At 66.7% G+C, this 99,719-nt stretch carries 96 protein-coding genes (1 of these 96 running past the window's edge); 48 read left to right on the plus strand and 48 right to left on the minus strand.

What is annotated here, in order from left to right:
• The 4 genes in view from kynA to QQK43_RS05970 are tightly spaced (at most 45 nt apart) and all read right to left on the minus strand, a layout consistent with a single transcriptional unit that may run on beyond the window.
• Nucleotides 1–383: the start of a tryptophan 2,3-dioxygenase gene (kynA, locus tag QQK43_RS05955; RefSeq protein ID WP_234263571.1), read on the minus strand. It extends 457 nt beyond the left edge of the window; the window shows 383 of its 840 coding nt (coding positions 1–383); the start codon lies at nt 381–383; its stop codon lies beyond the left edge, outside the window.
• A gap of 12 nt (nt 384–395) precedes the next feature.
• On the minus strand, nt 396–1,049 hold the full coding sequence (kynB, locus tag QQK43_RS05960; protein WP_284307069.1) for an arylformamidase: 654 nt from the start codon (nt 1,047–1,049) through the stop codon (nt 396–398).
• Nucleotides 1,042–1,428 carry a RidA family protein gene (locus QQK43_RS05965; protein ID WP_284307070.1) on the minus strand — a complete coding sequence of 129 codons (387 nt, stop codon included), beginning with the start codon at nt 1,426–1,428 and terminating at the stop codon, nt 1,042–1,044. Before QQK43_RS05965 ends, kynB begins: the two co-directional genes overlap by 8 nt.
• 45 nt (nt 1,429–1,473) lie before the next feature.
• Nucleotides 1,474–2,670 (minus strand): amino acid aminotransferase, encoded by a 1,197-nt coding sequence (locus QQK43_RS05970; RefSeq protein WP_284307135.1) that lies wholly within the window; start codon nt 2,668–2,670, stop codon nt 1,474–1,476.
• Between the two features lie 150 nt (nt 2,671–2,820).
• On the opposite strand from QQK43_RS05970, the gene QQK43_RS05975 reads away from it, so the two are divergent.
• The 3 genes from QQK43_RS05975 to feoB all read left to right on the plus strand — a co-directional run bounded on the left by QQK43_RS05975 (nt 2,821) and on the right by feoB (nt 5,615).
• Nucleotides 2,821–3,297 (plus strand): Lrp/AsnC family transcriptional regulator, encoded by a 477-nt coding sequence (locus tag QQK43_RS05975; protein WP_234263566.1) that lies wholly within the window; start codon nt 2,821–2,823, stop codon nt 3,295–3,297.
• 126 nt (nt 3,298–3,423) lie between these two features.
• The gene (locus QQK43_RS05980; protein ID WP_284307071.1) at nt 3,424–3,747 is read left to right on the plus strand and encodes a FeoA family protein; all 324 of its coding nucleotides are present in this window, start codon (nt 3,424–3,426) and stop codon (nt 3,745–3,747) included.
• Nucleotides 3,748–3,749: 2 nt separating this feature from the next.
• Nucleotides 3,750–5,615, plus strand: a complete 1,866-nt coding sequence (gene feoB / locus QQK43_RS05985) for a ferrous iron transport protein B (RefSeq protein WP_234263563.1) — start codon at nt 3,750–3,752, stop codon at nt 5,613–5,615.
• Between the two features lie 166 nt (nt 5,616–5,781).
• Here feoB and QQK43_RS05990 read toward each other — a convergent pair whose 3' ends face one another.
• The 5 genes from QQK43_RS05990 to QQK43_RS06010 all read right to left on the minus strand — a co-directional run bounded on the left by QQK43_RS05990 (nt 5,782) and on the right by QQK43_RS06010 (nt 9,861).
• Nucleotides 5,782–6,720 carry a class I SAM-dependent methyltransferase gene (locus QQK43_RS05990; protein ID WP_284307072.1) on the minus strand — a complete coding sequence of 313 codons (939 nt, stop codon included), beginning with the start codon at nt 6,718–6,720 and terminating at the stop codon, nt 5,782–5,784.
• Between the two features lie 2 nt (nt 6,721–6,722).
• The gene (locus tag QQK43_RS05995; RefSeq protein ID WP_284307073.1) at nt 6,723–7,046 is read right to left on the minus strand and encodes a YkgJ family cysteine cluster protein; all 324 of its coding nucleotides are present in this window, start codon (nt 7,044–7,046) and stop codon (nt 6,723–6,725) included.
• Complete coding sequence (locus tag QQK43_RS06000) at nt 7,043–7,603, minus strand: hypothetical protein (RefSeq protein ID WP_284307074.1); 561 nt, start codon at nt 7,601–7,603, stop codon at nt 7,043–7,045. Before QQK43_RS06000 ends, QQK43_RS05995 begins: the two co-directional genes overlap by 4 nt.
• An 18-nt stretch (nt 7,604–7,621) precedes the next feature.
• Nucleotides 7,622–8,569 (minus strand): ornithine carbamoyltransferase, encoded by a 948-nt coding sequence (argF, locus tag QQK43_RS06005; protein ID WP_284307075.1) that lies wholly within the window; start codon nt 8,567–8,569, stop codon nt 7,622–7,624.
• 89 nt (nt 8,570–8,658) lie between these two features.
• Nucleotides 8,659–9,861: an aspartate aminotransferase family protein gene (locus tag QQK43_RS06010; RefSeq protein ID WP_234263558.1), complete on the minus strand. Its 1,203-nt coding sequence runs from the start codon at nt 9,859–9,861 to the stop codon at nt 8,659–8,661.
• A gap of 325 nt (nt 9,862–10,186) precedes the next feature.
• Here QQK43_RS06010 and QQK43_RS06015 point away from each other — a divergent pair, with 325 nt between their 5' ends.
• The 3 genes from QQK43_RS06015 (at nt 10,187) to QQK43_RS06025 (ending at nt 11,614) form a co-directional block, all read left to right on the plus strand.
• Entirely contained in the window at nt 10,187–10,498 is a 312-nt protein-coding gene (locus QQK43_RS06015; RefSeq protein ID WP_234263557.1) for a DUF3579 domain-containing protein, read from the plus strand.
• 73 nt (nt 10,499–10,571) lie between these two features.
• Complete coding sequence (locus tag QQK43_RS06020) at nt 10,572–10,970, plus strand: energy transducer TonB (RefSeq protein ID WP_284307076.1); 399 nt, start codon at nt 10,572–10,574, stop codon at nt 10,968–10,970.
• 83 nt (nt 10,971–11,053) lie between these two features.
• Nucleotides 11,054–11,614, plus strand: coding sequence for an NAD(P)H-dependent oxidoreductase (locus QQK43_RS06025; RefSeq protein WP_284307077.1), 561 nt, complete (start codon nt 11,054–11,056; stop codon nt 11,612–11,614).
• A 45-nt stretch (nt 11,615–11,659) separates the two neighbouring features.
• Here QQK43_RS06025 and QQK43_RS06030 read toward each other — a convergent pair whose 3' ends face one another.
• The 4 genes from QQK43_RS06030 to grpE form a co-directional block, all read right to left on the minus strand.
• A complete protein-coding gene (locus QQK43_RS06030; protein ID WP_370465228.1) occupies nt 11,660–12,901 on the minus strand; it encodes an MFS transporter in 1,242 nt (413 codons plus the stop codon).
• A gap of 135 nt (nt 12,902–13,036) precedes the next feature.
• The gene (gene dnaJ, locus QQK43_RS06035; RefSeq protein WP_284307079.1) at nt 13,037–14,173 is read right to left on the minus strand and encodes a molecular chaperone DnaJ; all 1,137 of its coding nucleotides are present in this window, start codon (nt 14,171–14,173) and stop codon (nt 13,037–13,039) included.
• A gap of 97 nt (nt 14,174–14,270) precedes the next feature.
• Nucleotides 14,271–16,250 (minus strand): molecular chaperone DnaK, encoded by a 1,980-nt coding sequence (dnaK, locus tag QQK43_RS06040; protein ID WP_284307136.1) that lies wholly within the window; start codon nt 16,248–16,250, stop codon nt 14,271–14,273.
• Between the two features lie 74 nt (nt 16,251–16,324).
• Nucleotides 16,325–16,906, minus strand: coding sequence for a nucleotide exchange factor GrpE (gene grpE / locus QQK43_RS06045; protein ID WP_284307080.1), 582 nt, complete (start codon nt 16,904–16,906; stop codon nt 16,325–16,327).
• Nucleotides 16,907–17,101: 195 nt separating this feature from the next.
• On the opposite strand from grpE, the gene QQK43_RS06050 reads away from it, so the two are divergent.
• Nucleotides 17,102–17,953 (plus strand): fumarylacetoacetate hydrolase family protein, encoded by an 852-nt coding sequence (locus QQK43_RS06050; RefSeq protein ID WP_234263548.1) that lies wholly within the window; start codon nt 17,102–17,104, stop codon nt 17,951–17,953.
• A 27-nt stretch (nt 17,954–17,980) separates the two neighbouring features.
• Here QQK43_RS06050 and QQK43_RS06055 read toward each other — a convergent pair whose 3' ends face one another.
• From QQK43_RS06055 to QQK43_RS06110, 12 genes are all read right to left on the minus strand, one after another.
• On the minus strand, nt 17,981–18,331 hold the full coding sequence (locus QQK43_RS06055; RefSeq protein ID WP_234263547.1) for a winged helix-turn-helix transcriptional regulator: 351 nt from the start codon (nt 18,329–18,331) through the stop codon (nt 17,981–17,983).
• Between the two features lie 163 nt (nt 18,332–18,494).
• Nucleotides 18,495–19,016 (minus strand): MarR family winged helix-turn-helix transcriptional regulator, encoded by a 522-nt coding sequence (locus QQK43_RS06060; RefSeq protein ID WP_284307081.1) that lies wholly within the window; start codon nt 19,014–19,016, stop codon nt 18,495–18,497.
• 38 nt (nt 19,017–19,054) lie between these two features.
• Nucleotides 19,055–20,863, minus strand: coding sequence for an acyl-CoA dehydrogenase family protein (locus QQK43_RS06065; RefSeq protein ID WP_284307082.1), 1,809 nt, complete (start codon nt 20,861–20,863; stop codon nt 19,055–19,057).
• 5 nt (nt 20,864–20,868) lie between these two features.
• The gene (locus tag QQK43_RS06070) at nt 20,869–21,603 is read right to left on the minus strand and encodes an ABC transporter ATP-binding protein (protein WP_234263542.1); all 735 of its coding nucleotides are present in this window, start codon (nt 21,601–21,603) and stop codon (nt 20,869–20,871) included.
• A complete protein-coding gene (locus QQK43_RS06075; protein WP_284307083.1) occupies nt 21,603–23,375 on the minus strand; it encodes a branched-chain amino acid ABC transporter ATP-binding protein/permease in 1,773 nt (590 codons plus the stop codon). Before QQK43_RS06075 ends, QQK43_RS06070 begins: the two co-directional genes overlap by 1 nt.
• A gap of 4 nt (nt 23,376–23,379) precedes the next feature.
• Complete coding sequence (locus QQK43_RS06080) at nt 23,380–24,420, minus strand: branched-chain amino acid ABC transporter permease (protein WP_234263538.1); 1,041 nt, start codon at nt 24,418–24,420, stop codon at nt 23,380–23,382.
• Nucleotides 24,421–24,517: 97 nt separating this feature from the next.
• The gene (locus QQK43_RS06085; RefSeq protein ID WP_234263536.1) at nt 24,518–25,651 is read right to left on the minus strand and encodes an ABC transporter substrate-binding protein; all 1,134 of its coding nucleotides are present in this window, start codon (nt 25,649–25,651) and stop codon (nt 24,518–24,520) included.
• 47 nt (nt 25,652–25,698) lie between these two features.
• Nucleotides 25,699–26,121: an acyl-CoA thioesterase gene (locus QQK43_RS06090; RefSeq protein ID WP_234263534.1), complete on the minus strand. Its 423-nt coding sequence runs from the start codon at nt 26,119–26,121 to the stop codon at nt 25,699–25,701.
• A 111-nt stretch (nt 26,122–26,232) separates the two neighbouring features.
• Nucleotides 26,233–26,997 carry an SDR family NAD(P)-dependent oxidoreductase gene (locus tag QQK43_RS06095; RefSeq protein WP_284307084.1) on the minus strand — a complete coding sequence of 255 codons (765 nt, stop codon included), beginning with the start codon at nt 26,995–26,997 and terminating at the stop codon, nt 26,233–26,235.
• 1 nt (nt 26,998) lies between these two features.
• Nucleotides 26,999–28,249, minus strand: a complete 1,251-nt coding sequence (locus QQK43_RS06100; protein WP_284307085.1) for a thiolase family protein — start codon at nt 28,247–28,249, stop codon at nt 26,999–27,001.
• A gap of 113 nt (nt 28,250–28,362) precedes the next feature.
• Nucleotides 28,363–30,222 carry a feruloyl-CoA synthase gene (locus tag QQK43_RS06105; RefSeq protein ID WP_284307086.1) on the minus strand — a complete coding sequence of 620 codons (1,860 nt, stop codon included), beginning with the start codon at nt 30,220–30,222 and terminating at the stop codon, nt 28,363–28,365.
• Nucleotides 30,223–30,292: 70 nt separating this feature from the next.
• A complete protein-coding gene (locus QQK43_RS06110; protein ID WP_370465225.1) occupies nt 30,293–31,081 on the minus strand; it encodes a crotonase/enoyl-CoA hydratase family protein in 789 nt (262 codons plus the stop codon).
• Nucleotides 31,082–31,196: 115 nt separating this feature from the next.
• Here QQK43_RS06110 and QQK43_RS06115 point away from each other — a divergent pair, with 115 nt between their 5' ends.
• Both QQK43_RS06115 and QQK43_RS06120 read left to right on the plus strand, forming a co-directional pair.
• The gene (locus QQK43_RS06115; RefSeq protein WP_234263524.1) at nt 31,197–32,066 is read left to right on the plus strand and encodes an amidohydrolase family protein; all 870 of its coding nucleotides are present in this window, start codon (nt 31,197–31,199) and stop codon (nt 32,064–32,066) included.
• Nucleotides 32,067–32,623: 557 nt separating this feature from the next.
• Nucleotides 32,624–33,586, plus strand: coding sequence for a TRAP transporter substrate-binding protein (locus QQK43_RS06120; protein WP_284307087.1), 963 nt, complete (start codon nt 32,624–32,626; stop codon nt 33,584–33,586).
• A gap of 194 nt (nt 33,587–33,780) precedes the next feature.
• On the opposite strand, the gene QQK43_RS06125 is transcribed toward QQK43_RS06120, so the two are convergent.
• From QQK43_RS06125 to QQK43_RS06135, 3 genes are all read right to left on the minus strand, one after another.
• Nucleotides 33,781–35,403, minus strand: coding sequence for a GMC family oxidoreductase (locus QQK43_RS06125; protein ID WP_284307088.1), 1,623 nt, complete (start codon nt 35,401–35,403; stop codon nt 33,781–33,783).
• Between the two features lie 9 nt (nt 35,404–35,412).
• Nucleotides 35,413–36,912, minus strand: a complete 1,500-nt coding sequence (locus QQK43_RS06130) for an aldehyde dehydrogenase family protein (RefSeq protein WP_284307089.1) — start codon at nt 36,910–36,912, stop codon at nt 35,413–35,415.
• Between the two features lie 177 nt (nt 36,913–37,089).
• A complete protein-coding gene (locus tag QQK43_RS06135) occupies nt 37,090–37,824 on the minus strand; it encodes a FadR/GntR family transcriptional regulator (protein WP_284307090.1) in 735 nt (244 codons plus the stop codon).
• Between the two features lie 134 nt (nt 37,825–37,958).
• Between QQK43_RS06135 and QQK43_RS06140 the strand changes: the two genes are divergently transcribed.
• On the plus strand, nt 37,959–38,693 hold the full coding sequence (locus QQK43_RS06140) for a FadR/GntR family transcriptional regulator (protein ID WP_234263516.1): 735 nt from the start codon (nt 37,959–37,961) through the stop codon (nt 38,691–38,693).
• Between the two features lie 6 nt (nt 38,694–38,699).
• On the opposite strand, the gene QQK43_RS06145 is transcribed toward QQK43_RS06140, so the two are convergent.
• Complete coding sequence (locus QQK43_RS06145; protein WP_284307091.1) at nt 38,700–39,653, minus strand: PDR/VanB family oxidoreductase; 954 nt, start codon at nt 39,651–39,653, stop codon at nt 38,700–38,702.
• A gap of 185 nt (nt 39,654–39,838) precedes the next feature.
• Here QQK43_RS06145 and QQK43_RS06150 point away from each other — a divergent pair, with 185 nt between their 5' ends.
• From QQK43_RS06150 to QQK43_RS06225, 16 genes are all read left to right on the plus strand, one after another.
• Nucleotides 39,839–41,104 carry a Rieske 2Fe-2S domain-containing protein gene (locus tag QQK43_RS06150; RefSeq protein ID WP_284307092.1) on the plus strand — a complete coding sequence of 422 codons (1,266 nt, stop codon included), beginning with the start codon at nt 39,839–39,841 and terminating at the stop codon, nt 41,102–41,104.
• A 49-nt stretch (nt 41,105–41,153) separates the two neighbouring features.
• Nucleotides 41,154–42,122 carry a Bug family tripartite tricarboxylate transporter substrate binding protein gene (locus QQK43_RS06155; protein WP_284307093.1) on the plus strand — a complete coding sequence of 323 codons (969 nt, stop codon included), beginning with the start codon at nt 41,154–41,156 and terminating at the stop codon, nt 42,120–42,122.
• 35 nt (nt 42,123–42,157) lie between these two features.
• Entirely contained in the window at nt 42,158–43,435 is a 1,278-nt protein-coding gene (locus QQK43_RS06160; RefSeq protein ID WP_284307094.1) for a CaiB/BaiF CoA transferase family protein, read from the plus strand.
• On the plus strand, nt 43,432–44,613 hold the full coding sequence (locus QQK43_RS06165; RefSeq protein WP_284307095.1) for a thiolase C-terminal domain-containing protein: 1,182 nt from the start codon (nt 43,432–43,434) through the stop codon (nt 44,611–44,613). The genes QQK43_RS06160 and QQK43_RS06165 overlap by 4 nt, the downstream gene beginning before the upstream one ends.
• A complete protein-coding gene (locus QQK43_RS06170) occupies nt 44,610–45,071 on the plus strand; it encodes a Zn-ribbon domain-containing OB-fold protein (protein WP_284307096.1) in 462 nt (153 codons plus the stop codon). The genes QQK43_RS06165 and QQK43_RS06170 overlap by 4 nt, the downstream gene beginning before the upstream one ends.
• Before the next feature lie 2 nt (nt 45,072–45,073).
• Nucleotides 45,074–46,801, plus strand: a complete 1,728-nt coding sequence (locus QQK43_RS06175; RefSeq protein ID WP_284307097.1) for an FAD-dependent oxidoreductase — start codon at nt 45,074–45,076, stop codon at nt 46,799–46,801.
• Entirely contained in the window at nt 46,798–47,931 is a 1,134-nt protein-coding gene (locus QQK43_RS06180) for a CaiB/BaiF CoA transferase family protein (protein ID WP_284307098.1), read from the plus strand. Before QQK43_RS06175 ends, QQK43_RS06180 begins: the two co-directional genes overlap by 4 nt.
• Nucleotides 47,928–48,389, plus strand: coding sequence for a bacteriohemerythrin (locus tag QQK43_RS06185; protein ID WP_234263501.1), 462 nt, complete (start codon nt 47,928–47,930; stop codon nt 48,387–48,389). Before QQK43_RS06180 ends, QQK43_RS06185 begins: the two co-directional genes overlap by 4 nt.
• 414 nt (nt 48,390–48,803) lie before the next feature.
• Nucleotides 48,804–49,835 carry a TRAP transporter substrate-binding protein gene (locus QQK43_RS06190; protein ID WP_234263500.1) on the plus strand — a complete coding sequence of 344 codons (1,032 nt, stop codon included), beginning with the start codon at nt 48,804–48,806 and terminating at the stop codon, nt 49,833–49,835.
• Between the two features lie 180 nt (nt 49,836–50,015).
• On the plus strand, nt 50,016–51,047 hold the full coding sequence (locus QQK43_RS06195; protein WP_234263499.1) for a TRAP transporter substrate-binding protein: 1,032 nt from the start codon (nt 50,016–50,018) through the stop codon (nt 51,045–51,047).
• Nucleotides 51,048–51,265: 218 nt separating this feature from the next.
• A complete protein-coding gene (locus QQK43_RS06200) occupies nt 51,266–52,294 on the plus strand; it encodes a TRAP transporter substrate-binding protein (protein WP_284307099.1) in 1,029 nt (342 codons plus the stop codon).
• A gap of 256 nt (nt 52,295–52,550) precedes the next feature.
• A complete protein-coding gene (locus QQK43_RS06205) occupies nt 52,551–53,072 on the plus strand; it encodes a TRAP transporter small permease (protein ID WP_284307100.1) in 522 nt (173 codons plus the stop codon).
• A gap of 37 nt (nt 53,073–53,109) precedes the next feature.
• The gene (locus QQK43_RS06210; protein WP_284307101.1) at nt 53,110–54,426 is read left to right on the plus strand and encodes a TRAP transporter large permease; all 1,317 of its coding nucleotides are present in this window, start codon (nt 53,110–53,112) and stop codon (nt 54,424–54,426) included.
• Nucleotides 54,427–54,525: 99 nt separating this feature from the next.
• Entirely contained in the window at nt 54,526–55,512 is a 987-nt protein-coding gene (locus tag QQK43_RS06215; protein ID WP_234263495.1) for a Bug family tripartite tricarboxylate transporter substrate binding protein, read from the plus strand.
• Nucleotides 55,513–55,589: 77 nt separating this feature from the next.
• Nucleotides 55,590–56,495 (plus strand): NAD(P)-dependent oxidoreductase, encoded by a 906-nt coding sequence (locus QQK43_RS06220; protein WP_284307102.1) that lies wholly within the window; start codon nt 55,590–55,592, stop codon nt 56,493–56,495.
• Nucleotides 56,496–56,509: 14 nt separating this feature from the next.
• Entirely contained in the window at nt 56,510–57,469 is a 960-nt protein-coding gene (locus QQK43_RS06225) for an AEC family transporter (RefSeq protein WP_234263492.1), read from the plus strand.
• A 7-nt stretch (nt 57,470–57,476) separates the two neighbouring features.
• On the opposite strand, the gene QQK43_RS06230 is transcribed toward QQK43_RS06225, so the two are convergent.
• On the minus strand, nt 57,477–58,385 hold the full coding sequence (locus QQK43_RS06230; protein WP_234263491.1) for a LysR substrate-binding domain-containing protein: 909 nt from the start codon (nt 58,383–58,385) through the stop codon (nt 57,477–57,479).
• Nucleotides 58,386–58,516: 131 nt separating this feature from the next.
• Here QQK43_RS06230 and QQK43_RS06235 point away from each other — a divergent pair, with 131 nt between their 5' ends.
• The 7 genes from QQK43_RS06235 to QQK43_RS06265 all read left to right on the plus strand — a co-directional run bounded on the left by QQK43_RS06235 (nt 58,517) and on the right by QQK43_RS06265 (nt 64,918).
• A complete protein-coding gene (locus QQK43_RS06235) occupies nt 58,517–59,563 on the plus strand; it encodes an amidohydrolase family protein (protein ID WP_284307103.1) in 1,047 nt (348 codons plus the stop codon).
• Nucleotides 59,564–59,696: 133 nt separating this feature from the next.
• A complete protein-coding gene (gene ligK, locus QQK43_RS06240; RefSeq protein WP_284307104.1) occupies nt 59,697–60,380 on the plus strand; it encodes a 4-carboxy-4-hydroxy-2-oxoadipate aldolase/oxaloacetate decarboxylase in 684 nt (227 codons plus the stop codon).
• A 130-nt stretch (nt 60,381–60,510) separates the two neighbouring features.
• Nucleotides 60,511–61,446: an amidohydrolase family protein gene (locus tag QQK43_RS06245; protein WP_284307105.1), complete on the plus strand. Its 936-nt coding sequence runs from the start codon at nt 60,511–60,513 to the stop codon at nt 61,444–61,446.
• Between the two features lie 89 nt (nt 61,447–61,535).
• On the plus strand, nt 61,536–61,973 hold the full coding sequence (gene ligA / locus QQK43_RS06250) for a protocatechuate 4,5-dioxygenase subunit alpha (RefSeq protein WP_234263487.1): 438 nt from the start codon (nt 61,536–61,538) through the stop codon (nt 61,971–61,973).
• Nucleotides 61,974–61,975: 2 nt separating this feature from the next.
• A complete protein-coding gene (locus QQK43_RS06255) occupies nt 61,976–62,854 on the plus strand; it encodes a class III extradiol dioxygenase subunit beta (RefSeq protein ID WP_284307106.1) in 879 nt (292 codons plus the stop codon).
• Nucleotides 62,855–62,869: 15 nt separating this feature from the next.
• Nucleotides 62,870–63,820, plus strand: coding sequence for a Gfo/Idh/MocA family oxidoreductase (locus tag QQK43_RS06260; RefSeq protein WP_284307107.1), 951 nt, complete (start codon nt 62,870–62,872; stop codon nt 63,818–63,820).
• 99 nt (nt 63,821–63,919) lie between these two features.
• On the plus strand, nt 63,920–64,918 hold the full coding sequence (locus tag QQK43_RS06265; RefSeq protein WP_284307108.1) for an aldo/keto reductase: 999 nt from the start codon (nt 63,920–63,922) through the stop codon (nt 64,916–64,918).
• A 10-nt stretch (nt 64,919–64,928) separates the two neighbouring features.
• On the opposite strand, the gene mnmH is transcribed toward QQK43_RS06265, so the two are convergent.
• From mnmH to QQK43_RS06280, 3 genes are all read right to left on the minus strand, one after another.
• Entirely contained in the window at nt 64,929–66,029 is a 1,101-nt protein-coding gene (gene mnmH, locus QQK43_RS06270) for a tRNA 2-selenouridine(34) synthase MnmH (RefSeq protein WP_284307109.1), read from the minus strand.
• Entirely contained in the window at nt 66,029–67,072 is a 1,044-nt protein-coding gene (gene selD, locus QQK43_RS06275; protein ID WP_284307110.1) for a selenide, water dikinase SelD, read from the minus strand. Before selD ends, mnmH begins: the two co-directional genes overlap by 1 nt.
• 98 nt (nt 67,073–67,170) lie before the next feature.
• On the minus strand, nt 67,171–68,517 hold the full coding sequence (locus tag QQK43_RS06280; RefSeq protein ID WP_284307111.1) for an esterase-like activity of phytase family protein: 1,347 nt from the start codon (nt 68,515–68,517) through the stop codon (nt 67,171–67,173).
• A gap of 221 nt (nt 68,518–68,738) precedes the next feature.
• Between QQK43_RS06280 and QQK43_RS06285 the strand changes: the two genes are divergently transcribed.
• The 4 genes from QQK43_RS06285 to QQK43_RS06300 are packed head-to-tail and all read left to right on the plus strand — an operon-like array spanning nt 68,739 to nt 71,568.
• Complete coding sequence (locus tag QQK43_RS06285) at nt 68,739–69,209, plus strand: Spy/CpxP family protein refolding chaperone (RefSeq protein ID WP_284307112.1); 471 nt, start codon at nt 68,739–68,741, stop codon at nt 69,207–69,209.
• The gene (locus tag QQK43_RS06290; protein WP_284307113.1) at nt 69,202–69,492 is read left to right on the plus strand and encodes a hypothetical protein; all 291 of its coding nucleotides are present in this window, start codon (nt 69,202–69,204) and stop codon (nt 69,490–69,492) included. The genes QQK43_RS06285 and QQK43_RS06290 overlap by 8 nt, the downstream gene beginning before the upstream one ends.
• Nucleotides 69,493–69,496: 4 nt before the next feature.
• Nucleotides 69,497–70,198 carry a response regulator transcription factor gene (locus QQK43_RS06295; protein WP_284307114.1) on the plus strand — a complete coding sequence of 234 codons (702 nt, stop codon included), beginning with the start codon at nt 69,497–69,499 and terminating at the stop codon, nt 70,196–70,198.
• Nucleotides 70,195–71,568, plus strand: a complete 1,374-nt coding sequence (locus QQK43_RS06300; protein WP_284307115.1) for a HAMP domain-containing sensor histidine kinase — start codon at nt 70,195–70,197, stop codon at nt 71,566–71,568. Before QQK43_RS06295 ends, QQK43_RS06300 begins: the two co-directional genes overlap by 4 nt.
• 15 nt (nt 71,569–71,583) lie before the next feature.
• Here QQK43_RS06300 and QQK43_RS06305 read toward each other — a convergent pair whose 3' ends face one another.
• From QQK43_RS06305 to QQK43_RS06320, 4 genes are all read right to left on the minus strand, one after another.
• A complete protein-coding gene (locus QQK43_RS06305) occupies nt 71,584–72,066 on the minus strand; it encodes a hypothetical protein (protein ID WP_284307116.1) in 483 nt (160 codons plus the stop codon).
• A gap of 170 nt (nt 72,067–72,236) precedes the next feature.
• Nucleotides 72,237–73,487, minus strand: coding sequence for an NAD(P)/FAD-dependent oxidoreductase (locus QQK43_RS06310; RefSeq protein WP_284307117.1), 1,251 nt, complete (start codon nt 73,485–73,487; stop codon nt 72,237–72,239).
• Complete coding sequence (locus QQK43_RS06315; protein ID WP_234263466.1) at nt 73,484–73,807, minus strand: 2Fe-2S iron-sulfur cluster-binding protein; 324 nt, start codon at nt 73,805–73,807, stop codon at nt 73,484–73,486. The genes QQK43_RS06310 and QQK43_RS06315 overlap by 4 nt, the downstream gene beginning before the upstream one ends.
• An 83-nt stretch (nt 73,808–73,890) precedes the next feature.
• Complete coding sequence (locus QQK43_RS06320; RefSeq protein WP_284307118.1) at nt 73,891–75,078, minus strand: cytochrome P450; 1,188 nt, start codon at nt 75,076–75,078, stop codon at nt 73,891–73,893.
• Between the two features lie 111 nt (nt 75,079–75,189).
• On the opposite strand from QQK43_RS06320, the gene QQK43_RS06325 reads away from it, so the two are divergent.
• A complete protein-coding gene (locus tag QQK43_RS06325) occupies nt 75,190–76,164 on the plus strand; it encodes a helix-turn-helix domain-containing protein (protein ID WP_284307119.1) in 975 nt (324 codons plus the stop codon).
• Here the strand turns inward: QQK43_RS06325 and QQK43_RS06330 are convergent.
• Genes QQK43_RS06330 through QQK43_RS06340 form a run of 3 tightly spaced genes read right to left on the minus strand, consistent with a single transcriptional unit; the run spans nt 76,159 to nt 79,387 of the window.
• On the minus strand, nt 76,159–77,424 hold the full coding sequence (locus tag QQK43_RS06330; protein WP_284307120.1) for a PQQ-dependent sugar dehydrogenase: 1,266 nt from the start codon (nt 77,422–77,424) through the stop codon (nt 76,159–76,161). The genes QQK43_RS06325 and QQK43_RS06330 overlap by 6 nt on opposite strands.
• Before the next feature lie 19 nt (nt 77,425–77,443).
• Nucleotides 77,444–78,415: a lysylphosphatidylglycerol synthase transmembrane domain-containing protein gene (locus QQK43_RS06335; RefSeq protein WP_284307121.1), complete on the minus strand. Its 972-nt coding sequence runs from the start codon at nt 78,413–78,415 to the stop codon at nt 77,444–77,446.
• Nucleotides 78,416–78,454: 39 nt separating this feature from the next.
• Entirely contained in the window at nt 78,455–79,387 is a 933-nt protein-coding gene (locus QQK43_RS06340; RefSeq protein WP_284307122.1) for a LysR family transcriptional regulator, read from the minus strand.
• A 94-nt stretch (nt 79,388–79,481) separates the two neighbouring features.
• Between QQK43_RS06340 and QQK43_RS06345 the strand changes: the two genes are divergently transcribed.
• Together QQK43_RS06345 and QQK43_RS06350 are read left to right on the plus strand one after the other, a co-directional pair.
• The gene (locus tag QQK43_RS06345) at nt 79,482–79,826 is read left to right on the plus strand and encodes a protocatechuate 4,5-dioxygenase subunit alpha (RefSeq protein WP_234263460.1); all 345 of its coding nucleotides are present in this window, start codon (nt 79,482–79,484) and stop codon (nt 79,824–79,826) included.
• Between the two features lie 18 nt (nt 79,827–79,844).
• Nucleotides 79,845–80,693, plus strand: coding sequence for a class III extradiol dioxygenase family protein (locus tag QQK43_RS06350; protein WP_284307123.1), 849 nt, complete (start codon nt 79,845–79,847; stop codon nt 80,691–80,693).
• A gap of 422 nt (nt 80,694–81,115) precedes the next feature.
• Here the strand turns inward: QQK43_RS06350 and rpoD are convergent, their stop codons facing one another.
• Both rpoD and dnaG read right to left on the minus strand, forming a co-directional pair.
• Entirely contained in the window at nt 81,116–83,443 is a 2,328-nt protein-coding gene (gene rpoD / locus QQK43_RS06355; protein WP_284307124.1) for an RNA polymerase sigma factor RpoD, read from the minus strand.
• A 300-nt stretch (nt 83,444–83,743) separates the two neighbouring features.
• Nucleotides 83,744–85,720 carry a DNA primase gene (dnaG, locus tag QQK43_RS06360; protein WP_284307125.1) on the minus strand — a complete coding sequence of 659 codons (1,977 nt, stop codon included), beginning with the start codon at nt 85,718–85,720 and terminating at the stop codon, nt 83,744–83,746.
• 53 nt (nt 85,721–85,773) lie between these two features.
• Between dnaG and QQK43_RS06365 the strand changes: the two genes are divergently transcribed.
• Nucleotides 85,774–87,420, plus strand: coding sequence for an acyl-CoA synthetase (locus tag QQK43_RS06365; protein ID WP_284307126.1), 1,647 nt, complete (start codon nt 85,774–85,776; stop codon nt 87,418–87,420).
• A 153-nt stretch (nt 87,421–87,573) separates the two neighbouring features.
• Here QQK43_RS06365 and QQK43_RS06370 read toward each other — a convergent pair whose 3' ends face one another.
• Both QQK43_RS06370 and QQK43_RS06375 read right to left on the minus strand, forming a co-directional pair.
• Nucleotides 87,574–89,394, minus strand: a complete 1,821-nt coding sequence (locus tag QQK43_RS06370; RefSeq protein ID WP_284307127.1) for a gamma-glutamyltransferase family protein — start codon at nt 89,392–89,394, stop codon at nt 87,574–87,576.
• Between the two features lie 68 nt (nt 89,395–89,462).
• The gene (locus tag QQK43_RS06375; RefSeq protein WP_284307128.1) at nt 89,463–90,221 is read right to left on the minus strand and encodes a 3-hydroxyacyl-CoA dehydrogenase; all 759 of its coding nucleotides are present in this window, start codon (nt 90,219–90,221) and stop codon (nt 89,463–89,465) included.
• Nucleotides 90,222–90,383: 162 nt separating this feature from the next.
• On the opposite strand from QQK43_RS06375, the gene ppk2 reads away from it, so the two are divergent.
• Entirely contained in the window at nt 90,384–91,301 is a 918-nt protein-coding gene (gene ppk2 / locus QQK43_RS06380) for a polyphosphate kinase 2 (protein ID WP_234263447.1), read from the plus strand.
• 130 nt (nt 91,302–91,431) lie between these two features.
• Here the strand turns inward: ppk2 and QQK43_RS06385 are convergent, their stop codons facing one another.
• Complete coding sequence (locus tag QQK43_RS06385) at nt 91,432–92,475, minus strand: extracellular solute-binding protein (RefSeq protein ID WP_284307129.1); 1,044 nt, start codon at nt 92,473–92,475, stop codon at nt 91,432–91,434.
• 103 nt (nt 92,476–92,578) lie between these two features.
• Between QQK43_RS06385 and QQK43_RS06390 the strand changes: the two genes are divergently transcribed.
• Nucleotides 92,579–93,490, plus strand: a complete 912-nt coding sequence (locus QQK43_RS06390; protein WP_234263444.1) for a patatin-like phospholipase family protein — start codon at nt 92,579–92,581, stop codon at nt 93,488–93,490.
• Nucleotides 93,491–93,735: 245 nt separating this feature from the next.
• Here QQK43_RS06390 and QQK43_RS06395 read toward each other — a convergent pair whose 3' ends face one another.
• The gene (locus tag QQK43_RS06395; protein WP_234263443.1) at nt 93,736–94,278 is read right to left on the minus strand and encodes a phasin family protein; all 543 of its coding nucleotides are present in this window, start codon (nt 94,276–94,278) and stop codon (nt 93,736–93,738) included.
• 234 nt (nt 94,279–94,512) lie between these two features.
• On the opposite strand from QQK43_RS06395, the gene QQK43_RS06400 reads away from it, so the two are divergent.
• From QQK43_RS06400 to QQK43_RS06410, 3 genes are all read left to right on the plus strand, one after another.
• Complete coding sequence (locus tag QQK43_RS06400) at nt 94,513–95,499, plus strand: histone deacetylase family protein (RefSeq protein ID WP_284307130.1); 987 nt, start codon at nt 94,513–94,515, stop codon at nt 95,497–95,499.
• The gene (locus tag QQK43_RS06405) at nt 95,496–95,939 is read left to right on the plus strand and encodes an acyl-CoA thioesterase (protein ID WP_234263441.1); all 444 of its coding nucleotides are present in this window, start codon (nt 95,496–95,498) and stop codon (nt 95,937–95,939) included. Before QQK43_RS06400 ends, QQK43_RS06405 begins: the two co-directional genes overlap by 4 nt.
• Before the next feature lie 82 nt (nt 95,940–96,021).
• Nucleotides 96,022–96,750, plus strand: a complete 729-nt coding sequence (locus QQK43_RS06410) for a nitroreductase (protein ID WP_284307131.1) — start codon at nt 96,022–96,024, stop codon at nt 96,748–96,750.
• A 24-nt stretch (nt 96,751–96,774) separates the two neighbouring features.
• Here the strand turns inward: QQK43_RS06410 and QQK43_RS06415 are convergent, their stop codons facing one another.
• Nucleotides 96,775–97,608, minus strand: a complete 834-nt coding sequence (locus QQK43_RS06415) for a hypothetical protein (protein ID WP_284307132.1) — start codon at nt 97,606–97,608, stop codon at nt 96,775–96,777.
• Between the two features lie 179 nt (nt 97,609–97,787).
• On the opposite strand from QQK43_RS06415, the gene QQK43_RS06420 reads away from it, so the two are divergent.
• Nucleotides 97,788–98,171, plus strand: a complete 384-nt coding sequence (locus tag QQK43_RS06420) for a cupin domain-containing protein (RefSeq protein ID WP_284307133.1) — start codon at nt 97,788–97,790, stop codon at nt 98,169–98,171.
• Nucleotides 98,172–98,189: 18 nt separating this feature from the next.
• On the opposite strand, the gene QQK43_RS06425 is transcribed toward QQK43_RS06420, so the two are convergent.
• Complete coding sequence (locus tag QQK43_RS06425; protein WP_234263437.1) at nt 98,190–99,110, minus strand: LysR family transcriptional regulator; 921 nt, start codon at nt 99,108–99,110, stop codon at nt 98,190–98,192.
• Between the two features lie 226 nt (nt 99,111–99,336).
• On the opposite strand from QQK43_RS06425, the gene QQK43_RS06430 reads away from it, so the two are divergent.
• On the plus strand, nt 99,337–99,564 hold the full coding sequence (locus QQK43_RS06430) for a DUF4148 domain-containing protein (RefSeq protein WP_234263436.1): 228 nt from the start codon (nt 99,337–99,339) through the stop codon (nt 99,562–99,564).
• Nucleotides 99,565–99,719 lie beyond the last annotated feature (155 nt).

Below are 99,719 nucleotides of genomic sequence, written 5' to 3' on the forward strand. Positions count from 1 at the left end.
TACTGGAAGCTCTGGAAGCCGCTGGAGCGGCCCAGATAGGGGCGGATGGCGCTGTACTCGGGCGGCGTCATGGTGGCCAGCACGTCCCAGGCGTGCACCAGCTGTTCCATGATGCGGCTGACCCGTGCCAGCTGTTTGAATGCCGGGTTGAGGTCGTCCGTGGCGATGTGGCGGATGGCGGCGGTGAGCTCGTGCAGCATGAGCTTCATCCACAGTTCGCTGGTCTGGTGCTGCACGATGAAGAGCAGTTCGTCGTGCGCGGGCGACAGGGGTTTCTGCGCTTCGAGGATGGCGTCGAGCTGCAGGTAGTCGCCGTAGCTCATGTCGCGGCTGAAATCGAGCTGCGCCTTTTCTTCTTGGACGATGTGTTCGGGCGTGGTCATGGCGGTCGGGGGTCAGGAAAGGGCGCGCAGCACGGCGCGCACCGGGCTGGCGTCGGCGGTGGTGAGCTTCAGGGGCAGGGCGATGAGTTCGTAGTCGCCCTCGGGCACGTCGTCGAGCACGAGGTTTTCGAGTACGCGCAGGCCCCGGCGGCGGATCACCTGGTGGCTGGGCAGCTGTTTGCTGCTGGCCGGATCGATGCTGGCGGTGTCGATGCCGATCAGCAACACGCCCAGGTCGGCCAGGCGCTCCACGGTCTCGGGCGCGTAGGCGGTCAGCGCGTCGTCCCACCGGTCGACCGGCATGCGTGCACAGGTGCGCACCAGCACACGCGGTGGCAGCGCCGCAGGGCGGGTGTCGATGGCGTGGGCGATGTGCTGCCATGCGATCAGCGCACCGCAGCCGATGGCGTGGATCACGCGGCACGGGCCCAGGAACGGAGCCAGTGCAAGCGCCCCCACGGGCGCACCGTCGGCGTCGTAGTGCAGCGGGGCATCGGCGTGGGCGCCGACGTGCGGCGATAGCGTGATCGCGCTCACGTTCACCGGGCAGCCCGGGCCGATGGTGGCGCCCCAGGTCTGGCTGTAGGGGGTGTCTCCGGGAAACACCGGGCTGCCGGCGTGCACCGGCGGCGAGATGTCCCAGATCGGGCGGGCGGCCTCAGGCATGGGGCGCGGGAATCATGGCGTAGGCCACGATCTCGATCTTCATGCCCGGCACCACCAGGCCGGCGACGGCCGCGCTCGACCGGTTGGGCCAGGGCGCTTCGAAGAATTCGCGGTACACGGCGTCGATGGCGGGCATGTCCTGCACGTCCGTCATGTAGATCAGCACCTGCGTGACGTCGGCCAGTGTGCCGCCTGCGGCCTGCACCGCGCGCTGCAGGTTGGCGAAGGTCAGGCGGGCCTGGTCTTTGACCGGGCCGGTGTCAATGCTGCCGTCGCTGCGCACGGGGCCGTGGGCGGTGAACAGCATGCCGGCCGATTTCACGGCCCAGGAGAACGGCTGCTTGAGGGGCGGCAGGCCGACGTCGATCACTTCTTTCATGGGCAGATTCCTTGCATATCCGATGCCAGCCTGGGCCGGGTGCGGTCAGTTCATCACCGCGGCCATGGCCTCGGCCACGCGCTCGACGTTGCGGCGCGACAGGCCCGACATGCACATCCGGCCCGAGCGCACGAGGTACACACCGTGCTGCTCGCGCAGCGTGTCGACCTGGGCCTCGTTCAGGCCGGTGTAGCTGAACATGCCGCGCTGGGTCAGGAAGTAGCCAAAGTCGCGCTGATCGCCAAAGCGGGCCTGCAGCACCGCGTGCAGGCGGGTGCGCATGTCCTTGATGCGCTCGCGCATGGCGGCCAGCTCCTGCTCCCACAGGGTGCGCAACTCGCCGGACTGCAGCACGGTGGTGATGACCCGTTCGCCATAGGTGGGCGGCGACGAGTAGTTGCGCCGCACGGTGGCCTTGAGCTGGCCCAGCACGGTCTGGGCCGCTGCCGCATCGCTGCAGACCACGCTCAGGCCGCCGCAGCGCTCGCCGTAGAGCGAGAAGTTCTTGGAGAACGAGTTGGCCACGAAGAACTGGGCGCCGGCATCGGCCAGGGCGCGCACGGCCCAGGCATCGTCATCGAGGCCGTCGCCGAAGCCCTGGTAGGCCATGTCGATGAAGGGGATCAGGCCGCCTTCGATCAGCACCGGAATCAGTTGCTGCCACTGCCCGCGCGTGAGGTCCACGCCGGTGGGGTTGTGGCAGCTGGCGTGCAGCAGCACCACGCTGCCGCGCGGCAGGCCGCGCAGGCTGGCCAGCATCGCGTCGACGTCGAGCTGGCCGGTGGCGGCGTCGTAGTAGGGGTAGGTGCGGACGGCAAAACCCGCGCCTTCGAACAGCGCGTGGTGGTTTTCCCAGGTCGGGTCGCTGACCCACACGCCGGCTTCGGGGAAGTAGCGGCGGATGAAGTCGGCACCGACCTTGAGCGCGCCCGAGCCGCCGAGCGACTGGATGGTGGCGATGCGGCCGCTGGCCACCGCTTCGTGCGCCGCGCCAAACACCAGTTTCTGCACCGCCGCACGGTAGTCGGCCGCCCCTTCCATCGGCAGGTAGGAACGTGGCCCGATGGCCTGGGCCAGCGCGGTTTCGGCCCGGCGCACCGATTCGAGCACCGGCAGGCGACCCTCTTCGTCGAAGTACAGGCCGATGCTCAGGCTCACCTTGTCGGTGCGCGGATCCTTCTGGAAGTCTTCCATCAGGCTGAGGATAGGGTCGCCCCCGTAGGCGGGCACGTGGCTGAACAGGGAAGAGACAGGCTGCGTCATGGTGTCGAGGTCGAAGAATCGGAAAGTGCGCAAATTCTAGAAAGCCCGCCCGATAGCGGTAAGTTCTATTTGCCATTTCTTCAAAAAAAGAATAATTTCATTCAAAAATCAACTTGAAACGGAAAACTTATGCCCGTTGAGCGCGATGCCACCGATCTCCGGCTGATGCAGGCCCTGCAGGACAACGCCCGCCTGACCTCGGGCGAGCTGGCCGACGTGGCGCACCTGTCGCAGTCGCCGAGCTGGCGGCGCGTGCGCCGGCTGGAAGACAGCGGGCTCATCCAGGGTTACCACGCGCGCCTGAGCCGCCAGGGGTTGGGTTATGGCGTGATGGCGTTCGTGATGGTCACCATCGACCACCAGAACGAAGCCAGTTCGGTGGAGTTCGAGCAGGCGGTGATGGCGATCCCCGAAGTGGTGCTGTTTCACGGCATCTCGGGGCCGCAGGACTTCATCCTCGTGGTCGTCGCGTCCGATCTGGGGGCGTATTCCGCGCTGCTGCAGAACAAGCTGCACCGCCTGCCGCGCGTGCGGCATGTGCACACCTATTTCTCGTTACAGGAATTCAAGGGTGCGGTGGGGCCTTTGCCGATACCGCCGGGGTAGGCCCGGGCACACGGCTGGCGAGGGCATGGGCCGGCACCGGCCCCCGTTGGAATTTCCTTGATGTGGCGCAAATGAGAAGTCATCGCATTCTCTACAGTGCGGTTTTTCCTTTTCCGGAGATGCCCCATGACCGATGCCTCGCTGGTGCTGCCGGCGCCCCTGGCCCAGGCGAGCCCCGGGCCGGTGAGCGACACCGGTCTTGATACCTGGCCGCTGCACCAGCCGGCCGTGCTGGTGCGCCTGGCGGCCGACCCCGACGGCACGCAGGCGGGCACCCTGCGCCGTCTGGCCGAGGTCGGGTGCCTTCCTGGGGAGACCTTGCGGGTGGTCTCGCGTGGCTGGCTCCGGGGCGGTCCGGTGGCGGTGCGCGTGGGGCAGGCCACTTTTGCCCTGCGGGCGCACGAAGCCGCCCTGCTGCGGGTGCGGCCCGTGTCTTCGTCGCAGGGCTGACCATGGATACCCCCGTTCCCCGCCTGGCCTTGCTGGGCCAGCCCAACTGCGGCAAGACCGCCCTGTTCAACCGGCTGACCGGCGCGCGCCAGAAAGTGGCCAACTACGCCGGCGTCACCGTCGAGCGCAAGACCGGGTGGCTGACCACCCCGGCCGGCCGCCGCGCCCAGGTGATCGATCTGCCCGGCACCTACAGCTTGGCGCCCCTGAGCCAGGACGAAGCGGTGACCCGCGATCTGCTCACCGGTCGCCTGGCGGGCGAGGCGCCGCCCGATCTGCTGGTGTGCGTGGTCGACGCCACCCATCTGCAGTTGCATCTGCGGCTGGTGCTGGAAGCGCGCGCGCTGGGGCTGCCGATGCTGCTGGTGCTCAACATGGCCGACGTGGCTGCGGCGCAGGGCGTGCGCATCGACACCGCCCGCCTGGCCGAGCGTCTGGGCCTGCCCGTCGTCACGGCCGTGGGGGTGCAGCGGCACGGCGCCCAGGCCCTGCTGGCGCAGATTGACGATGTGCTGGCTCACGCGGTGGCGCCGCACCCCGAAGGGGTGGCCGATCAGATCCCCGATCCGGCCGAACTGCACCGCCAGGTGCGTGCGCTGCTGGCCGATGCGGTGCACACCCCGGTGCAGCGCTGGGCGCTGAGCGACCGGGTCGACCGCTGGGTGCTGCATCCGGTCTGGGGCTATGTGGGGCTCGCGGCGCTGCTTTTTCTCATGTTCCAGGCGGTGTTTGCCTGGGCTGCCTGGCCCATGGAGGCGCTGGACACCGGCATGGCGGCACTGGGCGAATGGGTGGGCACGCGCCTGGCCGACGGGCCGCTGCGCAGCCTGCTGGTCGACGGCGTGATCGCTGGCGTCGGGGGCGTGCTGGTATTTCTGCCGCAGATCCTCATCCTGTTTCTGTTCATCTTCGTGCTCGAAGACTCGGGCTATCTGCCGCGCGCGGCCTTCCTGATGGACCGGCTGATGGGCACCGTGGGGCTTTCGGGCCGCTCGTTCATCCCGCTGCTGTCGAGCTTTGCCTGCGCGGTGCCGGGCGTCATGGCCACGCGCACCATCGGGCACTGGCGCGACCGCTGGCTCACCATCCTGGTGGCGCCGCTGATGACCTGCTCGGCGCGGCTGCCGGTGTACGCGCTGCTGATCGGGGCCTTCGTGCCCCGGCGCAGCGTGGCCGGCGTGTTCAACCTGCAGGGGGTGGTGCTGTTCGGCCTTTACGCGCTGGGCATCCTGAGCGCGATGGGTGTGGCCTTCGCCGTCTCGCGGCGCACGGGGGGCGGTGCCCGCACGCCCCTGCTCATGGAACTGCCGGCTTACCGCCTGCCCCATCTGCGCAACATCGCGCGCGGCCTGTGGGAGCGCACCACGATCTTCCTGCGGCGGGTGGGGGGCGTCATCCTGGCGCTGATGGTGCTGCTCTGGTTCCTGTCGAGCTACCCGGCGCCGCCCGCTGGCTTCACCGGGGCGCCCATCGAAGTGAGCTGGGCCGGGCGGCTGGGGCACCTGCTGGCGCCGCTGTTCGCGCCGCTTGGTTTCGACTGGCGCATCGTGGTGGCGCTGATTCCGGCCATGGCGGCGCGCGAGGTGGTGGTGGCCGCGCTCGGGACGGTTTACGCCCTCAGCGCCAGCGGCGACCAGGTCGCCGACGCGCTGGGTGGGCTGATCGGCAGCCAGTGGTCATTGGCGACGGCGCTGTCGCTGCTGGTGTGGTTTGTCTATGCGCCGCAGTGCGTGGCCACGCTGGCTGCGATCCGGCGCGAGGCGGGCGGCTGGCGCCACGCCGCGGTCGTTGCCGTGTATCTGTTCGCCTTGGCGTACGGCGCGTCGTGGCTCACCTACCGGCTGGCGCTGGCCTGGGGCGCGGCATGAGCGCGCAGGGCCTGGTGGTGGGGGTGTGCGTCGTGGCCGCGCTGGGGTACCTGCTGTACCCGGCCTGGCGGCGCTGGCGCGCGCGGCGGTCGTTGGCGAACCCGCCGGCACCGGCGTCATCGCCCGCTTGTGGGGCTTGTCAGGGCTGCGGCCACCGCGGCGGCTGTCACTGAGCCGGTGCGAGCGGCGGCAGGCGCACCACCAGCACCTTGAGCGCGCGGTCGGGCGAAGCGTCGGCGAACGCGGGCGGGTTGGGCAGGCGCTGCTCGATCAGCAGCTCGGGGGCTTGGGCCGCCAGGTGTTCATGCAGGAACGCCTCGGGGATTTCGGGTGCGTTCAGACAGAGCAGGGCCCGGCCGCCGGGCTTGAGCAGGTCCGGCAGGCGGCGCAGCAGGCGGGGCCAGTCCTTGTTGGCCACGAAGCTGCCCTTCTGGTAGCTCGGCGGGTCGGCCACCACGAGGTCGTAAGGCCCCATGCGCGTGACCTTGCCCCAGGAGCTGAACAGGTCGTGGGCGAGGAATTTGGCGCCACTGGTAAACCCGTTGAGCGGGTGGTTCTGCTGGCCGGTGGCCAGCGCGCCCTGCGCCATGTCGATGTTGATGACCTCCCGCGCACCGCCTTGCAACGCGGCGACGGAAAAGGCGCAGGTGTAGGCAAACAGGTTCAACACCTTGGCGTTTTGCGCGTGGGCGCGCACCCAGCGCCGGCCTTCGGCCATGTCGAGGAACAGACCGTGGTTCTGGCCGCGCTGCACCTGCACGCGGTAACGCGCGCCGTCTTCGGTGACGGTGTGCGGTTCGGGCACCGTGCCGGCCATCAGGGTGGTGACAGGGCGGCTGACCGGGCCGTCGGGCTGGCGACGTTGGAACACCCAGTTCAGCGGCTGCTCCGGTGCGAGTTGCGCCTGCCGCGCGGCGAGCGCCTCGGCGATGCGCTGCGTCTCTTCGTCCGTCGCCTCGCCGAACTTGGTCAGCAGCCAGACCGGCGCGAACCAGTCCAGCGCCCAGTCCTCGCAGCCAGGGAACAGGCCGCCGCGGCCGTGGAAGAGGCGTTGGGCGTCGGGGCCGGGCGTGGCCCGGGCAATGGCATCGAGCAGGGCTTGCATGGTCAGAAGAAAGGGGGGGCGTCTGCCAGCGGCGCCAGCCCGTGGCGGCGCCGTGCGGAAGCGCAGGCGTCGCTGCCTTCCTCAAATTCGCGGCAGGGGTTGGGGCGCCACTCGTAGATGCCGCAAGTGGCTTTTTCGCCGACCTTGCCAGAGAGCGCCGCGCAGCGCGGACGCCCGTGGTCGGTGCCCCGCAGGCGCACCGTGCCCTCGGTCACCGGCACCCACAGGCCGTCGGGTACCGTACCGCCTTCGGACTGCGTCTCGAAAACCGAGAAGTCGACGCGGAAGCTGGCGCAGCAGGCGCCGCAGGTGGTGCAGGCGCTCACGGCTGCGCAGCGCGGGCCAGCGCGGCGATGCGCCGGAGCAGGCGCTGGCGAATGAGGCCGCTGACTGGGCGGATGGCGTACCAGTAGGGCGCAAAACGGCGCCGTTGCAGAGCATTGGGGCAGTGCACGCGGGGGTGGGTCACCAGCTGGCAGCGGTGCGCTGCCAGCGGTTGCACGCCGACGGTCAGCACCAGCCGCGGCTGGTCGGTCAGGGCCATGAACGCGGCGGCATCGGCCAAGGGGAGCAGGCCGTAGTCCAGTTGCCAGAAGCGACCGGCCAGGCCGAACGCGACCTCGCGCCCCGGTGTTTCGCCGAGCCACTGAAAGCTGTGGAAGCCGAAGGGCTGGGGGGGCAGGGCGTTGCGGGAAAGGCCCAGCGCCCGCAGCAGGCGGCCAGGCACTTCGCGCAGCGCTATGGCGCGCGCGATCAGCGGGTCTTCAGCGCTGAGGCCGGGCACGATGCTGGCGTAGGCCTGCGCGGGCGAGACGCCGTCCAGCACCAGCGCATGCCGCTCACCGAATTGCCACTCGGGCAGCAGGCGGTTCATCAGCTCCATGCAACCCGCCGGATGCCATCAGGCCAGGCGGCCCAGCAGCAGGTATTCCATCAGCGCCTTCTGCACGTGCATGCGGTTCTCGGCCTCGTCCCAGACCACGCTCTGCGCGCCGTCGATGACCTCGGCGGTCACTTCCTCGCCGCGGTGGGCGGGCAGGCAGTGCATGAACAGCGCGTCGGGTTGGGCCACGGCCATCATGGCCTCGTCCACGCACCACTGCTTGAACGCCGTGCGGCGGACTTCGTTTTCGGCCTCGTAGCCCATGCTGGTCCACACGTCGGTGGTCACCAGGTCGGCGCCGCGGCAGGCTTCCTTGGGGTCGCTGAAGACCTTGTAGCAGGCGGGGTTGCCGATGCCGGCGAGCTTCGTGTCGACTTCGTAGCCGCTGGGCGTGCTCACGTGCACGGTGAAGCCCAGCAGTTCGGCTGCCTGCAGCCAGGTGTTGGCCATGTTGTTGCCGTCGCCGACCCAGGCGACCACCTTGCCTTGGAGCGCGTCGAGCGGGTTGCCGCTGGCGGCCGGGCGGTATTCGACCAGGGTGAACAGGTCGGCCAGGATCTGGCAGGGGTGGAATTCGTTGGTCAGGCCGTTGATGACGGGCACGCGCGAGTATTCGGCGAACTTCTCGATCTTGTCCTGCCCGAAGGTGCGGATCATCACGATGTCGACCATGCGGCTGATCACGCGGGCGCTGTCTTCAATGGGCTCGGCGCGGCCGAGCTGGCTGTCGCCGGTGGTCAGGTGCACCACCGAGCCGCCCATCTGGTACATGCCGGCCTCGAAGCTCACGCGGGTGCGCGTGCTGGCCTTCTCGAAGATCATGGCCAGCGTGCGGTCCGGGTCGGCAAAGGGCTGGTACTTCTCCACGGCCTTGAACTTGGCCTTGATGAACGCGGCGCGGCGCAACAGATAGCCGTATTCGTCGGCGCTGAAATCCTTGAACTGCAGGTAGTGGCGGATGGGCATGGCGAGGACTCGTCGATCAGGGGTGGGAGCGGCACCGGGCGAAATGCCCGCACGGCGCCGGCTTCACCGGGCCGCTGCGGCCCGGGGCTTTATTCCGCGAGGAAGGCGTCGATGAGGGGCAGCAGCTTGCCGAGGATTTCGTCGGCTTCGGCCATGCTGATGATCAGCGCCGGCACCAGACGGATCACGTTGTCGGCGGTGACCGACAGCAGCAGACCGGCGTCGGCCGCGCGCTGCGTGATCACGCCGCAAGGCTTGGTCAGCTCGATGCCGATCATCAGGCCCTGGCCGCGCACTTCCTTCACGCCCGGCTTGCCCAGCAGGGCGGTGCTCAGGCGGGTCAGCAGATGCTGGCCGACACGGGCTGCATTGGCCAGCAACTCCTCGTCTTCCATGATACGGATGGTCTCCACGCCCGCGCGCATGGCCAGCGGGTTGCCGCCGAAGGTGGTGCCGTGGTTGCCGGGCTGGAAGATGTTCGCCGCCTTGGGGCCCGCGACCACCGCGCCGATCGGCACGCCCGAGCCCAGACCCTTGGCCAGCGGCATCACGTCGGGCACGATCCCGGCCCACTGGTGCGCAAACCACTTGCCGGTGCGGCCCATGCCGCACTGCACTTCGTCGATCATCATCAGCCAGTCGCGCTGATCGCACAGCTGGCGCAGTTGCTGCAGGTACTCGACGCGCATCGGGTTGATGCCGCCTTCGCCCTGGATGGTCTCGAAGAACACGGCCACCACGTTCGGATTGCCTTCCGTGGCCTTCTTCAAAGCGGCGATGTCGTTGGCCGGCACGCGGACGAAACCTTCCACCAGGGGGCCGAAGCCGGCCTGCACCTTGGGGTTGCCGGTGGCGCTGAGCGTGGCGATGGAGCGGCCATGGAAGGCCTTTTCGTAGACGACGATTTCCGGGCGCTCGATGCCCTTGTCGTGCCCGTACTTGCGCGCCAGCTTCAGCGCGGCTTCGTTGGCTTCCAGACCGGTGGAGCAGAAAAACACGTTGCTCATGCCCGAGCGCTCCACCAGCATCTGGGCCAGCGCTTCCTGGCCGGGCACGTGGTAGTAGTTGCAGCAGTGGATCATGTTGGCGATCTGGTCCTGCAGCGCCTTGACCAGGCGCGGGTGGCCATGGCCCAGGGTGTTGACGGCGATACCGGCCAGCGCGTCCAGGTATTCCTTGCCGTTGACATCCCATACACGCAGGCCGCGCCCATGCGACATCGCGATCGGCAGGCGACCGTAGGTGTTCATCACGTGGGGGGATGCGGGGGCGGTGGACACGGCGGCGTTCATGGAAAGATCTCCGGAAGGAAGGGCCAAAAACAAAGCGGCTCAACGCAGGTTGAGCCGTTGAAAGGCGATTTTAGGCGCAGCGCCGGGCACGATCATTGCTGTTATCGCATCGCTGTCATGCCCGTTGGCCGGTGTGGCCCCAGCGCCAGGATGACCATGCCATACTGGCTTGACACCGGCATGACGGGGCTGCAGTGGGCTCGGGAAAACCCGGGGTCAAGTCTTATATAAGATAGAATTCTGCCATCCGCAACGACCTTTCATCCCTTGGTTGCCTGTCGGAAACCGACCCACACGCGCCCTCTACCCGAAGGCTTCTCACCCCATGGCCCACCCCTCAGCGAAACAGGTGTTCATCAAGGGCGTCACCCGCAGCGGGCGCACGTTCCGGCCCTCCGACTGGGCCGAACGCCTGGCCGGGGTGATGAGCCAGTTTCGTCCCGGCGGCACCAAGGCCGCCCTGGGAGGGCACATCGCCTATTCGCCCTGGTGCGTGCCCACCGTGCTCGATGGGGTGAAGGTCGTCATCGTCCACCGCGACCTGCGTGACGCCGAGCCCATGGCCTGGGACTTCGTCATGAACTTTGCCAAAGACAACGAACTGCAGGTTGAAGAAGGCCAGGCCGATGCGGCCTGACGCGCCGGTTGCGGCGCACCACCGTGTGCCGGGTAAGGGGTTCTCGTTGCTCAGGGTGGTCGCGTTCTGCGCCATGGCGTTGAGTCTGGGTGCCTGCCGCTCGCTGGGCACCGGGTACCGCTTCGTGGGCGCCGAGGAATGGCGCTCCTATATGGCTGCTGACCGTTTCCTGGCGGAGGAGGCGGTACGCCATGGGTCGGCGGGTCTGGACCGGCCGCTGGTGCCGATCAAGGTGATTGCGCCGGATTACCCGAATTGGATTGCCCGAGAGCATCAGGGGGATGTCCTGGTCGCTGTCGTCATCGAGAGCGATGGCACCGTGGGTTCGGCCACTGCGCGGCCCGAGGACAACCCGGTGCTGGCCCAGTTGCTGACCGACGCGGTGAAACAGTGGCGTTTTGAGCCGATCACGAAGGCGGGGCAGCCTACTCGGCTTAGGCTGCGGGTGCCATTCTCTTTCCGGCGGAGCTGATGGCCTGACAGCCTGGCTTGGGAACTGGCCGGGCTATGCTGGCATCTGGATTCCTTTGCACTCACGACACCGTCCAAGCCACCATGCCCACACCGCACCACCTGTTCCTCGTTGCCTCCACCCGCGAACCCGGTCACATGGGCAATACCGAATGGCTCGCGCGCCAGGCCGCAGCCCATCTGCCCGCAGACGCCGCCCAGACCTGGGTGCACCTGGCACGCGCCGGCATGCCCGAGTTCGTCGACCAGCGCCACACCGCCGGCAGCTACCCCCTGCCCGAAACTGGCAGCGTGATGCGCCAGTTGCTGGACCAGACCCTGGCCTGCACCGATCTTGTCTTCGTCGCCCCCGTCTACTGGTTCAGTTTTCCGTCCACGCTCAAGGCCTACCTGGATCACTGGAGCGCCTGGCTGCGCGTGCCGGGGCTGGACTTCAAGGCACAGATGAGCGGCAAGCGCCTGTGGCTCATCACCACCAACGGCGAGCGCGCGAAGGCGCAACCCATGATCGATTCGACCGCGCTGTGCGCCAGGTTCCTCGACATGTCCATGGCCGGCGTGCTGTGGGGGAAGGGTGGGGCGCCGGAGGCGGTGCGGTCCGACGCTGCAGCGGTCGCCGCAGCGAACCAATTTTTCGCAGGCTGAATCAGACCTGTCACCCATCCCGCGCGCAACGGGCTTTGTCCGGGCTCAATGGCCACCGGAGACCCGAACCGGGCCGGGCGCCGTTGCCATGGCATGGCGACCTTTTGCATCCACCACAGCCCAGAAGAAGATGGCCAGTCCGCCCGCTGACAGTGCTGCTCCGACCCAGCCGGTGGATGTCCAGCCGAGGCCGGCGCTGATGGCCAGGCCCCCGAGCCAGGCGCCCAGAGCGTTGGCGACGTTGAAGGCCGAGTGGTGCAGGGCGGCGGCCAGCACCTGCGCATCGCCAGCCACATCCATCAAACGGATCTGCAAGGCGGGGCCGATGGCCACAATCGTGCCGATCAGGAGCACGTTGATGGCGCCCGCCACGGGGTGGCGTGCTGTGAAGGTGTAGGCCACGAGGACGGCGATGGCCCACACCAGCATGCCGCCAGCGGTGGGCATCAAGGCGCGATCAGCCAGCCTGGAGCCCAGCACGTTGCCCGCCACCATGCCCACGCCAAACAGGGCCAGCACGATGGGGATGCCATTCAATGGCATGCCAGCCACTTCGAGCATGGTCGGTTTGACATAGCTGAACACCGAAAACAGGCCGCCAAAACCGATGGCGCCGATGCCCAGGGTCAGCCACACCTGTTTGTTGCGCAGCGCACCCAGCTCGCGTATCGGGCTGGCGCCTGGTGGAGCGGGCAGCACGGGCAGCGCTTGCCGGACCATCACCGCCGCCAGCAGGGCGATCGCGCCGACCAGGACGAAAGCGCTGCGCCAGCCGAAGTGCTGGCCGAGCCAGGTGGCGAGCGGCACGCCTGCCAGCGTGGCCACGGTCAGGCCGGTCATCACGAGGCCCACCGCACGGGCTCTCTGCCCCGGAGGAGCCAGCGATGCCGCCACGAGGGCGGCCACACCGAAATAGGTGCCATGCGGCATACCCGCCACGAAGCGCAGCAGGTTGAGCGACACATAACCAGGTGCCGCGGCACTGGCGAAGTTGCCCAGGGCAAAGACCAGCATCAGGGCCATCAGCAGGGTCCGCCGTTCCCAGGTGGCTGCGGCCACGGCCAGCACGGGCGCTCCGAACACGACGCCCATCGCATAGGCGCTGATCACGTGGCCGGCCTGGGGGATGGTGACCCCGATGTTCTGCGCCACTTCGGGCAAGAGGCCCATGATGACGAACTCACCGGTGCCGATGGCGAAAGCGCCGAGAGCCATCGCCACGATGGCCCAGCCGCTGTGGAATGAAGAAGACGAGGAGCCGGAGGAGGCAGGGGCGTTCACGTTCAGGCGGCTGCTGGACAGCCCAGAAGGGGGTCGCCGATGTTGGCATGGGCTGTCTGAAGGCGTAAAAAAACCAAGGGAAAACCCTTGGTTTCAAGAGGTTGCCAGCGAGCCGGCCAGGGGGCTGCGCTGGCGAGGTGGTCAGGAGAAGAAATCCTTGGCCTTCTCGAACCAGCCTTTGTCGTTCGGGCTGTGCTTGTGGCCACCTTTCTTGAACGATTCGTCCAGTTCCTTGAGCAGCTTGCGCTGGTGTTCGGTCAGCTTCACCGGCGTTTCCACCGCCACGTGGCAGTACAGGTCGCCGGGGTAGCTGCTGCGCACGCCCTTGACGCCCTTGCCGCGCAGGCGGAAGGTCTTGCCGCTCTGGGTGCCTTCGGGCAAGTCGATGGTGGCTTTGCCTTGCAGCGTGGGCACATCGATCTCGCCGCCCAGGGCCGCTGTGGTCATGCTCACCGGCACCTGGCAGTGCAGGTCATCGCCCTCGCGTTCGAAGATCTCGTGCTTGCGCAGGCGGATCTCGATGTAGAGGTCGCCGGCCGGGCCGCCGTTCTGGCCCGGTTCGCCGTTGCCGGTGGAGCGGATGCGCTGGCCGTCGTCGATACCCGCGGGGATCTTGATCTCCAGCGTCTTCTGCTTCTTGATCTTGCCCTGGCCGTGGCAGGTGCCGCAGAGGTCGGGAATGATCTTGCCACTGCCGTGGCAGTGGGGGCAGGTCTGTTGCACGCTGAAGAAGCCCTGGCGCATCTGCACGACGCCCTGGCCGTGGCAGGTGGAGCAGGTCTTGGCGCTGGTGCCGGGCTTGGCGCCGCTGCCGCTGCAGGTTTCGCAGTCTTCCCAGGAGGGGATGCGGATCTGTGTTTCCTTGCCCTGGGCGGCTTCCTCAAGCGAAATTTCCATCGCGTAGGAGAGGTCGGCGCCGCGGTAGACCTGGCGCCCACCGCCGCCCCGGCGGGAGCCGCCGAAGATGTCCCCGAAGATGTCGCCAAAGGCTTCGCCGAAACCGGCAAAACCTTCGGTACCGGGTCCGCCGGGGCCGCGCATGTTCGGGTCGACGCCGGCGTGGCCGTACTGGTCGTACGCCGCTTTCTTCTGCGGGTCCGACAGCATCTCGTAGGCCTCTTTGACCTCCTTGAATTTCTCTTCGGCCTCCTTGGCGGCATCACCCTGGTTGCGGTCCGGGTGGTACTTCATCGCCAGCTTGCGGTAGGCCTTCTTGATCTCGTCGTCGGAGGCGTTCTTGGGCACGCCCAGCACTTCGTAAAAGTCGCGTTTGGCCATGGTCGTCTTGCGTGGTGCGTGAGGGGGTTGCGATTGAGCGCGAACGCCGCGTCAGGTTGCCCCGACGCGGCGGTGGTTGGTCAGCCGGGGCGGCCGATCAGCCCTTCTTCACTTCCTTGACTTCGGCGTCCACGATGTCGTCGTCTTGGGCATTGGACGAGGCACCGGCGCTGGCCTGTTCGGCACCACCGGCGGCACCCGCCGTGGCAGCGGCTTCTGCCTGGGACGCGGCGTAGACCTTCTCGCCCAGCTTCTGGCTGGCGGTCATCAGGGCCTCGGTCTTGGCGTCGATGGCGGCCTTGTCGTCGCCCTTGATGGCTTCTTCCAGGTCCTTGACCGCGGACTCGATGGCCTCCTTCTCGGACGCTTCGAGCTTGTCGCCGTGTTCGCCCAGGCTCTTCTTGACACTGTGCACAGAGGCTTCGGCCTGGTTGCGGGCCTGCACCAGCTCGACCTTCTTGTGGTCTTCGGCGGCGTTCAGCTCGGCGTCCTTGACCATCTGCTGGATCTCGGCTTCGGACAGGCCGGAGTTGGCCTTGATGGTGATCTTGTTTTCCTTGCCGGTGCCCTTGTCCTTGGCGCCCACGTGCAGGATGCCGTTGGCGTCGATGTCGAAGGTCACTTCGATCTGCGGCATGCCGCGCGGTGCGCTGGGGATGCCTTCCAGGTTGAACTCGCCCAGGGCCTTGTTGCCGGCGGCGATTTCGCGCTCACCCTGGAACACCTTGATGGTCACGGCCGGCTGGTTGTCCTCGGCGGTCGAGAAGACCTGCGAGAACTTGGTCGGGATCGTGGTGTTCTTCTGGATCATCTTGGTCATGACACCGCCCATGGTCTCGATACCGAGCGACAGCGGGGTCACGTCCAGCAGCAGTACGTCCTTGCGGTCGCCGGAGAGCACCTGGCCCTGGATGGCGGCGCCGACGGCCACGGCTTCGTCGGGGTTGACGTCGCGGCGCGGTTCCTTGCCGAAGAATTCCTTGACCTTGTCCTGCACCTTGGGCATGCGGGTCTGGCCGCCGACCAAGATCACGTCGTCGATGTCACCGACGCTGATGCCGGCGTCCTTGATGGCGGTGCGGCAGGGGGCGATGGAGCGCTCGATCAGCTCTTCCACCAGGGCTTCCAGCTTGGCGCGGGTCAGCTTGATGTTCAGGTGCTTGGGGCCCGTGGCATCGGCCGTGATGTAGGGCAGGTTGATGTCGGTCGCGGCCGAGCTGGACAGCTCGATCTTGGCCTTTTCGGCGGCTTCCTTCAGGCGCTGCAGGGCCAGCACGTCCTTGGACAGGTCCACGCCCTGTTCCTTCTTGAACTCGCCGATGATGAAGTCGATGATGCGCTGGTCGAAGTCTTCACCGCCCAGGAAGGTATCGCCGTTGGTCGACAGCACTTCGAACTGCTTCTCGCCATCGACGTCGGCGATTTCGATGATGGACACGTCGAAGGTGCCACCGCCCAGGTCGTACACGGCGATCTTGCGGTCGCCCTTTTCGCTCTTGTCCAGGCCGAAGGCCAGGGCCGCGGCGGTCGGTTCGTTGATGATGCGTTTGACGTCCAGGCCTGCGATGCGGCCGGCGTCCTTGGTGGCCTGGCGCTGCGCGTCGTTGAAGTAGGCCGGCACCGTGATCACGGCTTCGGTCACGGGCTCGCCCAGATAGTCCTCGGCGGTCTTCTTCATCTTGCGCAGGATGTCGGCCGAGACCTGCTGGGCCGACAGCTTCTTGCCGCGCACTTCCACCCAGGCGTCGCCGTTGTCGGCGGGCACGATGGAATAGGGCATCAGGTCGATGTCCTTCTGCACTTCCTTTTCGGTGAACTTGCGGCCGATCAGGCGCTTGATCGCGTACAGCGTGTTCTTCGGGTTGGTCACGGCCTGGCGCTTGGCGGATGCGCCGACCAGCACCTCGCCGTCTTCCTGGTAGGCCACGATCGAGGGCGTGGTGCGTGCACCTTCGCTGTTCTCGATCACCTTGGTGGTGTTGCCTTCCATGATGGACACGCAGCTGTTGGTCGTGCCCAGGTCAATGCCGATGATTTTTCCCATGATGTGTGGCTCCTGCGAAAGGAATGTTTGAATTGTTGAAGAGGTGTGGATAACTCTGGGGATTTCAAGTGGGCAGTCTGTGCGGACCGGCCACGAAAGCCCCTTTTTTATTTGGGTGCGGCGACGGTGACCAGGGCTGGGCGCAACACGCGCTCGGCGATCAGGTAGCCCTTTTGCAGCACATTGACGACCGTGTTGGTTTCCTGGTCGGCCGGGACCATGCTGATGGCCTGGTGCTGGTGCGGATCGAATTTGCTGCCCTGCTCGGGCGCGATGGCCACCACCTTGTTGCGCGCCAGCGCGCTTTGCAACTGCTTGAGCGTGGCTTCGGCACCTTCGCGCACCTGCTGAACGGTCGCTTCCTGCACGGCCAGGCCGGCTTCGAGGCTGTCGAGCACGGGCAGCAGGCTTTCGGCAAAGCTCTCCAGCGCGAACTTGCGGGCCTTGGCGATTTCGTCGTCGGCGCGGCGGCGGGCGTTTTCAGATTCTGCTTTGGCCCGCAGGTACTGGTCGGCCAGGTCGGCGTTCTTCGCCTTCAGGTCGGCCAACTCGTTGGTCAGCGCGGCCAGCGCATCGGCTTCACCGATGGCTGCCTGGGGCTCGGCGGCGCTGCCAGCGGCCTGGGGCGCGGTGGCGGACGGATCGATGGTGGGCGTGGTTCCCTCGGCTGGCGTGTTTTCTGGGCTCATGGGCGGTTCGGATGGTGCGGTGGCTTTGAACCACCGGTTGAAGACAGACATGATCGAGTGCCGGCAAGGGCCGACAACCTCCCGTGCGCGCTACTTGGGGGCATCGGCACGGAATTCAAGAGGCGGCCGCAAGGCGTTCAGCCCGCCGGGCGACAATGCGGGCTTTTGAGAACCCAACCCGCAGGAGACGACCCGATGAAACTGATCCGCCATGGCCTTCGCGGCGCTGAAAAACCCGGTCTGATCGATGCCAGCGGCACGCTGCGCGACCTCTCGGGCGTGGTGCCGGACATTGCCGGCACCGTGCTGGGACGCGATTCTATGCGCCGTCTGGCCGCGCTGGACCCGGCCGCGCTGCCGGCGTTGCCGACCGACACGCGCCTGGGCGCCTGTGTGGGGGCGGTGGGCAACGTGGTGTGTATCGGGCTCAACTACGCGGACCACGCGGCCGAGGCCGGCCTGAAAGCGCCGGGCCAGCCCATCGTGTTCAACAAGCACAGCGGTGCCATCAGCGGCCCGGCCGACGAGGTGTGGCTGGCGCCGGGCTCTACCAAGCTGGACTGGGAGGTCGAGCTGGGGGTGGTCATCGGCGAACCCGCGTTCCGGATCAGCGAGGCCGAGGCCCTGGACGTGGTGGCGGGCTACTGCCTGGTCAATGACGTGTCCGAACGCGCCTACCAGATCGAGTACGAAGGTCAGTGGACCAAGGGCAAGAGCTACCCCACCCACTGTCCCATCGGCCCCTGGCTGGTCACGCCCGATGAACTGGGTGATCCGCAGGCCGTGGACCTGTGGCTGGACGTGAACGGCCAGCGCCGCCAGACCGGCAGCACCCGCACCATGATCTTCGGCGTGGCCCGGATCGTCAGCTACCTCAGCCAGTTCATGGCCCTGCAGCCGGGCGACGTGATCCCCACCGGCACGCCGCCGGGCGTGGGCATGGGGCAGAAACCGCCGGTGTTCCTGCAGGTGGGCGACGTGATCACGCTGGGTGGTGCCGGCCTGGGGCAGCAGCGCCAGACCGTGGTGCCCACGCCCGGGCGCTGAGCGCTGTTTGGCCCGGCCGGCGTGGCGTCAGGCGCGGGCCTGGGCACCCAGGGCCGCGTGCACGGCAGGGCTGCTGGAGCGGGCCTGCTGCTGCGACCACTTGTGGGCGAAGGGCCGCACTTCGGCCAGCCGCCGCGCGAGCTCGGCCCCTTGCGAGGTGAGGCGGTAGCCGTCGCCGCCGTGGTCCAGCAGCCGCGCGGCGCGCAACTGCTTGAGGCGGGTGTTGAGGGTGTTGGGCGTGACGCCGCCCACACTGTCCTGCAGCAGCCGGAAAGTCTGGGGATGCCCGTCGCTCAGGGCCCAGATCACGCGCATGGCATAGCGCGATTCCAGCAGGTTGAACAACTGGCTCACGGCCGCCTGGTCTTTGGAATGCATGGATGTCTCCTGTCCGGCCCGCTTTCTTGTGTTCCGGTGCAGGCCTGCATGCAATATACGACCAAGCAGCGCCAGTCGCTAGCACTTTGCTAGCTGCGTTGGCATGGCGTGTGTGGCGGCAATGCCAAGGCTCCGGGCTTTCCCGGATTGCATGGCCGTGGACTCAGGCGCGGTAGACGCGGCGCAGCAGCGACTTGAGCGTGTCGAGCTCTTCGTCCGAGAGCCGGCTGCCCACATCGGATTCGAGCTGGGTTGCGGTGAGTTGCGCGTTCTTCTGCAGCCGCTTGCCGGCGGGCGAGAGGTGCAGGCCCTGGGCGCGCCGGTCGGTGGGGTGCGGGCGCCGCTCGATCAGGCCGCGCTGGTCCAGCGACTTGATCATGCCGACCAGATTCGGCGGCAGGATGTCCAGCGCCGCACAGACCTGGCGCGAGGTGATGCCCGGGTTGTGCGCGATCAGGGTGAGCACCGAAAAGTCGACCGGGCGCAGGCCGTAGGGGGCCATGCGGCGCAGGAACACGGTGATGACCGCCAGCGCCGCCCGCCGGGCGTTGTAGCCGAGCAGGGTTTCAAGGTAGGACGTGTCGATACCGGTGCCGGCCTCTGCCGCCACCGCTTCGGGGGCGACGGCGGCTTTGCGCGGGCCCCGGGGGCGGCGCAGGGTGTTGGCAACGGATGGGGCGGTCATGGCGCAAGCATAACGGGTGGCATCGGCGTTGCCGCCGCTCAGGTGGACAGGGTCTGCGCCATCATGGCCAGCCGCATGTCGAATTCCGGCCAGACCCAGCGCCAGAACCCCTGGTAGGCCGTTTGCCAGCGCGGCGTGTCGGCGCCGGGTGTGGCAGCGATGCGGGCCCAGCCCCAGGCCATCAGCAGCATGGCCGTGGCACGCAGGAAGTCGTCGGCCAGCCAGTGCGGCAGGTCGGCTGCGGCGCCATCGGCCTGGGTGGCGGGCACCAGCTGTTCGCGCACGAAGTGGGCGAAGCGGTCGATTTCGCTGCGCACGCGCGCCGAGCCGGCGTCGCCGTCGGGCAGTTCGGCCGACAGGTCCTTCAGCAGGGCTTGCAGCGCGCCGCCACCGTCGGGCAGGGTTTTGCGCAGCAGCAGGTCGATGGCCTGGATCTCATTGGTGCCTTCGTAGATCATGGCCACGCGCGAGTCGCGCACGATTTGCTCGATACCCCATTCGCGCACGAAACCGTGGCCGCCGAAGACCTGCAGGCAGGCGCTGGCGCCGTGGAAGGCCTGGTCGGTCCAGGCGGCCTTGAGCACGGGGGTGACGAGCGTGCACCAGCGGTTGGCCCGCGCCTGGCGGGCGGGGTCGCTGTGGTGCTTGATGACGTCGAGCTCCAGCGCGGTGCGGTAGGCGATCACACGGCCGGCATCGATCCAGGCGCGCTGCGCGTCGAGGATGCGGCGCATTGCCGGGTGCTGTTCGATCAGGTCCGCCTGAAATGATGCCCCCATGCTTTTCACCGCGTGTAAGGCGTTGCCCCCCGAGGGGGCTTGCCCGTCTGGGGGCGGCCCGCCGACGGGCGTTGCCTTGGCGGCACCGCCTGGGGCGCGCATCTGGCGGCGTTCCTTCGAATAGGCGTCGGCCTTCTGCCAGGCCGCTTCGAGCAGGCCCACGCCTTGCAGGCCGACATGCAGCCGGGCCGCGTTCATCATCACGAACATGGCGTTCAGGCCCTTGCCGGGCTCGCCGACGATCCAGGCGGCGGCCTCGTCGAAACGCATCACGCAGGTGGGGCTGCCGTGCAGGCCCATCTTTTCTTCGATGCGCTCGCACACCACGGCACTGCGCGTGCCGTCGGCGTAAAACTTGGGCACCAGGAACAGCGACAGACCCTTGGGGCCGGGCGGGGCGTCGGGCAGGCGCGCGAGCACCAGGTGCACGATGTTGTCGGTCAGGTCGTGTTCGCCGCCCGAGATGAAGATCTTCGTGCCGCTGAGGGCGTAGCGGCCCTCGGGGTCGTTGGCCAGCGGCACGGCCTTGGTGCGGCACAGGCCGAGGTCGGAGCCGGCGTGCGGTTCGGTCAGGCACATGGTGGCCAGCCATTCGCCGGTGGCCACCTTGGCCAGAAAATGCGCCTTCAGCGCATCGGACGCGTGGTGCTTGATGCACTCGTAGGCGCCGTGCAACAGACCGGGCGCCATGGTCCAGCCGTGGTTGGCCGCGCTCAGCCATTCGTAGAGCATGGCCTCCAGCGCAGCGGGCAGGCCCTGCCCGCCGTCTTCCGGTGCCGAGGACAAAGCCGGCCAGCCGGCTTGCCAGAAGGCCTGGTAGGCGTCGCGGAACCCGGGCGGCATGGTCACGGCACCCGCCTTCCACTGGGCCCCGATTTCGTCACCGTCGCGATTGAGCGGGGCCACCACCTCACCCACGAACTTGCCCGCCTCTTCGGCGACCTGGCGGATCAGGTCGGGGTCGGCGTTGTCGGCCAGGGCGGGCAGGGCTGCGAGCGTTTCGGGCGCGCGCAGCACGTCGAGGAGGATGAAGCCGGTGTCGGCGGCGTTGGGCTGGAAGGCGTTCATGCAGATCAGTCTTTTTTGCGGGCGCTGCCCAGATAGGTTTCGATCACGCGCGGGTCGTTGGCGAGCTGATCGGCAGGCCCCTGCGCACTGAGTTCACCCATTTCGAGCACGTAGCCGTGGTCGGCCACCTGCAGCGCGGCGCGCGCATTCTGTTCCACCAGCACGATGGTCACGCCGGTCTGGCGCAGGCTCTGGATGATGGAGAAGATCTCGCGCACGATCAGCGGCGCCAGGCCCAGGCTGGGTTCGTCGAGCATGAGCAGGTCGGGGCGGGCCATCAGCGCGCGTCCCACGGCCAGCATCTGGCGCTCGCCCCCCGAGAGCGTGCCGGCCAGTTGCACGCGCCGTTCTTTCAGGCGCGGAAAGAGGTCGTACACGTCGTCCAGGCGGGCGCGCCACTGGGCGTTGCCGATGCGCATCTGGCGGAAGCCGCCCAGCAGCAGGTTGTCTTCCACCGGCATCGAGCCGAACAGCTCGCGCTTTTCGGGTACCAGGGCAATGCCCTGCATGACGCGTTCTTCGAGCGTGAGCGTGCCGATGTCCTGGCCGTTGAACTCGATGAGGCCCTTGCCGGGCAGGATGCCCATGAGGGTGTTGAGCAGGGTCGACTTGCCGGCGCCGTTGGGGCCGATCACGGTGATCACGCTGCCCTTGTCGGCGCGCAGGCCGATGCCGTGCAGCACCTCCGCCTTGCCGTAGCCGGCGCGCAGGTCCTTGACGTGAAGAATCGGGGTGTTCATCAGTGTTCCGTTCCGAGGTAGGCGGCGCGCACCTTCGGGTCTTGCTGGATCTGTTCGGGCGTGCCTTGCGTGAGCAGGGTGCCGAACTCCATCACCACGAGGTGGTCGCAGACCTGCATGACCAGGTCCATGTCGTGTTCCACGAGCAGGATGCTCATGCCTTCGTCGCGCAACTGGCGCAGCACCCCGGCCAGGGCCTGCTTTTCCTTGTGGCGCAGGCCGGCGGCAGGTTCGTCCAGCAGCAGCAGGGCCGGGTCGGCGCACAGCGCGCGCGCGATTTCCATCAGGCGCTGCGGACCCATGGCCAGGTTGCCGGCCTGTTCGTGCAGGTACTCGCCCATGCCGATGCGTTCGAGCTGGCGCTGCGCTTCGCGGAACAGACGCCGCTCCTCGTCGCTGTTGGTGCGGATCATGGCCGCGGCGACGCCCTTGTGGCCCCGGGTGTGGGCGCCCAGCGCCACGTTCTCCAGCACCGTCATGTCGGGAATCATCTTGACGTGCTGGAAGGTGCGCGAGACGCCCTCGCGGGCGATGGCGCGTGCTGGCAGACCGCTGACGCGGCGGCCCCGGTAGCTGACCGTGCCGCTGGTGAGCGAGAGCACCCCGGTGATGAGGTTGAAGGTGGTCGATTTGCCGGCACCGTTGGGGCCGATCAGGCCAACGATCTGGCCGGCGCGGATCTGGAAGCTGATGTCGTTGACGGCGGTCAGCCCCCCGAACTGCTTGCGGATGCGGTCCACGTCCAGCACCAGCTCACCCAGAGCGGGTTTGTTCCGTTCAGGCAACGGCGCAGCCTGCTGCCAGTCGACGGCGCGCGGGCGCCGGGGCAGCTTCTTTTCGACCATGGACCACAGGCCGTCGGGCAGGTACTTGAGCACCAGCACCAGCATGACGCCGAACACGATCACCTCGTAGCTGCCGCTGGTGCCGATCAGCCGCGGCAGCAGCACTTGCAACTGGTCGTCCATCAGCTTGATGAGACCTGCGCCGACGAAGGCACCCCAGACGTAGTTGACGCCACCGACCACCGACATGAACAGGTACTCGATGCCCATCTTCAGGCCGAAGGCCGACGGGTTCACGGTGCGCTGGAAATGCGCCAGCAGCCAGCCCGCGACCGACGCGGACAGCGCGGCCAGAACGAAGATCGTGACCTTGTAGCGGAAGGTGCTGATGCCCATGGCTTCGGCCATCTGCGGGCCGCTCTTGATGGCGCGGATGGCGCGGCCGGCGCGCGAGTCCAGCAGGTGCAGCAAGGCGGCCGCAAAGGCCAGCAGGATGAACCAGGTGAGCACGAAGAAGGCGCGGCCCTGGCCGATGTCGAAGTTGCCGATGCTCAGGCTCTGGATGCCCAGCAGGCCATCGTATTTGCCCAGCGCGTCCAGGTTGCCCATCAGGTAGTACAGCGACAGGCCCCAGGCGATGGTGGCCAGCGGCAGGTAGTGGCCCGACATGCGCAGCGTGATCACGCCGACCACGAGCGCGCTGGCAGCGGTGAGCACCATGCCGATGAACAGCGTGATCCACGGCGAGACACCGAGGTTGAGCGTGAGCCAGGCGGTGGTGTAGGCGCCGATGCCCACGAAGGCCGCCTGGCCGAAAGAGGTGAGACCGCCCACACCGGTGAGCAGCACCAGGCCCAGCGCCGTCATGGCGTACATGCCGATGTAGTTGAGCTGGGTGATCCAGAAGTCGGGCAGCGGCAGCACGGCCACCAGCGGCACGGCGGCTGCCAGCACGAGAAGGCCGAGGGATTGGGGTTTCAGGGCCATGGAATCAATGCTCCTCGTCGGCGTTGTGGCCGTAGATCGACCGCACCAGCAGCACCGGCAGGATCAGCGTGAACACGATCACTTCCTTGAAGGCGCTGGCCCAGAAAGAGCCGAAAGCTTCGATCACGCCCACGAAGGCGGCCGCGATGAGGGCGCCCGGGTAGCTCGACAGGCCGGCGGCGACGGCCGCCACGAAGCCCTTGAGCCCGATCAGGAAGCCCGAGTCGTAGAACACGGTGGTGGTGGGCCCGATCAGCAGGCCCGAGAGCGCGCCGATGAAGGCCGCCATGGTCAACGTGAGCTGGCCGGAGGCGTGGGTCGAGATGCCCATCAGGCGGGCACCGGTGCGGTTGACCGCGGTGGCGCGCAGCGCCTTGCCGCGCAGCGTGCGCTCGAAATACAGCCACAGCAGCACGATCAGCGCGATGGCGGTCAGGCCGATGATGATGGTCTGGCCCGAGATCGCGACCGGGCCGAGGTTGAAGCGGTCGTCCCAGAAGCTGGGGTTGCGGAAGCCCTCGGCGCCGAAGAACAGCAGGCCCAGGCCGGTGAGGGCGAAGTGCACGCCCACCGAAACGATCAGCAGCACCAGCGGGGTCGCGCTCTCCAGCGACTGGTAGGCCACGCGGTAGACCAGCGGGCCATACACGGTGACGATGGCCACGCTCATGGCGGCCTGGGCCAGCAGCGGCCACTGCTGCGGGGCTGCCCAGATCGCCAGCAGGCTCACGGCCACCGGCGCTGCCAGGGTCTTGAGGGCAGCCTTGAGGGCGATCGGCAGGCTGCGGTGGTGCTGCCAGCGCGAGAACAGTTCCATGACCGCGGCCACGCTGGCCAGCAACAGCAGCAGCCAGACGGTGCCCGGCACCTTGCCGGTCTGGAAGATGGCCAGGGTGAGGGCGCCATAAGCGACGAACTCCCCCTGGGGAATGAAGATGATGCGTGTGACCGTGAAGACGAGCACCGTGGCCAGCCCGAGCAGGGCGTACACGGCACCGTTGGTCAGGCCGTCCAGCAGCAGGATGCTGGCGATCGTGGAGTCCATGGGAGGGCCTTGTCAGTCTGGAGAAACCCGGGCCGGTCATGCGCGGCAGGCAGGAGCTGCGCATGACCGGCCCGGGCAGGGGCCGGAAGGGGCGGGTTTATTCGACCTTGAACTTGCCGTCGACCACCTTGAGCATCACGCCGGTTTCCAGCGTGTAGCCCCAGTGGTCGGCCGGAGTCCAGTTCATGACGCCGTGCGAGAACACGGTGCGGCCCATAGTTTCCATGGTGTCGCGCAGCGCAGCGCGGAACTCGGGCGTGCCGGGCTTGGCCTTCTTCAGCGCCACCGGGAGGATCTTCTCCAGCACCACCTGGGCGTCGTAGGCGTGACCCGCGAACTGGTTGCGCGAGTTCGGACCGTAGGCCTTTTCGTACTTCTGCACGAAGTCGATCGCGACCGGCTTGGACGGGTGCTTGTCGGGCAGTTGCTCGGCAATCACCGCCGGGCCGGACACCACGAAAGCGCCTTCGACCGACTTGCCGCCGACGCGCATCAGATCCTGGGTGGCGGCCGCGTGGGTCTGGTAGATCTTGCCCTTGAAGCCGCGCTCGACCATGGCCATGTGCGGCATGGCGGCGCCACTGCCGGAAGCGACGATCAGCACCGCATCGGGGTTGGAGGCCGTGATCTTCAGGGCCTGCGGCGTCACGCTGGTGTCGGTGCGGGCGAAGCGCTCGGTGGCGATGATCTTGATGCCGGCCTTGTCCAGCAGCGGGGTGATTTCCTTGAGCCACTGTTCGCCGTAGGCATCGGTGTAACCCAGGAAGCCGATGGTCTTGACGCCCTGTTCCTTCATGTGTTCCACAACGGCGTGGCCCATCACGGTGTTGGACTGGGGCAGGCGGAACAGCCACTTGTCCTTGCCGGCGGGCACGCCCACGGGCGAGCCGGCCAGTTGCACGGTGCCGGCTTCCGACGCGATGTCGGTCATGGCCGCAGCCACGGCCGTGATGCTGGAGCCGATGATCATGTCGACCTTGTCTTCGGTCACGAAGCGGCGGGCGTTGGCAGCGCCCTTGCCCGGGTCGGTGGCGTCATCGAGGATGATCAGTTGCACCTTCTCGCCGGCGATGGTGGACGGGAACAGCTTGAACTGGTTCTGCATCGGGATGCCCAGGCCGGAGCCCGGGCCGGTCAGCGAGATGCTCACGCCGATCTTCACGTCGGCTTGGGCAGCGGAGGCTGCCAGCGCCGTGACGGCCACGGCGATCAGGGTCTTGAAAGTCTTCATGCTCTATGTCTCCAGGGTGGTGGTTGCGGACTCGGGGAAAAGCCGCCTCAGCCGCCGCACAGGGCGCGGATGTCGGCGGGAATGGGGATCGCCTTGATGCGGTCCGGGTTGGCCGGATCGCGCATGCAGAACGCGCGGGTCTCGGTGCCTTCGCAGAGCACCGTGTCGCCACGCATGACCACATGTCGGTGAATCAGCACCTTCTCGCGCCACTCGGTGACGCTGGTGTGGACCTGGAGCCGTTCGCCATAGGTGGCGGGCTTCATAAACTTGGTGTGGATTTCCAGCAGCGGCGTGCCGATGATCCCGGTGGTCTTGGACAGCTCGCGCCAGGGCGGCACACCGCACTGGACGAAAAAGTTCAGCGACGAGGCGTCCATCCACTTGCTGAAATTGGGAAAGAAGACGATGCCGGCGGGATCGCAATCCCCGAACATCACTTCGACTTCATACACAACGGTTTTTGACATACATACCCAGATCGAAAATCGGCGCGAAACACGCTGGCCCAGGGCGCAGCGGAGCGGGCTTTGCCACACCGCCTGCGTCGCCCTCGGAGGAGGTGACGCCGCCGGAGGGGGTTACCGGGGGGCCATTCGCAGCGCGCCATCCAGCCGGATCACCTCGCCATTGAGGTGGCCATTGCTGACGATATGCGCGGCGAGCTGGGCAAACTCTTCGGGTTTACCCAGGCGCTGCGGGAAGGGAATGCTTTTGGCCAGCGATTCCTGCACCGGCTCGGGCAGGGTCTTCATCAGCGGCGTGGCGAACAGGCCGGGCGCGATGGTGCAGACACGGATGCCGTATTGCGCCAGGTCGCGTGCCATGGGCAGGGTCATGCCGACCACGCCGCCCTTGGACGCGCTGTAGGCCTGCTGGCCGACCTGGCCGTCGAAGGCGGCGACGCTGGCGGTGAACACCATCGCGCCGCGCTCGCCGTCTTCCATCGGGTCGAGCTTGGCGCAGGCTGCGGCGAACAGGCGCGCAGCGTTGTAGGTGCCGATGAGGTTGACGTTGACCACCTTGGCAAAGTCTTCCAGCGGTGCGGCGTTGCCGTCCTTGCCGATCACGCGCTTGGCCGTGCCGATACCGGCGATCTGCATCAGGATGCGTGCCGGGCCATGGGCCGCGGCCGCCGTATCGATGGCGGCTTGCATGCTTTCGGGGTTGCTCACGTCGCAGCGGATGGCCACGCCGCCGATCTCGCCCGCCACGCGCTGGGCGTTGTCGAGGTTGAGGTCGAGCACGGCGACCTTGGCACCCAGCCGGGCGAGTTCGCGGGCGGTGGCCTCCCCGAGGCCGGAGCCGCCGCCGGTGACGAGGGCGGCCTGTCCTTGGATGTTCATGTCAGTTTCCTTCCGGGTTCTCAATGAGGAGGGCGATGCCCTGGCCACCGCCGACGCAGGCGCTGGAAATGCCGTACTTCTTGCCGCTGCGCTGCAGCTCGCGGGCCAGCGTCAGCGTCAGGCGCACACCGGTGGTGGCCAGCGGGTGGCCCAGCGCGATGGCGCCGCCGTTGACGTTGAGCTTGTTGATGTCCATGCCCAGCTCCTTGGCGACCGCGAGGGTCTGGGCGCCCTGGGCTTCGTTGACCTCGAAGCGGGCGATGTCGTCCAGCTTCAGGCCGGTGCGCTCCAGCAGCAGGCGGATCGCCGGCGCCGGGCCGATGCCCATGATTTCGGGCGGCACACCCACCGCAGCGGCGCCGACCACGCGCGCCAGCGGCTTCTTGCCCTGGGCCTTGGCGTAGGCGCCGGAACTCACCACGCAGGCGGCGGCGGCATCGACCAGGGCCGAACTGTTGCCGCCGGTCTGCACGCCGCCGTCGAACACGGGCTTGAGCTTGGCCAGCACCTCGACCGGCGACAGGCGCGGGTGGGTGTCGGTCGCCACTTCGGTGACCTTGCCCTGCAGCCGGATGCCGCGTGTCTTGTAGCCGTCGATCTCGAACTTCTCGGTCACCACCGGCACGATCTCTCCCGCCAGGAACCCGCTTTCCTGGGCAGCCACGGCCTTGGCAAACGAGGCCGACGCAAACGTGTCGACTTCTTCGCGCGTGATGCCGTACTTCTTGGCCAGGTTCTCGGCGGTCTGGATCATGTTGATGCCGGCTGCGGGATCCTTGAGCGCTTCCCACATGTAGTCCTTGAAGCCGACCGGCGCGCCCAGCTTGAAGCCGGTGCGGTGGTCGAAGGCGGCAATGGGGTTGCGCGTCATGCTTTCCGTGCCCACCACCAGGGCGGCGTCGCAGGCACCGCCCTGGATGTGCTCGCCGGCCTGGCGGAACAGCTCGAAGCCGGTGCCGCAGATGCGCTGCGCCATGATGGCCGGCACTTCCACGGGCACACCGGCGTACAGACCGATGTGGCGCGGCAGGAAGAACTGGTCGAAGTCGCCGGGCGCCATGTTGCCGGTGACCACCGAGCCGATCTCGCTCGGGGCGATGCCGGCACGCGCGAGCGCAGCGCGCGCGGCCTTGATGCCCAGGTCGGTCGGCGAGATGTGGCCCAGCGCGCCGCAGTAGTCGACCATCGGCGTGCGCACGCCGTCGACGATCACGACGTCCTCGAATGCTGTGAAGAAACCTCGTTGTGTCATGGCTGGGTCCTTTCAACCCGTTCGTATCGCCTTGCCGTGTCCGCCGCGTGGTGGGGGCCTGGCGCCGCCGGCCTGCCGGCATGGCTGTGGAGGCCGTGCCGGTGATGGCGGGGTCAGATGTTCGGTTTGAGGATGTAGTGCAACTCGTCGGCGTGCAGCTTGGCCACGGTGTCGGCCCGGTGGCTGAGCACCGCACGCTGGTTGATCGAGCCCTTGTCGGTGATCTCGCCGCGGTCGATGGTGGGGGGATCGGCCAGCAGGCACAGGCGTGCGATGCGGTTGGCGCTGCCGGTGGCGGAGCGGGCCAGTTCGTTGACCACGGTCTGGAAGTGGGCCAGCACACCCGGCGCGTCGAGCACGTCGTGCAGCGAGGCATCGGCCGGCAGGCCGCTGAGCTGGCGCACGGCGGCCGTGGGGAAGACCATGGCGCCGACTTCTTTCATGTTCAGACCGGTCAGCACCACGTCCTGCACGTAGGGTGCGCCTGCCGCGATGATCTTCGCGCGCAGCGGACCCACGCTCACGAAGGTGCCGGTGGCGAGTTTGAAGTCTTCGGCAATGCGACCGTCGAATTTCAGGCCCTGGTGCACGTCGGTTTCGTCGATCCACTTGACGGCATCGCCGGTCTTGAAGAAGCCCTCTTCGTCGAAGGCTTCAGCGGTTTCGGCCGGCATGCGCCAGTATCCCGGGGTGATGTTGGGACCGCGGTAACGCACTTCGGTCTTGCCGTCGATGTCCACCAGCTTGAGGTCCAGGCCTGGCGTGGGCAGGCCCAGGTCGCCGGCCTTCACGTTCGGGTTGGTCACGAAGATGCCGAACGGGCCCGATTCCGTCATGCCCAGGCCGGTGCTCATCACGATGCGCTCGCCGATTTCGCGCTCCTGGCTTTCGAAGAGGCTGTCCCACACGGGCTGGGCCAATGCAGCGCCCGCATAGAAGAACATCTGCACCCGCGACAGCAGCGTCTTGCGCAGCAGGTCGTCGGTCTTCATGGCGTTGGCAATGGCCTCGAACCCGGTGGGCACGTTGAAGTACACCGTGGGCGCGATCTCGCGCAGGTTGCGCAGGGTTTCCCCGATCAGGGCCGGCGTCGGCTTGCCGTCGTCGATGTACATGGAGCCACCGTGGTAGATCACCATGCCGAAGTTGTGGTTGCCGCCGAAGGTGTGGTTCCAGGGCAGCCAGTCGACCAGCACCAGGTTGCCTTCGCCCAGGACGGGCATCGACTGCGTCATCTGCTGCTGGTTGGCGCACCACATGCGCTGGGTGTTGATCACCGCCTTGGGCATCTTGGTCGAGCCGGAGGTGAACAGGAACTTGGTGATGGTGTCCGGACCGGTGGCGGCCATTGCCGCGTCGACGGCATCGGTGGGCTCGGTCTCGAGCAGCGCGGCGAACGAGGTGGTGGCCCGGCCAGGCACCGTGCCTTCGGTGGCGACCAGTTCGACGTCGCTGTCCAGCGTGGCGAGCATGGCGCGGCTGTAACGGTTGGCGTCGCTGGCGAAGACCAGGCCCGGGGTCAGCGTCTTGACCACGTGGCGGAGCTTGTCGAAGTCCTGGCTGATGAGCGAATAGGCCGGCGACGTCGGGCAGTAGGGGATGCCGGCGTACACGCAGCCCAGAGCCAGCAAGGCGTGTTCGAGGTCGTTCTCGCTGAGGATGAGCACCGGGCGCTCGACCGACAGACCCCGGTCGATCAGACCCTGACCGATACGGCGCGCGGCGTCCAGGGCCTGCGCGAAGCTGATGTGTTTCCAGTCACCGCTGCTGCCATCGGCCTGCTTCACGCGGCGCGCGAACAGCGTGCGCCCGGGTTCGGTGCGGGCCCAGTGGACGAGGCGGTCGGTGATGCGCTCGGGAAAGGCGTCGAGCGCCTGGTCGGCGCGCAGGTAGTGGACGCCGGGGCTGCCGTCGCGCAGGGTGGCGCGCGTGACGCCGAACTTCAGAGGGCGGTATTTCGCTGTCGTGCTCATGTCTCTCTCGGGTCAACGGGTGTCGGGCGCTGCCGGTCTGCCGCCGGCTTGGCTCGTGGATACAGAAAGATCAGTCCTTGCTGACCTTGGCCGCCTTGCCTTCCAGGAAAGCGCGCACGCGGGCCTTGGCTTCGGGGGCCGACTGGGCGATCGCGGCCATCATGGCTTCGGTCAGGAAGCCGTGGTCGGCTGGCTGTTCGGCGATGCGGGGCAGGGCGTGCATGAGCGCGAAGTTGGTCATGCGGGCGTTGCCGGCGATGCGGGTGGCCAGGTCGATGGCCTTGTCCAGCGACGTGCCTTGCGGCACCACGTACTGCGACAGGCCGATGCGCTCGCCGTCCACCGCGTTGTAGACGCGGCCGGTCAGCATCATGTCGGTCATGCGGGCGGCGCCGATCAGCTTGGGCACGCGCACCGCGCCGCCGCCACCGACGAAGATGCCGCGCGTGCCTTCGGGCAGCGCGTAGAAAGTGCTGTCGTCGGCCACACGGATGTGGCAGGCGCTGGCCAGCTCCAGGCCGCCGCCGACCACCGCGCCGTGCAGGGCCGCGATCACCGGAACGTTGCCTTTTTCCACGCAGTCCAGCGCGGCGTGCCACATGCGCGAGTGGAAGACGCCTTCGCTGGCGTCGCGTTCGCTGAGTTCGGAGAGGTCAAGCCCCGCGCTGAAGTGATCGCCTTCGCCGTGGATCACGGCGGCGCGCACGCTGGCGGGCAGGTTCTGGAACACGTCGCGCAGCGACAGGATCAGGCCATCGTTGAGCGCATTGCGCTTGGCCGCGCGGTTGAGCGTGACGATGGCGATTTCCGATTGTTCGCCATGCAGGCGCAGGCGCAGGTCCGGGTTGGAAGGGGTCATGGTCATCAGGGAATGCGGGCTTGTTGGGTGAGGGGATTATTGTTATAAACAATAACCAAATCAAGCAAAGCAGGCACCGATTGCATCGGTGTTTACCCTAGTCCCGGAGACCCCCATGGATCACCAGAACCTGATCGCCATCGACATTCACACCCACGCTGAAGTGAGCTGCTGGAACCCGTTCGACAACTACGGGGAGGAGTACGACCGCGCGGCCGACAAGTACTTCGGCAGCAACCGCCGTCCCACCATCGCCGAGACCATCGCCTACTACCGCGAACGCAAGATCGGGCTCGTGATGTTCACCGTCGACAGCGAGTCCAAGCTGGGCCGCCGCCGCATCCCCAACGAGGAGATTGCCCAGGCGGCGCGCGAGAACAGCGACATGATGATGGCCTTCGCCAGCATCGACCCGCACAAGGGGAAAATGGGCGCACGCGAGGCTGAGCGCCTGATCCAGGAAGAAGGCATCAAGGGCTTCAAGTTCCATCCGACGGTGCAGGGCTACCACCCCTACGACAAGATGGCCTGGCCGATCTACGAAGTGATCAATGCGCACAAGCTGCCGGCCATCTTCCACACCGGCCACAGCGGCATCGGTTCGGGCATGCGCTGCGGCGGCGGCCTGCGGCTGGAATACAGCAACCCCATCCACCTGGACGACGTGGCGATCGACTTCCCCGACATGCAGATCGTGATGGCGCACCCCAGCTTCCCGTGGCAGGACGAGGCGCTGTCGGTGGCCACGCACAAGCCCAACGTGTGGATCGACCTCAGCGGCTGGAGCCCGAAGTATTTCCCCAAGCAACTCGTGCAGTACGCCAACACCCTGCTCAAGGACCGCGTGCTGTTCGGCAGCGACTATCCGCTGATCACGCCCGAGCGCTGGATGAAGGACTTCGAAGTGGCCGGCTTCAAACCCGAAGTGATGCCCGGCATCCTCAAGGGCAACGCGGTGCGGCTGCTGGGGCTGGACAAGGGTTGATTCCCGGAGTCGGCTGATCCGCGGCCGTCGCGGCAGGGCGCGCAGTGGGGCCGACCGCTGGCCAACGCCGGCCCGGCTCATTGCGGCTCCGGCTGGCAGGTGGCTTGGACCAAGCGGTTTGTGCATTCCCGGATGCTGCATGCATGCCACGGGCGGTGGGCGCCTCCGCGCTTGAACGTCGCTGTAACAACAGCCGGGAGGCAGGAGATGGGGGATGTCGAGGGCTTTGGTTCGGGTCGACCTGAAGCTGTGCACTGCCAAGGGTTGTGCACTTCAGGCGCAAGCAACCAGCGGATGGACGGTGGGGTATGCAGGGCTTCCGAGGGTTTACCCCGGGAGGGTGCTTTATTGGCTATTCCTATAATTGGTAGAACCAATAGACCTGGGCCAGAAAGCCAATCGATCAACGATCTGGCAGGGGTGGCCCGAGGAATGGCTTCTCTCAACCCCATCGATTCCTATTTGGAGACTGTCCCATGATGCAACGAAGAACGATCCTGCAGGCCGGTGCCCTCAGCCTGGGAGCACCTGCGCTGACAGGGTTTGCCCAGCCGCGTTTGAAGCTCCGTTTTCACACCTTTCTGCCGCAGCAGTCGACGGGCTGGCGCAATATCGTTCAGCCATGGATCGAACGGGTGGAAAAGGAGTCGGGCGACGCCATCAAGTTCGAGGCCTATCCGGCAATGCAGATGGGCGGAACACCCGCGCAGCTCTTCGACCAGGCTCGGGACGGGGTGGTCGACGTGGCGTGGACATTGCCGGGCAACACACCGGGGCGTTTCCCCCGCATCGAGGTCTTCGAGCTGCCGTTCATGATGAACAACGCGGAACGCACATCGCGGGCGCTCTGGGAGTACATGGAGAAAGAAGCGACCACGGAATTCCGCGAGGTTCAGGCGTTGGCCTTTCACGTGCACAGCCCCGGCGTCATTCACATGCGCAACAAACTGATCAAGCGCCCCGAAGACTTCGCGGGTTCCAAGGTGCGCGGTGCCACCCGACTCGTGACCAAGCTGTTGAGCAATCTGGGGGCCACCCCGGTCGGCATGCCGCTGCCCGCGATTCCGGATGCGCTGAGCAAGGGCGTGATCGATGGCGCGGTGATTCCCTGGGATGCTGCGTACCCGATCAAGGCGCACGAGCTTGCGCCGTTCCACTCCGAATTCGCGCCCGGCGTGAACTCGCTCTACACGGCCGCCTTCGTGTTGGCGATGAACAAGCGGAAGTACGAAGAGATGCCGGACGATCTGCGCAAGGTGATCGACCGGTGCTCGGGCCTGGAGCAGTCCGGTCGCATGGGCGCCGGAACCTTGCTCGGCGATCCGGTGGGCAAGAAGGCGGCTCAGGACCGGGGCAATACCATCCACCAGATCGACGGTGCAGACGCGCAGCAGTTCTATCGCAAGACGGCGCCGGTGGAAGTCGAGTGGATTCAGGAGATGGAAAAGCGCGGGCTGGATGGCCGTTCGCTGGTGCAGAGTGCGCGCCGCCTGATCGAAAAGCAGGGCGTCAGGTCCTGAAGCAGCAGGGCATGGCGCGCAGCGCGTCATGCCTTTTGCGAGCCCCGGGGTATCGACAAGATCCCCGGGGCTTTCGTTTGGGCGTTCAGAGGCCTCGCACCGGGGGCATGGGCAGGCCAGTGCAGGGCCGCCCCGAACCGACAGCCGCCGGCCCCGCCGTGGGGCGGCAACCAGCGGTGGGGGCGAAGCTGGGGTCAGGCGGATCGCATGAATTCGGCCGCGCGCTCACCGATCATCATTGAAGGTGCCGCGGTGTTGCCCCCCACGATGTTCGGCATGATGGAGGCATCGGCGACTCGCAGGCCCTGGAGGCCGTGCACTTTCAATGTGGCATCGACCACCGCCATCGGATCGCTTGCGGGGCCCATCTTGCAAGTGCCGACAGGGTGGTAGATGGTGGATGCCGAGTTGCGGATATAGGCTTCGAGGGCTTCGTCGGAGAGGGCAGCATCGCCAGGGGTCAGTTCCTGGCCGATATACCCGGCGATGGCGGGCATGCCGAGAATGCGTCGCGCCTCGCGCATTCCTTTGATCAGGGTGGCCACGTCGCGCGGATCTTCGAGGAACGCCGGCTCGATGAGGGGCTTCTCGTTGGGGAGGGCTGATTGCAGGCGAACCTGCCCGCGTGTGGATGGCCGCAGGAGACTGACGTGGCACATGAATCCGTGGCGACGCGGCAATGTGCGGGCGCTCTCCTTGAGGCCCACCATGAGCGTGTACTGGATGTCGGGTTCGGCCAGGCCCTCGTCGGTGCGGATGAACCCCCCGGCTTCCGCGGCATTGGACGCCAGCATGCCCTTGCCGCCGAGCAGATAGCGCCAAGGCGCGGCGATGGCACGGGGAGCGGTGCGCCACGTCAATGCATAGGACTCGGCGGAGGGGTTGGTCAGCGCGATGGAAGCGCTGGGGTGGTCCTGGAGATTGCGGCCGACGCCCGGAAGGTCGTGCACGACGGGAATGCCATGCTGCGCCAGGGCGGGTGCATCGCCGACGCCCGATAGCATGAGCAGTTGTGGTGAATTGATCGCTCCGCCGGAAAGCACGACCTCTTCGCTGGCACGCAGATCGAGCGTCTGCCCGTGGCGGTGGATGGAGACACCCACGGCACGGTTGCCGACGAAGAGCACACGGTGTGCGGTCGACTGGTCGAAGACATGAAGATTGGGGCGCGACAATGCAGGGTGCAAGAACGCCCGTGAACTGCTGAGGCGGACGGAGTTCCGCTGGTTGAGCTCGAAGAGGCCGAAGCCATCTTGGATCGCACCATTGAAGTCGTCGTTGCGAGCGTGCCCGGCTTCGCAGGCGGCTTCGACAAAAGCGTGCGAGAGGCGGTGGGGGTCTTTCAGCGGTTGCACATCGAGTTCACCCCCCCGAGCGTGCCATGGGGATGCACCCTGAGACCGGTTTTCGTGCCGGAGAAAGTAGGGCAGCACGTCGTCAAAGCCCCAGCCGTCGTTGCCTTCGGCGAGCCAGCGGTCGTAGTCGTTGCGGTGGCCGCGGATGTAGACGGTGCCGTTCACCGACGTGCAGCCACCAAACAGCTTGCCCCGCGGGCAGGGAATTTGTCGGTGGCCGACACCGGCCCCGCCTTGAAAACTGTACTGCCAGTTGTACCTGGCGTGGGGCAGCAGGAAGACGTTGCCGATCGGAATCGCCGTTTTCCAGTTCAGGGGAAATCGCCGGTCCGACGGACCCGCTTCGATCAGCGCAACGCGGACCTGCGGGTCCTGAGACAGGCGGTTGGCGAGCACACAGCCGGCTGCGCCGGCGCCCACCACGATGTAGTCGAACGAGAGAGATTGCTGGGTCATGCGCATGCCACGGGATCAACCCCGGCCCTTGAACCAAACCGCCTTGGTCTGGAGAAACTCCTCGATGTGCTCCGTACCGGACTCCCGGCCATAGCCACTCATCTTGTAGCCGCCGAACGGAACGGCCGGATCCATGGGACCGTAGCAGTTGACCCAGACGGAGCCGCTGCGCAGACCGCGGGTGACTTGCTGCACCTTGTTCGTGTCGCGCGTCCACACCCCCGCGCCGAGGCCATAGGGCGTGTTGTTGCCGCGCTCGATGGCCTCTTCGGTGGTGTCGAAAGGAAGCACCGAGATCACGGGACCGAAAATTTCCTCGGCCGCGATCTTCATCTCGTCTCGCACGTCTGCGAAGACAGTGGGTGCCACGAAGTACCCCCGTTCCAGGCCGGCCCCCTGGAGCCGTTCGCCGCCCGCATGGGCGGTGGCGCCTTCCGAGCGGCCGATCTCCATGTAGCTCACGACACGCGACAGCTGCTCTTCGCTGACCAGCGGACCGAGCTGGGTTTGTGGATCCAGAGGGTTTCCCACGCGCAGACGCTTGGCAAACTGCGCCACGCGCTCGACGAACTCGTCGTGAATCCGGCGTTCGACAAACAGCCGTGTTCCAGCGCTGCAGATCTGCCCCGAATTGGCAAACACCGCCATGGCAGCACCGGGAACGGCGGCATCCAGATCGGCATCGGCGAAGACGATGTTGGGTGACTTGCCACCGAGTTCGAGCGAGACGCGCTTGAGGTTGCCAGCCGATGCACGAACGATGTGCTGGCCCACCTCGGTCGAGCCGGTGAAGGCTACCTTGTCCACACCCGGGTGGGCGGCCAGTGCGGCACCGGCGGCGCCCAGTCCTGGAACGATGTTCACGACGCCGGGCGGAATGCCGGCTTCGAGGCAGAGCTCACCAAACCGCATCGGGGACAGTGGTGCCTGCTCGGCCGGTTTGAGAACCACCGTGCACCCGGTGGCCAGGGCGGGGGCAATCTTCCAGATGGCCATGCCCAGTGGGCCGTTCCACGGGTTGATGGCGGCCACCACCCCGACAGGCTCCTTCAAGGTGTAGGTGAAGATGTCTCCGGGCTGGGAGTTGCCGATGGTCTGCCCGTGAATGGCGGTGGCGAGCCCGGCGTAGTAGCGCAGCAGCCCGATGCCGCGTCGACGGCGTGCCGTGGTGGCGCTGATGGGGGCGCCCATGTCGAGGGAGTCTAGGGTGGCCAGCTCATCGAAATGGCGGTCGAGCAGATCGGCCAGTTTGAGCAGGACCGCCTGGCGGTCAAAGGGGGTGAACCGGCTCCACGGACCTTGTTCAAACGCCTTGCGTGCTGCTGCCACCGCCCGGTCGATGTCTTCGGCACCGGCTTCGGCGACGTGGGCGTTGATGTCGCCGGTGGCGGGGTTGAGGGTGGCGAAAGTGCGGCCCGATAGCGCGGGAACGTGCTGTCCGTCAATGAGCAGGTGCTTGACGGTGCCGTCGAGATACGGATGGGGCAGGAGCGGTGGGTGGGAAGGTTGGGACATGGAGCCTCGCAGCAAATGGGGAACGACCAGGCAAACGGCGGCAGTGCCGGCTTGAATTGATTGGACATCAGAAATATCCAATGGTTCTACCATTTTAAAAGAGGTTTGTGCCGGTAAATCGAGGGTTAACCCTTGTGTGGCCCGACCGGCGCGAGCGGGATGTCGGGCGAGTGCGGGTCAGACGGCCTGGCGGCGCGGCTTGCGGCTGACGCGTTTGGCGTGGTCGCGCAGGGCAACGAGGAGCGCGTTCAGCTCTTTGCAGGCGGCATCGGCATCGCGTGCCTGGAAATGCACCATGAAGCGGCATCGGGCCTGGAACAGCTTTTCCGGCGGGTAGCTGATGGTGCCAAGCAGGCGGACCACGGTCTCACCAATGGACGCGACCATCATGGCGAAAGCCCTGTTCTGCGTGGCGGCCGCCAGCACCCTGTAAAACTCCAGGGCGGCATCGAGCCGTTTGCCCTCGGAGGCCGCATCGTTGGCATCCTTGGTGCTCTGGACAACGGCGTCGAGTTCGGCGATTTGTTGGGGGGTGGCGCGTTCGCAGGCCAGGCGGACCACCGCATCGAGCAGGTGGATGCGCAGTTCCGTCAGATCGTCGAGTGAGACCGATCCCAGTGCGACCAGATCGGTCACGGCCTGGGTGATGCGCAGATTGCTGCCTTCGCGGATGAAGGCGCCGCCTTTGACGCCTCTCGTCAGGCTGAGGACACCAGCGTTTTCGAGGCTGCGAAGCGCCTCCCGCACCGTGTTGCGGCCAACACGCAGTTGCTCCGCCAACTCGCGCTCTGAAGGGAGTTTGTCGCCGGGCCGCAGGCGCCCGCTGGCAATCTGCTCTCGGATGCGTTGTTCCACGGCCTCGAAAGTCCGAACGGGCTGGATGGGTTGAAAGTCGAGCACGTTGGCGTCCACGGAGGGGCTCTGGGTCTGGGTAGAAAAAATCGCCGAGCAGTATGGCATGCAGGCCCGCCTGGACAGGCTGGCGAACATAAAATGCGGGCCGGTTGTGGCAAGTGTGACAAACAGGCATCTGCGGGAGGCGTGCATTGGGTCAGCCAGATTTTGAAGCCATCTCTTCGCTGCGGGCCGCAGACGAGATCGAGGCGCAGATCCGCGATCAGATCGCCCAGGGAAGATTGCGCCCCGGCGACAAGCTGCCTGCCGAGAGGGATCTTTCACAACGCTTCAATGTGAGCCGCAACACCTTGCGCGAGGCTCTCAGGGCGCTGGAACAGGCCAAGCTGATCGAGCTGCGCAAAGGGGCCCATGGCGGGGCCTTTGTCCGGCATGGCGACGCGGCCACGATCGCGAAGAGCATGCGCGATCTGTACCACCTTGGCGCGATCACGCCCAAACAATTGACGGACGCGCGCATCTGGTTGAGCCGGATGATCGTGGGCATCGTCTGCGAAATCGCGAGCGATGAGGACATCGATCAGTTGCAGGCCAATGTGGATGCCACGGCCCGAGCCGATGCGGCTGGCAATTTTGATGAACGGGCGCGACTCAACCGGGAGTTCCATCTGGTGTTGGCCGGACTGACCCGGAACCCGATCATCGAGAGCACGATCCAAGGTGTCATGAGCGTGCTGGCCGAGTTCATCCAGCAGATCGGCCCGAGCGAGAACTCATTCATACTGCCCTCGCGCCGCAGGCTCCTCAAGCACCTGCGGGCGCGGGACGCCGAAGCTGCCACGAAGGAAATGACCAAGGCGCTGGTGCGCCTGCACGATCAGTACCTGGCGCAGTGGACGGCCAGGCAGTCGATGCAGGCGGGCTGAAACGGCTCAGAGATCGAGCACCAGCGTGCTGGAAAGCGCGCCCGAGCAACAGGGGATGATGGCTTCGTTGCTCTGCCTTTCGGCTTCCGTCAGGCATTCGTCCCGATGGTCCGGCGTGCCGGAAATCACGCGCGTGCGGCAGGTTCCGCAGACGCCCTGCGAGCAGGCATAGGGGATGTCGACGCCGGCATCGAGGATCGCGTCCAGGAGGGTCCTGCCTGCGCTCACCTTCACGGTCTTGCCCGAACGGGCCAGCAAGGCTTCGTAGCCCCCCTCTGTGGAGGCAGCGTGGCGGGCGGCAAAGCGCTCGTAGTGGACGCGTTCGGGTGGACGGTCCTGGGTTGCGGTGATGAAGTCGTCGATGAGGCCGGCGGGTCCGCAGCAATAGAGGTGTGCTTGCGGACCGGATGCGCGCACCACGGCGGCGATGTCCAGGCGCCTGTCCTCGCTGCTGCAGTAGGTGTGCAGGCTGCCGTGGCCGTCGGCGGCCAGTGCCTGCAGGCAATCCCGATAGGCCATGCGGTCGGGGCTGGGGGCGGCGTAGTGGAGCGACCAGCGGTGTCCCAGTCTGTTGAGGCGCCGAGCCATGGCCAGCAAGGGCGTGATACCGATCCCGCCGGCGATCAGGATGGACTCCGGCGCGTGCTCGTTCAGTGCGAAATCGTTGCGCGGGGCCTGGGCTTGCAGCGTCTGTCCCACGCGGGCCTGACTGTGTAACCACGCGGAACCGCCACGGCTCTGGGGTTCGCGCTTGACGGCGATGCGGTAGCAACCTCCGAGCCCCTCATCCAGCAAAGAGTAGCTGCGCTGTAGTGCGCCAGGGAGATGAAGCTCCAGGTGAGCGCCTGCCGGTGCGACCGGCAGCGGGTTCTGCGTGGGGCTGGCCAGCTCAAAGGACAGCACGTCATCAGTCTCCAGCCGGATCTGGCGAATCTGTAGGGTGAAGGTTTCTTGAGGCATGAGTGGAGGCACTGGGTGGGGGTGTCCGGGAAAGCCTGAGCACGTTGCTCGCGCATTCGTGGAAACCACTAGGTCCTGAGGGGTGAAATCGGGTACATTAACTCAATGGTTGAACCATTATAGGAGAGAAAATGCTGAGCCAAGAAGACAACCAGCGAATCACACGGGTGGGGCCTGGTACGGAAATGGGGCAGTTGATGCGCCAGTTCTGGATCCCCTTCCTGTTGTCCCGTGACGTCGCCGAAGACGGCCAGCCGTACCGTGTGCGCCTGCTGGGCGAGGACCTTGTTGCGTACCGCGACAGCAGCGGGCGGGTCGGCCTGGTGGACCATGCGTGCCCGCACCGCGGATCGCCGATGGCCTTTGCGCGCAACGAGCAGGACGGCATCCGGTGCGTCTATCACGGATGGAAGTTCGATGTGACCGGTGCCTGCACCGAGATGCCCGCAGAGCCCGCCAACTCGCCGATGCTGGCGCGCGTGAAGATCAAGGCCTATCCGGTGCAGGAGCGCAATGGTGTGCTCTGGACGTACATGGGCGGCGACACCGAAAACCTGCCACCCTTGCCCAACATCGAGTGGAATCTGGTGCCGGAAAACCAGGTGGCCCTGACGATGCGCGTGCAGGAGTGCAACTGGTTGCAGGCGCTTGAGGGCGAGATCGATTCAGCCCATGCCGCCATCCTGCACGGCCGCGTGGACGTGGGTGGCACGATCAATCAATGGAAGCAGGCGCAGGATTTGGCGCCCAGTTTCGAATGCGTGCAACACGCCGCAGGTCTGAGCATCGGTGCCCGCCGCAAGGTGGGGGACGACAAGAACTATGTGCGTGTCAACCAGTTCCTGCTGCCGTTCTGGACGTTCGTGCCGCCCCAGGCCCAATACCCCGACCTGTCGGGGCATGCGTGGGTGCCGATCGACGACCATCACACGCTGTGTCTGATGTTCTCGTACACCCCGGCACAGCCGTTTTACGAGAAGACGCGGAAGGTGTTCCGGGAGGGCTATGGCGGGCGCGAAACCGGGCATGCCTCGGAGGCATCGTTCGAAAAGCGTTCGCCCATGGATCCTTATCACACCTACTGGAGCGTGTTCAACCGCGGGAATGCCTACCAGTTCAGCTACCAGTTGCAGGTCGACAAATACAACTCGGGCCTGCCCGGGCTGTGGGTTCAGGATGCTGCATGCCAGTCGGGCGTTGCCACCATCTACGACCGTTCGAAAGAGCACCTCGGCCTGAGCGACACCGGCATTGCACGCACGCGCCGGATGCTGCTCGATGCGAGCCGGAAGTTGCTTCACGAAGGCACTCGCCCGCCGTCGTCCATCAATCCCGATCTGTTCATGCTGCGCGCGGTGTCGCTGACGATTCCGGCGGGCGCGGACTGGACCCAGGAAGGGGCTGAGCACATGAAGGCCGAAGTCGGCAAGGATTTCGGCTACGCCCCCTGAGCGATGGCGGCCCTCAGCCGCCATCTTCACCACACAAAAGGAGACAACCATGATCAAGAAAACCCTCGTTCGTACCTGGCTGCTCGCGGCCGGGGTTCTGGGCCTGACCGCTTCTGCACTGGCGCAGACCTATCCCGCGCGGCCCATCAAGGTCGTTGTGCCGTATGCCGCTGGGGGTTCGACCGATCAGATGGCGCGCGTGATCCAGCAGCCGTTGAGCGAGATCCTGGGCCAGCCGGTGATCATCGACAACCGCGCCGGCGCCGGTGGCGCCATCGGTACCGAAGCGGTGGTGCGCGCGGAGCCGGATGGCTACACCCTGGTGTTCGGCAACACCGGACCGAATGCCGTGGGGTCGCTGATGCGCAAGCTGCCGTACGACGTTCTGAACGATCTGAAACCGATTTCCACAGTGGCCATCACCCCGATGATGCTGGCTGTGCCCTCGAACTCCCCGGCCAACAACGTCAAAGAGTTCCTGGCGCTGGCACGCGCCAATCCCGGCAAGTTCAACTATGGCTCGGTGGGCCCGGGGTCGCTGTCGCACCTCACCGGCGAGTACTTCAACGAACTGGCCGGTGTGCAGTTGCAGCACATTCCCTACAAGGGCGGCGCCCCCATGCTCACCGCCTTTCTGGGTGGCGAGATCCAGGCTGCGTTTGTCACCGGGCTTGACGGTGGTGCGATGCTGGCCACCGGGCGCGTGAAGTACCTGGCCGTGGGAACGGCGCAGCCGACACCCGTGGTGGAGGGCTTGCCCACGGTTGCGAAGGACGTGCCGGGCTTCCAGACCAGTGCATGGTTCGGGCTTCTGGCCCCCAAGGGCACCCCCGATGCCATCGTGGCGCGGCTGAATGCGGCGGTGGCGCAGGCGCTCAGCCGGCCCGATGTCCGCCAGTTCTTTGTGAGCCGGCACGTCGAGCCCAAGGGCAGCACGCCCCAGGAGCTGACGCAGATCATCCGCGCAGAACTCGAGCAGTGGCGACCTATCGTCGTCAAACACAAGATCGAACTGTGACCGCTTCTTTCGGCAACCATCCCGCGCAGCCAACCATGAATCCTGGCATTGAAGCAGACCTGCCCCCGCACCAGCCCCGTCCCGCCAACCGCCCCAAGGCGCTGGAAGGAGTCCGGATTGTCGATTTCACCCACTTCATCGCCGGCCCCTTCGCGACCATGATCCTGGGCGACATGGGGGCGGACGTCATCAAAATCGAGGCACCGGGCAAAGGGGACGATTTTCGGCAGTACCCGCCGGTGGCGCCTGCGCTGGAGGCCGGTGCGCCCTTCGTCTGGAGCAACCGCAACAAGCGCAGCATTGCGCTCGACCTCAAGAGCGAGGCGGGTCTGCGGATTGCCCGTGAGCTGGTGGCCAGTGCCGACATCGTGGTCGAGAATTTCTCGACCGGAGTGATGGATCGGTTCGGCCTGGACTACGAGGCGTGCCGGCGCCTCAATCCCCGGCTGATCTACTGCTCCGTCTCGGCGTATGGCCGGACCGGCGCTTTCAAGGACCGGCTGGGCTTCGACCCGGTGGCGCAGGCCGAAAGTGGTTTCGTGTCCATGAACGGTTATGCCGACCGCGAAGGTGTCCGGGCGCTCTCGCCGGTGATGGACATCAGCACCGCCATGATGGCCGCCAACGCGATACTGGGCGCGTTGTACGCCCGGACGCACACGGGCGAAGGACAGGCCATCGAGGTGGCGCTGTTTGACACCGCGGTGCTGATGACCGGGTACGCCACCTTGCAGCACCTGTTCAGCGGTGCCGAACCGCAGCGGCATGGCAACACGAGCCCCGACACCTGCCCCTCGGGGGTGTTCAGGGCGCAGGACCGCTCGTTCTACATCAACTGCGGCAACAACAAGATCTTCCAGCGCCTGATGGCGCAGGTCGTGGGGCAGCCCGAGGTGGCGGCCGATCCCCGGTTCGCCTCCGGCAAAGGCCGCACGGCTTGCCGGGACGAGCTGTTCGAACGCTTGCAGGCGGCCTTTGAACAGCAGCCCTGGGTGTACTGGCAACAGCGGATGCGCAGTGCGGGCGTGCCCTGCGGCGAGGTCCGGACCGTGGGCGAGGCGATTCGATCGCCCGAGGCGCGTGAGCGCGAACTGGTCACCCGCATTCCCCATCCCGATCAAGGCTGGCTGCCCAACGTGGCCTCGCCGATCCGGTACAGCGGTACGCCTCTGGCCGACCCGCAGGCCGCGCCCCGGGTGGGTCAGCACACGCACGAGGTGCTGGCCGCGTTGCTGGGCCGAAGCGCGGACGACATCGAGGCGCTGGCCGCCGAAGGTGCTTTCGGTCCCCAGCATCCGGTGGCCGCAGCATGAGCCCTCGGAGTTTGCGGGGGCGGGTGGCGATCGTCGGTATCGGCGAGACGGCGTACTACAAGCATGGCCGCTCACCCGATGCCGAATTCAAGCTGGCGGTGAAGGCGATTCTGGCCGCCTGCGAAGACGCGGGTATCCATCCCAGGGACATCGACGGGTTTGCTTCGTTCAGCGACGACCGCAGCGATGCCACCCGGCTGGCGGCGGCCCTGGGGATCAGGCGGCTGCGGTCGGCCACGATGCAGTGGGGCGGTGGCGGTGGGGGCTGCTGTGCCGCCGTGGCCAACGGTGCGGCCGCGATCGAGTCGGGCATGGCCGAATGTGTGGTGGCCTTCCGTTCGCTGGCCCAGGGGCAATACGGTCGGTTCGGTCGCACGACCGGCATCGAGCAGATATCGGGGGAGCGTGCCTACCTGATGCCCTACGGGGTGCTGGCTCCCCCGCAACGTTTTGCCATGCGCATTCGCCGCTTCATGCACGATCATGGCATCGGGCAGTCGGCGCTGCGTGCCATTGCCATGGCGTCCTACCACCATGCGCAGGCCAACCCGCGCGCGGTGATGCACGGCCGCCCGCTGGACACGAAGACCTATGACGAATCCCGCTGGATCGTCGAACCCTTGCATCTGTACGACTGCTGCATGGAAAACGACGGGGCCGCCGCGGTGGTGATGGTGCCGGCTGAGCGGGCGAGGGATGCGCGGCAGACGCCCGCCTATCTGCTCGGCGCCGCATCCGGGTCCGGCTACCGGGCTGGTGCGCACCCCCACAACGCACCGGACTACGCGAGCGCCAGTTTCAAGACCGTCGCGCCCGACCTGTTTGCGATGGCCCAGGTTGCGCCGTCGGAAGTCGGCGTGGTGCAGAGCTACGAGAACTTCACAGGGGGCGTGCTCATGGCCCTGATCGAGCATGGGCTTTTCGGGGCGGAGGAGGCCAACGAGGTGCTGCAACTCGACAACCTGCTGGCCCCTCATGGCCGCTTGCCGCTGAACACCAGTGGCGGCAACCTGGCGGAGTGCTACATGCACGGTTTTGAGCTCGTGCTGGAAGCCGTGCGCCAAGTCCGGGGAACGTCGACGAGCCAGGCCGTGCGCAACCAGGTGGCGCTGGTGATCGGCGGTCCCATGGTGTCACCGGTCAGCAGCCTGCTGCTGGGCCAGGAGAGTGTGTTGTGAATCCGCAAGCTGAAACCCCGTCCCCTTTCTACCTGCCCGAAGGTTTGCCCATTCCGGTCGCGGAGCCGGACGGCCTGTCGGCACCGTTCTGGCAGGGTCTGACCGAAGAACGTCTTTTGGTGCAGCGTTGCACGCATTGCGGTACCTGGCAGCATGGGCCTGAATGGTTGTGTCACCGTTGCCACAGCTTCGACCTGGGCTGGAACGAGGTGCCGCCAAAGGGGCGCATCTACAGCTGGGAGCGGGTGTGGCACCCGGCGCACACCGCGCTTCGTGACCACGGTCCCTATCTGGCGGTGCTGGTGGAGCTGCCCCATGTCGGCCATGTGCGCATGGTGGGCAATCTGCTGGGCGATCCCTTGCAGGAGGTGGTGATCGGCGCGCAGGTCGAGGGGGTTTACGAACACCATCGGCAGGCGTCCCCCGCCTACAGCCTGTTGCACTGGAAAGCGGCCTGACCATGGCGAGCAAGTCGGCCTACGACCTGATCGTGGTGGGCGCGGGGGCGGGTGGCATGGCCACCGCCCTGTGTGCCGCGCACCGGGGGCTGGATGTCCTGTTGTGCGAGGCCTCCGATTTCGCCGGCGGCACGACGGCGTTTTCCGCCGGCACGCTGTGGGTGCCGGGCAACCGGGCGTCCCAGGCGCTGGGGACGGCAGACTCGGTGGCTCGGGCGCGCACCTATCTGGATGCCGTGATCGGGGCGCACGATCCGCGGGGGCTGCGGGCGGCCTTTCTGGAGAGCGCCGCGGACGCGGTGGATTTTCTGGCGCGGCACACACAGGTGCGCTTCGCTGCGGCCGGTTTGCATCCCGACTACCTGATCAGCGAGGGGGCCGCCACCGAAGGGCGGGCCGTGGCGGCGGTGCCTTATGACGGCCGCCTGCTCGGTGATGACTTTCGCCGGGTGCGCCCGCCGTTGCCCGACTTCATGGTGCTGGGCGGCATGATGGTGGGCAAGGCCGATGTGCAGGCCCTCATCGGTCGGTACCGGCACTGGCGGCATTTTCTGCATGTCGCCAAACTCGTGACCCGCCATGCAGTCGACCGCCTGACACATTCCCGGGGCACGCGGCTGGTGATGGGCAATGCGCTGGTGGCACGGTTCCTGGCCAGCCTGCAGGAGGCCGGTGTCCCGGTGCTCTATCGCAGCCGGATGCAGGTGCTGCGTCAGGTCGAGGGGCGCGTGGTGGGCGTGGAGTTGCTGACCGATGAGGGGCCGCTGTCGCTGACGGCCCGTTGCGGGGTGGTGCTGGCCTGTGGGGGGCTTGGACGTGACGAAGCCTGGCGCCGCCAGTTCGGCCCGAGCGAAGCGGGCGTTTCGCCTTCCCTTGTGGCGCCTGCCAACCTGGGAGAAGGGGTGCGCAGCGCCGCATCCCTCGGGGCCCACATCGATGCGCACGAAGGGGGTTACTTCTGGCAGCCGGTTTCGCGGGTGCCGACCGCCGATGGCGGCCATCGCCTCTTTCCGCACCTGTATCTCGACCGCGCCAAACCGGGTCTCATTGCCGTCAACCGGGCCGGGGATCGCTTCACCAACGAGGCGGATTCCTACCACCACTTCGCCGAAGCGCTGTGGCGCCAACCGCCAGGTCCCGGTGCCCCGGCCCACCTTGTGTGCGACGCGCGGTTCGTGCAGCGCTATGGGCTGGGCGTCATTCCGCCGGGCACCCGCCGGCTGAGACGCTACCGCGAGCAGGGGTACCTGCTGTCTGCCGAGACGCTGGACGGGCTGGCCGCGCAGATGGGCATCCCGGCCGCCACGCTGCGCGCGACTGTGGAGCGGTTCAACGCGCTGGCTCGCAACGGCACCGATACCGACTGGGGCAAAGGCAGGTCCGTGCTGAACCGCTTCAACGGCGACGCAGCACATGGCCCCAACCCCTGCCTGGCCCCCATCCAGGACGGACCGTTCTGCGCCCTGGCGATCTGGCAGGCCGATGCCGCCAGCAGCACCGGCCTGTCGTGCGACGCGCATGGGCGGGTGCTGAACGCGGAAGAACAACCCATCGCAGGCCTGTATGCGGTGGGCAACGACATGGCTTCCGTGATGCGTGGCACCTATCCGGGGCCGGGGATCACGCTGGGGCCCGCGATCACCTTCGGCTATCGCGCGGCGACACACGCTGCGGCGAGCCGGCCAACCGCCACCGAAACGGGTGCGGACACAGAAAGAACTCACTCATGAAAGAAACCCGTCAAGCGGCAGGAGGCCCTTTGCAGGGGGTGCGTGTGGTGGAGTTTGCCGGTCTCGGGCCCGCACCTTTTGCCTGCATGCTGCTGTCGGACATGGGCGCCGACGTGGTGACGGTGGACCGTCCGGGCCAGCGGCTGGCCGGCCCGCGCCACATTGCGGGCCGTGGACGCCGCGTGGTGCAGGCCGACCTGAAGGAGGCGATCCAGCGCGAGCAGGTCTTTTCCCTGGTGCAGAGCGCCGACGTGCTGGTGGAGGGCTTTCGTCCGGGCGTGATGGAGCGCCTGGGCCTGGGACCCGAGGTTTTCCAGGACACCCATCCCGGGCTGGTCTATGCGCGCATGACCGGGTGGGGGCAGGACGGCCCCCTGTCGCAGCGTGCCGGGCACGACATCAACTACATCGGACTGAGTGGTGCCCTGCATGCCATCGGTCCCCGGGGCGGCGCGCCCGTCCCGCCGCTCAACCTGGTCGGTGACTATGGTGGTGGCAGCCTGTACCTGGTGGTGGGCGTGCTGGCCGCCTTGCTGGAGCGCCAGCGCTCCGGCGTGGGACAGGTGGTGGATGCGGCCATCACCGACGGTACCCTGTCGCTGATGACGCAGTTCTTCGCCGCCTCGGCCCGGGGGCAGTTTACCGAGGCGAGGGGCAGCAACCTGTTGGACGGCGGGGCGCCCTTTTACGGGGTGTACGAGACTGCGGATGCACGCCATGTGTGCGTGGGGCCGATCGAACCGCCTTTTTTTGCCTTGCTGGTGGAGGGCCTGGGCCTCGACGACGGCTTCAAAGACGCCCAGAACGACCGTGCCCGCTGGCCCGCCATGCGATCCGCGATGGAAGCGGCGTTTCGGCAGCGCACACGCGACGAATGGACCACCAGGTTTGAACACACGGATGCGTGCGTCACGCCGGTGCTGTCGTTGTCCGAGGCACAGGCGCATCCCCACCAGAGGGCCCGGCAGGCGGTGATCGACATTGACGGCGTGCGTCAGCCGGCACCGGCGCCCCGCTTTTCGCGCACGGCCTCCCGGGTGCAGGGGGCCGCACCGACCGAAGCCACCGCCATGGCGGCGGTGCTGGCGGCGTGGGGTGCCAGCGTTTCGGCGGGAGGGCATACCGCATGAGCGCACTGGCCGAAACCGCTGGCCTGGCGCCCGCCCTGCAATGGACCGACGACTGGTTGCTCGGCCATGACGGCATGGACGCCTGCCATCAGGAATGTGCGACGCTGCTGGGGCAACTGCTGGCGGCTGAAGACGCACAGTTGGCCACGGTGTTCGATCGTTTCATCGCCCACCTGACGGCGCATTTCGAGGCCGAGGCCGAGATGATGCGCCGCACCGACTTTCCGCCCCGGCAATGCCATCTGGATGAACACGCGGCCGTCATGAGCTCGGTGCTGGAGGTTCGACAGCGGCTGGCAGACGGCAACCGGCCGCTGGTGCGCGCGCTGGCGCGGGAGCTGGGGGCCTGGTTTCCGGCGCACACCCAGCACCTCGACTCCGCGCTGGCGCATTGGGTGAGCCGGCATCGGCTTGGCGGCAAGCCTGTTGTGCTCAAGCGCCGCGCGGCGCTCGGGTAACCCACCCATCCCTCCTCCCGCGCAACTCGGGTCGCCCTGGCCGCGCGGGAGGCTTTTGCCTGTCCGGGCGTTCCTGCGCACGAATGGGGCAGAGCGCCTACCGCCGCGGGCGTTGGTCTGCGGGGACTTTGGGCTGTGGCAGATCGTTCTTGTTCTGAGTTGTTCTGAGGCAGGCTGCCCTGCGCGCTACCGACAGTGCGCCCACACGGCTTCCCTGTGAGAAAACGTAGCGCCACCCCCTGCAGCGGTGCCTGGTTGGGGGCAGGTGTGTCCGGGTCGCGGTGTGTCGAAACTCAGGGTAAACACTGGTCAACTTTGTTTGATTGTTATAGAGAATAACTAAATACTGATCTGCAAGGCTCTGCCATCCGGGCACGGCCGCAGGATCCCTCAGCAACGTTTCAGGAGATTTCAGTGATTGCCAACATGAAGCGCCAGCTTGGCGTTCTTGCCTTGACGGCCACCGCGTGCGTGAGTGGCTGGGCGCAGGAAGTGACCCTGCGTTTGCACCAGTTCCTGCCGCCGCAAGCCACCATTCCGGCCAAGGCCATCACCCCCTGGATCAAGAAGATCGAAGCCGAATCGAACGGCCGCATCAAGATCCAGATGTTCAGCGCCATGCAGCTGGGGGGAACGCCGCCGCAACTGTTCGACCAGGCACGCGATGGCGTCGCCGACATCACCTGGACGGTGCTGGGCTACACACCGGGGCGGTTCATGAAGACCGAGGTGTTCGAGCTGCCCTTCATCACCGGCCTGTCTTCCGAAGCCTCTTCCAAGGCGCTCTGGGCCTATGTGCAGGCCTACGCACAGGATGAATTCAAGGATGTGCACCTGTTGACCGTGCACACCCACGGGCCCGGGCTGTTCCACACCAAGCAGCCGATCACCGGCCTGGAAAGCCTGCGTGGCATGAAGATCCGGGGCGGAACGCGCATCGTGAACAACATGCTGGTCAAGCTGGGTGCCACGCCCGTGGGCATGCCCGTGCCGGCTGTGACCGAAGCCCTGTCCAAGGGCGTGCTCGATGGCACCACGATCCCCTGGGAAGTGGGGCCGTCCCTGAAGGTGAACGAGCTGGTCAAGAACCACACCACGTTCGCCGGCGGCAATGGCCTGTACGTGACGACCTTTGCGTTGTCGATGAACAAGGCGGCTTACAGCAAGCTGCCGGCCGATCTGAAGAAGGTCATCGACAACAACTCGGGCATGAGCCTGGCGGCCGATTTCGGCAAGGCCATGGACGAGGGCGACAAGGTGGGGCGTGACCTTGCGATCAAGGGCGGCAACAAGATCACCGAACTCGACGTGGCCGAAGTCCAGCGCTGGAAGCGCACCGCTTCGTCGGTCGAGTCCGACTGGATCAACGAAGTCAAGGGCAAGGGCATCGACGGCGCCAAGCTCGCTTCGGAAGCCCGCGCACTCATGGACAAGTACGCCAAATAAGGCGCCTGTCCACCGGGTGACAGAGAGCCGCCTGCGGGCGGCTTTTTGTTGCCTATGGATTACCCTGAGCGCCCCCCTTGCGGGCGAGCGCAAGTCCGTCAGGGTGTTTACAGTGCAGGCTGCCCTGGCAGAGCGTGGGTCCTCTGCCCGGTATTCTTCAAGGAGACAGAGATGACGGTGATGAAACGACGGACCGCCCTGGGTGCGCTGGGCGCCTGGGCCGCTGGTGCACTGCCTGCCGGCGCGATGGCCCAGGCTGGCACCACCTTGCGGTTGCACCAGATGCTGCCCCCGCAGGCGACCATTCCTGCGCGGGCCATCGTGCCCTGGGCCCAGAAAGTGGAGGCCGAGTCCGGCGGCCGGCTCAAGATCCAGCTGTTTCATGCGATGCAGCTGGGGGGCGCACCGCCGCAACTGTTCGATCAGGCCAAGGACGGGGTGGTCGACCTGACCTGGACGGTGCTGGGCTACACGCCGGGCCGCTTTCCGAAGACCGAGGTGTTTGAGCTGCCGTTCATGAGCGGTTCGGCCGAGCAGTCGTCCAAGGCCCTGCAGATGTATGTGGAGAAGTTTGCGCCCGACGAATTCAAGGACGTCAAGCTGATCTGTGTGCACACCCACGGTCCGGGGCTGTTCCACACCAAGCAGCCGGTGACCGGTCTGGAGAGCCTGCGCGGCATGAAGATTCGGGGTGGCTCGCGCATCATCAACAACATGCTGACCAAGCTGGGCGCGACGCCGGTGGGCATGCCGGTGCCTGCGGTGACCGAAGCGCTGTCCAAGGGCGTGATCGACGGAACGACGATTCCTTGGGAGGTCACACCGTCGCTGAAGGTCACCGAACTGGTGAAGAACCACACCACCTTCGCGGGCAAGGAAGGGCTGTACACGCAGACCTTTGCCTTCTCGATGAACCGCGCTGCTTACGAGCGCCTGCCTGCCGACCTGAAAAAGGTCATCGACGCCCATTCGGGTGTCGCTGCCGCAGCGCTGTTCGGCAAGGCGATGGACGACGGGGACCGCGTCGGGCGCGAACTGGCGGTCAAGGCCGGTAACCAGATCGTGGCGCTGGATGTGGCCGAGACCCAGCGCTGGCGTCGCACCGCTGCCACGGTGGAGACCGACTGGATCAACGAAGTCCGTGGCAAGGGGCTGGACGGCGCCAAGCTCGTGGCCGAGGCGCGGGCACTCATCGCCCAGCAGTCGGGTTGATCTGTCGCGTCGGTGACATGAGATGGGTGGGGTCTCGCCGCCCACGTTCGCTGCCCGGCAGCCACGCTGGCCCGGGCGCCGGGCCTGATGCAGCGCATCGGAGGCGTTGTTTTATGCTCAATTGTTATAGCTGAAAGTGTCGGCGGGCACTGGGCAGTCGGGGGCTGGGCGGGCACAGTCTGCCCGTTTTTCCATTGGAGTTCCAGAACATGCCTTCCATGAACCGTCGCCACGCCCTGCTGACGCTGGGCGCTACCGCCGCTTCCGTGGCATCGGGTACCGTCGCTGCCCAGCAGACGGTCACGCTGCGCCTGCACCAGTTCCTGCCGCCGCAGGCGCCGATTCCTTCGCGTGCCCTCGTGCCCTGGGCGCGCAAGGTGGAAGCCGAGTCGGGTGGCCGTCTCAAGATCCAGCTTTTCCACGCCATGCAGATGGGCGGCACGCCGCCGCAGCTGTTCGACCAGGCCAAGGACGGTGTGGTGGATCTGGCGTGGACCGTGCTCGGCTACACCCCGGGCCGTTTCAACAAGGCCGAAGTGTTCGAGTTGCCCTTCATGTGCGGGGGTGCGGAGTCGTCTTCCCGGGCCTTCCACGCCTACATCGAAAAGAACGCTGCCGACGAGTTCCGCAGCGTCAAGATGCTGGCCGCGCACACGCACGGCCCCGGCCTGTTCCACACCAAGCAGCCGATTGCCGGTCTGGAAAGCCTGCGCGGCATGAAGATCCGCGGGGGCTCGCGCATCATCAACAACATGCTGGTCAAACTCGGCGCGACGCCGGTTGGTCTGCCCGTGCCGGCCGTGACCGAAGCCCTGTCCAAGGGGGTGATCGACGGTGCCACCATTCCCTGGGAAGTGGCGCCCTCCATCAAGATCACCGAGCTGGTCAAGAACCACACCAGCTTTGCCGGCAAGGACGGCCTGTTCACGCAGACCTTTGCCTTCGTGATGAACCGCGGTTCCTACGAAAAGCTGCCCGATGATCTGAAGAAGGTCATCGACGCCAACGCCGGCATCGAAGCGGCCGCGCTCTTTGGCAAAGCCATGGACGAGGGCGACAAGATCGGCCTGGAACTGGCCACGAAGGCCGGCAACCGCATCGTGGCGCTTGATGCGGCCGAAACGCAGCGCTGGCGCCGGACCGCTTCGGCGGTGGAATCCGACTGGATCAAGGAAGTCAAGGCCAAGGGCATCGATGGTGCCAAGCTGGTGGCCGAGGCGCGTGCCGCGATCGCCCAGCACGCCTGATCGCACCCCGAACCGATGGCCTGCACCGCGTGCAGGCCATCGTCTGTTCCGCCGGCGTCGCATCGCCAGGGTGCCTGCAATTGGTTATGAACCAAAACTATTGGGGTTTTTGCGGTGGAGGTGAGTATTCTCCATTGGTAAACTCGTTCATGCATATGAAATTCTGACCGGCCCTGTTCCTTAAGCCTGTCAGTGCCCCGTTGAGAGACAATGCAAAGCAGGCAGGCTCACCTGCCACATGACAAAGGACCCGAGGATGATTGGCTGGATATATCGACTTGCGAGCTGGACCGCGATTGCGGGCGGCGTGGTGCTGCTGGTGCTGACCCTGATGGTGGTGGCCAGCGTGGCGGGACGGGCCCTGATCGGGCTGGGCCTCGGGCCCGTGCCGGGCGATTTCGAACTGGTGGAAGTCGGGGTCGGTGTGGCGGTCTTTTTTTTCCTGCCCCTGTGCTATCTGCGCGGTGGGCACGCCACGGTGGATCTACTCTACATGCACATGCCCAAGTGGGCGCAGCGCTCGGTGGTGATCGTCAGCGATCTGCTGATGCTCGCGATCTGGCTGGTGCTGACCTGGAAGCTCTGGGACGGCATGCTGGAGAAGAAAGAATACCTGGAAACCACGTTCATCCTGCAGATGCCGATCTGGTGGGCCTATGCCCTGTGCATGGTTGGCGCCGTGATCGGCTGTCTCTGCTACCTGGCCAAGACGCTGGTGCAGCTGGGCCTGGCCTCCGAGCCCAAGGGCTGGGATTCCGAGAGCCAGGTGGCTCATTGATCCACAACCACAACAAGAAACCTAAGGAATCCGAGACATGAGCACCATCGAGATGGCCCTGTGGTCTTTCCCGATCATGCTGCTGCTGATCTTCATCCGCGTACCGATCGGTCTGTCCATGCTGCTGTGCGGCGTGGGCGGCGCGTGGATGGTCTACGGCAGCATCGACCCGCTGCTGAATCAGTTCAAGCAGGTCACGTTCACCACCTTCGCCAACTACAACCTGTCGGTCATCCCGCTGTTCCTGTTGATGGGGCAGTTTGCCGCACTGGGCGGCTTGTCGCAGGCGCTGTTCAAGGCCGCGGAAGCCTGGATCGGTCACCGCAAAGGTGGCGTGGCCATGGCGGCCGTGGGCGCCTGTGCCGGCTTTGGCGCGATCTGCGGTTCCTCGCTGGCCACGGCGGCCACGATGGGGCAGGTGGCCCTGCCCGAACTCAAGCGCGCCGGCTATGCCGGGGGCATCTCCACCGCCTGCCTGGCGGCCGGGGGGACGCTGGGCATTCTGATTCCGCCGTCGGTGGTGTTGGTGATCTACGCCATCCTGACCGAGCAGAACATCGCCAAGCTGTTCCTGGCCGCCTTCGTGCCCGGCATCCTGGCGGCGATTGGCTACATGATCGTGATTGCCATTTATGCGCGGTGGAAGCCCGAAGAAATGGGGTCGATGAAGCCGCTGCCGATGAAAGAGCGCATCGCCGCCACGGTCCGCACCTGGCCCGTGATCGTCATCTTCCTGGTGGTGGTCGGCGGTATTTACACCGGCATCTTCACGCCGACCGAAGGCGCGGCCATCGGCGCTTTCAGCACCGGCATTGCGGCCTGGGCGGGTGGCGGCCTGAACCGCAAGACCCTGCTCGGGGCGGTGATTGGCACCGCGATCGCTTCCGGGATGATCTACATGATCGTGCTGGGGGCCGGTGTCTACAACACCTTCCTGGCGCTGTCCCAGCTGCCGCAGGAAGCGGCCACCACGGTGGCCGGCTGGGGGCTGAGCCCGTTGCTGGTGCTGGTGGCGATTCTGGTGCTCTACATCATCCTGGGCTGCTTCATGGACTCCCTGTCCATGATCCTGCTGACCATTCCGGTGTTCTACCCGATCATCTCCCACCTCGATTTCGGCCTGCCGCCGGAAGAGCTGGCGATCTGGTTCGGCATCCTGGTGCTCATTGTGGTGGAGGTCGGGCTCATCACGCCACCGGTGGGGATGAACCTGTTCGTGATCAACTCCATGGCCAAGGACGTCCCCATCACCCACACCTACCGGGCCGTCATGCCCTTCGTGGTCAGCGACATGGTGCGCACGGCAATCCTGGTGCTCTTCCCGTCGATCACCTTGTTCGTGCTGCGCCTGTGATGGGCCTGCGCGCATGACAGACAGCAGGCCCGCGAAAGATCGCGGGCCTTTTTCGTGGCCCCGCAACATGGCCAGCAGCCTTTCCACAGGAGACAAAGCATGACTTCCTTCCGTTCCGTTCGTCGCCAACTGCTGGCAGCCGCCCTGGTGCTGCCGGGCGTGCTCGTCGCGCCGGCCACCTGGGCCCAGGCCTTTCCGACCAAACCTCTGCGGGTGGTGGTGCCGTTCGGCGCTGGCGGCGTGGGTGACCTGACGGCGCGCATCGTCGCGGCCGAACTGAGCAAGTCGCTGGGCCAGCCGGTCACCATCGACAACCGGCCGGGCGCCGGTGGCGTGGTGGCTGCCGAGACGGTCGCGCGCGCCGAGCCCGATGGCCACACCCTGTTCCTCATGTCCAACGGCACGGCCGTGACGGCGGGCCTGTTCAAGACCCTGCCGTACGACACGGTGCGCGACTTCACCCCGGTCGCGATCCTGGGCACCTTCGACATCGCGGTCCTGGTGCCGGCCGAGTCGCCTTTCAAGACCCTGGGCGAACTGGTGGGCTATGCCAAGGCGCACCCGGACAAACTGAATCTCGGCAGCATCAACATCGGCAGCACCCAGCACCTGGCGGCCGAGCTGTTCAAGTCCAGCGCCGACATGAACGTGCAGGTGGTGCCCTTCAACGGCACGCCCGCGCTCATCGGCGCGCTGCGCGGCAAGCAGGTCGACGCCGGGGTCGAAATCCTCGCGCCCGCGCTCACCCACATCAAGTCGGGGGCGTTCCGCGCGCTGGCGGTCACGGGCAAGAAGCGTTCGACCGCGCTGCCCGATGTGCCGACGGCCGAAGAGCAGGGCGTCAAGGGGTTTGTCGCCTCGTCGTGGAACGCCTTTGCCGCACCGGCGAAAACGCCACGTGCCGTGATCGAGCGCCTCAACAAGGACATCAACGCCGCGCTGGCCAATCCCGAGGTGCAGCAGAAGCTGCGCAACCTCAATATCGACCCGGCCGGCGGCACGCCGGAGCAGGCCGCCGAACTGCTGGCCGCCGACATCCGTCGCTGGGGTGCGGTCATCGAGCGCTCGGGCATTCCGAAGCAGTGACACCCGACTGACCACCTACCACCGGCCAGGCGCCATCCCGCGTCCGGCCGGTGCACAGCACTTTGGGGAGTTTGACCATGGACAGTCTGCGCCTGGGCCTGATCGGCTATGGCGAGGTCGGGCGCGTGTTCTCGGCCGGCCTGCGCGACGCGGTGGCCTGGACCGGGGCCTGGGACCTCAAGTTCGCCGAGCCCGCGTCGTCCGGTGAAGCGCTGGTGCACGCTGCGTCGGCCGGCGTGCACGCTTGTGGCGGTGTGGCCGAGTTGTGCGCGCAGGCGGATCTGCTGATTTCGGCCGTCACGGCGTCGAGCACGCTGGCCGTCGCGCAGGCGGTGGCGCCGCACATCCGTCCCGGCTGCCACTTCCTGGACCTGAACTCTGCATCGCCGGGCACCAAGCAACAGGCGGCCGCCCTCATCGATGCGGCGGGTGGGCGCTATGTGGAGGCCGGGGTCATGACCTCGGTACCGCCTTATGGCATCCGCGTGCCCATGTTGCTGGGTGGGGCGCACGCACCGGGCTTGCAACCGGTGCTGGCCCGGTTGGGCATGGATGCACAGGTGGCCAGCGAGCGCCTGGGCGTGGCGTCGGCCACCAAGATGTGCCGCAGCGTGATGATCAAAGGCCTGGAGGCGCTGGTCATCGAGAGCTACACCGCCGCCCGCCAGTACGGGGTCGAAGACGCCATGATCGCCACGCTGCAGGAGACCTTTCCCGGCATCGACTGGACGAAGCAGGGCGCCTACTTCTTCAGTCGGGTGGCGCAGCACGGCCGTCGGCGTGCCGAGGAGATGCGCGAAGCGGCCAACACCGTGCGCGAAGCGGGCTTCGAGCCGTTCATGGCATCGGCCATTGCGGACAAACACGACTGGATGGCCGGACAAGCCCAGGCCGGGCACTTCGCCGACCTGGGCCCGAACCCGCCCTGGCAGGCCTACGCCGATGCCCTGCTGGCGGCGCGCCCGGCAGGGTCGGCCGACTGAGGGGCTGACCGATCATGCTCGATATCCTGGCCATCACCGGCCCGATCTACCTGTGCATCCTGGCGGGCTACGCGACCACCCGTGCCGGCCTGTTTGCGCCTGCCGACATGCGGGTGTTCGGCAAGTTCGTGATCAACCTGGCGCTGCCGGCGCTGCTGTTCAATGCGCTGTCCCAGCGCACCGTGGCCGAAATCTTCAACGGCCCCTACCTGCTGGCCTACACGCTGGCCAACCTGGCGGTGCTGACCATCGGGTTCGTCTGGATGCGTTTCGGGCAGCGCAGCAGCATGAGCCTCGCCGGCACGGTGGCCATGGGCATGACATGCCCGAACAGCGGTTTCGTCGGCTACCCGGTGGCGCTGCTGACCCTCGGCGCCTCCACGGCGGGCGTGAGCCTGGCGCTGAACATGGTGGTCGAAAACCTGCTGATCATTCCCTTGCTGCTGGCGCTGACGGATCTGGATGGTGATGGCCAGGGCGACTGGCGCCGTTCGGTGGCGCAGGCGCTCAAGGGGGTGCTGCGCAATCCGATGATCATCGCCATCGTGGCGGGCACACTCGTTTCGCTCGCAGGGTTGGCACTGCCTTCGGCGCTGTCGCGCACCGTCACCCTGTTCGCCCAGGCCAGTGGCGCGCTGTCGCTGTTCGTCATCGGCGGCAGCCTGGTGGGGCTCAAGGCGCCATCCGGCACGGGCGGTCAGATCGTCGGGATTGCCCTGGGCAAGCTGGTGCTGCACCCGCTGCTGATGCTGGGCCTGCTGTGGTGGGTGGTGCCGGTGGCGGACCCCGCGCTGCGCCAGGCCTTGGTGCTGACCTGCGCGCTGCCGATGTTTGGCATCTACGCCATCCTGGCGCAGCGCCACGGCCACGCCGGGCTGGCTTCGGCGGCGCTGCTGGTCACGACGCTGGCCGCCTTCTTCTCGCTCAGTGGATTGTTGTGGCTGCTGCAGCACGGCAGCGGCTGGCTGGGCTGAGCCGGTTCTAGGCGGCCTGGCCCAGGCGGGCCAGGGCTTCATGGATCAGGCGCTGTGCCGCTTCCTGCGTCAGCGTGGCCGGCCGTTGTGAACTGGTGGCCAGGCTCAGGCGGGTGCGCAGCGGCGGATCGATGCGGCGCAGCCGGTAGGCCGAAGGCCGGATCGAACTGGCCACGGCGTTGGCCGACAGCAGCGCTGCGCCCATGCCCTCGGCCACCAGATCCAGTATGGCCGAGACGCCGTCGATTTCCAGGCTCACCTGAGGGCGGCAGCCGATGGCCGCCATCTCGGTTTCGACGTGCATGCGCAGCGCGTTCGGTCGGCTGGGAATCACCAGCGGCAGGCGGGCCACCTCGGCCAGCGGCAGCGGCGGCGGCGGCGGGTCCTCGGCCAGGCCGGGCGGGCGCGGCTGCACCAGCCAGATTTCCTCGTCCAGCAACGGCGCAATCTCGATTTCGGGCACGGGCTGGGCGTTGTAGAGAACGGCCAGATCCAGCCGCCCGGTGATCAGCCATTCCTGCATGGTGGCCGACAGGCCTTCGGTGATGGACAGGCTGGCTTCGGGCAGCTGTTCGCGGAACAGGCGGGTCAGCGGCACGGTGAGCACCCGCGCCAGGCTCGGGGGCAGGCCGATGGCCACATGGCCTGCGAGTGCACCGCGCACGCGGCCGAGTTCTTCCTTGGCGCGTTCGACCTGGTGCAGGATGCCGCGTCCGTGGGCCAGCAGCAGCTTGCCGGCGTCGGTGGGGGTGGCGCCGCGGCCGTTGCGCAGCAGCAGGTTCTGCCGCAGCTCCACTTCCAGCAGCCGGATCTGGCGCGACAAAGCGGGCTGGGCCACGTTCAGGGCCACCGCCGCCCGGGTGAAGCTGCCCAACTCGGCCACGCGGACGAAGTATTCGAGTTGTTTCAGGTCCATGACCACCGCCTCAGGCTGCTCGCGAATAACTGCATCATAGATATAAATATCTGTTCTAGCTGATAGCGGGTGAACACGGTTGGTTCCTTGGGTCGTGCCGGCCACAATCCGAGGCTTCAAGAGGAGCCACCATGAGTCAGTCACAACCCCTGATCATCGATTGCCACGGCCACTACACGACGGCCCCCAAGGCGCTGGAAAACTGGCGCAACCAGCAGATTGCCGGGATCAAGGACCCGGCCGCCATGCCCAAGGTCAGCGACCTGAAGATCAGCGACGACGAACTGCGCGAGTCCATCGAGGCCAACCAGTTGCGGCTCATGAAGGAGCGCGGCTCCGACATCACCCTGTTCTCGCCGCGCGCCAGCTTCATGGCCCACCACATCGGCGATTTCAACGTGTCCAGCACCTGGGCCGCCATCTGCAACGAGCTGTGCTACCGCGTGAGCCAGCTGTTCCCCGACAATTTCGTGCCGGTGGCCATGCTGCCGCAGAGCCCGGGCGTCGACCCCGCCACCTGCATTCCCGAGATGGAGAAATGCATCAAGGAATACGGCAACGTCGGCATCAACCTCAACCCCGATCCTTCGGGCGGCCACTGGACCAGCCCGCCGCTGACCGACCGCCACTGGTACCCCATCTATGAAAAGATGGTCGAGTACGACGTGCCGGCCATGATCCACGTGAGCACCAGCTGCAATGCGTGCTTTCACACCACAGGCGCGCACTACATCAACGCCGACACCACGGCCATCATGCAGCTCATCCAGGGCGACCTGTTCAAGGACTTCCCGACGCTGCGCTTCATCATCCCCCACGGCGGTGGCGCCGCGCCCTACCACTGGGGCCGTTACCGCGGTCTGGCGCAGGAGATGAAGAAGCCGTTGTTGAGTGAACACCTGCTCAAGAACATCTTCTTCGACACCTGCGTGTACCACCAGCCGGGCATCGACCTGCTGACCAAGGTGATCCCGGTCGACAACATCCTTTTCGCCTCCGAAATGATCGGCGCCGTGCGTGGCATCGACCCGGAGACCGGCAGCTACTACGACGACACCAAGCGCTACGTGCAGGCCACCGGCAATCTGAGTGACGCCCAGCGCTACCAGGTGTACGAAGGCAACGTGCGCCGCGTGTTCCCGCGCCTGGACGCCCGCCTGAAATCCCAAGGCAGGTAATTTGTAGGCACACCCACAAGGCATGCGGTGCGCGTGCGTTTTGCGTAGGTCAAGGAGGAGTCCGCGAAGCGGGCGGGGGACACGAAGCAAAACGCACGCGCACCGCAGGCCGCTCAGTCAAGGAGATACAAACATGTACGAACTCGGTGTCGTTTACCGCCACATCCAGCGCGCCGACCGCGCGACCGCCGACGCGCTGGCCGCGCTCGGTTCTGCCACGGTGCATGAAGCCATGGGCCGCGTTGGCCTGATGAAGCCCTACATGCGGCCGATCCAGACCGGTGTGCAGGTGTCGGGCACCGCCGTCACGGTGCTGCTGCAACCGGGCGACAACTGGATGATGCACGTGGCGGCCGAGCAGATCCAGTCGGGAGACATCGTCGTCGCCACGGTCACGGCCGAATGCAGCGATGGCTATTTCGGCGACTTGCTGGCCACCAGTTTCCAGGCGCGTGGTGCGCGGGCGCTGATCATCGAAGCCGGTGTGCGCGACGTGAAGACGCTCAAGGAGATGAACTTTCCGGTCTGGAGCCGCTACATCTCGTCCAAGGGCACGATCAAGGCGACGCTGGGCTCGGTGAACATTCCCATCGTCTGCGCTGGCGCCTATGTGACGCCGGGGGACGTGATCGTGGCCGACGACGACGGCGTGGTCTGCGTGCCCGCCGCCCGGGCGGTCGAGACGCTCGCTGCGGCCCAGAAGCGCGAGAGCTTCGAAGGCGAGAAGCGCGAGAAGCTGGCTTCGGGCGTGCTGGGCCTGGACATGTACAAGATGCGCGAGCCGCTGGCTGCGGCTGGCCTGCGCTACATCGACTGATTTTTCTCCGGCTGGTTCCGGCGGCGACGGCGTGATGCGGCGGGGCTCATCAGTCCTTCGGCCAGCAAATCGCCCCGCCGCACCCCACCATCGCCGCCTCTCTGGTGTCAGAAGCATTCAAGGAACACGCATGAGCAAACCGACTTCCGGTGACTTCACCAAAACCGCCGGCTGGCTCGACTGGTACACCGGTCCGACCAAGCCCTCGTTCAAGCTGCCCGCAGGCGCCGTCGACGCGCACTGCCACGTGTTCGGCCCGGGGGCCGAATTCCCCTACGCCCCCGAGCGCAAGTACACGCCCTGTGACGCCAGCAAGCACGAGCTGTACGCGCTGCGCGACCACCTGGGTTTTGCGCGCAACGTGGTGGTGCAGGCCACCTGCCACGGTGCCGACAACCGCGCGATGGTCGACGCGTGCCTCTCCAGCGGCGGCAAGGCGCGTGGCGTGGCCACCGTCAAGCGCTCGGTGACCGACGAAGAGCTGCAGGCCCTGCATGCCGCCGGCGTGCGCGGCGTGCGCTTCAACTTCGTCAAGCGCCTGGTCGACTTCACGCCCAAGGACGAGCTGATGGAGATCGCCGGTCGCATCGCCAAGCTCGGCTGGCACGTGGTGATCTACTTCGAGGCGGTGGATCTGCCCGAGCTGTGGGACTTCTTCACCAGCCTGCCGACCACGGTGGTGGTCGACCACATGGGACGCCCCGACGTGAGCAAGCCCATCGACGGGCCGGAGTTTCAGCTGTTCCTGAAGTTCATGCGCGAGCATCCGAACGTCTGGAGCAAGGTCAGCTGCCCGGAACGCCTGTCCGTCACCGGTCCCAAGGCCCTCAACGGCGAGCAGGCCGCCTACCAGGACGTGGTGCCGTTCGCGCGCAAGGTGGTCGAAGAATTTCCGGATCGCGTGCTCTGGGGCACCGACTGGCCGCACCCGAACCTCAAGGACCACATGCCCGACGACGGCCTGCTGGTGGACTTCATCCCGCAGATCGCACCGACGGCCGAACTGCAGCACAAGCTGCTGGTGGACAACCCGATGCGTCTCTACTGGCCTGAAGAGTCCGCGTAAGTTTCGTCATGCCCGCGAAAGCGGGCATCCATTCGTCCCCGTCTGGATTCCCGCTTTCGTGGGAATGACCGTCACCGTAAAGGAAACCCATGGCACTCGACAAACCCTACCAGGACGTGCCCGGCACCATCATCTTTGATGCCGAGCAGAGCCGCAAAGGCTACTGGCTCAACCAGTTCTGCATGAGCCTGATGAAGGCCGAGAACCGCGAGAAGTTCAAGGCCGATGAGCGCGCCTACCTAGACCAGTGGCCGATGACCGAAGAACAGAAGCAGGCCGTGCTGGCGCGCGACCTCAACTGGTGCATGCGCACCGGCGGCAACATCTACTTCCTGGCCAAGATCGGTGCCACCGACGGCAAGAGCTTTCAGCAGATGGCGGGCTCCATGACCGGCATGACCGAGCAGGAATACCGCGACATGATGATCAACGGCGGCCGCAGCGCCGAGGGCAACCGCCACATCGGCGAGGACGGTGACGCGCAGGCGCACCGCCAGCCGCAGGGCGCTGCCGGAAAGAAGGCTTGACCATGGCAAAAATCACCGCATCCGTCTTCACCTCCCACGTGCCCGCCATCGGCGCGGCCATGGACCTGGGCAAGACCCAGGAAGACTACTGGAAGCCGCTGTTCGCGGGGTACGAGTACTCCAAGCAGTGGATGAAGGACAACAAGCCCGACGTCGTCTTCCTCGTCTACAACGACCACGCCACGGCCTTCAGCCTGGAGATGATCCCGACCTTCGCCATCGGCACGGCGGCCGAGTTCACGCCGGCCGACGAAGGCTGGGGACCGCGCCCGGTGCCCAAGGTCATCGGGCACCCCGACCTGGCCTCGCACATCGCGCAGAGCGTGATCCAGCAGGACTTCGACCTCACCATCGTCAACAAGATGGACGTGGACCACGGCCTGACCGTGCCGTTGTCGCTGATGTGCGGCGAGCTGGACCCGAAGAAGGACGCCTGGCCCTGCCCGGTGATCCCGTTCGCGGTCAACGTGGTGCAGTACCCGGTGCCCTCGGGCAAGCGCTGCTTCATGCTCGGCCAGGCGATCCGCAAGGCGGTCGAGAGCTTCGACGAAGACCTGAACGTGCACATCTGGGGCACCGGTGGCATGAGCCACCAGCTGCAGGGCGCGCGCGCTGGCCTGATCAATCGCGAGTGGGACAACCACTGGCTGGACCTGATGATCAACGATCCGGTGGCCTGCGCCAACGTGCCGCACATCGACTACGTGCGCGAAGCCGGCAGCGAAGGCATCGAACTCGTGATGTGGCTGATCGCGCGCGGCGCCATGTCTGATGTGGTCGACGGCAAGGTTGTCGGCCCGCTGCCCACGGTCAAGCACCGCTTCTACCATGTGCCCGCGTCCAACACGGCTGTGGGCCACGCCATTCTTGAGAACACGTAACCCGAGGAACACACCATGACCATCAAAGTCGCACTCGCCGGCGCCGGCGCCTTCGGCATCAAGCACCTGGACGGCATCAAGAACATTCCCGACGTCGATGTGATCTCGGTCATCGGCCGTGACCTGGCCAAGACGCAGGAAGTGGCCGACAAGTACGGCATCCAGCACGTCACCACCGAGCTGGCCGACAGCCTGGCCATCCAGGCGCTGGACGCGGTCATCCTGTGCACGCCCACGCAGATGCACGCCGCCCAGACCAAGGCCTGCCTGCAGGCCGGCAAGCATGTGCAGGTGGAGATTCCCCTGTGCGACGTGCTCAAGGAAGGCGAGGAAGTGCTGGCCCTGCAGAAGCAGGTCGGCAAGGTGGCGATGGTGGGCCATACCCGCCGCTTCAACCCCAGCCACCAGTTCGTGCACAAGAAGATCACGGCCGGTGAGTTCAATATCCAGCAGATGGATGTGCAGACCTACTTCTTCCGTCGCACCAACATGAACGCGCTGGGCCAGCCCCGCAGCTGGACCGACCACCTGCTGTGGCACCACGCTGCCCACACCGTGGACCTGTTCGCCTACCAGGCTGGCAGCCCGATCGTGAAGGCCAATGCCGTGCAGGGCCCGATCCACAAGGACCTGGGCATCGCCATGGACATGAGCATCCAGCTGCAGGCCGCCAACGGCGCCATCTGCACGCTGAGCCTGTCCTTCAACAACGACGGCCCGCTCGGCACCTTCTTCCGCTACATCGGTGACACCGCGACCTACATCGCGCGTTACGACGACCTGTTCAACGGCAAGGAAGAACAGATCGACGTGAGCAAGGTCGACGTGTCGATGAACGGCATCGAACTGCAGGACCGCGAGTTCTTTGCCGCCATCCGCGAAGGCCGCGAGCCCAACAGCAGCGTGGCCCAGGTGCTGCCCTGCTACCAGGTGCTGCACCAGCTGGAGCAGCAGCTCGGCGGCTGAGCCCGTCTGCGCAATCCGGGCCCCGGCCCTTCGATCCGCCTTTGGCATCGACGGCTCCATCCTTTGCGGCTGGAGCCGTTTTCATTCAGGAGTGTTCCCATGCAACAACGCCAACTCGGCCCCTTCAGCGTCAGCGCCATCGGCCTGGGCTGCATGAACATCTGCCACGCCTACGGTGCGCCCGTTTCCGAACAGCAGGCCGAGCGCGTGCTGCTGGCCGCGCTGGACGCGGGCGTGACGCACTTCGACACCGCCGCGCTCTACGGCTTTGGCACCAGCGAGACGCTGGTGGGCAAGGTCCTGTCGAAGCACCGCGCGAAGTTCACGCTGGCCAGCAAGTGCGGCATGACCGGTGTGCCCAACGAGCAGGGCGTGAAGGTGCGCGTGATCGACGGCCGCCCCGACACGATCAAGGCCACTTGCGAGGCCGCCCTGCGCCGCCTGCAGACCGACGTGATCGACCTCTACTACCTGCACCGCTGGGACAAGCAGGTGCCCATCGAAGACAGCGTGGGCGCGCTGGCCGAGCTGGTGCGCGCCGGCAAGATCCGCAGCATCGGCCTGAGCGAGGTGTCGGCCGGCACGCTGCGCAAGGCCCATGCGGTGCATCCCATCGCGGCGGTGCAGACGGAGTATTCGCTCTGGACGCGCAACCCCGAGATCGCGGTGCTGCAGGCCTGCCGCGAACTGGGGACGAGCTTTGTGGCGTTCAGTCCGGTGGCGCGCGGCTTCCTGTGCGGCCCGATGGACGTGACGGCCTTCGACGCCAAGGACATCCGCCGCGCCATGCCGCGCTTCTCGCCCGAAAACTACGCCCGCAATGCCGAGCTGCTGCCGCCTTACCTGGCCATCGCGCACGAAGTGGGCTGCTCGCCGGCGCAACTGGCGATCGCCTGGCTGCTGCACCAGGGCGAGCACATCCTGCCGATTCCCGGTACCACCAGCGTGGCGCATCTGCTCGACGACCTGGGGGCGGCCGATGTGCAACTGTCGGCCGACGTGCTGGCGCGGCTGGACGCGCTGATCCACACCCGCACGGTGCACGGCAACCGCTACACCGCGCAGGCCAATACCGAGGTCGATACCGAGGTGTTCTGAGGACCGGCGCTCACCCGCGCCGACGCAGCCAGTCCAGCACGCTGGCGGCGTCGCCGGTGAACACGATGCGCCCGGCCTGCTGCTGGCGCTGGAAGCGGTACATCGGGTCGTAGTATTCCTGCAGCAGCGCCGCGATCCAGGCGCGGTGCGCCTGCACATCGCCGGCCTGGTGCTGCACCAGGGCATCCTGCAGGCAGGAGCGGATGCGCCGATGCCGTTCGCCGCCCAGCCTTTTGGCGGTCTTGTCCAGGCTTTGCAGCAGGTGGACCGACAGCAAGGCCAACGCCTGTTCGGGTCCGTGCAGCATCGCCAGCGCGGCTTGCTGGCCGACCACGTACTCGCGCAGGATGCGGTCGACGCGGGCTTCGAACGGGGCTTCCAGCCACACCAGCGTGGCGGCGGCGAGCCGGTCGCGCAGCGTGGGCGGCACCGCGCAGCGCCCGATGTGGCGGCCTTCGTCTTCCCACACAAAGTGTTCCATGCCGGCGGCGCGCTTGCGCAGCAGGTCGATGGCCAGGCGGTTCTCGAAATCGATCTGCGTGGGCTGGCCTTGCGGGTGCGCGCCGAAGCTGGAGCCGCGGTGGTGTGCATGGCCTTCCAGGTCGATGCCGTGCGCCAGCTGGTTCAGCAGGTCGGTCTTGCCGGTGCCAGTCATGCCGCCCAGCACCGTCAGGCCGCACCCGGTCGCGGCCGCTTCCAGGGTCTGGATCAGTGTCTGGCGCAGCGCCTTGTAGCCGCCGGTGATCAACGGGTAGCGCACACCGGCATCGGCCAGCCACTGCTGGGCGATGTGCGAGCGCAGACCGCCGCGAAAACAGTACAGGAAACCGTCGGGGTGGGCCTGGGCGAAAGCGGCCCAGGCGGCAATGCGCTCGGCCTTCACCGGGCCGGCCACCAGCCGGTGGCCGAGCGCGATGGCGGCTTGCTGGCCGTGCTGGCGGAAACACAAGCCGACCGCATGGCGCTCGGCGTCGTTCATCAACGGCAGGTTGACCGCGCCGGGAAACGCGCCTTGGGCAAATTCCACCGGGGCACGCACATCGGCCAGCGGCAGGCCTTGCAGGAACAGTCGGTGGCAGTCGGCGGTTTCGAGCGCGGTGCCCGGGCCCATCAGCGCACCTGGACGCAGTGGGTCTGTCGCTCGGTCAGGTGACCGATGGGCGCCAGTTCAAGGCCGGCGGCGCGCGCGGTGGCCAGGAACTCGGCTTCACCGTCCGGGCTGACGGCCACCAGCAGGCCGCCGCTGGTCTGCGGGTCGCACAGCAACTGCTTTTGCCGTGGGGTGATCGGCGCGACCTTGTGGCCGTAGCTGTCGAAGTTGCGCTGCGTGCCGCCGGGCACGGTGCCCAGCGCGAGGTAGTGGTCGATGCCGGGCAGGCGCGGCACGGCGGCGTCGTCGAGCACGGCGGTGAGACCGCTGCCCTCGGCCATCTCGACCAGGTGGCCGAGCAGGCCAAACCCGGTCACGTCGGTCATGGCCTGCACGCCGGCCAGGCGCCCGAAGGTGCGGCCGGGGCGGTTGAGGGTGCACATCCAGTCGCGGGCGACGCCCACGTCCTCGGGGCGCAGCTTGCTCTGCTTTTCGGCGGTGGTCAGGATGCCGATGCCCAGTGGTTTGGTGAGGTAGAGCCGGCTGCCGGCGCGGGCGGTGTCGTTGCGCTTGATGTGGCGTTTGTCGACCACGCCGGTGACGGCCAGGCCGAAGATCGGTTCGGGGGCGTCGATGGAGTGCCCTCCCGCGAGGGGAATGCCCGCGTCGTCGCAGACGGCACGGCCGCCGCGCACCACTTCGCGCGCCACCTCGGGCGGCAGCACGTTGATCGGCCAGCCGAGGATGGCGATCGCCACCAGCGGGTCGGCGCCCATGGCGTAGATGTCGCTGATGGCGTTGGTGGCCGCGATGCGCCCGAAGTCGAACGGATCGTCGACGATGGGCATGAAGAAATCGGTGGTGGAGACCACGCCCCGCTCGTCGTCCAGCGCGTAGACGGCGGCATCGTCGCGCGAGGCGTTGCCCACCCACAGGCGCGGGTCCAGGTGCTGCGCACCGCTGCCGGCGAGGATGACGTCGAGCACCTGGGGGCTGATCTTGCAGCCGCAGCCGGCCCCGTGGCTGTACTGGGTGAGGCGGATGGCGGCGGGGGCGTTGCTCATGGTCGGCGGGGGCTGCGGTGGCGAAGCCGTCACTGTAGCAACACCGCCGGCGAGCGGGTGGCCGGGCCGCCGCAGGCCCTGGCCCCACCGCAGGTGCTTCAGCGTGCCTGAAGGAAGTCGCCCACTTCCAGCAGCACCAGCTCGTTGTCGTCGGCCTGGTTGGGCGAGCGGCTGCTGGAGAACGGCAGGTTGTTGTCGTTGCCAACGACGATGTGCGTCGCATCGACGCGGTCGACGTTCTCGATGGTGAAGAAGGGGAAGGTGAACACGCCGTTGGTCAGCGGCTTCTTCGAGAGTTTGTTCGGATCGGCGATGTTCATCAGATCGATGTAGCCGATCTTGCGCACCGGCCCGTTCACGTTGGCCTCGCTGAGTTCGATCTTGTAGATGCGCTTGAACTTCGCCAGGTCGTGGAAGCAGTCGGGGCGCTTCTGGCCTTCGGGGCAGGCCAGGTCGGCCGTGCCTTCGCCGTTGTCGCGCTCGATGACCAGGCCCTCGGTCGGGCTGATCATGTTGAAGTCGCCGATGGCGAGGTGGTTGGCTTCCAGCACGTATTTCCAGTGCCGGCCGGTCCACTGCTCGGTCTTCACGTCGAACTCCAGCACGCGCAGGTACTGCTTGCCGTCCTGGGTTTCGAAACCTTTGGCGGCATCATCGTAGAGCGCGCCTTCGAGCATGGCGTAGAGCTTGCTGCCATCGGGCGAAGCCGCCATGCCTTCGTAGCCCTTGGAGCGGCGCACCTGGAACTTCACCTCACCGCCCGGGGCGCCGGGCGTGGTCACGGCCGGGTGGTCGGGCGAGCGCACCGCCTTGCCGTCGACCTGGGTTTCGAACACGGCCAGCACCTTGCCCTGGAGGTCGGCCTTGATCAGGAAGGGCCCGAACTCTTCGCCGATCCACAGGGCGCCGCCGGCAAACTGGAAGCTCTCCAGGTCCAGGTCGGCGCCGGTCAGGTAGCGCTGTTTGGTGCCTTCGTGGACGATGCGGAACGGCAGCTTCTTGTCGGGGTCGTGCAGGAACACGGTTTCCAGCCGCTTGAACTGGCCGCTCTGGAAGTCGACCTTGTAGCGGTTGAGGAAGAGCATGAAGTCGGGCGAATTGGCTTTGGAGCCGGCGCCGTTGTCGGTCAGCAGCCAGAAGCTGCCGTCGGGCATGCGCTTGATGCCCGAGTGGCCCTGCACCGGCTGACCCTGGAACGGCAGCGAGACGCCGGTGGGGCGACCGGCCGACTTGCCTTCCACCGAACCGACCGCGTCAACGCGCTGGCCGGTGGTGAACTTGCCGCTGACCTTCAGGTCGGCCGGGGCGTCTTTGGGCGCAGGAATGAAGGTCTTGGCCGGCAGGATGGCGTGGCCTGCCAGGGTGGCGGGATAGGCGGTCTGGGCGTGGGCGCCGTGGAAGGCGATCAGCAGCAGGGCAGGCAGGAGCCGGAAGGTGGGGCGCATGGTGGTGGTGTCGAAAGTGGATCGGATGTGGGCGGGGGAAAACCGCACAGGCGCGCAGCATGGCGGCGTGCCGTGACACCGCCACGACAGCCGGATGAAAGCGGCGTGACGGCACACCTGAAACAAAGCGAAAAAAACCGCGACGGTTTCGACACCCCGGCAGCGGCCGGCGCCGGCACCATGAAGGCCATGTTCAACACCTTCCCCGAAGGAGCACCGTCATGAGAACCTGGATCAGACGCAGCCTTACCGGCCTGGCCGCCGCAACCGTCGTGCTCGGCGGACTGACCGCCTGTGGCGCGCGTGGCGAACACAGCCGAGGCTGGAGCGACGAGCGGATCACCGAGGTGCGTGGCAAGGTGGTCGACAGGATCAGCGGCAAGCTCGATCTCAACGCCGAGCAGAAAACCAAGCTCGCTGCGCTGGCCGACGAGGTGATCGCTTCGCGCAAGCTGATGCGGGGCGATTCGGCCAACCCGCGTGGCGACCTGCAGGCCCTGATCGCGGGCGACCGCTTCGACCGCAGCCGGGCCCAGCAACTGCTCGACCAGAAGCTGCAGGCCGCGCAGGCCAACGGCCCGAAGGTGCTTGCCGCCTTCGGCGACTTCTACGACAGCCTCAACCCCGAGCAGCAGAAACAGGTGCGCGAGCGCCTGGAGAAGCGCGGCCACCGCTGGTGGGGCCGTGGCTGACGCCCTCCACGCGATCGCCCGGCAGGCCCGCCCGCACACGGCGGCCCTGCTGGCCGATGCCGACGACCCGCACGCCGAGCTGCTGACCCTGTTCTGGGGGCCGCAGTTCGACCGCGAATACGCCCTGGCGCTCTGGGCCCGCCTGTCGCAGCGCCAGCCGCTGGCGGCGGCGCCGCTGTTGCCCGCGCTGCTGTCCGTGGGCGACCGCTTCGACGCCCTCGCGCGGGGTGACAAAGCCCGGCTTCGCCGCTTGATTGCACGCCACCGCGCCCTGTCAGAATGAGCCGATGAACCGCATCCTGCTGATCGACGACGACGAAAACCTCGGCCCGCCGCTGGCGACCTACTTCCAGCGTTTCGAGCTGCAACTGGTGCACGCCACCCGGCCGAGCGCCGGCTTGGCCCTGTTGCGGGCCGGTGGTTTTGACGCCGCCATCCTGGACGTGATGCTGCCGGAAATGGACGGTTTCGAGCTGTGCCGCACCATCCGCAAGGAAAGCGACATCCCGGTGGTGATGCTGACCGCGCGCGGCGAGGTGATGGACCGCATCGTCGGCCTGGAACTGGGGGCCGACGACTACCTGCCCAAACCGTTCGAGCCGCGCGAACTGGTCGCGCGCCTGCAGACCGTGTTGCGGCGCCTCAAGCCGGCGGGCAACGGCCACGCCGCGGTGCTGAGCGCTGCGCCCACGCTGCGCTTTGACGGGCTGGAAATCGACACCGCGCGCCGCAGCGTGCGCCGCCTGGACGGCGAGATCGAGCTGACCGGCACCGAATACGAACTGCTGCTGATGCTGGCGCGCGAGCCCGGCAAGGTCTTCAGCCGCGACGACATCCTCAACCAGTTGCGCGGCCACGAGGCCGACCTCTACACCCGCGCGGTCGACATCGTGGTCAGCCGCCTGCGCCGCAAGCTGGAGCCGCTGGACTGCATCAAGACCCTGCGCAACGCCGGCTATTCGCTGGCCTTGCGGCGGGAGGGCGCATGAGCCGCCGGCAGCCCTCGGCCTGGCGGCGCGCCAAGCACCGTGTGGCGCATTCGATCAAGCTGCGCATGGTGCTGGTGTTCCTGCTGCTCGCGACGGCCATGACCTTCATCTTCGTCACCGGTGCCCAGAAGGCCTTCTCGGTCGGCTGGCGCGACGCCGCACGCCCCTTGCTGATGGACTATGTCGACCAGCTCACGCGCGAATGCACCGGCGCCAGCGGCACCCCGAGCATCGAGCGGGCTCAGGCCATCATCGGGCGGCTGCCGCTGACCGTCACGATCCAGGGGCCCACGGTCAACTGGGCGTCGCACCCGAACCAGACCCCGCCCGACTGGCTGCAGGACAAGGTCGATCATGGGGCAGCATCGCGCGGGCGCCAGGGCGACCGCGGTGTCGACTGGCAGCAGGTCCTTCAGCGCACCACGGCCGACGGCCACGTGCTCACCTTCGGCATCAACGGCGAGGCGTTCGAACGCAAGCCGCGCATGATCGGCTACGCCCTGGTCTCGCTGCTGGTGCTGACCCTGCTGGCCTGGCTGTACGTCCGGCGCCTGCTCAAGCCGCTGGACGCCATCGGCGAAGGCGCACAGCGGTTCGGCCGGGGCGACTTCAGCCAGCCGATTCCCGAGCGCTGCATCCACGGCCCGGACGAGCTGGGCGAGCTGGCGCTGACCATCAACACCATGGGTCAGGACATCCACCAGATGCTGGAAGCCAAGCGCGCGCTGCTGCTCGCGATCAGCCACGAACTGCGCAGCCCGCTCACGCGGGCGCGCCTCAACGCCGAACTGCTGCCGGAAAGCGACGACGTGGACCCGCAGCGCAAGGCCCTGCTGCGCGACCTGCAGGAAATGGCCACGCTGATCAGCGACCTGCTGGAGAGCGAGCGCCTGTCGGGCGACCATGCCGCGCTGCAGCGTGCGCCCACCGACCTGCCGGCGCTGGCCGCGCAGGTCATTGAAGACCTGAAAGCCCGCCACCCCGGGGCAGCACGGGTGGCGGTGAGCGCCCCGGCAGGCATGCCCCCCGTGTCGGTGGACCCGTCGCGGGTGCGCCTGCTGCTGCGCAACCTGATCGACAACGCGTTGCGCCACGGCGCCGACGCCACCGAATCGCCGACCGTGACCCTCTCGGCCGATGGCGGGACGGTCACGCTGGAAGTGCGCGACCACGGCCCCGGCGTGCCCGAAGAGCAACTGGCCCACCTGGCGCAGGCGTTCTACCGCCCCGACAGTGCGCGCACCCGCGCTGCCGGCGGCGTGGGGCTGGGCCTGTACCTGTGCCGCCTGGTGGCGCAGGCCCACGGCGGCGTGCTGTCGGCACGCAACGCCGGGCCGGGACTGGTGGTGACGGTGACGCTGCGCATCTGACCGGCGGCATCCTGCTCAGTCGTCGATGGCAACGCCCAAGAGCTTCTTCACCTCGGTGACAGAGCCGTTGAGCCCCAGAGCGGCAATGCTGCTGTCCAGCAGAATGTCGATGGCCTCGATCAGGCGCTTGAGCAGGCCTTGGGGTTTGTCGTCTTCTTTTCGCGGGGCTGCCTCTGGTGCCGAAGCCAAGAGGCTCCGCTCCGGTGGGGTCCTGAGGTGCTGCTGGTTCTCTGTTGGCAGTGTGGCCAGGAAGCGCTCCAGCAGGTAGCTCACCATCCCCAGCTTGGCCTGGAGTTGCGCGCCGTACAGACCGTGCTCCTGGAGCTTGGTGGGGGTGGCGTCGTTGACCTTTTCCTCCCATCCGCTGCGCTGAAAGTCTTCCTTGAAGTGTGACCAGGCATGGCGGTACATGCTCAGGGCCCCTTCATCGAGCAACGGGCCCTTGTCCGGTGGCACATTGGCGGGATGCAGGCGCTCCGGGAACTCCAGGAACCCCATTACCCAATCGATGAAGGCGCCGATATCGTTCCGCGCGTTCGAGCTCTTCGTCGTTCATGCAGCCTCCTTGTCCGGCGCCGATGGGCGAGTGTCGCGATCATGGCAGCCGGCGGCGCCAATCACCAGGAAGTCGTTGACCTCTTGGCGTGCCCTTGTTCGTACAGGCCCGCTCAGCGTGACAGCAGACTGCCCAGATCAACCCCCCCATCGGCCGCCTGTTCGGTGCTGGGCGATACCCCCGCATCCAACAGCTTGCGCGCCTGCAGATGGTCTTTGGCGGCGTTGACGCTGTCGACCGCGATCAGGCGGCCGTCCTTGAAGTGGTAGACGCTGAAGCCGGTGCCGGCGGCCATGTCGCCGCGCACGGCCCAGCGGTCGGCGCCGGTGGACAGGCCCGCCATCTGCAGCTTGCGGTCGTACTGGTCGCTCCAGAACCAGGGGGTGGCGGTGAAGGGGCGGTCCTGCCCGAGCAGGGCCGCCGCCGCGCTCTTGCCCTGTTCGGTGGCGTTCTGCACCGATTCCAGGCGCAGCAAGGTGCCGTCGGGCAGACGCCGTGCCGTGCAGTCGCCGGCCGCGACGATGTGCGGATCGCTGGTGCGGCCGCAGGCGTCGACCACGATACCGCGGTCGCAGGCGAGCCCCGCCTGCAGCGCCAGCGCGTCGTTGGCGCTGACGCCAATGCCGACCACGACCAGCCCGGCGGGCAGCACCTGGCCGTCGGCCAGCTTCACGCCGCGCACGCCGTTCGCATCGGTGTCGATGGCCGCGATCTGCGCGCCAAAGACCAGCTCAACGCCGTGGCTGCGGTGCAGTTCGGCATACCAGTCGCTGAGCACCGGCGCCAGCACGCGGCCCAGCAGGCGCGGGGCGGCTTCGAGCACGGTCACCCGCGCCCCTTTCTTGCGCGCCGTGGCCGCCACTTCCAGGCCGATGAAGCCGCCACCGATGACCACCACGGGCAGGTTCTTCTCCACACACCCGGCCATGCGTTCGGCGATGGCGCTGGCGTCCGCGCGCGAACGCAGCGGCAGCACACCCGCCGCGTCGGCACCGGGCAGCGGCAGGGCACGCGGGGTGGCGCCGGTGGCCAGCACCAGGCCGCTGTAGGGCAGGCGGCTGCCATCGGCCAGTTGCACGGTTTTGTGGGCACGGTCGATGGCTTGCACGGCGGCGTCGGTGCGCAGTTCGATGCCTTTTTTCGCCAGCATCTCGGGCGCGCGCATCACGAGTTGGGCCGCGTCCATCTCCCCGGCCAGCCAGGCTTTGGACAGCGGCGGGCGGTGGTAGGGGCCGTGGGGTTCGTCGCCCAGCAGGGTGATGGGGCCTTCAAAGCCGCCGCTGCGCAGGGCCTCGGCTGTCTGCAGGCCGGCCTGGCCGGCGCCGACGATGACCACGCCCGGGGTGCTCGCTGCGGCCGTCATTCCTGGCACTCGGGCAGGGTGACCACACCGCCTTCGAGCGCGGCGCTGGCCTTGATCTGGCAGGCCAGCCGGCTGTTCGGGCGGCGCTCGGCGGTCACGTTGTCCAGCATGTCCAGCTCGCCTTGCGCGGGGGCGGGCAGCACGCTGGCGAGGAAGTCGTCCACATAGCAGTGGCAGGTGGCGCAGGCGCAGGATCCGCCGCATTCGCCGATGATGCCTTCGACGCCGTTGGCCGTGGCGCCTTGCATCAGGCTCCAGCCGTCGGGCAGGTTCAGGGTGGTGGACTGGCCGCTGGCTTCGATGAAAGTGATGTTTGCCATGGTGGGACCTAAGGACCTCAGAGGTCAAAAGCTGCCGGCGGCGGGGCCGGCGGCAGCAGGAGAACGGGGCAGGGGCGGGGGGCTTACTGCACCTTGAGCTGCAGCACCAGCGGGCTGCGGAAGGTGGACGAGGGCATCCAGGGCAACTGGTCGGCCACGCGGGTGTAGTCGGGCACGACCTTGTGGAATTCTTCGAAGGCGATCTTCACCGCCAGGCGCGCGATGGCCGTGCCCAGGCAGGCGTGCACACCGCCACCGAAGCCCAGGTGCCCGCGCGGCTTGCGGGCGATGTCGTAGACGTCGGGGTTCGGGTACTGGCGTTCGTCGCGGTTGCCCGAGCCGTAGGCCAGGCAGACGAAATCGCCTTCCTTCATGGTCTGGCCGTGCAGGGTCACGTCCTTCATCAGGCGGCGGCGGAAGCGCTGGGCCGAGGTGTTGAAACGCAGGCTTTCTTCCACCGCGTCGGGCAGCAGGGCCGGGTTGGCGACCACGGCGCGGCGGGCCTCGGCGTAGGTGGCGAGGTTGTAGGCCATCATCATCATGAAGCCGCCCAGGGACTCGACGCCGGCCATGATCAGCGTGGTGGTGGTCAGCAGCACCTCGCGGTCGTCCAGTCGGTCGCCGTCGATCTCGGCCAGCGCGAAGTGGCTGATGAGGTCGTTCTTGGGCTCGGCGCGGCGCATGGCGATGACCTTGCTCGCGTATTCCTGCATCCAGTTGTAGGCGGCGATGTGCTCGGGGCCCTTGGCGCGGGTGCGGGCGTCGCTCTGCACCATCAGCACCGCGTTGTCGCGCACTTCCTGCTCGGGCACCAGGGCGTCGGCGCCCATGGGCAGGCCGAGCGCGGCCATCAGCACCTTGACGGTGAACTGCGAGGACACGTCCTTGAAGTCGAATTCGTCAATGCCCCGGAGCTGGCCGAACACCTCTTGCGCCACGGCGCGAATGGGCTCTTCCAGCGCCAGCAGGTTGCGCTTCATGAACGCGTGCTGGATCAGGCCGCGCAGGCGGTCGTGCTTCGGTGGGTCGGAACTGCCCAGCGTGGCGCCGGCGCGCCCGGGCAGTTCGGTCATCAGGTTGCCGCTGGCGCTGGAATAGGTCTGCCAGTCCTGGCCGGCGGTGACGATGTCGCTGTAGCGCGAGAGCACCCACATCTGGGCTTCCTCGCTCCAGTAGCAGGGGAATTCGTCGCGCAGACGCTGGTAGGTGGGGAAGGGATCGGCGTCGATGGCCGGTGAATAGGGATCGAAATGGAAGCTGCCAAGGCCCATGTCTTGTCTCCTGTGGGGTGGATCGGGAGCCTGAACTGTAGGGTTCGGACCGCTTCAAGACACTGCACAAAGCAGGGATAATCTGGGTACTTTTTGATCAAGATAGTGCCGATGGCAGCCACCGCATCCCGCCGCCCATCCTCGACAGCCACCCGCCGGCCGGTAGCGGCCATTCCCCGTTTTGCGCTGTACGGCGAAGCGGCGCGGCCGGGTGAAGAGCTGCTGCATATCGAGGAAGTCCAGTCGCGCAGCCGGCTTTACCACTGGGAAATCGATGCCCATGTGCACCAGGGGCTGTACCAGATTCTGTGGATCGGCGCGGGTGAGGCCGAGGTGATGCTGGACGAATGGCGGGCCCGGGTGCAGGGGCCCGCAGCCATCGTGGTGCCACCGGGCGTGGTGCACGGCTTCCGGTTCGAGCCCGAAACCCAGGGGCGGGTGCTCACGCTCAGCGCGCGGTTTCTGGTGGAAGGCGAGTTCGAAGGCATCGGTGCGGCTTTCCGGTCGCTGTTCATGGCGCCGGGGGTCTTGCACTTTTCCGAAGACGATGGCGAGGCGCAGCGGCTGAACGTGCAACTGGCGGAGCTGTCGGCGGAGTTCGCGCTGCCGGGTGCGGCGGACGCGCCCGTGCTGCGCTGGCTGGCGCGCGCGGTGGTCTGGCGCCTGGCCCGTGCCAGCGACCAGGGGCAGCGCGAGGGCGGTGAATCGCGGGCCCACCGCGCGCTGTTCACGCGCTTTTTGCTGCTGGTCGAGCAGCACTTTCTGGCCCACTGGCCCATGGAGCGGTATGCCTCGCGGCTGGGGTTGTCCACCCAGCGGCTGAACCGGCTGGTGCGTGGTGAGCGCGGCTGCACGGCGCTGGAACTGGTGCACGAACGGCTGACGCGCGAGGCGTGCCGGCGCCTGATCTACGTGGCAGCGCCGGCGGCCAGCCTGGCGCTGGAGCTGGGCTTCGAAGACCCGGCCTACTTTTCGCGCTTCTTCAGGCGGCGTACCGGGGCCAGTCCCCAGCAATGGCGGCGGGCGCACGCCGAAGGCCGGGTGCAGGCCGAGCCGGCACCCGAGGGCGCCGGCCCGGGGTCATGACGCTGGCCGGCGGGCCACATCGGCCAGCTTGATCTCGAACACGCCGTAGCCGTCGGTGGAGACGCCCAGCCGCTCCCCGGGCAGGGCCAACAATTCGCGCAGACGCATGTCGACGCTGAGGCGTTCGAGCGACACCACGCGGTGCTGGTCATCGATCAGGCCGACGAACAGCGACATGCCGCGCAAGGACGTGATGAGCACGCACTGCAAGGGCGCGTAGCGCTCGGCCAGTGTGCTCGGGCAGGCCAGGATGTCGCTGGGCGCGACGGCCGGAATGAACGAAAACAGCGGCTCGTCGAAACGCGCCGGATCGCCCATGGGTTCGTGCGGCTGGCCCTGGTAGGTGGAGCCCAGCGAATACAGCGGCCAGCCGTAGTTGTGACCACGCTGCAGCAGGTTGATCTCGTCGCCGCCCTTGGGGCCGTGGTCGGTGGCGTAGAGCGCACCGCCCACGCGCACCAGGCCCTGCGGGTTGCGGTGGCCGCTGGAATGCACCACGAAGGTCTCGCGCGCCGGGCCTTCACCGCGCAACTGGGCATCGGGGAAAAACAGCACCTTGCCGTAGGGCGAGGCCGGGTCCTGTGCCAGGCCGGCGATGCGCAGGTCGTCCGATGGCGTGCCCAGGCTCATGAGGATGCCACCTTCGTCGGCCACCCAGCCGCCGCCGATGGCGCTGAAATCGATCTCGTCCACCGGTGGCAGGCAGGGCGCGCGGAACACCTCGCGGCGTGCCGTCACGTTCACCAGCGACGCGAAGCGGCAGCCCTCGGGCAACGCCTGCATGGACACCAGCGCCAGCGTCTGGCCCTGGTAGCGGAACACCTGCTTGATGCCGCCGCCGCGGAAGGTGGAGGGCTTGGCATCGGTGATCACGCTGCCCAGTTGCCAGTGTGCCCAGTGCACGTCCACATCGTTCTGCTCGATCTTCACCGGCAGGGCGCCGCCCTCGTCGATGAAGCCGGCGGTCTTTTCGGTGCTGCCGTACGCGGGCAGGTGCAGCAGTTCGAGCGAAAAGTCGTTGGCGGTGAAGACCTTGATCTCGTCCGACTGGAGCGCCTGGCCTTGCGGGGCACCGCCACTGAGTTTTTCGCGCAGGGTCACCCACTGGTGCACCGCGGCGATTTTCAGCTCCTTGATGCCGTAGTAGGCGAAGTCCTTCTGGGTGGCCGAGCGCAGGCCCATGAGGAAACCGGCCAGGGCACCGCCGAGCAGCAGCACCCCGATGAGTGCGCGACGGCGCAACGACGACAGACGTTTCATGGCAAGGAGGGTGGGGGTCTCAGGGGGTGCGCTGGGCACGCTGGTCGAGCCAGCCCAGTGCGAAGGCCAGCGCGTCGCCGCCCATGGAGCTCAGCCGCATCACCAGGCTCAGGCCCAGCACGACCGAAATGCCCAGTTGCGGTGCCAGCAGTTTGAGCATGACGGCCTCGCGCACGCCCAGGCCGCCGGGTGCACCGGGCACGATGTAGCCGGCGGTCCAGGCCAGGGTGAACAGCAGCGTCAGTTGCAGCCAGTCCACCTCGGGGTGGCCGAACACCACGGTGGCCTGCAGCCAGAGCACCGAGCCGAGAACGGCAAAACACAGCATCATCAGCGCCGAAACGAGCAGTGCTGTGCCCAGGCGCGGGGCGGCCACCAGATCGCCCTTGCCCAGCTTGCGGCTGATGCCCGGGGCCACGGCGTTGAGCAGGTGCACCCCGATAAAGGGCGCAAACAGCATCAGGCCACCCAGCAGCGCCATGTAACCGGGGTGGGCGTTGTCGACCAGGCCTTCGTGCAGGTCGTCCACGTACACCAGCAGCGCCACCACGGTGAATGCCGAGCTGATCGCCAGGGTCCACACCACCTCCACGGCCATGGTGGCCACAGTCTTGCCGGTGGGCACGCCTTCCTTGGCGGCCAGCAGGGCGCGGCCGGTGTAGTGGCCGATGTTGCCCGGCAGGTATTTGCCGAACTGCGAAATGGCCACGATGCGCAGGGCCTGGCGGTAGCCCAGATGCACGCCCTGGTCGCGCAGCAGGCACTGCCACATGAGCGCGATCAGGATCACGGTGAACAGTGTGCCCAGCACCGACAGTCCCAGCACACCCAGCGTCGAGGCGGTCCATGCGATGGCCGGCAGGTGATGGAGGTTGACCCAGAGCTGGTAGACGAAATAGGCGCTCGCCAGCGCCAGCAGGGCGACAGCCAGCCCATGAGCCACACGCCGCACCAGCGGGATCGGGAGATGGGGGGCAGTGGGCGAATTCATGCGAACCGGTATCGATACACCCATTCTAGGAAGCGAAGCTTAAATTTCAGGGGCTTCCTGTGCGGTTGTGGCGGGGAACACGCCATCGACCACGGATTCGATGCGCGCGCGCAACCAGCGGTGCGCGTCGTCCTGCTGGTGCCGGCGGTGCCAGATCAGGTACATCGGCAGGCCCGGGCAGGGCAGCGGCATGGCGACGCTGGCGAAATCGCGCAGCAGACCCCGGGCCATCAAACCCGGGGCAGCGGCCAGCAGCGGGCTGCCACGCAGGAAGGCGGGCACCCCGGCGAAACCCGGCACCATGACCGCGAAGCGGCGCTGGACGCCCCGAGCCAGCAGCGTGTGGTCCAGATCGAGCAGGCGCCGGGGCTCGTAGACCACGCTCACATGGTCGGCCGCCAGCCACTCCGCCAGCGACTGCGGCGCGTCGCGCACGGCCGGGTCGTAGAACACGCGGTAGCGGTCTTCGAACAGGCGCTTTTGCACGATGTCGCTGCCCTCGGGCGGGCGGGGGCTGATCGCCAGATCGCAGGCCCCGTCGCGCAGCATCTCCAGGCTGGGAATGTCCGACGGGATGATCCGCAGCGCCACGCCGGGGGCCTCGCTGCGCAGGGTGGTGGCCAGCGCTGGCAGCAGCACGTCGCGCTGGAAGTCGTTGGCGGCGATGGTGACCGTGGCGCGCCAGCGTCCCGGCTCGAAGGCGCCGGCGTGGGCGAACCCCTGCAACTGGCGCAGCAGTTCGCGGGCGCGCTCGGACAACGCCAGCGCACGCGCGGTGGCCACGATGCCGCGCCCGCTTTTGACGAACAGTGGGTCGCCCGTGATGGCGCGCAGCTTGTCCAGCTGGTGGCTGACCGCCGATTGCGTGACGCCCAGCGCCTGTGCCGCCCGGGTGATGCTGCCCGCGTCGATCACCGCCACCAGCAACTGCAGCAGGCGTGCGTCCAAATCTGACCAATCGAAATCATTCATGTATCAAATGATCATTGATCTGTTTATCTTTGGCAATGCCGGCGGAATACTCGCCCCAGATTTCCGCCCATTCCATCCCACACAGGAGGCATTCGTGAGCCAGACCATCCCCGGTACCACCCCGTTCGACGGCGACGTCGCGCAGAAGGGCTACGCCCTGAACAAGATGTGTTTTTCCTTCAACCACCAGGCCAACCGCGACGCTTTCGTGGCCGATCCCGAGGCCTACATGCAGCAATACGGTCTCAACGCGCAGCAGGCCGAGGCGATCCGTTCCAAGCAGGTGCTGGCGTTGCTGGCTGCGGGCGGCAATGCGTACTACCTGGCCAAGTTCGCCGGCATCTTCGGGCTGGACATGCAGGACATCGGCGCCCAGCAGACGGGCATGACCAAAGACCAATTCAAGGCCAAGCTGGTTGCGGCCAACGAGCAATGCTGATTCGCAAGGAAGACTGACATGGCACAACTCATCGGTGGCCTGGCCACATCGCACATCCCCGCCATCGGCGGCGCCATCCACAAGGGCAAGCAGAACGAGCCTTACTGGAAGCCCTTCTTCGACGGCTTTCCGCCCATCCACCAATGGCTGGGCCAGGTCCAGCCCGACGTGGTCGTGGTGTTCTACAACGACCACGGGCTGAACTTCTTCCTCGACAAGATGCCGACCTTCGCGGTGGGGGCCGCAGCCACCTACAGCAATGCCGACGAGGGCTGGGGCATTCCCACGCTGCCGCCGATCCCGGGTTGCCAGGATCTGTCGTGGCACCTGATCAATGAGCTGATCGCCAAGGAGTTCGACATCGTGACCTGCCAGGAAATGCTGGTGGACCACGCCTGCACGCTGCCGTTCAAGCTGTTCTGGCCTGACCACGAGGTGGCGCCGGTGCAGATCGTGCCCATCAGCATCAACACGGTGCAGTTCCCGCTGCCGACGGCCAAGCGCGTCTACAAGCTGGGCAAGGCTGTGGGGGAAGCGATCGTGAACTGGCAGAGCGACAAGAAGGTGGCGGTGATGGCCACGGGCGGTCTGTCGCACCAACTGGAAGGCGAGCGCGCCGGGTTCATCAACAAGGCGTTTGATCTGCAGTTTCTGCAGAGCATGGAAACGAATCCGGAGTGGGCGACGCAGTTCACCGATCTGGAGCTGGTCGAGAAGGCAGGCACGCAGGGGGTGGAACTGCTGATGTGGCTGGCCATGCGTGCAGCGCTGACCGCGGGTGGGGCCGGTGTGCGCAAGGTGCACAGCAACTACCACATCCCGATTTCCAACACGGCCACGGGTGTGCTGGCGCTGGAGACGATCTGACTTTTTTGTCGGCGTCTGGCGCTGATAAAGAGAGGGAGCCTTTGGCTCCCTTTTTCGTTCCAGTACACGTGCGGGTGCCAGGATCGTCCGGTATCCGACTCCGCGAATGTCCCCCGGCTTGGGCTGCGCCCAAGCCTCCTCCTTTATTTCGCTGCGTCGGACACCGAACGCTCCTGACACCAGAGGCGCTGTGGGTGCTCCATGTCCATTCTGTGCGAACCACTTCGCTCGCGGGACGGGCGTGTCGGGTGCTTGACGCAGCGAAATAAAGGAGGAGGCGGCCGCAGGCCGCCGGGGGACATTCGCGGAGGCAGGTGCCGGGTGCTCCCGCTGCCGCCCGATGCCTCTGAACGAAACCTGCAGAGCAAAAAAACGGGGACCCGAAGGTCCCCGCCATGTCGAAGCGAAACGCTGAAGTCAGATCACAGCGAATCGATGAAGCTGCGCAGCTTGTCCGAACGGCTCGGGTGCTTGAGCTTGCGCACGGCCTTGCTCTCGATCTGACGAATCCGCTCGCGCGTCACGTCAAACTGCTTGCCCACTTCTTCCAGCGTGTGGTCGGTCGACATCTCGATGCCGAAACGCATGCGCAGCACCTTGGCTTCGCGCGGCGTCAGGCTGTCCAGGATCTCCTTGACCACCTCGCGCAGACCGGCCTGCATCGCGGCCTCGATCGGCGCGGTGTTGGCCTGGTCCTCGATGAAATCGCCCAGGTGCGAATCGTCGTCGTCGCCGATCGGCGTCTCCATGGAGATCGGCTCTTTGGCGATTTTCATGATCTTGCGGATCTTGTCCTCGGGCATCTCCATCTTCTCGGCCAGGATGGAGGCGTCGGGTTCGAAGCCGTGTTCCTGCAGATGCTGGCGCGAGATGCGGTTCATCTTGTTGATGGTCTCGATCATGTGCACCGGGATGCGGATGGTGCGGGCCTGGTCAGCGATCGAGCGGGTGATGGCCTGACGAATCCACCAGGTGGCGTAGGTCGAGAACTTGTAGCCGCGGCGGTATTCGAACTTGTCCACCGCCTTCATCAGGCCGATGTTGCCTTCCTGGATCAGGTCCAGGAACTGCAGACCGCGGTTGGTGTACTTCTTCGCGATCGAGATCACCAGACGCAGGTTGGCCTCGATCATTTCCTTCTTCGCGTCGCGCGACGAGGCCTCGCCCTCGTTCATGCGCTTGTGGATGTCCTTGAGCTGGGGCAGCGGCACCACCACGCTGTTCTGGATGGTGAGCAGGCCCTGCTGCAGTTCCTGGATCGGCGGAATGTTGCGTTCCAGCACGGTGCTCCAGGGCTTGCCGGCGGCCGATTCCTTCTCCACCCACTTGAGGTTCAGCAGGTTTTCGGGGAAGGCAGCGATGAACTTCTCCTGGGGCATGCCGCACTTGTCCACGATGATGCGGCGCAGCTCGCGCTCCTTCTTGCGCACCTCGTCAACCTGGCCACGCAGCGTGTCGCACAGCTTCTCGATCGCCTTGGCCGTGAAGCGGATGGTCATCAGCGTTTCGGTGATGTTGTGCTGGGTCTTGTGGTAGGTGGGGCTGCCGTAGCCTTCCTTGTCGTAGACCTTGTGCAGCTTTTCGAACTGCGCGCGGATCTTGTCGAAGCGCTCCAGCGCTTCGCGCTTGAGTTCTTCGAGCTTGCGCGTCAGGGCCTTGGAGCCGCCCTTGCCATCGTCGTCGTCGGCTTCGTCGTAGTCGTCGAAGTCTTCTTCGGCCACGTAGTCGTCGGCCGCGTCGGCGTCGGCGAAACCGTCGACCACGGTGGAGATCACCACCTTGCCTTCGCGGATTTCTTCCGACATGGCCAGCAGTTCGGCGATGGTGGCCGGGCTTTCGCTGATGGCCGCCATCATGTCGTTGAGGCCACCTTCGATGCGCTTGGCGATCTCGATTTCGCCTTCGCGCGTCAGCAGCTCCACGGTGCCCATTTCGCGCATGTACATGCGCACCGGGTCGGTGGTGCGGCCGAATTCGCTGTCCACGGTGGACAGCGCGGCTTCGGCGGCTTCTTCGGCCTCTTCTTCACTCGAACCGGTGGGGGCGTTGTCGGTGATGATCAGCGCTTCGGCGTCGGGTGTCTGCTCGTACACCGCCACGCCCATGTCGTTGAGCAGGGCGATCACCACCTCCAGCGTCTCGGCATCGATCAGCTTGTCGGGCAGGTGGTCGTTGATTTCGCCGTGCGTCAGGTAGCCGCGCGTCTTGCCCAGCTTGATCAGCGCCTTCAGGTGCTCGCGCCGGGTTTTGGATTCCTCTTCGGACAGGACGGTGTCGTCCAGGCCGAATTCCTTCATCAGCGCCCGTTCCTTGGCCTTGCTGATCTTCATGCGCAGCGGCTTGACCTTCTCCACCGGCTGCACTTCGTCGGCGACCTCCTCGACCACTTCTTCGGTGAGGTCTTCCTCCACGTCGCTCAGGTCGGCATCGTCGAGGTCGGCGTCTTCCTTGCCCTTGGGCTTGCGGCCGCGCTTGGCCGCGGGCTTGTCGCCGCTGGCCGCCTTGGCGGGGCGGCCGGGCTTTTTCTTGGCGGCCGGGGCGGCTGCGGTATCCAGTTCGTCAGCGGCGGCGGCCTTGGTTTTGGCTGCCTTGGCCGGCTTGGTGTCGTCCTTGGCTGCGGGTTTCGCGGGGGTCTTGGCGGTCACGGAAGTCGAGGCTTTCTTTTTCGTCGGCTCCGGAGCGGCCGCGGCGGCGGACTTCTTGGCGACTTTGGTGCTGGAGGCGGGCGTACTGGCTTTCTTCGCGGGCATGAGAACCTCAAAAAAAACGGCAGGAAGGTAACCGGCTGAGACACACAAAAACGCCAGAAATTCACCGCAGGCGGTGCTTTCCGGGGGTTCTTGTCGGGCACGATGCCCACCCTGGGCCGGTCAGGGGCGGGCCTGCAAGCTGGTGGGCGAACATTTGGTGTGCAGTCCTTGCGGGGTGTCCGTCAGGCCCGTGGTGGGCGCTGAGGTGGCCGGGATCATGTGAGTCCACGTGGCCCCTGTGCTGGGGTCGGGCCGGTGCCGGAGGTGCTGCTGTCGCGCTTGCGGTGCAAAAGCCCTCAATTATACCAACGGGATCGTTTTCAGGGTGCGCAGGCGCTCGTGGATCTCGCGCAGTCGCTCGCGCGCCACAGGATCCAGGGCCGCCCGGGCGCTCAGCGCCTGGCTTTCGCGCTCGAGCTCGTCGCAGCGCAGCCGGTTCATCACGCCGTCGAGTTCCTGCAGTTCGGCCTCACTGTCGGCGGCGACGGTCGCCTGTTCGACTTCGGCGCACACGTAGGCCTCGAAGCTCTCCCCGCGCAGGGCTTCGCGCAGGGCGGCCCAGGGCAGGGGGCCGTGTTCGTGCAATTGCGCCTCCAGCCAGGCGAACACCGGGCCGTGGGGCGCTGGCAGGTGGGCCAGCATGGCGTGGTCGTCGGCCGACAGCCGGTCCCAGGCTGCGGCATTGGCCAGCAGCAGGCCCACGGCACGGTCGACCCGGCTGCGGCTGGCCCGCTGCTGGCCGAGCATGCGCGGTGGCGGCGGTGGCGAGCGCCGCCAGTTGCCGCTGCCACTGCGACCGCTGCCCGACCAGGGTTGGCGGGCGGGCGAACCGCCGCGCGCCGTGCTGCCCGACACACCCGATGGGCCGGCTGTGTGGGGCGCAGCGGCCGCGTTGGCCGGTGCGGTGTTCGGAGCGTGGGCCGCGTCTGCCGAACGGGCCCGCGCAGGGCGCTGGCCCGGGCCGGGTTTGAGCCAGATCTGGTGCAGATCGGCGCTGCCGATGCCGATGTCGCGGGCCAGTTCGGCCAGCAACTGCTGTTTGAGAGCACCTTCCGGCAGCGCTGACCACAGGGGCTGAGCCTGCGCGGCGAGCCGGGCACGGCCCTCGGCGCTGCCGAGGTCGCAGTCGGCGCTGGCGGCGTCCACGAGGAACCGCGAGAGCGGGGTGGCGCCCTGCACGAACTGGGCGAAGGCGTCGGCACCATGAGCACGGATGTAGCTGTCCGGGTCATGCTCGGGCGGCAGGAACAGAAACTTCACGCTGCGCGTGTCGGTCGCCAGCGGCAGGGCGGCGTCCAGCGCCTTGCGCGCGGCACGCCGGCCCGCGGCGTCGCCGTCGAAGCTGAACACCACCGCGTCGGTGAAGCGGAACAGCTTGTGCACATGGTCGGGCGTGCAGGCCGTGCCCAGCGTGGCCACCGCGTTGGCAAAGCCCAGCTGGGCCAGGGCCACCACGTCCATGTAGCCTTCGGTCACCAGGGCATAACCGTGCTGGCGGATGGCGGTGCGGGCCTCGAACAGGCCGTACAGTTCGCGCCCCTTGCTGAACACCGGGGTTTCGGGCGAGTTCAGGTATTTGGGTTCGCCTTTGTCGAGCACGCGCCCGCCGAAGCCGATGCACTCGCCCTTGACATTGCGGATCGGGAACATGATGCGGTCGCGGAAGCGGTCGTAGCGCTTGGCCTGACCGTCCTGGCCTTTTTCGTCCTCGTGCTCGATCACCAGGCCCGACTCGACCAGCAACGGTTCGCTGTAGTCCGGAAACACCCCGGCCAGGTGGCGCCAGCCTTCCGGGGCGTAACCCAGGCCGAAGGCCTTGGCGACCTGGCCGGTCAGGCCCCGGCCCTTGAGGTAGTCCACGGCGCGGGGCGCATCCTTGAGGTCCTTCTGATAGGCCTTGGCGGCTTTCTCCAGCACGTCGGTCAGGGTGGCCTGCTTCTGGCGCTGCTGGGCGGCGCGCTCGCGCTCCTGCGGGGTCACGTCGTCTTCGGGTACCTGCAGACCCACTTGCTGGGCAAGGTCCTTGACGGCTTCGATGAAGCTCATGCCCGTGTGTTCCATCAGAAAGCCGATGGCGTTGCCGTTGGCACCGCAACCGAAGCAGTGATAGAACTGCTTGCTGGGGCTCACGCTGAACGACGGCGACTTTTCCCCGTGGAAGGGGCACAGGCCCATGAAGTTGGCGCCGCCTTTCTTGAGCTGCACGTAGCGTCCCACCACATCGACCACGTCGACGCGGGCGAGCAACTCCTGGATGAAAGACTGGGGGATGGCCACGCGCTATTCTCTCGCATGCGCTGGCCGCAGGCCGGCACCGCAACGGAGCCCCCATGACGAGCATTTACGACCAGGACCTTCCCCGCAACGAGGCCAATTTCGCCCCGCTGACCCCACTGGCTTTCATCGAGCGTTCCGCCGAGGTCTACCCCGACCGGCTGGCCATCGTGCACGGCGCGCTGCGCCAGACCTGGGCGCAGACCTATGCCCGCACCCGTCAGTTGGCCAGTGCCCTGCGCAAGGCCGGCATCGGCAAGAACGACACGGTGGCGGTGATGCTGCCCAACACACCGCCCATGGTGGAGGCCCATTTCGGCGTGCCCATGGCCGGGGCCGTGCTCAATACCCTGAACACCCGGCTGGACCCGGAGGCGATTGCTTTCATGCTTGATCACGGCGAAGCCAAGGCCGTGATCGTCGATCCGGAATTCGCCGGCACCCTGGCCAAGGCGCTGCCGCTGCGCCAGTCGGCCACGCCGCTGTTGGTGATCGACGTGGAAGATGCGTTGTTCCCCGGTGATGCCCAGCCCGTGGGCAGTACCACCTACGAAGCCTTCCTGGCCGGCGGCGATCCGGCCTTCGACTGGGCCTGGCCGGCCGATGAATGGGACGCCATCGCCCTCAACTACACCAGCGGCACCACCGGCAACCCCAAGGGCGTGGTCTACCACCACCGCGGCGCGGCGGTGAACGCCATCAGCAACATCCTCGAATGGGACATGCCCAAGCACGCGGTCTACCTGTGGACGCTGCCCATGTTCCACTGCAACGGCTGGTGCTTTCCCTGGACCGTTGCGGCCCGCGCCGGGGTGAACGTGTGCCTGCGCCGTGTCGAAGCGCAGGCAATCTTCGATCTGATGCGCGAGCACGGGGTGACCCACTACTGCGGGGCCCCCATCGTGCAGGGGTTGCTGGTCAACGCCCCGGCCGCCATGAAGGTGGGCCTGCCTGCCGGCATCAAGGCCATGGTGGCCGGCGCCGCGCCGCCGGCCTCGATGATCGAGGGCATGGAACAGATGGGGTTCGACCTCACGCACGTCTATGGCCTGACCGAGGTCTACGGTCCGGCCACCGTGTGCGCCAAGCACGAATCCTGGAACGAGCTGGACATCGGCGAGCGTGCCCGGCTCAATGCGCGCCAGGGCGTGCGCTATCACCTGCAGCGTGGGGCGCGCGTGCTCGATCCCGAAACCATGCAGCCCGTGCCCGAAGACGGCGAGACCATGGGCGAGATCATGTTCAAGGGCAACATCGCCATGAAGGGGTACCTGAAGAACCCCAAGGCGACGCAGGAGGCCTTTGCCGGCGGCTGGTTCCACAGCGGTGACCTGGCCGTGCAGTACCCCGACGGCTACCTCAAGATCAAGGACCGCAGCAAGGACATCATCATCTCGGGCGGCGAGAACATTTCCAGCATCGAGGTCGAGGACGTGCTCTACCGCCACCCCGACGTGCTGGCCGCCGCCGTGGTGGCCAAGCCCGATGCCAAGTGGGGCGAAACGCCGTGCGCCTTCGTGGAGCTGAAGTTCGGCGCCCAGACCACGCCGGAAGGTATCGTGGCCCACTGCAAGCAGCACCTGGCCGGTTTCAAGGTGCCGCGTTACGTGGTGTTCGGCGAACTGCCCAAGACCAGCACCGGCAAGATCCAGAAGTTCGAGCTGCGCAAGCGCGCCGGATCGGCCACCGCGATCGACGTGTAACCCCGTGGTCGCATGCAAGCGCCCGTAAGGGGTGCGTCAACGAAGCGCAGTCAGTGCCGTGGCGCTGGCGCTGCCAGGCCACAGGTGCGCTCCCCCTCGAAGCGCCGAAGGCGCGCTGCAGCGGGGAATACCGCACAGCGCGCTGGGGTGTTTTCAGTCCCCCGCCACAACCCCCTCACGGCGCGGGTCGGCGCCGCCGAACAGCACCGGCTGCCCGTGTACCTGGCCGCGCGCAATCGCCTGCAGGCCGCTGGTCATGGCCGTTTCACGCACCTCGTGACCACGCGACTTCAGTGCCTCGATGGTGGCCGGCGGAAAGCGCTTCTCTTCCAGCAGCGTCGGAGCGCCAGTGGCGCCGAAGTTCGGCAGGCTGATCGCCTGCTGCGGCAACAGGCCCCATTGATAGAGGCCGTACAGGGTCTTGGCCGTGTAATGGATGATGAGTGCCCCGCCTGGGCTGCCAGCGCTGGCGAGCAGTTGGCCGCTGGCCTTGTCGAACACCAGCGTGGGCGCCATCGACGACCGCGGGCGCTTGCCGGGCTGCACCCGATTGGCGATGGGGCGGCCCTGGGCGTCGGCGGGCGCAAAGCTGAAATCGGTCAGTTCGTTGTTGAGCAGGAAGCCCTTGACCATCTGGCGCGCGCCGAAGGCGTCTTCGATGGTGGTGGTCATGGCCAGTGCATTGCCTTGGGCGTCGATGATGCTGATGTGGCTGGTGCCGAACTCGGGTTGTTCGGCCATGGGGCCGAACGCCGTTCGCACCATGCCCGGCATGCCGGGCTGGGCGGCGGGCATGCGCTGGGTGCCGATCAGCGCGGCGCGTTCCTTCAGGTAGGCCGGGTCCAGCAGGCTCAGCCAGTTGCCGGCTGGCGCGGTCACAAAGTCTGGGTCGGCCACGTACTGGGCTCGGTCGGCGAAGGCCAGGCGCGCGGCTTCGGTGTACAGGTGCAGCCATTCGGCGCCAGGCAGGCCGTCGGTCAGCGGGAGGGTGGCGGCCGGTGTGTGCGCCAGGATGCCGAGGATCTGGCCCACGGCGATCGCGCCCGAACTTGGCGGTGGGAATCCGCAGAACGACAGCGCCCGGCCCTGGGCGCTGAAGTCGTGGCACAGCGCGGAGCGCTTCTTGGGTTGGTAGCCGGCCAGATCGGTCAGGGCCAGCTTGCCGGGGTTGGTCGGGTGGCCGGTGACCTTGGCGACGATGGCCTGAGCGACCTCGCCTTGGTACAGAGCGTCCGGGCCGCGCCGAGCGATGTCGCGCAGCACGACAGCCAGCTCGGGGTTCTTGAGCACGTGCCCGACCGGGTGTGGCGTACCGTCGGCCTGGTAGAAATAGGCGCGCGCGACCGGGTCTTTCTTCAGGTGTGGCTCAGCCGCCAGCATGGCGTGCAGGCGCGGGCTGACTTTGAAGCCCTGTTCGGCCAGCACGATGGCGGGCTCGAACAGCGCGGCCCAGGGCAGCTTGCCGTGTTCGCGGTGCACGAGGTCGAGCATGCGCACGGTGCCGGGTGTGCCCACCGAGCGGCCGCCGACAACGGCATCGTGAAAGGCCAGCGGTTTGTTATCCGGTCCGAGCAGGAGCTTCTCGTCGGCTGCGGCCGGCGCGGTTTCGCGGCCGTCATAGGCTTCAGTCCGGAGACCATCGTGGTGCAGCAGGAAAGCACCGCCGCCGATACCGCTGGACTGGGGTTCGACCAGGGTGAGCACCATCTGCACGGCGACCGCCGCGTCCACGGCGCTGCCACCCGCCTTGAGGATCTGGTAACCGGCGTCGGTTGCCAGCGGGTTGGCCGCAGCCACCGCAAAACGTTGTGTGACCCAGCCGGGTTTGTCCTGGTAGCCGGTGGCGCCCTCGGGCTGCTCGGGCGGCTGGTAGGCAAAGCGGCTTCCATCGTTTCGAGGCTGGCTGCTGCAGGCGGCCAACAGCAGGGCGATGGCGGTGGCGCCCAGCAGGCGTCGGCTTGGGTGGATGCGCATGATGGTCTCCCCAGGTTGGAGAGGCCATCATAGGGGCAAGGCGTGCGGTTGTGGTGCCCGCAAGGCGCTCAGCGCGGCGCCAGGCGGATCGCGCCGTCCAGGCGGATCACCTCGCCGTTGAGCATGTCGTTTTCGATGATGTGCTTGGCCAGCTTGGCGTAATCGGCCGGGGTACCCAGGCGGCTGGGGAACGGCACGCCGGCCGCCAGGGCATCCTGCACTTCCTGGGGCATGCCGAACAGCATCGGTGTGCCGAAGATGCCGGGCGCGATGGTCATGTTGCGGATGCCGTTGCGCGCCAGGTCGCGTGCGATGGGCAGCGTCATGCCGACTACGCCACCCTTGGTGGCACTGTAGGCGGCCTGGCCGATCTGGCCGTCGTAGGCGGCCACGCTGGCGGTGCTGATGAGCACGCCGCGCTCGCCGGTGGCCTCGGGCTCGTTCTTGCACATGGCGTCGGCCGCCAGGCGGATCATGTTGAAGGTGCCGACCAGGTTGACCATGATGGTCTTGGTGTAGACGGCCAGCGAGTGCGGGCCGTTCTTGCCCACGGTCTTTTCGGCGGGAGCGATGCCGGCGCAGTTGACCAGGCCCATGAGCTTGCCCAGGGACACGGCCTTGGCGACCACAGCCTGGCCGTCGGCTTCGCTGCTGACGTCGCACTGGACGAAGGCGCCGCCGATCTCTTTGGCGACCGCTTCGCCTTTCTCAGCCTGCATGTCGGCGATGACCACCGTGCCGCCGTTGGCCGCCAGCATGCGCGCTGTGCCTTCGCCCAGGCCCGATGCGCCGCCGGTGACGATGAAAACCTTGCCTGCGATGTCCATGAAATGCTCCTCGTTGGGTGGATTGACGTTGACGTAAACGTCAATTATGGCCGAGCCCGGTCTGTCTTCGTCGGGGCTGCCTCGGGGTGTCATGGTGTTTTCATCGTGGTGTCACAGAGCCCGCCTAGGCTGGCCGGTCTTTCACCGATTTCCGGAGCCCCGATGTTCGACGACCGAGACGCCCTCATGCACCGCATCCATGCCGATCTGATGGATGGGTACGACGAAGAGCTGGAGATGGAGATCGAGGACCGCCACGTCGACGAACTGGCCGGCGATCTCAGCCCGGAAGCCCTGCTGCAGCACAAGGAAAGCCGCCGCATCTACTTCCGTGAGCTGTTCCGGCTGCAGGCCGAACTCGTGAAACTGCAGGACTGGGTGCAGGCCACCGGGCACAAGGTGGTGATCCTGTTCGAGGGGCGTGACGCGGCCGGCAAGGGCGGAGCGATCAAGCGCATCACCCAGCGGCTGAATCCGCGCGTGTGCCGTGTGGTGGCACTGCCCGCACCCAGCGATCGCGAGCGCACGCAGTGGTATTTCCAGCGCTACATCCAGCACCTGCCGGCAGCCGGCGAGATCGTGCTGTTCGACCGCAGTTGGTACAACCGCGCCGGGGTGGAGAAGGTGATGGGCTTTTGCTCCGACGAGCAGTACGAGGCGTTTTTCCGCGACGTGCCCGAATTCGAGAAGATGATCATCCGCTCGGGGGTGCAGCTCATCAAATACTGGTTCTCGCTTTCGGACCAGGAGCAGGAACTGCGCTTCCTCGGGCGCATCCACGACCCGCTCAAGCAGTGGAAGCTCAGTCCGATGGACCTGGAAAGCCGCCGCCGCTGGGAGCTTTACACCAAGGCCAAGGAAGTGATGATCGAGCGCACGCACATTCCGGAATCGCCCTGGTGGGTGGTGCCGGCCGACGACAAGAAGAAGGCGCGCCTGAACTGCATCCACCACCTGCTGTCACAGATGCCCTATCACGAGATCGAACGCCCGGCGATCACGCTGCCCGAGCGGGTGCGGCATGAAGGCTATCGCCGCCACCAGGTGCCCGGCGAAATCTACGTGCCGCAGGTGTATTGAAGACAAAGGCCCGCATTTGCGGGCCTTTGTCTTCAATCTCAAATCGAGAGCTTGGCGTTACTGGCTTGACCGGGATGCCTGCGGTGTCCCCTCAATGAGGTGACGTGCCGCAGATACGGCACGGGGGGCTTTACTTGTAACCGACGCGGTCCAGCATCTGCTGAACCTTGGTCAGGTTTTTGGCCACCACGCCCAGCGGGATCTGTTCGGCCTTGAAGTGGTCGCCACCCATGGCCTTGAGGGCCGGGTTGTCGATCTTCACGCCTTTGGCGGCAGCAAATTCGTTGTTGCCGTTGGCGAAGTAGTCCTGCGCGAACGGGCTGGACAGGTATTCCATGAACGCAATGGCGTTGTCCAGATGCTTGGCGTTCTTGGCCACGGCAGCACCCGCGATGTTGACGTGCGTGCCGGTCGTGCCCTGGTTGGGGAAGACGATGCGCACCTTTTCCATGACGGCCCGGTCTTCCGGTTTGGTCGACTTGAGCAGGCGCGCCACGTAGTACGAGTTGCTTAGTGCCACGCCGCACTCACCCGACGCCACGGCCTTGATCTGGTCGGTGTCGCCACCCTTGGGCGCGCGGGCCATGTTGTCCACGACACCCTTGAGCCAGGCTTCACCCTTGGCGTCACCCATGCGCTCCACCACGGTGGCAAACAGCGACAGGTTGTAGGGGTGCGAACCCGAACGCGTGCAGACCATGCCCTTGAGTTTGGGATCGGCGAGCTGTTCGTAAGTGGCCACGTCTTCGGCCTTGAGGCGGGACGGGTCGTACACGATCACGCGGGCGCGGGTCGAGAAGCCGGTCCAGGTCACGCCGTCCTTGGTCGCATCGGCACGCAGGTTGGCGGGGATGGCGTCATTGAGCTTGGCCGACTTGATCGGCAGGAACAGGCCCTGGCTGTCGGCCGAGGCCAGACGGGCAGCATCGACCAGCAGAATCACGTCGGCGGGCGAAGCAGCGCCTTCGGCCTTCAGCCGGGCGATGATGCCGGCGTCGTCCGCGTCCACGCGGTTGATCTTGATCCCCGTGGTCTTCGTGAACTGCTCGTACATCGCCTCGTCCGTCTGGTAATGACGGGCCGAATACAGATTCAGAACCTTTTCCTGGGCCTGGACACCCAGGGAGGTCGCGATGGCGGCGAAGACAATGGAGAGCTTGGCAAACTGGCGCATGAAAGGCTTTCTGCGTGACAGGAAATGATCCGGTCGGGTGCGTCGACACCCCCGGTGTGGATGATGATTCATGCTAACACAAACACGAATTGTTCTTAATAAAATGGCGGGTTGGAGTGGGGTTTTGCTGCTCGCTCTGTGGCTGGCCGGTTGTGGCTCGACACCGCCGGTCCAGCCGGCTCAGCCCGCCCCGCCTCCGGCGGTGACCGCGCCCGAAGGGCGTCCGCCCCGCCTCGGTCTGGCGCTGGGTGGCGGGGCCGCACGGGGGTTTGCCCACGTTGGGGTGATCCAGGTGCTGGAAGCCCAGGGGATCCATCCCGACCTGATCGTGGGCACCTCGGCGGGCAGCCTGGTGGCGGCGCTTTACGCCACGGGGCGCAGTGCGGCCGAGCTGGAGAAGCTGGCGCTGTCGATGGACGAGGCGGCCCTGACCGACTGGAGCATGCCGCTGGTCAGTCGCGGCATGTTGCGCGGCGAGGCGCTGGCGCGGTTTGTGCGCCAGGCGGTGGATGGCCGGGTCATTGAACAGATGGCGCTGCCGCTGGGCATCCTGGCCACCGATCTGCAGACCGGCCAGGGGGTGCTGTTCCGCCGGGGCGACACCGCGCAGGCGGTGCGGGCCTCCAGCGCGGTGCCCGGCGTGTTCGCGCCGGTCTCGATCGGTGGCAAGGATTACGTCGATGGCGGGCTGGTGGCGCCGGTGCCGGTGCGTCAGGCTCGGGAGATGGGGGCCGAAGTGGTGATCGCCGTGGACATTTCCGCCGACCCGGCAGACATTCCGGCGGGCGGGCTGTTCAGCCTCTTGCCCAAGACCACGGCCATCATGGGGCAGAGCATCAACCGGCTGGAGCTGGCCAGCGCCGATGTGGTGTTGCGGCCGACACTGCCAGGCGTCGGCAGTGCGGACTTCCGTTCCCGCCAGCGCAGCATCGAGGCGGGCCGGGCCGCGATGCAGGCGGCGCTGCCGCGCCTGAAGGCCGAGCTGGCCCGTTTGCGTGTGGTCACCCGGCACTGATGTACGCTGAACGCGAGCGCGCTGTCAGCAGGTGCTCGGTCGGCGTGGCCAGAAAAAAAGCCCCAACCTTGCGGCTGGGGCTTGAAGGGGTCCGATGAAATCCGATTTCGAAAAGGACCCGAGGAGACAACCAGAAAAAACGGTCTTGGAGGACCAAGTGCCGCCCCTTCGAGGTCGGACTTGATCTTCCGGGATTTCGACCGCGCCAGACTTGATCGACATCAAGCCGGGAGCGGACAGCCCGATCAGCGCTTCTTGGCAGCAGCCTTGGTGGCGTTCACGGCCTGGCTGGTCACGGCGTTGAAGTTGGCTTCGGCCAGTTCGGTGGCTTGCTTGACAGCCTTTTGCACCGATTCCAGCGCGTTGTTGGAGGCAGAGATGGCGCTCTTGATCACGGCCACGGCGGTTTCGGAACCGGCGGGGGCGTTCTTGGCGGCGCTGTCCACCAGGGCGGCAAACTTCTTCTGGGCATCGGCGGCCTGGGCTTCAGCAGCCTTGCCGAATTCGCCGGTGGTGCCCGAAGCGATGTCGTACAGGTGGCGGCTGTAGGCGGCGGTCTTTTCGGCCAGGGGCTGGACCAGGCTGGCTTGCAGGGCCACGAGTTCCTGAGCGTCCTTGACGGACATCAGGGCCTGGGCGCTGTTGGCGGATTCGGCCAGAGCGGCCTTGGTGGCCTGGATGTTCAGCTCGACCAGCTTTTCCACGCCTTCGAAGGCTTTCTGGGTCAGGCCGAACAGGGTTTCGATGTTGGCTTTCTGGGCGGCAACGATTTGGTCAGCGGTCAACATGGTTTTAACTCCTGTGTTCAGTGTTGAAAAGGTAGTTGAAGGCTGCTTGGGAACACCGCGCTGTACTTGGACGCTGTTGTTCTTCGTTCGCTTTGCTGCGCTGCAACATGATTTGAATTATAGGGATGCCTTTGTCTGGTGCAAGCCCTTTTTGTTGCATTGCAGCATATTAGGGCCCTCGCTCTAAATCCTGGCTGCTCCGAGCCCGGCGGTTGGCGGGCCACAATGGCCCGGGTGAATGTCTACTACGCCGACCACTTTGTTTTGCCTTTGCCGGACGGACACCGTTTTCCGATGGCCAAGTACAGCCGCCTGCGTGAACGGTTGAGCGCAGAGTTCCCGACCCTGCGGTGGGGCGAGGCCAGGCCGGCCAGTGACCAGGAGTTGGCCCTGGTGCACGAGCGGGCCTATATCGCGGCCGTGGCCGAGGGCACGCTGGCGCCGGCTGCGCAGCGCGAGATCGGCTTTCCGTGGAGCCCGGCCATGGCCGAGCGGGCCCGGCGCTCCGTGGGGGCCACGTTGCAGGCCTGTCGCGCCGCGTGCGCGCACGGCGGCCTGGCAGCCAACATCGCGGGGGGGACCCACCACGCCTATGCCGACAAAGGCAGCGGCTTCTGTGTCTTCAACGATGTGGCCGTGGCGGCTCGGCTCATGCAGGCCGAACGGGCGCGGAGGCAACCAGGGCGGGCGCGGCTGCGGGTGGCCATCGTCGATCTGGACGTGCACCAGGGCAATGGCACGGCGCGCATCTTTGCCGACGACGAATCGGTGTTCACGCTGTCCCTCCATGGCGCCAAGAATTTTCCATTCCGCAAGGAAGCCGGGGATCTGGATGTACCCCTGCCCGATGGTTGCCGGGACGACGAGTACCTGGCAGCGCTCGATCACGCGCTGGCCGAACTGGACCGGCGATTCGATGCCGATCTGGTGCTCTACCTGGCGGGCGCCGACCCGCACGAAGGCGATCGTCTGGGCCGGCTCAAGCTCAGTTTCGATGGGCTGGAGGCGCGCGACCGCCGTGTGATGGAGTGGGCGTGGCAGCGGCGCCTGCCGCTGGCTTTTGCCATGGCCGGTGGTTACGGCAACGACCTGGAGGCGACCGTGCAGGTGCAGGTCAACACCTACCGGGTGGCGCTGGGCTACCACGCCCGCTGGCAGGCGCTGGCCGCGACGCCGGCGACAGGTTCCGGCACAGGCGGCTGGCAGAATGCCGCCGCATGAACGCCCCCGCTGCCCGCCCCCAGGCCTTGCCCCGCGACCACTACCGCGTGTTCCGTGCGATCGGCACGCGCTGGATGGACAACGACATCTATGGCCATGTCAACAACGTCGTCTACTACAGCTGGTTCGATACGGCGGTCAACGCCTGGCTCATCGAGCAAGGGGCGCTGGACATCCATGCGGGGGCGGTCATTGGCCTGGTGATCGAGACCCAGTGCAACTACTTTGCCCCGCTGGCATTTCCGCAGACGGTGGAAGCGGGCCTGCGGGTGGCGCATCTGGGAAAGTCCAGCGTGCGTTACGAAGTCGGGCTGTTTGCGCAGGGAGACCCCTCCGCCGCCGCATGCGGCCATTTCGTGCACGTGTATGTGGACCGCGAAACCCGCCGGCCCGTACCGCTGCCGGACCGGTTGCGCGAGACGCTGCAGACCCTGCTTTGACCCGCTGCCGGCAAGCCGGTACGGGGGCCGCCATAATGTTTTGAAATTGACGTATACGTCAATCAAAAAACAGGAGACCTGCATGACCCCCAATCCCCCGGGTGCCACCCAAGCCATCGACGCGGCGAGCGTGGATGCCGCCATTCAGAGCCGGCTTTCGGCACGCGCCTTCCTGCCAACGCCGGTGTCGCGCGACACGCTGGAGCACATTCTGCAAGTGGCAGCCCGTGCGCCTTCGGGCACCAACACGCAGCCGTGGAAGGTCTACGTGCTCCAGGGGCCCAGCCGGGACCGTCTGGTTGACAAGGTCTGCGCCGCGCATGACGCGCTGCGCGCCGATCCATCGCTGGCCGACCAGTATCGCGAAGCGTACGACTACTACCCCACCCAATGGGTCAGTCCCTACATCGACCGGCGGCGCGAGAACGGCTGGGGGCTGTATGGGCTGCTGGGCATCGGCAAGGGCGACAAGGACAAGATGCACGCCCAGCACCAGCGCAACTTCCGGTTCTTTGATGCGCCGGTGGGCCTGATGTTCACCATCGACAAAATCATGGGTCGGGGCTCGCTGGTGGATTACGGCATGTTCCTGCAGAACATCATGATCGCCGCACGCGCCCAGGGCCTGCACACCTGCCCCCAGGCCGCGTGGAACGGTTTTGCCCGGATCATCCTGCCGCACATCGGTGCGGGCGAGAGCGAGATGCTGGTCTGTGGCATGGCGCTCGGTCACGCCGATCCGGACGACAAGGTCAACGGCTTCATCACCCCGCGCGAAAGCGTCGCCAGCTTCACGCACTGGCTCGGCTGACGGCGCGGGGACTCCGCATGGCGGTCAGCGCGGGTCGGGCACCCAGCGACCGCGGCGTTCGCCTGGGAACGGGCGGGGCGGATGGCGGTCGGGCGGGATGATGCCCATGGCCACCAGGTTGGCACGGCTGTCGTAGCGGATCAGCACGACGTCGTCGGGCCGGTCCGAGCGGCGGTCGAAGCGGGTCTGGGCCACGCGATCGTATTCCCGGTCGCCGTGGCCGGTACCCAGTTGTGGGCCGGGTTCGGCGCGCAGCGAACGCCCGTGCAGCTCGGCCGGTGGCGCGTTCTGCGGGGCCGGTGCGTTGCGGCCATACGGGGTGTCGTAGGGGCGTGCGTCGGGGTTGCGCCAGGGCGTTTTGTCGCGCTCCTCGCGGAAGACCGCGATGCCGATCACGCCGACGTCGTCCGGGCGGCCGGTGCGTGCAGCGTAGGAGCGTGACAGGCGGGTGAATTCAAAGGCCGCGATTTCCCGGCGACTCTTGCGCCAGCCGTTGACCTCGTAGCGCTGCCAGGGGGCGATGACGTAGCCCGCTTGGTCGAAGGCCGCGGTTTCGCCGGTGACCACGTTGACGCCGTCGACCGACACGACGTTGAGCAGGCGCTCATCCGAGCGGTTGCGCAGCTCGATCGCGTAGCGTGCCCCGGGCTCGCCCGGGACCCACAGTTCACCGCGGTATTCGTAGACCGGGAGGATGTCGTCCGTGTCGCGGTTGACGACGCGCACGTCGACCAGACGTCCGGCCGCGTGGGCCGACAGCGGGGCCAGCAGGCCGACGCCAGCGGTCAGGCCCAGGGTTGCGCCCAGCGTGGTCCTGAGAACCGAGCGGCGGGAGAGGGAAGGGGTTGCGGAGGTCATGAAGCGTCTCCTGAATCCAAGAGGTGAATCGGAGCCTGCAGTACACCGGCTGGCTGTCAAGCCCAGGCTGCATGAGTGAAAACGGTGTGTAAAGAGTGGTTCGAAGCTGTTCGCGCGCTGCTGCGCGATGCCCCCGTGTTCTGGTACAAACCCGGCCTTGCCCCCGAAGGAGTGAATTCATGGCCCAGTTTCGCCAGGTGGTGCTGTTCACCGATACCGATGGCCGAGCCCGTTTCCGGGAGGACTCGCTGCCCCTGACCGAAGGCTCCCCAGCCGCCCGGTTGTCGCCGCTGTTGCCCGCATCGGGCCTGCAACTGCGTGAGAGCCCGGTGGGTTTTCGCAGCGACTTCCATTGCACCTCCGCCCCGCAGTGGCTTTTTGTCCTTCAGGGCCAGATGGAGATCGGCCTGCAGGACGGCAGCGCGCGCGTGTTTGGCCCGGGCGAGCATTTTTTCTCTGCCGACACCTTGCCGGAAGGCGCGACGTTCGATCCCTCCCTGCATGGCCACCGCAGCCGCCAGGTGGGGGACGAGCCACTGGTGACGGCGTTCGTGCGCGTCTGAGTCCGCGTTGCGGCTGCGTCAGCGGGCCAGGGCCTGTTCGACGGCCTTGCGGGTGTAGTCCGTCAGGTAGTCGAGGAAGACGCGGGTGCGTTGGGGCAGGTACTTGCGGCTGGGCAGGGCGGCATAGAGCGACAGGCGGGCGCTGATCCAGGGACTGAGCACCCGGACCAGGGCGCCGCTGTTGATGTGCGCGGCCGCCAGTTCGGCTGTGGTCGAGGTGATGCCGGCACCGTCCAGGGCAGCCCGGATCAGGGTGTCGGTGTGGTTGCTCCACAGCACCGGGGGCACGTCCACGTCAAACACCTCGTCGGGGGCATCGGTGCGGAACACGCGCCAGGGGTCGGTGCGCATCACCTCGGCAACGCGCAGGCAGTCGTGGTGAACCAGATCACGGGGGTGTTGGGGCGTGCCCCGCCGGGCGAGATAGGCCGGCGAGGCCACCAGGATGGCTTCGGTGCCACTGATGAGCCGGCGCGCGACGACGGCGGCGTCGTAGTCCTCGCGCACGCCCAGCAAGGTCACGTCATGGTCTTCGATCGGCGGGTCGGTGCGGTTGTCCACGTCGATGACGAGCCGGATACCCGGGTAGGCGCTGCGAAAACCCGCCAGCACCGGGCCCAGCACGTGCGTCGCCAGGGCGGGCACCGTCTGGATGCGCAGCGTGCCGCAGGGCTCGTTGTTCTGTGCACTGACCAGGGCATGGGCGTCGTCCAGGTCCTGGAGGATGGGGCGGATGCGCTCCAGATAGGTCTGGCCGGCTTCGGTCAGCGCCAGGCGCCGGGTCGTGCGCTGGATCAGGCGGGTGCCCAGGTAGGCCTCCAGGTCGGCCACCAACCGGGTCACGACCGCGGGTGACAGATCGAGCGACCGGGAGGCCGCTGCAAAACTGCCCTCGTCGGCGACGCGCTGAAAAACACGCAAGGTCTGTAGACGGTCCATGGCGATCCGGTGGTGGCCGAAAGATTGTTTCCGATATGGAAATTATCTATTGGGGATGTGGTTGTTTTTCTCTATCAAAAGAAATTTTACAGTTCAACCCAAGGCAGCGATACACACCCGTTCCGCCGTGAAACACAGCGAAACGCAGCGATACCGCACCGAGAAGACCGCCGGGTGATGGCCCGGCACCATGCAACCCGTACCGCAACTCTCCAAGGAAAACATCATGAACACCTCCCGCACCCTCGCTTCCGCTCTCGCCGCTGCTGTGCTGGCCGTTTCGGCCGGTCAAGTGCTGGCGGCCGATCCCGCGCCGCAGGGCAAGACCCGCGAACAGGTCAAGGCCGAACTGGCCGAAGCGCTGCGCACCGGCGACATCGTCGCTGGTGGCGACAGCGGCATGAAGCTCAACGAGCTGTTCCCGAACCGCTATCCGGTCAAGACCAGCAAGTAAGCGCGCACTTTGCGCAACAGGCGGGGATGTGCCCCGCACAACCTCCCCAGTCTGTTTGAAGGAACCATCATGAACACCCAACGTCGCTTCACTTCCGTTTTTGCTGCTGCCGTGCTGGCCATCGCCGCCGGTCAGGCCGTGGCCGCCGACCAGGG

This window comes from Hydrogenophaga electricum (genome assembly GCF_030160815.1).
Classification (GTDB): domain Bacteria; phylum Pseudomonadota; class Gammaproteobacteria; order Burkholderiales; family Burkholderiaceae_C; genus Hydrogenophaga; species Hydrogenophaga electricum.

What these genes read in the sequence shown, in the direction of transcription:
- kynB (WP_284307069.1), bottom strand. Translation starts at nt 1,049, where the DNA reads ATGCCTGAGGCCGCCCGCCCGATCTGGGACATCTCGCCGCCGGTGCAC.
- QQK43_RS05965 (WP_284307070.1), bottom strand. Translation starts at nt 1,428, where the DNA reads ATGAAAGAAGTGATCGACGTCGGCCTGCCGCCCCTCAAGCAGCCGTTC.
- QQK43_RS05975 (WP_234263566.1), top strand. Translation starts at nt 2,821, where the DNA reads ATGCCCGTTGAGCGCGATGCCACCGATCTCCGGCTGATGCAGGCCCTG.
- QQK43_RS05980 (WP_284307071.1), top strand. Translation starts at nt 3,424, where the DNA reads ATGACCGATGCCTCGCTGGTGCTGCCGGCGCCCCTGGCCCAGGCGAGC.
- feoB (WP_234263563.1), top strand. Translation starts at nt 3,750, where the DNA reads ATGGATACCCCCGTTCCCCGCCTGGCCTTGCTGGGCCAGCCCAACTGC.
- QQK43_RS05990 (WP_284307072.1), bottom strand. Translation starts at nt 6,720, where the DNA reads ATGCAAGCCCTGCTCGATGCCATTGCCCGGGCCACGCCCGGCCCCGAC.
- QQK43_RS06000 (WP_284307074.1), bottom strand. Translation starts at nt 7,603, where the DNA reads ATGGAGCTGATGAACCGCCTGCTGCCCGAGTGGCAATTCGGTGAGCGG.
- argF (WP_284307075.1), bottom strand. Translation starts at nt 8,569, where the DNA reads ATGCCCATCCGCCACTACCTGCAGTTCAAGGATTTCAGCGCCGACGAA.
- QQK43_RS06010 (WP_234263558.1), bottom strand. Translation starts at nt 9,861, where the DNA reads ATGAACGCCGCCGTGTCCACCGCCCCCGCATCCCCCCACGTGATGAAC.
- QQK43_RS06015 (WP_234263557.1), top strand. Translation starts at nt 10,187, where the DNA reads ATGGCCCACCCCTCAGCGAAACAGGTGTTCATCAAGGGCGTCACCCGC.
- QQK43_RS06020 (WP_284307076.1), top strand. Translation starts at nt 10,572, where the DNA reads ATGGCGTTGAGTCTGGGTGCCTGCCGCTCGCTGGGCACCGGGTACCGC.
- QQK43_RS06025 (WP_284307077.1), top strand. Translation starts at nt 11,054, where the DNA reads ATGCCCACACCGCACCACCTGTTCCTCGTTGCCTCCACCCGCGAACCC.
- dnaJ (WP_284307079.1), bottom strand. Translation starts at nt 14,173, where the DNA reads ATGGCCAAACGCGACTTTTACGAAGTGCTGGGCGTGCCCAAGAACGCC.
- grpE (WP_284307080.1), bottom strand. Translation starts at nt 16,906, where the DNA reads ATGAGCCCAGAAAACACGCCAGCCGAGGGAACCACGCCCACCATCGAT.
- QQK43_RS06050 (WP_234263548.1), top strand. Translation starts at nt 17,102, where the DNA reads ATGAAACTGATCCGCCATGGCCTTCGCGGCGCTGAAAAACCCGGTCTG.
- QQK43_RS06055 (WP_234263547.1), bottom strand. Translation starts at nt 18,331, where the DNA reads ATGCATTCCAAAGACCAGGCGGCCGTGAGCCAGTTGTTCAACCTGCTG.
- QQK43_RS06060 (WP_284307081.1), bottom strand. Translation starts at nt 19,016, where the DNA reads ATGACCGCCCCATCCGTTGCCAACACCCTGCGCCGCCCCCGGGGCCCG.
- QQK43_RS06065 (WP_284307082.1), bottom strand. Translation starts at nt 20,863, where the DNA reads ATGAACGCCTTCCAGCCCAACGCCGCCGACACCGGCTTCATCCTCCTC.
- QQK43_RS06070 (WP_234263542.1), bottom strand. Translation starts at nt 21,603, where the DNA reads ATGAACACCCCGATTCTTCACGTCAAGGACCTGCGCGCCGGCTACGGC.
- QQK43_RS06075 (WP_284307083.1), bottom strand. Translation starts at nt 23,375, where the DNA reads ATGGCCCTGAAACCCCAATCCCTCGGCCTTCTCGTGCTGGCAGCCGCC.
- QQK43_RS06080 (WP_234263538.1), bottom strand. Translation starts at nt 24,420, where the DNA reads ATGGACTCCACGATCGCCAGCATCCTGCTGCTGGACGGCCTGACCAAC.
- QQK43_RS06085 (WP_234263536.1), bottom strand. Translation starts at nt 25,651, where the DNA reads ATGAAGACTTTCAAGACCCTGATCGCCGTGGCCGTCACGGCGCTGGCA.
- QQK43_RS06090 (WP_234263534.1), bottom strand. Translation starts at nt 26,121, where the DNA reads ATGTCAAAAACCGTTGTGTATGAAGTCGAAGTGATGTTCGGGGATTGC.
- QQK43_RS06095 (WP_284307084.1), bottom strand. Translation starts at nt 26,997, where the DNA reads ATGAACATCCAAGGACAGGCCGCCCTCGTCACCGGCGGCGGCTCCGGC.
- QQK43_RS06100 (WP_284307085.1), bottom strand. Translation starts at nt 28,249, where the DNA reads ATGACACAACGAGGTTTCTTCACAGCATTCGAGGACGTCGTGATCGTC.
- QQK43_RS06105 (WP_284307086.1), bottom strand. Translation starts at nt 30,222, where the DNA reads ATGAGCACGACAGCGAAATACCGCCCTCTGAAGTTCGGCGTCACGCGC.
- QQK43_RS06110 (WP_370465225.1), bottom strand. Translation starts at nt 31,081, where the DNA reads ATGACCCCTTCCAACCCGGACCTGCGCCTGCGCCTGCATGGCGAACAA.
- QQK43_RS06115 (WP_234263524.1), top strand. Translation starts at nt 31,197, where the DNA reads ATGGATCACCAGAACCTGATCGCCATCGACATTCACACCCACGCTGAA.
- QQK43_RS06125 (WP_284307088.1), bottom strand. Translation starts at nt 35,403, where the DNA reads ATGCGCATGACCCAGCAATCTCTCTCGTTCGACTACATCGTGGTGGGC.
- QQK43_RS06130 (WP_284307089.1), bottom strand. Translation starts at nt 36,912, where the DNA reads ATGTCCCAACCTTCCCACCCACCGCTCCTGCCCCATCCGTATCTCGAC.
- QQK43_RS06145 (WP_284307091.1), bottom strand. Translation starts at nt 39,653, where the DNA reads ATGCCTCAAGAAACCTTCACCCTACAGATTCGCCAGATCCGGCTGGAG.
- QQK43_RS06150 (WP_284307092.1), top strand. Translation starts at nt 39,839, where the DNA reads ATGGGGCAGTTGATGCGCCAGTTCTGGATCCCCTTCCTGTTGTCCCGT.
- QQK43_RS06155 (WP_284307093.1), top strand. Translation starts at nt 41,154, where the DNA reads ATGATCAAGAAAACCCTCGTTCGTACCTGGCTGCTCGCGGCCGGGGTT.
- QQK43_RS06160 (WP_284307094.1), top strand. Translation starts at nt 42,158, where the DNA reads ATGAATCCTGGCATTGAAGCAGACCTGCCCCCGCACCAGCCCCGTCCC.
- QQK43_RS06165 (WP_284307095.1), top strand. Translation starts at nt 43,432, where the DNA reads ATGAGCCCTCGGAGTTTGCGGGGGCGGGTGGCGATCGTCGGTATCGGC.
- QQK43_RS06175 (WP_284307097.1), top strand. Translation starts at nt 45,074, where the DNA reads ATGGCGAGCAAGTCGGCCTACGACCTGATCGTGGTGGGCGCGGGGGCG.
- QQK43_RS06180 (WP_284307098.1), top strand. Translation starts at nt 46,798, where the DNA reads ATGAAAGAAACCCGTCAAGCGGCAGGAGGCCCTTTGCAGGGGGTGCGT.
- QQK43_RS06185 (WP_234263501.1), top strand. Translation starts at nt 47,928, where the DNA reads ATGAGCGCACTGGCCGAAACCGCTGGCCTGGCGCCCGCCCTGCAATGG.
- QQK43_RS06195 (WP_234263499.1), top strand. Translation starts at nt 50,016, where the DNA reads ATGAAACGACGGACCGCCCTGGGTGCGCTGGGCGCCTGGGCCGCTGGT.
- QQK43_RS06200 (WP_284307099.1), top strand. Translation starts at nt 51,266, where the DNA reads ATGAACCGTCGCCACGCCCTGCTGACGCTGGGCGCTACCGCCGCTTCC.
- QQK43_RS06205 (WP_284307100.1), top strand. Translation starts at nt 52,551, where the DNA reads ATGATTGGCTGGATATATCGACTTGCGAGCTGGACCGCGATTGCGGGC.
- QQK43_RS06210 (WP_284307101.1), top strand. Translation starts at nt 53,110, where the DNA reads ATGAGCACCATCGAGATGGCCCTGTGGTCTTTCCCGATCATGCTGCTG.
- QQK43_RS06215 (WP_234263495.1), top strand. Translation starts at nt 54,526, where the DNA reads ATGACTTCCTTCCGTTCCGTTCGTCGCCAACTGCTGGCAGCCGCCCTG.
- QQK43_RS06220 (WP_284307102.1), top strand. Translation starts at nt 55,590, where the DNA reads ATGGACAGTCTGCGCCTGGGCCTGATCGGCTATGGCGAGGTCGGGCGC.
- QQK43_RS06225 (WP_234263492.1), top strand. Translation starts at nt 56,510, where the DNA reads ATGCTCGATATCCTGGCCATCACCGGCCCGATCTACCTGTGCATCCTG.
- QQK43_RS06230 (WP_234263491.1), bottom strand. Translation starts at nt 58,385, where the DNA reads ATGGACCTGAAACAACTCGAATACTTCGTCCGCGTGGCCGAGTTGGGC.
- QQK43_RS06235 (WP_284307103.1), top strand. Translation starts at nt 58,517, where the DNA reads ATGAGTCAGTCACAACCCCTGATCATCGATTGCCACGGCCACTACACG.
- ligK (WP_284307104.1), top strand. Translation starts at nt 59,697, where the DNA reads ATGTACGAACTCGGTGTCGTTTACCGCCACATCCAGCGCGCCGACCGC.
- QQK43_RS06245 (WP_284307105.1), top strand. Translation starts at nt 60,511, where the DNA reads ATGAGCAAACCGACTTCCGGTGACTTCACCAAAACCGCCGGCTGGCTC.
- ligA (WP_234263487.1), top strand. Translation starts at nt 61,536, where the DNA reads ATGGCACTCGACAAACCCTACCAGGACGTGCCCGGCACCATCATCTTT.
- QQK43_RS06255 (WP_284307106.1), top strand. Translation starts at nt 61,976, where the DNA reads ATGGCAAAAATCACCGCATCCGTCTTCACCTCCCACGTGCCCGCCATC.
- QQK43_RS06260 (WP_284307107.1), top strand. Translation starts at nt 62,870, where the DNA reads ATGACCATCAAAGTCGCACTCGCCGGCGCCGGCGCCTTCGGCATCAAG.
- QQK43_RS06265 (WP_284307108.1), top strand. Translation starts at nt 63,920, where the DNA reads ATGCAACAACGCCAACTCGGCCCCTTCAGCGTCAGCGCCATCGGCCTG.
- mnmH (WP_284307109.1), bottom strand. Translation starts at nt 66,029, where the DNA reads ATGGGCCCGGGCACCGCGCTCGAAACCGCCGACTGCCACCGACTGTTC.
- selD (WP_284307110.1), bottom strand. Translation starts at nt 67,072, where the DNA reads ATGAGCAACGCCCCCGCCGCCATCCGCCTCACCCAGTACAGCCACGGG.
- QQK43_RS06280 (WP_284307111.1), bottom strand. Translation starts at nt 68,517, where the DNA reads ATGCGCCCCACCTTCCGGCTCCTGCCTGCCCTGCTGCTGATCGCCTTC.
- QQK43_RS06285 (WP_284307112.1), top strand. Translation starts at nt 68,739, where the DNA reads ATGAGAACCTGGATCAGACGCAGCCTTACCGGCCTGGCCGCCGCAACC.
- QQK43_RS06295 (WP_284307114.1), top strand. Translation starts at nt 69,497, where the DNA reads ATGAACCGCATCCTGCTGATCGACGACGACGAAAACCTCGGCCCGCCG.
- QQK43_RS06300 (WP_284307115.1), top strand. Translation starts at nt 70,195, where the DNA reads ATGAGCCGCCGGCAGCCCTCGGCCTGGCGGCGCGCCAAGCACCGTGTG.
- QQK43_RS06305 (WP_284307116.1), bottom strand. Translation starts at nt 72,066, where the DNA reads ATGGGGTTCCTGGAGTTCCCGGAGCGCCTGCATCCCGCCAATGTGCCA.
- QQK43_RS06310 (WP_284307117.1), bottom strand. Translation starts at nt 73,487, where the DNA reads ATGACGGCCGCAGCGAGCACCCCGGGCGTGGTCATCGTCGGCGCCGGC.
- QQK43_RS06315 (WP_234263466.1), bottom strand. Translation starts at nt 73,807, where the DNA reads ATGGCAAACATCACTTTCATCGAAGCCAGCGGCCAGTCCACCACCCTG.
- QQK43_RS06320 (WP_284307118.1), bottom strand. Translation starts at nt 75,078, where the DNA reads ATGGGCCTTGGCAGCTTCCATTTCGATCCCTATTCACCGGCCATCGAC.
- QQK43_RS06325 (WP_284307119.1), top strand. Translation starts at nt 75,190, where the DNA reads ATGGCAGCCACCGCATCCCGCCGCCCATCCTCGACAGCCACCCGCCGG.
- QQK43_RS06330 (WP_284307120.1), bottom strand. Translation starts at nt 77,424, where the DNA reads ATGAAACGTCTGTCGTCGTTGCGCCGTCGCGCACTCATCGGGGTGCTG.
- QQK43_RS06335 (WP_284307121.1), bottom strand. Translation starts at nt 78,415, where the DNA reads ATGAATTCGCCCACTGCCCCCCATCTCCCGATCCCGCTGGTGCGGCGT.
- QQK43_RS06340 (WP_284307122.1), bottom strand. Translation starts at nt 79,387, where the DNA reads ATGAATGATTTCGATTGGTCAGATTTGGACGCACGCCTGCTGCAGTTG.
- QQK43_RS06350 (WP_284307123.1), top strand. Translation starts at nt 79,845, where the DNA reads ATGGCACAACTCATCGGTGGCCTGGCCACATCGCACATCCCCGCCATC.
- rpoD (WP_284307124.1), bottom strand. Translation starts at nt 83,443, where the DNA reads ATGCCCGCGAAGAAAGCCAGTACGCCCGCCTCCAGCACCAAAGTCGCC.
- QQK43_RS06365 (WP_284307126.1), top strand. Translation starts at nt 85,774, where the DNA reads ATGACGAGCATTTACGACCAGGACCTTCCCCGCAACGAGGCCAATTTC.
- QQK43_RS06370 (WP_284307127.1), bottom strand. Translation starts at nt 89,394, where the DNA reads ATGCGCATCCACCCAAGCCGACGCCTGCTGGGCGCCACCGCCATCGCC.
- QQK43_RS06375 (WP_284307128.1), bottom strand. Translation starts at nt 90,221, where the DNA reads ATGGACATCGCAGGCAAGGTTTTCATCGTCACCGGCGGCGCATCGGGC.
- ppk2 (WP_234263447.1), top strand. Translation starts at nt 90,384, where the DNA reads ATGTTCGACGACCGAGACGCCCTCATGCACCGCATCCATGCCGATCTG.
- QQK43_RS06385 (WP_284307129.1), bottom strand. Translation starts at nt 92,475, where the DNA reads ATGCGCCAGTTTGCCAAGCTCTCCATTGTCTTCGCCGCCATCGCGACC.
- QQK43_RS06390 (WP_234263444.1), top strand. Translation starts at nt 92,579, where the DNA reads ATGGCGGGTTGGAGTGGGGTTTTGCTGCTCGCTCTGTGGCTGGCCGGT.
- QQK43_RS06395 (WP_234263443.1), bottom strand. Translation starts at nt 94,278, where the DNA reads ATGTTGACCGCTGACCAAATCGTTGCCGCCCAGAAAGCCAACATCGAA.
- QQK43_RS06405 (WP_234263441.1), top strand. Translation starts at nt 95,496, where the DNA reads ATGAACGCCCCCGCTGCCCGCCCCCAGGCCTTGCCCCGCGACCACTAC.
- QQK43_RS06410 (WP_284307131.1), top strand. Translation starts at nt 96,022, where the DNA reads ATGACCCCCAATCCCCCGGGTGCCACCCAAGCCATCGACGCGGCGAGC.
- QQK43_RS06415 (WP_284307132.1), bottom strand. Translation starts at nt 97,608, where the DNA reads ATGACCTCCGCAACCCCTTCCCTCTCCCGCCGCTCGGTTCTCAGGACC.
- QQK43_RS06420 (WP_284307133.1), top strand. Translation starts at nt 97,788, where the DNA reads ATGGCCCAGTTTCGCCAGGTGGTGCTGTTCACCGATACCGATGGCCGA.
- QQK43_RS06425 (WP_234263437.1), bottom strand. Translation starts at nt 99,110, where the DNA reads ATGGACCGTCTACAGACCTTGCGTGTTTTTCAGCGCGTCGCCGACGAG.
- QQK43_RS06430 (WP_234263436.1), top strand. Translation starts at nt 99,337, where the DNA reads ATGAACACCTCCCGCACCCTCGCTTCCGCTCTCGCCGCTGCTGTGCTG.